The organism is Mesorhizobium sp. ArgA1, from assembly GCF_053714375.1.
The window spans coordinates 57,672-167,343 of the sequence record NZ_JBSKBQ010000010.1 but is presented as its reverse complement, the minus strand read 5'-3'; the positions used below and the strand labels follow the sequence as shown (position 1 = coordinate 167,343).

At 63.8% G+C, this 109,672-nt stretch carries 118 protein-coding genes and 1 tRNA gene (2 of these 119 only partly in view); 48 read left to right on the top strand and 71 right to left on the bottom strand.

Going from position 1 to position 109,672, the window contains the following annotated elements; all coding sequences use genetic code 11:
• On the top strand, positions 1-190 hold the end of the coding sequence (locus ACWGTI_RS21585) for a ubiquinone biosynthesis hydroxylase (RefSeq protein WP_454588985.1). Its footprint begins 1,067 nt before the window's first position; the window shows 190 of its 1,257 coding nt (coding positions 1,068-1,257); the start codon falls outside the window, past its left edge; its stop codon occupies positions 188-190.
• A gap of 348 nt (positions 191-538) precedes the next feature.
• On the opposite strand, the gene ACWGTI_RS21580 is transcribed toward ACWGTI_RS21585, so the two are convergent.
• The gene (locus tag ACWGTI_RS21580; RefSeq protein WP_454588984.1) at positions 539-1,069 is read right to left on the bottom strand and encodes a hypothetical protein; all 531 of its coding nucleotides are present in this window, start codon (positions 1,067-1,069) and stop codon (positions 539-541) included.
• A gap of 258 nt (positions 1,070-1,327) precedes the next feature.
• On the opposite strand from ACWGTI_RS21580, the gene ACWGTI_RS21575 reads away from it, so the two are divergent.
• The gene (locus ACWGTI_RS21575; protein ID WP_454588983.1) at positions 1,328-2,935 is read left to right on the top strand and encodes a GMC family oxidoreductase; all 1,608 of its coding nucleotides are present in this window, start codon (positions 1,328-1,330) and stop codon (positions 2,933-2,935) included.
• 20 nt (positions 2,936-2,955) lie between these two features.
• Here the strand turns inward: ACWGTI_RS21575 and ACWGTI_RS21570 are convergent, their stop codons facing one another.
• Positions 2,956-3,312, bottom strand: a complete 357-nt coding sequence (locus tag ACWGTI_RS21570) for a YciI family protein (RefSeq protein ID WP_454588982.1) — start codon at positions 3,310-3,312, stop codon at positions 2,956-2,958.
• Entirely contained in the window at positions 3,309-3,524 is a 216-nt protein-coding gene (locus ACWGTI_RS21565; RefSeq protein ID WP_454588981.1) for a hypothetical protein, read from the bottom strand. Before ACWGTI_RS21565 ends, ACWGTI_RS21570 begins: the two co-directional genes overlap by 4 nt.
• A gap of 223 nt (positions 3,525-3,747) precedes the next feature.
• Here ACWGTI_RS21565 and ACWGTI_RS21560 point away from each other — a divergent pair, with 223 nt between their 5' ends.
• Positions 3,748-4,173, top strand: coding sequence for an OsmC family protein (locus ACWGTI_RS21560; RefSeq protein ID WP_454588980.1), 426 nt, complete (start codon positions 3,748-3,750; stop codon positions 4,171-4,173).
• A 95-nt stretch (positions 4,174-4,268) separates the two neighbouring features.
• On the opposite strand, the gene ACWGTI_RS21555 is transcribed toward ACWGTI_RS21560, so the two are convergent.
• The 7 genes from ACWGTI_RS21555 to ACWGTI_RS21525 form a co-directional block, all read right to left on the bottom strand.
• The gene (locus ACWGTI_RS21555) at positions 4,269-4,898 is read right to left on the bottom strand and encodes a YceH family protein (RefSeq protein ID WP_454588979.1); all 630 of its coding nucleotides are present in this window, start codon (positions 4,896-4,898) and stop codon (positions 4,269-4,271) included.
• Positions 4,899-5,135: 237 nt separating this feature from the next.
• Entirely contained in the window at positions 5,136-5,915 is a 780-nt protein-coding gene (locus tag ACWGTI_RS21550; protein ID WP_454588978.1) for a succinate dehydrogenase iron-sulfur subunit, read from the bottom strand.
• Entirely contained in the window at positions 5,915-6,352 is a 438-nt protein-coding gene (locus ACWGTI_RS21545) for a DUF3052 domain-containing protein (RefSeq protein WP_454588977.1), read from the bottom strand. Before ACWGTI_RS21545 ends, ACWGTI_RS21550 begins: the two co-directional genes overlap by 1 nt.
• Before the next feature lie 2 nt (positions 6,353-6,354).
• Complete coding sequence (gene sdhA, locus ACWGTI_RS21540) at positions 6,355-8,187, bottom strand: succinate dehydrogenase flavoprotein subunit (protein ID WP_454588976.1); 1,833 nt, start codon at positions 8,185-8,187, stop codon at positions 6,355-6,357.
• Positions 8,188-8,189: 2 nt separating this feature from the next.
• Complete coding sequence (gene sdhD, locus ACWGTI_RS21535; RefSeq protein WP_454588975.1) at positions 8,190-8,588, bottom strand: succinate dehydrogenase, hydrophobic membrane anchor protein; 399 nt, start codon at positions 8,586-8,588, stop codon at positions 8,190-8,192.
• A complete protein-coding gene (gene sdhC / locus ACWGTI_RS21530; protein ID WP_454575551.1) occupies positions 8,588-9,007 on the bottom strand; it encodes a succinate dehydrogenase, cytochrome b556 subunit in 420 nt (139 codons plus the stop codon). The genes sdhD and sdhC overlap by 1 nt, the downstream gene beginning before the upstream one ends.
• 392 nt (positions 9,008-9,399) lie before the next feature.
• Positions 9,400-9,804 carry a hypothetical protein gene (locus ACWGTI_RS21525; RefSeq protein ID WP_454588974.1) on the bottom strand — a complete coding sequence of 135 codons (405 nt, stop codon included), beginning with the start codon at positions 9,802-9,804 and terminating at the stop codon, positions 9,400-9,402.
• Between the two features lie 254 nt (positions 9,805-10,058).
• On the opposite strand from ACWGTI_RS21525, the gene ACWGTI_RS21520 reads away from it, so the two are divergent.
• Positions 10,059-10,430, top strand: a complete 372-nt coding sequence (locus tag ACWGTI_RS21520; RefSeq protein WP_454588973.1) for a hypothetical protein — start codon at positions 10,059-10,061, stop codon at positions 10,428-10,430.
• Here the strand turns inward: ACWGTI_RS21520 and ACWGTI_RS21515 are convergent.
• The 9 genes from ACWGTI_RS21515 to rplS form a co-directional block, all read right to left on the bottom strand.
• Positions 10,414-11,637 carry a diguanylate cyclase gene (locus ACWGTI_RS21515; RefSeq protein WP_454588972.1) on the bottom strand — a complete coding sequence of 408 codons (1,224 nt, stop codon included), beginning with the start codon at positions 11,635-11,637 and terminating at the stop codon, positions 10,414-10,416. The genes ACWGTI_RS21520 and ACWGTI_RS21515 overlap by 17 nt on opposite strands.
• 66 nt (positions 11,638-11,703) lie before the next feature.
• Positions 11,704-12,900: a GGDEF domain-containing protein gene (locus ACWGTI_RS21510; protein ID WP_454588971.1), complete on the bottom strand. Its 1,197-nt coding sequence runs from the start codon at positions 12,898-12,900 to the stop codon at positions 11,704-11,706.
• A gap of 162 nt (positions 12,901-13,062) precedes the next feature.
• A complete protein-coding gene (leuC, locus tag ACWGTI_RS21505) occupies positions 13,063-14,472 on the bottom strand; it encodes a 3-isopropylmalate dehydratase large subunit (protein WP_454588970.1) in 1,410 nt (469 codons plus the stop codon).
• A gap of 486 nt (positions 14,473-14,958) precedes the next feature.
• Positions 14,959-15,594, bottom strand: a complete 636-nt coding sequence (locus tag ACWGTI_RS21500; protein ID WP_454588969.1) for a class I SAM-dependent DNA methyltransferase — start codon at positions 15,592-15,594, stop codon at positions 14,959-14,961.
• Between the two features lie 55 nt (positions 15,595-15,649).
• Positions 15,650-16,459: an amino acid ABC transporter permease gene (locus ACWGTI_RS21495; protein WP_454588968.1), complete on the bottom strand. Its 810-nt coding sequence runs from the start codon at positions 16,457-16,459 to the stop codon at positions 15,650-15,652.
• A gap of 296 nt (positions 16,460-16,755) precedes the next feature.
• Positions 16,756-17,556, bottom strand: coding sequence for a transporter substrate-binding domain-containing protein (locus tag ACWGTI_RS21490; protein WP_454588967.1), 801 nt, complete (start codon positions 17,554-17,556; stop codon positions 16,756-16,758).
• Between the two features lie 237 nt (positions 17,557-17,793).
• A complete protein-coding gene (locus ACWGTI_RS21485; protein WP_454588966.1) occupies positions 17,794-18,291 on the bottom strand; it encodes a MarR family winged helix-turn-helix transcriptional regulator in 498 nt (165 codons plus the stop codon).
• Positions 18,288-18,716, bottom strand: a complete 429-nt coding sequence (locus tag ACWGTI_RS21480; protein ID WP_454588965.1) for an organic hydroperoxide resistance protein — start codon at positions 18,714-18,716, stop codon at positions 18,288-18,290. Before ACWGTI_RS21480 ends, ACWGTI_RS21485 begins: the two co-directional genes overlap by 4 nt.
• A 156-nt stretch (positions 18,717-18,872) precedes the next feature.
• Positions 18,873-19,424, bottom strand: a complete 552-nt coding sequence (gene rplS, locus ACWGTI_RS21475) for a 50S ribosomal protein L19 (RefSeq protein WP_142867183.1) — start codon at positions 19,422-19,424, stop codon at positions 18,873-18,875.
• Between the two features lie 341 nt (positions 19,425-19,765).
• Between rplS and ACWGTI_RS21470 the strand changes: the two genes are divergently transcribed.
• Complete coding sequence (locus ACWGTI_RS21470; RefSeq protein WP_454589007.1) at positions 19,766-20,518, top strand: sulfite exporter TauE/SafE family protein; 753 nt, start codon at positions 19,766-19,768, stop codon at positions 20,516-20,518.
• Here the strand turns inward: ACWGTI_RS21470 and trmD are convergent.
• Together trmD and rimM are read right to left on the bottom strand one after the other, a co-directional pair.
• Positions 20,500-21,204, bottom strand: a complete 705-nt coding sequence (trmD, locus tag ACWGTI_RS21465) for a tRNA (guanosine(37)-N1)-methyltransferase TrmD (protein WP_454588964.1) — start codon at positions 21,202-21,204, stop codon at positions 20,500-20,502. The genes ACWGTI_RS21470 and trmD overlap by 19 nt on opposite strands.
• Complete coding sequence (rimM, locus tag ACWGTI_RS21460) at positions 21,201-21,800, bottom strand: ribosome maturation factor RimM (RefSeq protein WP_454588963.1); 600 nt, start codon at positions 21,798-21,800, stop codon at positions 21,201-21,203. Before rimM ends, trmD begins: the two co-directional genes overlap by 4 nt.
• 164 nt (positions 21,801-21,964) lie before the next feature.
• Between rimM and ACWGTI_RS21455 the strand changes: the two genes are divergently transcribed.
• Together ACWGTI_RS21455 and ACWGTI_RS21450 are read left to right on the top strand one after the other, a co-directional pair.
• Positions 21,965-22,903: a tyrosine recombinase XerC gene (locus ACWGTI_RS21455; protein WP_454588962.1), complete on the top strand. Its 939-nt coding sequence runs from the start codon at positions 21,965-21,967 to the stop codon at positions 22,901-22,903.
• Positions 22,904-22,965: 62 nt separating this feature from the next.
• Positions 22,966-24,033: a TraB/GumN family protein gene (locus ACWGTI_RS21450; protein ID WP_454588961.1), complete on the top strand. Its 1,068-nt coding sequence runs from the start codon at positions 22,966-22,968 to the stop codon at positions 24,031-24,033.
• 768 nt (positions 24,034-24,801) lie between these two features.
• On the opposite strand, the gene lpdA is transcribed toward ACWGTI_RS21450, so the two are convergent.
• The 12 genes from lpdA to mdh all read right to left on the bottom strand — a co-directional run bounded on the left by lpdA (position 24,802) and on the right by mdh (position 37,034).
• Positions 24,802-26,208 (bottom strand): dihydrolipoyl dehydrogenase, encoded by a 1,407-nt coding sequence (lpdA, locus tag ACWGTI_RS21445; RefSeq protein ID WP_454588960.1) that lies wholly within the window; start codon positions 26,206-26,208, stop codon positions 24,802-24,804.
• Positions 26,209-26,232: 24 nt separating this feature from the next.
• Positions 26,233-26,988, bottom strand: coding sequence for an SDR family oxidoreductase (locus tag ACWGTI_RS21440; protein ID WP_454588959.1), 756 nt, complete (start codon positions 26,986-26,988; stop codon positions 26,233-26,235).
• Positions 26,985-27,437 carry a hypothetical protein gene (locus ACWGTI_RS21435; protein WP_454589006.1) on the bottom strand — a complete coding sequence of 151 codons (453 nt, stop codon included), beginning with the start codon at positions 27,435-27,437 and terminating at the stop codon, positions 26,985-26,987. The genes ACWGTI_RS21440 and ACWGTI_RS21435 overlap by 4 nt, the downstream gene beginning before the upstream one ends.
• Before the next feature lie 65 nt (positions 27,438-27,502).
• On the bottom strand, positions 27,503-28,084 hold the full coding sequence (locus ACWGTI_RS21430) for a hypothetical protein (protein ID WP_454588958.1): 582 nt from the start codon (positions 28,082-28,084) through the stop codon (positions 27,503-27,505).
• A 10-nt stretch (positions 28,085-28,094) separates the two neighbouring features.
• Positions 28,095-29,384, bottom strand: a complete 1,290-nt coding sequence (gene odhB, locus ACWGTI_RS21425; RefSeq protein WP_454588957.1) for a 2-oxoglutarate dehydrogenase complex dihydrolipoyllysine-residue succinyltransferase — start codon at positions 29,382-29,384, stop codon at positions 28,095-28,097.
• A gap of 32 nt (positions 29,385-29,416) precedes the next feature.
• Entirely contained in the window at positions 29,417-32,404 is a 2,988-nt protein-coding gene (locus ACWGTI_RS21420; RefSeq protein ID WP_454588956.1) for a 2-oxoglutarate dehydrogenase E1 component, read from the bottom strand.
• Positions 32,405-32,541: 137 nt separating this feature from the next.
• On the bottom strand, positions 32,542-33,444 hold the full coding sequence (gene sucD, locus ACWGTI_RS21415) for a succinate--CoA ligase subunit alpha (protein WP_454588955.1): 903 nt from the start codon (positions 33,442-33,444) through the stop codon (positions 32,542-32,544).
• A gap of 12 nt (positions 33,445-33,456) precedes the next feature.
• A complete protein-coding gene (locus tag ACWGTI_RS21410; RefSeq protein WP_454588954.1) occupies positions 33,457-33,954 on the bottom strand; it encodes a DUF1579 family protein in 498 nt (165 codons plus the stop codon).
• A 2-nt stretch (positions 33,955-33,956) separates the two neighbouring features.
• On the bottom strand, positions 33,957-34,328 hold the full coding sequence (locus ACWGTI_RS21405) for a cupin domain-containing protein (protein ID WP_454588953.1): 372 nt from the start codon (positions 34,326-34,328) through the stop codon (positions 33,957-33,959).
• A gap of 28 nt (positions 34,329-34,356) precedes the next feature.
• Entirely contained in the window at positions 34,357-34,848 is a 492-nt protein-coding gene (locus tag ACWGTI_RS21400; RefSeq protein ID WP_454588952.1) for a hypothetical protein, read from the bottom strand.
• Positions 34,849-34,852: 4 nt separating this feature from the next.
• Entirely contained in the window at positions 34,853-36,046 is a 1,194-nt protein-coding gene (gene sucC, locus ACWGTI_RS21395; RefSeq protein WP_454588951.1) for an ADP-forming succinate--CoA ligase subunit beta, read from the bottom strand.
• A 19-nt stretch (positions 36,047-36,065) separates the two neighbouring features.
• On the bottom strand, positions 36,066-37,034 hold the full coding sequence (mdh, locus tag ACWGTI_RS21390) for a malate dehydrogenase (RefSeq protein ID WP_454588950.1): 969 nt from the start codon (positions 37,032-37,034) through the stop codon (positions 36,066-36,068).
• Positions 37,035-37,268: 234 nt separating this feature from the next.
• Here mdh and ACWGTI_RS21385 point away from each other — a divergent pair, with 234 nt between their 5' ends.
• Positions 37,269-37,694, top strand: coding sequence for an N-acetyltransferase family protein (locus ACWGTI_RS21385; protein ID WP_454588949.1), 426 nt, complete (start codon positions 37,269-37,271; stop codon positions 37,692-37,694).
• A gap of 37 nt (positions 37,695-37,731) precedes the next feature.
• On the opposite strand, the gene zapE is transcribed toward ACWGTI_RS21385, so the two are convergent.
• The 3 genes from zapE to ACWGTI_RS21370 all read right to left on the bottom strand — a co-directional run bounded on the left by zapE (position 37,732) and on the right by ACWGTI_RS21370 (position 40,867).
• The gene (zapE, locus tag ACWGTI_RS21380; RefSeq protein WP_454588948.1) at positions 37,732-38,934 is read right to left on the bottom strand and encodes a cell division protein ZapE; all 1,203 of its coding nucleotides are present in this window, start codon (positions 38,932-38,934) and stop codon (positions 37,732-37,734) included.
• 30 nt (positions 38,935-38,964) lie between these two features.
• Positions 38,965-39,504 (bottom strand): AprI/Inh family metalloprotease inhibitor, encoded by a 540-nt coding sequence (locus ACWGTI_RS21375; protein ID WP_454575582.1) that lies wholly within the window; start codon positions 39,502-39,504, stop codon positions 38,965-38,967.
• Positions 39,505-39,676: 172 nt separating this feature from the next.
• Positions 39,677-40,867 (bottom strand): hypothetical protein, encoded by a 1,191-nt coding sequence (locus tag ACWGTI_RS21370; RefSeq protein WP_454588947.1) that lies wholly within the window; start codon positions 40,865-40,867, stop codon positions 39,677-39,679.
• A 359-nt stretch (positions 40,868-41,226) separates the two neighbouring features.
• On the opposite strand from ACWGTI_RS21370, the gene ACWGTI_RS21365 reads away from it, so the two are divergent.
• The 8 genes from ACWGTI_RS21365 to ACWGTI_RS21330 all read left to right on the top strand — a co-directional run bounded on the left by ACWGTI_RS21365 (position 41,227) and on the right by ACWGTI_RS21330 (position 48,565).
• Positions 41,227-42,237, top strand: a complete 1,011-nt coding sequence (locus ACWGTI_RS21365; protein ID WP_454588946.1) for an MBL fold metallo-hydrolase — start codon at positions 41,227-41,229, stop codon at positions 42,235-42,237.
• A gap of 62 nt (positions 42,238-42,299) precedes the next feature.
• Positions 42,300-42,461, top strand: a complete 162-nt coding sequence (locus ACWGTI_RS21360) for a DUF1328 family protein (RefSeq protein ID WP_023683859.1) — start codon at positions 42,300-42,302, stop codon at positions 42,459-42,461.
• Between the two features lie 72 nt (positions 42,462-42,533).
• Entirely contained in the window at positions 42,534-43,418 is an 885-nt protein-coding gene (dapF, locus tag ACWGTI_RS21355) for a diaminopimelate epimerase (RefSeq protein WP_454588945.1), read from the top strand.
• On the top strand, positions 43,418-44,722 hold the full coding sequence (gene mtaB / locus ACWGTI_RS21350; RefSeq protein WP_454588944.1) for a tRNA (N(6)-L-threonylcarbamoyladenosine(37)-C(2))-methylthiotransferase MtaB: 1,305 nt from the start codon (positions 43,418-43,420) through the stop codon (positions 44,720-44,722). Before dapF ends, mtaB begins: the two co-directional genes overlap by 1 nt.
• Before the next feature lie 345 nt (positions 44,723-45,067).
• Positions 45,068-46,579, top strand: a complete 1,512-nt coding sequence (gene ftsY, locus ACWGTI_RS21345) for a signal recognition particle-docking protein FtsY (protein ID WP_454589005.1) — start codon at positions 45,068-45,070, stop codon at positions 46,577-46,579.
• A 60-nt stretch (positions 46,580-46,639) separates the two neighbouring features.
• Entirely contained in the window at positions 46,640-47,311 is a 672-nt protein-coding gene (locus tag ACWGTI_RS21340) for a septation protein A (protein ID WP_454588943.1), read from the top strand.
• Positions 47,312-47,378: 67 nt separating this feature from the next.
• On the top strand, positions 47,379-47,999 hold the full coding sequence (locus tag ACWGTI_RS21335) for a pyridoxamine 5'-phosphate oxidase family protein (RefSeq protein WP_454588942.1): 621 nt from the start codon (positions 47,379-47,381) through the stop codon (positions 47,997-47,999).
• Positions 48,000-48,031: 32 nt separating this feature from the next.
• Positions 48,032-48,565, top strand: coding sequence for an NADPH-dependent FMN reductase (locus tag ACWGTI_RS21330; protein WP_454588941.1), 534 nt, complete (start codon positions 48,032-48,034; stop codon positions 48,563-48,565).
• Positions 48,566-48,609: 44 nt separating this feature from the next.
• Here the strand turns inward: ACWGTI_RS21330 and ACWGTI_RS21325 are convergent, their stop codons facing one another.
• Both ACWGTI_RS21325 and ACWGTI_RS21320 read right to left on the bottom strand, forming a co-directional pair.
• Entirely contained in the window at positions 48,610-48,816 is a 207-nt protein-coding gene (locus ACWGTI_RS21325) for a tautomerase family protein (RefSeq protein WP_454588940.1), read from the bottom strand.
• Between the two features lie 180 nt (positions 48,817-48,996).
• Positions 48,997-49,917, bottom strand: a complete 921-nt coding sequence (locus ACWGTI_RS21320) for an SMP-30/gluconolactonase/LRE family protein (protein WP_454588939.1) — start codon at positions 49,915-49,917, stop codon at positions 48,997-48,999.
• 288 nt (positions 49,918-50,205) lie between these two features.
• Here ACWGTI_RS21320 and ACWGTI_RS21315 point away from each other — a divergent pair, with 288 nt between their 5' ends.
• Positions 50,206-50,373: a hypothetical protein gene (locus ACWGTI_RS21315; RefSeq protein ID WP_142867213.1), complete on the top strand. Its 168-nt coding sequence runs from the start codon at positions 50,206-50,208 to the stop codon at positions 50,371-50,373.
• A gap of 74 nt (positions 50,374-50,447) precedes the next feature.
• On the opposite strand, the gene ACWGTI_RS21310 is transcribed toward ACWGTI_RS21315, so the two are convergent.
• The 5 genes from ACWGTI_RS21310 to ccmA all read right to left on the bottom strand — a co-directional run bounded on the left by ACWGTI_RS21310 (position 50,448) and on the right by ccmA (position 52,808).
• Entirely contained in the window at positions 50,448-51,029 is a 582-nt protein-coding gene (locus ACWGTI_RS21310) for a DsbE family thiol:disulfide interchange protein (RefSeq protein ID WP_454588938.1), read from the bottom strand.
• Entirely contained in the window at positions 51,026-51,205 is a 180-nt protein-coding gene (gene ccmD / locus ACWGTI_RS21305) for a heme exporter protein CcmD (RefSeq protein WP_454588937.1), read from the bottom strand. Before ccmD ends, ACWGTI_RS21310 begins: the two co-directional genes overlap by 4 nt.
• Complete coding sequence (locus tag ACWGTI_RS21300; RefSeq protein WP_454588936.1) at positions 51,202-51,324, bottom strand: hypothetical protein; 123 nt, start codon at positions 51,322-51,324, stop codon at positions 51,202-51,204. The genes ccmD and ACWGTI_RS21300 overlap by 4 nt, the downstream gene beginning before the upstream one ends.
• Positions 51,311-51,976: a heme exporter protein CcmB gene (gene ccmB, locus ACWGTI_RS21295; protein WP_454588935.1), complete on the bottom strand. Its 666-nt coding sequence runs from the start codon at positions 51,974-51,976 to the stop codon at positions 51,311-51,313. Before ccmB ends, ACWGTI_RS21300 begins: the two co-directional genes overlap by 14 nt.
• Positions 51,977-52,205: 229 nt before the next feature.
• Positions 52,206-52,808 carry a heme ABC exporter ATP-binding protein CcmA gene (gene ccmA / locus ACWGTI_RS21290; protein WP_454588934.1) on the bottom strand — a complete coding sequence of 201 codons (603 nt, stop codon included), beginning with the start codon at positions 52,806-52,808 and terminating at the stop codon, positions 52,206-52,208.
• Between the two features lie 285 nt (positions 52,809-53,093).
• Between ccmA and acnA the strand changes: the two genes are divergently transcribed.
• The 3 genes from acnA (at position 53,094) to ACWGTI_RS21275 (ending at position 57,770) form a co-directional block, all read left to right on the top strand.
• Positions 53,094-55,784, top strand: coding sequence for an aconitate hydratase AcnA (acnA, locus tag ACWGTI_RS21285; RefSeq protein ID WP_454588933.1), 2,691 nt, complete (start codon positions 53,094-53,096; stop codon positions 55,782-55,784).
• 343 nt (positions 55,785-56,127) lie between these two features.
• Positions 56,128-56,922, top strand: coding sequence for a DUF1223 domain-containing protein (locus ACWGTI_RS21280; protein ID WP_454588932.1), 795 nt, complete (start codon positions 56,128-56,130; stop codon positions 56,920-56,922).
• 458 nt (positions 56,923-57,380) lie between these two features.
• Positions 57,381-57,770 (top strand): DUF2794 domain-containing protein, encoded by a 390-nt coding sequence (locus ACWGTI_RS21275; protein WP_454588931.1) that lies wholly within the window; start codon positions 57,381-57,383, stop codon positions 57,768-57,770.
• On the opposite strand, the gene ACWGTI_RS21270 is transcribed toward ACWGTI_RS21275, so the two are convergent.
• From ACWGTI_RS21270 to ACWGTI_RS21255, 4 genes are all read right to left on the bottom strand, one after another.
• A complete protein-coding gene (locus ACWGTI_RS21270) occupies positions 57,763-58,338 on the bottom strand; it encodes an N-acetyltransferase family protein (protein ID WP_454588930.1) in 576 nt (191 codons plus the stop codon). The genes ACWGTI_RS21275 and ACWGTI_RS21270 overlap by 8 nt on opposite strands.
• A gap of 119 nt (positions 58,339-58,457) precedes the next feature.
• Positions 58,458-59,198: a Bax inhibitor-1/YccA family protein gene (locus tag ACWGTI_RS21265; RefSeq protein ID WP_454588929.1), complete on the bottom strand. Its 741-nt coding sequence runs from the start codon at positions 59,196-59,198 to the stop codon at positions 58,458-58,460.
• A gap of 239 nt (positions 59,199-59,437) precedes the next feature.
• Positions 59,438-61,987 (bottom strand): ABC transporter permease, encoded by a 2,550-nt coding sequence (locus tag ACWGTI_RS21260; RefSeq protein WP_454588928.1) that lies wholly within the window; start codon positions 61,985-61,987, stop codon positions 59,438-59,440.
• A complete protein-coding gene (locus ACWGTI_RS21255; protein WP_454588927.1) occupies positions 61,987-62,688 on the bottom strand; it encodes an ABC transporter ATP-binding protein in 702 nt (233 codons plus the stop codon). Before ACWGTI_RS21255 ends, ACWGTI_RS21260 begins: the two co-directional genes overlap by 1 nt.
• Positions 62,689-62,773: 85 nt before the next feature.
• Here ACWGTI_RS21255 and ACWGTI_RS21250 point away from each other — a divergent pair, with 85 nt between their 5' ends.
• A complete protein-coding gene (locus ACWGTI_RS21250) occupies positions 62,774-63,418 on the top strand; it encodes an arylesterase (protein WP_454588926.1) in 645 nt (214 codons plus the stop codon).
• Positions 63,419-63,554: 136 nt separating this feature from the next.
• Positions 63,555-64,151 (top strand): RNA 2',3'-cyclic phosphodiesterase, encoded by a 597-nt coding sequence (thpR, locus tag ACWGTI_RS21245; protein ID WP_112560072.1) that lies wholly within the window; start codon positions 63,555-63,557, stop codon positions 64,149-64,151.
• Here thpR and ACWGTI_RS21240 read toward each other — a convergent pair.
• Positions 64,055-64,567 (bottom strand): low molecular weight protein-tyrosine-phosphatase, encoded by a 513-nt coding sequence (locus tag ACWGTI_RS21240; protein WP_454588925.1) that lies wholly within the window; start codon positions 64,565-64,567, stop codon positions 64,055-64,057. The two genes, thpR and ACWGTI_RS21240, sit on opposite strands and share 97 nt — an antisense overlap.
• A gap of 102 nt (positions 64,568-64,669) precedes the next feature.
• Here ACWGTI_RS21240 and ACWGTI_RS21235 point away from each other — a divergent pair, with 102 nt between their 5' ends.
• The 5 genes from ACWGTI_RS21235 to ACWGTI_RS21215 all read left to right on the top strand — a co-directional run bounded on the left by ACWGTI_RS21235 (position 64,670) and on the right by ACWGTI_RS21215 (position 68,351).
• Positions 64,670-64,966: a 4a-hydroxytetrahydrobiopterin dehydratase gene (locus ACWGTI_RS21235; RefSeq protein ID WP_454588924.1), complete on the top strand. Its 297-nt coding sequence runs from the start codon at positions 64,670-64,672 to the stop codon at positions 64,964-64,966.
• A gap of 131 nt (positions 64,967-65,097) precedes the next feature.
• Positions 65,098-65,460, top strand: coding sequence for a YkvA family protein (locus ACWGTI_RS21230; RefSeq protein WP_454588923.1), 363 nt, complete (start codon positions 65,098-65,100; stop codon positions 65,458-65,460).
• A 315-nt stretch (positions 65,461-65,775) separates the two neighbouring features.
• Entirely contained in the window at positions 65,776-66,279 is a 504-nt protein-coding gene (locus ACWGTI_RS21225) for an invasion associated locus B family protein (RefSeq protein WP_181060894.1), read from the top strand.
• A 366-nt stretch (positions 66,280-66,645) separates the two neighbouring features.
• Positions 66,646-67,881 carry a 23S rRNA (adenine(2503)-C(2))-methyltransferase RlmN gene (gene rlmN / locus ACWGTI_RS21220; protein ID WP_454588922.1) on the top strand — a complete coding sequence of 412 codons (1,236 nt, stop codon included), beginning with the start codon at positions 66,646-66,648 and terminating at the stop codon, positions 67,879-67,881.
• On the top strand, positions 67,878-68,351 hold the full coding sequence (locus tag ACWGTI_RS21215; RefSeq protein ID WP_454588921.1) for a hypothetical protein: 474 nt from the start codon (positions 67,878-67,880) through the stop codon (positions 68,349-68,351). The genes rlmN and ACWGTI_RS21215 overlap by 4 nt, the downstream gene beginning before the upstream one ends.
• Here ACWGTI_RS21215 and ACWGTI_RS21210 read toward each other — a convergent pair.
• Positions 68,323-68,964 carry a LysE family translocator gene (locus ACWGTI_RS21210; RefSeq protein WP_454588920.1) on the bottom strand — a complete coding sequence of 214 codons (642 nt, stop codon included), beginning with the start codon at positions 68,962-68,964 and terminating at the stop codon, positions 68,323-68,325. The genes ACWGTI_RS21215 and ACWGTI_RS21210 overlap by 29 nt on opposite strands.
• A 173-nt stretch (positions 68,965-69,137) precedes the next feature.
• Here ACWGTI_RS21210 and ACWGTI_RS21205 point away from each other — a divergent pair, with 173 nt between their 5' ends.
• A complete protein-coding gene (locus tag ACWGTI_RS21205) occupies positions 69,138-70,361 on the top strand; it encodes an argininosuccinate synthase (protein WP_454588919.1) in 1,224 nt (407 codons plus the stop codon).
• Positions 70,362-70,511: 150 nt separating this feature from the next.
• Entirely contained in the window at positions 70,512-71,090 is a 579-nt protein-coding gene (locus tag ACWGTI_RS21200; protein ID WP_454588918.1) for a hypothetical protein, read from the top strand.
• Between the two features lie 163 nt (positions 71,091-71,253).
• On the opposite strand, the gene ACWGTI_RS21195 is transcribed toward ACWGTI_RS21200, so the two are convergent.
• Complete coding sequence (locus tag ACWGTI_RS21195) at positions 71,254-72,051, bottom strand: lytic murein transglycosylase (protein ID WP_454588917.1); 798 nt, start codon at positions 72,049-72,051, stop codon at positions 71,254-71,256.
• Positions 72,052-72,191: 140 nt separating this feature from the next.
• Between ACWGTI_RS21195 and ACWGTI_RS21190 the strand changes: the two genes are divergently transcribed.
• The 7 genes from ACWGTI_RS21190 to rpsP all read left to right on the top strand — a co-directional run bounded on the left by ACWGTI_RS21190 (position 72,192) and on the right by rpsP (position 79,083).
• Positions 72,192-73,439, top strand: coding sequence for a flavin monoamine oxidase family protein (locus ACWGTI_RS21190; RefSeq protein ID WP_454588916.1), 1,248 nt, complete (start codon positions 72,192-72,194; stop codon positions 73,437-73,439).
• 91 nt (positions 73,440-73,530) lie between these two features.
• A complete protein-coding gene (locus ACWGTI_RS21185; protein WP_454588915.1) occupies positions 73,531-74,628 on the top strand; it encodes a zinc-binding metallopeptidase family protein in 1,098 nt (365 codons plus the stop codon).
• Positions 74,629-74,691: 63 nt separating this feature from the next.
• Positions 74,692-75,291, top strand: a complete 600-nt coding sequence (locus ACWGTI_RS21180) for a DUF1236 domain-containing protein (RefSeq protein ID WP_454588914.1) — start codon at positions 74,692-74,694, stop codon at positions 75,289-75,291.
• 140 nt (positions 75,292-75,431) lie between these two features.
• Positions 75,432-76,391: a CPBP family intramembrane glutamic endopeptidase gene (locus ACWGTI_RS21175; protein ID WP_454588913.1), complete on the top strand. Its 960-nt coding sequence runs from the start codon at positions 75,432-75,434 to the stop codon at positions 76,389-76,391.
• 305 nt (positions 76,392-76,696) lie between these two features.
• Positions 76,697-78,298, top strand: coding sequence for a signal recognition particle protein (ffh, locus tag ACWGTI_RS21170; RefSeq protein ID WP_454588912.1), 1,602 nt, complete (start codon positions 76,697-76,699; stop codon positions 78,296-78,298).
• A gap of 7 nt (positions 78,299-78,305) precedes the next feature.
• A complete protein-coding gene (locus tag ACWGTI_RS21165; RefSeq protein WP_454575617.1) occupies positions 78,306-78,632 on the top strand; it encodes a chorismate mutase in 327 nt (108 codons plus the stop codon).
• A gap of 49 nt (positions 78,633-78,681) precedes the next feature.
• Positions 78,682-79,083, top strand: coding sequence for a 30S ribosomal protein S16 (rpsP, locus tag ACWGTI_RS21160; protein ID WP_454575618.1), 402 nt, complete (start codon positions 78,682-78,684; stop codon positions 79,081-79,083).
• A gap of 64 nt (positions 79,084-79,147) precedes the next feature.
• Here the strand turns inward: rpsP and ACWGTI_RS21155 are convergent, their stop codons facing one another.
• The 3 genes from ACWGTI_RS21155 to ACWGTI_RS21145 all read right to left on the bottom strand — a co-directional run bounded on the left by ACWGTI_RS21155 (position 79,148) and on the right by ACWGTI_RS21145 (position 80,518).
• A complete protein-coding gene (locus tag ACWGTI_RS21155) occupies positions 79,148-79,411 on the bottom strand; it encodes a YMGG-like glycine zipper-containing protein (protein ID WP_454588911.1) in 264 nt (87 codons plus the stop codon).
• A 151-nt stretch (positions 79,412-79,562) separates the two neighbouring features.
• Positions 79,563-80,090 carry an SRPBCC family protein gene (locus tag ACWGTI_RS21150; protein ID WP_454588910.1) on the bottom strand — a complete coding sequence of 176 codons (528 nt, stop codon included), beginning with the start codon at positions 80,088-80,090 and terminating at the stop codon, positions 79,563-79,565.
• 17 nt (positions 80,091-80,107) lie between these two features.
• Complete coding sequence (locus tag ACWGTI_RS21145) at positions 80,108-80,518, bottom strand: DoxX family protein (RefSeq protein ID WP_454588909.1); 411 nt, start codon at positions 80,516-80,518, stop codon at positions 80,108-80,110.
• A 257-nt stretch (positions 80,519-80,775) separates the two neighbouring features.
• Here ACWGTI_RS21145 and ACWGTI_RS21140 point away from each other — a divergent pair, with 257 nt between their 5' ends.
• Complete coding sequence (locus ACWGTI_RS21140; protein ID WP_454588908.1) at positions 80,776-81,177, top strand: ACT domain-containing protein; 402 nt, start codon at positions 80,776-80,778, stop codon at positions 81,175-81,177.
• Positions 81,178-81,180: 3 nt separating this feature from the next.
• On the opposite strand, the gene ACWGTI_RS21135 is transcribed toward ACWGTI_RS21140, so the two are convergent.
• The 3 genes from ACWGTI_RS21135 to ACWGTI_RS21125 all read right to left on the bottom strand — a co-directional run bounded on the left by ACWGTI_RS21135 (position 81,181) and on the right by ACWGTI_RS21125 (position 83,091).
• Entirely contained in the window at positions 81,181-81,633 is a 453-nt protein-coding gene (locus ACWGTI_RS21135) for an N-acetyltransferase family protein (protein WP_454588907.1), read from the bottom strand.
• A 194-nt stretch (positions 81,634-81,827) separates the two neighbouring features.
• A complete protein-coding gene (locus ACWGTI_RS21130) occupies positions 81,828-82,862 on the bottom strand; it encodes an aspartate-semialdehyde dehydrogenase (RefSeq protein WP_454588906.1) in 1,035 nt (344 codons plus the stop codon).
• Positions 82,863-82,968: 106 nt separating this feature from the next.
• Positions 82,969-83,091 carry a hypothetical protein gene (locus ACWGTI_RS21125; protein ID WP_454588905.1) on the bottom strand — a complete coding sequence of 41 codons (123 nt, stop codon included), beginning with the start codon at positions 83,089-83,091 and terminating at the stop codon, positions 82,969-82,971.
• 226 nt (positions 83,092-83,317) lie between these two features.
• Here ACWGTI_RS21125 and ACWGTI_RS21120 point away from each other — a divergent pair, with 226 nt between their 5' ends.
• Both ACWGTI_RS21120 and ACWGTI_RS21115 read left to right on the top strand, forming a co-directional pair.
• Positions 83,318-85,147 (top strand): DEAD/DEAH box helicase, encoded by a 1,830-nt coding sequence (locus ACWGTI_RS21120; protein WP_454588904.1) that lies wholly within the window; start codon positions 83,318-83,320, stop codon positions 85,145-85,147.
• A gap of 318 nt (positions 85,148-85,465) precedes the next feature.
• Positions 85,466-86,173, top strand: coding sequence for a DUF805 domain-containing protein (locus tag ACWGTI_RS21115; RefSeq protein WP_454588903.1), 708 nt, complete (start codon positions 85,466-85,468; stop codon positions 86,171-86,173).
• On the opposite strand, the gene ACWGTI_RS21110 is transcribed toward ACWGTI_RS21115, so the two are convergent.
• The 6 genes from ACWGTI_RS21110 to leuD form a co-directional block, all read right to left on the bottom strand.
• A complete protein-coding gene (locus ACWGTI_RS21110; RefSeq protein WP_454588902.1) occupies positions 86,170-86,661 on the bottom strand; it encodes an N-acetyltransferase family protein in 492 nt (163 codons plus the stop codon). The genes ACWGTI_RS21115 and ACWGTI_RS21110 overlap by 4 nt on opposite strands.
• The gene (gene leuB / locus ACWGTI_RS21105; RefSeq protein ID WP_454588901.1) at positions 86,654-87,757 is read right to left on the bottom strand and encodes a 3-isopropylmalate dehydrogenase; all 1,104 of its coding nucleotides are present in this window, start codon (positions 87,755-87,757) and stop codon (positions 86,654-86,656) included. Before leuB ends, ACWGTI_RS21110 begins: the two co-directional genes overlap by 8 nt.
• Before the next feature lie 80 nt (positions 87,758-87,837).
• Positions 87,838-88,188, bottom strand: coding sequence for a VOC family protein (locus ACWGTI_RS21100; protein ID WP_454588900.1), 351 nt, complete (start codon positions 88,186-88,188; stop codon positions 87,838-87,840).
• A 10-nt stretch (positions 88,189-88,198) separates the two neighbouring features.
• Complete coding sequence (locus ACWGTI_RS21095) at positions 88,199-88,582, bottom strand: RidA family protein (protein ID WP_454575631.1); 384 nt, start codon at positions 88,580-88,582, stop codon at positions 88,199-88,201.
• Between the two features lie 297 nt (positions 88,583-88,879).
• Positions 88,880-89,827, bottom strand: coding sequence for a hypothetical protein (locus ACWGTI_RS21090; protein ID WP_454588899.1), 948 nt, complete (start codon positions 89,825-89,827; stop codon positions 88,880-88,882).
• Positions 89,828-89,897: 70 nt separating this feature from the next.
• Entirely contained in the window at positions 89,898-90,503 is a 606-nt protein-coding gene (gene leuD, locus ACWGTI_RS21085; RefSeq protein WP_454575633.1) for a 3-isopropylmalate dehydratase small subunit, read from the bottom strand.
• Between the two features lie 177 nt (positions 90,504-90,680).
• On the opposite strand from leuD, the gene ACWGTI_RS21080 reads away from it, so the two are divergent.
• Together ACWGTI_RS21080 and ACWGTI_RS21075 are read left to right on the top strand one after the other, a co-directional pair.
• The gene (locus ACWGTI_RS21080; protein ID WP_454588898.1) at positions 90,681-91,106 is read left to right on the top strand and encodes a GNAT family N-acetyltransferase; all 426 of its coding nucleotides are present in this window, start codon (positions 90,681-90,683) and stop codon (positions 91,104-91,106) included.
• 268 nt (positions 91,107-91,374) lie between these two features.
• Positions 91,375-92,106 (top strand): DUF72 domain-containing protein, encoded by a 732-nt coding sequence (locus tag ACWGTI_RS21075; RefSeq protein WP_454588897.1) that lies wholly within the window; start codon positions 91,375-91,377, stop codon positions 92,104-92,106.
• A gap of 159 nt (positions 92,107-92,265) precedes the next feature.
• Here the strand turns inward: ACWGTI_RS21075 and ACWGTI_RS21070 are convergent, their stop codons facing one another.
• From ACWGTI_RS21070 to ACWGTI_RS21055, 4 genes are read right to left on the bottom strand one after another with little or no spacing between them, the layout of a single operon-like run.
• Positions 92,266-93,432 carry an NAD(P)/FAD-dependent oxidoreductase gene (locus ACWGTI_RS21070; protein WP_454588896.1) on the bottom strand — a complete coding sequence of 389 codons (1,167 nt, stop codon included), beginning with the start codon at positions 93,430-93,432 and terminating at the stop codon, positions 92,266-92,268.
• 23 nt (positions 93,433-93,455) lie between these two features.
• Positions 93,456-95,051: an ATP-binding protein gene (locus ACWGTI_RS21065; RefSeq protein ID WP_454588895.1), complete on the bottom strand. Its 1,596-nt coding sequence runs from the start codon at positions 95,049-95,051 to the stop codon at positions 93,456-93,458.
• The gene (locus ACWGTI_RS21060; protein ID WP_454588894.1) at positions 95,039-95,731 is read right to left on the bottom strand and encodes a response regulator; all 693 of its coding nucleotides are present in this window, start codon (positions 95,729-95,731) and stop codon (positions 95,039-95,041) included. Before ACWGTI_RS21060 ends, ACWGTI_RS21065 begins: the two co-directional genes overlap by 13 nt.
• A 4-nt stretch (positions 95,732-95,735) precedes the next feature.
• Positions 95,736-97,274: a DUF4153 domain-containing protein gene (locus tag ACWGTI_RS21055; protein ID WP_454588893.1), complete on the bottom strand. Its 1,539-nt coding sequence runs from the start codon at positions 97,272-97,274 to the stop codon at positions 95,736-95,738.
• A gap of 619 nt (positions 97,275-97,893) precedes the next feature.
• Between ACWGTI_RS21055 and ACWGTI_RS21050 the strand changes: the two genes are divergently transcribed.
• On the top strand, positions 97,894-98,775 hold the full coding sequence (locus ACWGTI_RS21050) for an HpcH/HpaI aldolase/citrate lyase family protein (protein WP_454588892.1): 882 nt from the start codon (positions 97,894-97,896) through the stop codon (positions 98,773-98,775).
• 65 nt (positions 98,776-98,840) lie between these two features.
• Positions 98,841-99,047: a DUF1737 domain-containing protein gene (locus tag ACWGTI_RS21045; RefSeq protein ID WP_454575642.1), complete on the top strand. Its 207-nt coding sequence runs from the start codon at positions 98,841-98,843 to the stop codon at positions 99,045-99,047.
• Positions 99,048-99,307: 260 nt separating this feature from the next.
• Here the strand turns inward: ACWGTI_RS21045 and ACWGTI_RS21040 are convergent, their stop codons facing one another.
• A complete protein-coding gene (locus ACWGTI_RS21040) occupies positions 99,308-99,730 on the bottom strand; it encodes a metallopeptidase family protein (RefSeq protein ID WP_112560156.1) in 423 nt (140 codons plus the stop codon).
• A 182-nt stretch (positions 99,731-99,912) separates the two neighbouring features.
• Between ACWGTI_RS21040 and ACWGTI_RS21035 the strand changes: the two genes are divergently transcribed.
• From ACWGTI_RS21035 to ACWGTI_RS21025, 3 genes are read left to right on the top strand one after another with little or no spacing between them, the layout of a single operon-like run.
• Positions 99,913-100,962 carry an ImuA family protein gene (locus ACWGTI_RS21035; protein WP_454588891.1) on the top strand — a complete coding sequence of 350 codons (1,050 nt, stop codon included), beginning with the start codon at positions 99,913-99,915 and terminating at the stop codon, positions 100,960-100,962.
• Complete coding sequence (locus ACWGTI_RS21030; protein WP_454588890.1) at positions 100,904-102,376, top strand: DUF6504 family protein; 1,473 nt, start codon at positions 100,904-100,906, stop codon at positions 102,374-102,376. Before ACWGTI_RS21035 ends, ACWGTI_RS21030 begins: the two co-directional genes overlap by 59 nt.
• On the top strand, positions 102,373-105,645 hold the full coding sequence (locus ACWGTI_RS21025) for an error-prone DNA polymerase (RefSeq protein ID WP_454588889.1): 3,273 nt from the start codon (positions 102,373-102,375) through the stop codon (positions 105,643-105,645). The genes ACWGTI_RS21030 and ACWGTI_RS21025 overlap by 4 nt, the downstream gene beginning before the upstream one ends.
• A 45-nt stretch (positions 105,646-105,690) precedes the next feature.
• On the opposite strand, the gene ACWGTI_RS21020 is transcribed toward ACWGTI_RS21025, so the two are convergent.
• The 4 genes from ACWGTI_RS21020 to ACWGTI_RS21005 all read right to left on the bottom strand — a co-directional run bounded on the left by ACWGTI_RS21020 (position 105,691) and on the right by ACWGTI_RS21005 (position 108,475).
• The gene (locus tag ACWGTI_RS21020; protein WP_454575649.1) at positions 105,691-105,945 is read right to left on the bottom strand and encodes a Trm112 family protein; all 255 of its coding nucleotides are present in this window, start codon (positions 105,943-105,945) and stop codon (positions 105,691-105,693) included.
• A 33-nt stretch (positions 105,946-105,978) separates the two neighbouring features.
• On the bottom strand, positions 105,979-106,650 hold the full coding sequence (locus tag ACWGTI_RS21015) for an LON peptidase substrate-binding domain-containing protein (protein ID WP_454588888.1): 672 nt from the start codon (positions 106,648-106,650) through the stop codon (positions 105,979-105,981).
• Positions 106,651-106,840: 190 nt separating this feature from the next.
• The gene (gene trxA, locus ACWGTI_RS21010) at positions 106,841-107,836 is read right to left on the bottom strand and encodes a thioredoxin (RefSeq protein WP_454588887.1); all 996 of its coding nucleotides are present in this window, start codon (positions 107,834-107,836) and stop codon (positions 106,841-106,843) included.
• Between the two features lie 141 nt (positions 107,837-107,977).
• Complete coding sequence (locus tag ACWGTI_RS21005) at positions 107,978-108,475, bottom strand: prolyl-tRNA synthetase associated domain-containing protein (RefSeq protein WP_454588886.1); 498 nt, start codon at positions 108,473-108,475, stop codon at positions 107,978-107,980.
• Positions 108,476-108,691: 216 nt separating this feature from the next.
• Between ACWGTI_RS21005 and ACWGTI_RS21000 the strand changes: the two genes are divergently transcribed.
• Positions 108,692-108,766, top strand: a tRNA-Gly gene (locus tag ACWGTI_RS21000).
• Positions 108,767-108,912: 146 nt separating this feature from the next.
• Positions 108,913-109,672: the 5' end (the start) of an SAM-dependent methyltransferase gene (locus ACWGTI_RS20995; protein WP_454588885.1), read on the top strand. 1,493 nt of this gene lie beyond the right edge of the window; the window shows 760 of its 2,253 coding nt (coding positions 1-760); it begins with the start codon at positions 108,913-108,915; its stop codon lies off the right edge, out of view.

The following is a 109,672-nucleotide window of genomic DNA, read 5'->3' as shown; positions in this document are numbered from 1 at the left end:
CGTGCAGATGGGCGTCACCACCGATGTGCTGAACCGGCTGTTTTCCAACGACATCGGCCCGCTGCGCCAGGTCCGCGACATCGGCCTCGGCCTGGTCGAACGCATGCCCAGGTTGAAAGAGTTTTTCATCCGCCAGGCATCCGGCCTGTCCGGCGACACGCCGCGGCTGCTCAAGGGCGAGGCGATCTAGCGGATTGGGCCTCGGTATCGTCGACGTCAGCGCCGCCCCAGCTAGGCTCCTTTCCTCTCCCTCCGGAGGGGGGAGAGGTGGCTCGGCGAAGCCGAGACGGAGTGGGGGAACCACCTGCAATCGCCGCAAACGGACATAGAAAGGGCAGTAGGCGCAAGCATCATTCCGCCTTGTCCCTGAGGGTCGACCCCCACTCCGTCGAGCTTCGCTCGACACCTCTCCCCCGATCGACGGGGGAGAGGAAGAGCCCCCTTCTGCAACCGCTGAGGAGGACAGGCAGGTGAGGGGCAGCGCAACGCTTGGAAATAACCTGAAGCCGAATTCGCTGCTCCAGGTGTCGCAACACCCTCAGTTCACCTCGAAACCCAGCTTTTGCCTCAGCCTCAGCATCCGCTGGTCGGCAACCTTGAAGCTCTGCTCGCCGCCTTGCGCGACGCGGTTCAGCATCTGCAACAGATCCTCCCGCTCGTGCGGATCGAGGCGTTCGCGCAGGAACGGCGCCAGCTTGTCGATGACTATTGTCGTGTCGTCGATCTGGGCCGAGGCCCATTTGGCATAGACAACGGCTTCGTCGGTCTTTTTCTGGTTGTCCGCAATCTGCGAGATCACCTCGCGGATGATCGTTTCGCGCTTCGGCAGGATCGGGCCATGCTCCGCAGCCATGGCGGTGATTAGCGTTGCCGCCGCCACCACCGGGTCGTCGATCGCCGTCAGCGGCGACAGCGCCGCCTGTTTGCGCAGCTTCTTGCGGCGGATGTTGCCCTGGACGCGCCCGACCACATCGGCCACCTCGCGCGCGGCGTCGTTCATGGCCTTCATGCGGTACCACCAGAACGCCGCCGCTCCCAGCACGCCGAGAATAGCAATCAGGAAAGGCATATCGAATTCCCCCGGAAATTCCGGCGACGATAAGAGAACTGCGGCGTTGCTTCAACACGCAAGAATTGCATCCGGTGAAGAAAACAGAGGTGTTTCTTTCAAGCGTCGACACACTGAGGTCCCAGGTCTCGCGCCGCCTAGTCCGGACCCGGCGATGCAAGAACACTACAACAGGCGTTATCGCGCCTATTGCGGCCTCGCCGATACGCTGCGATCGTTCTGGGCCGAACAGGCCGCAGGACCGAGTAGAACACCGCAATGACCCAACGGCTCCAAGGCGACTACGACTACATCATCGTCGGTGCGGGCACCGCCGGCTGCGTGCTGGCCAATCGCCTGAGCGGGGATCCGGGCACACGTGTGCTGCTGCTCGAGGCCGGAGGCAGCGACAATTACCATTGGGTCCATATCCCTGTCGGCTATCTCTACTGCATCGGCAATCCGCGCACCGACTGGATGATGAAGACAGCACCCGAAGCCGGCCTCAACGGCCGTTCGCTGGTCTATCCCCGCGGCAAGGTGCTGGGCGGCTGCACCTCGGTCAACGGCATGATCTACATGCGCGGCCAGGCAGCGGACTATGATGGCTGGCGGCAGATGGGCAATGTCGGCTGGGGCTGGGACGACGTGCTGCCCTATTTCCTTAAATCCGAGGACCATCATGGCGGCAAGACCAAGCTGCATGGCGCCGGCGGCGAATGGAAAGTGGCGCGGCAACGCCTGTCCTGGCCGATCCTCAACACGGTGCAGGAGGCGGCCAAGGAATTCGGCATTATGCCGCGCGAAGACTTCAATGACGGCGACAATGAGGGGTCTGGCTTCTTCGAAGTGAACCAGAGCAAGGGCGTGCGCTGGAACACCGCCAAGGCTTTCCTGCGCCCGGCGCTGCGGCGACCCAACCTTCGCCTGGTCGTCAACGCCCATGTCGAAAAGGTGCTGTTCGACGGCAAGCGCGCGACAGGCGTCCGCTACCGCGTAGGCGGTGAAACCATCGAGGCAAAGGCCGGAAGCGAGGTGCTGCTGACCGCCGGCTCGATCAACACCCCAAAACTGCTCGAGCTTTCAGGTGTCGGCCAGCCGGATCGCCTCGCCGAACTCGGCGTCGATGTCGTCCACGGCAGCCCGGATGTCGGCGAGAATCTGCAGGACCATCTGCAGATCCGCACCGTCTACAAAGTGTCATCGGCCCTGACGCTCAACACGCTGGCCAACAGCCTGACCGGCAAGGCGCGAATCGCGCTGCAGTATGCTTTTGCCCGGTCGGGGCCGATGTCGATGGCGCCGAGCCAGTTCGGCATGTTCTCCAAATCCGATCCGTCGATGGCGACGCCGGACCTGGAATATCACGTCCAGCCTCTGTCGACCGACAGGCTTGGTGACCCGCTGCACCCGTTCCCGGCGATCACCATGTCGGTCTGCAATCTGCGGCCGGATAGTGTCGGCTCCGTACATGCCACGACACAAGAACTCGCCGTGCAGCCGGAGATCCGGCTGAATTATCTCTCCACCGTGCGCGACCGCGAGATCGCGCTGCGCTCGGTGCGCCAGGCGCGCTCGATCATGACCGCCAAGGCACTTGAAGCCTTTCACCCGGAAGAGATCCTGCCCGGTCCCAGCCACCAATCCGACGACGATTTGCTGCATCAGATCGGCTCCATCGCAACGACCATCTTTCATCCCGTCGGCACCTGCCGGATGGGCATTGACGACCGCGCCGTCGTCAGTCCCGATTTGCGCGTCACCGGTGTCGAGGGCCTGCGCGTCATCGACGCCTCGATCATGCCGCGCATCGTCTCGGGCAACACCGCCTCGCCGGTGGTGATGATCGCCGAGAAGGCGTCGGACATGATCCGCCGCTCTGTCTGAAGCTGCCGATGCGCGGACTGCTATGACCCAGGGACGTCGTAAATCGCCCTGACCTCGATGGTGCCGATTTCGGCAAGCGGTATCTCGCCGGCGATCTCCAGCGCTTCTTCGAGATCCCTTGCCTCGATCATGACGAAACCTAGCAATTGCTCCTTGGTCTCGGCGAACGGTCCGTCGGTGATCAGCCGCTTGCCCTGGCGCCGCCGGACCGCCTTCGACGTCTTCACCGATTGCAGCGCCTGCGCGATGATCAGCTTGCCTTGCTGGTCCAACCACCGGTCATAGGCCATTGAATCGGCGTCGAGCTTGGCCAGACGCTGCGGCGTCATGGCATGGAGGTCCTTTTCCTCGCCGTAGACCAGACAGACATATTTCATTTCCAGCTCCCTTGCTGCGATGAACCATAGGTGATCACGGTATCATTTGCGCCGTTGCCGGCAGCCGCATGGTCGAGAAGGATGACCGCAATGCCGATGACGACAACTGCCGCGAGCAGCCGGCCGAAGCCGGACGGTCGCGGACAGTCGATCTCTTGCAGCCAAGGGCTTTTGCCGGTGCAGTTCCAATGGGCGGAAAACAGGTTGTTCATGTGAATCTCCATCCGCCACGAAATCCGTGGCCGCCCGCAGGACGGTCGGCGCCACGACAAGTCGACATTTTTGCACGCCGATTTCTTTCAAAAATAATTTTGGCCGAGCGTCGTTGGATCGCCATGCGCGCGCAAACAGCGCGGTGGTCTTCGCCCGCGCCCGCGCTATAGTTGGGAGGAACGCCGCCTGGCCGGCGCTATCGCTGCAATCAAGGAGGACTCCATGGACCGCACCGCAAACGCCGTCTGGAAAGGCAATCTGAAAGAGGGCAAAGGCACGCTCGACACCCAGAGCGGCACCTTGAAAGGCACGCCCTATTCGTTCAAGGCACGCTTCGAGGACGAAAGCGGAAAATCCGGCACCAATCCCGAAGAGTTGATCGCTGCTGCGCATGCCGGTTGCTTCGCCATGCAGTTCTCCCACTTCCTGGCCGAGAACGGCACACCCGCCGCCGAACTCGACGCCAAGGCGGTGGTCACGCTGGTTCCGGGCACCGGGATCACCGGCAGTGCCCTCACTGTGATCGGCAAGGTACCGGGCATCGACGCAGCGAAATTCCAGGAATTGGCCGAGAAGGCCAAGGCCGGATGCCCGGTGTCGAAGGCGCTCGGCGCCATCAATGTGTCGCTCGACGCGAAGCTGGGGTGAGAGCTTGGCTGATGTGAAACGCCGGCCCGAAAGCCGGCGTTTTCATTAGGGACAACAGCCCCACCGCGCGGCTACATCCGGAATCGCTGGCGACCTCAACCGCCCAGCGCATCAAGCCGGGCGCGCAGTGCCGCGACTTCCTGCTCCAGCGCCTCCAATCTCGCCTCCAGGTCGGAGTGAGGCAGGGTCGGCGCACTCCGCTGGGCCGAAAGGGCTGCGACGTCAACCGTTCCAGCGAGAAGATGCACGTAGCGGTCCTCGCGCTGGCCTGGTCCTCGCGCAATTTCCTGGATCAGTGGCGGTCGGCGGCCGATCAGCATGTCGAGTTCAGCACGCAGATCCTCGATCGAAGAAAACCGCGCCATGCGCTCGGCTCGTGCCAGGAGCTCATGCGCCGTCTGCGGTCCGCGCAACAGGAGTAAACCGAGCAAGGCCGTCTGCGGCGTGGTCAGCGAGAAGCGCTGCGCCATCTGGTGCTCATAGCGCTCGACGCGCGAGCCGAACATCTGCCGCACCAGCCCCTTCTGCTCAAGCAGTTTCAGAGCCCGGTGCACCTCCGTCTGCTCCAGCGCCATGACGGGCTCGCGCGCCGTCTTCTGGTTGGCTGCGGCAAGGGCTGCGTTCAGCGTCAGCGGATAGACATCCGGCGTCAGCTCCTTCTTCTCGATCAGGCAGCCGAGCACCCGGGCTTCGGCGGGATTGAGGATGGGTAGGTCTTCGCTCATTGGGTTGGCTATCCTTTGAAGCTGGAGGGACAGCACCCCCCTCTGGCCTGCCGGCCATCTCCCCCGCAAGGGGGGAGATCCGCACCTTCAGCGCCGTTCGTCCATTCTTGCAAGGTTGAAGATTAGCGAAAGCGGGAAAAACAGCCAATCTCCCCCCTTGCGGGGGAGATGTCCGGTAGGACAGAGGGGGGTGTGAAGGATCACTATCGATGATGATTTCATCGGCAGCGGCCTTTGTTAAACCCTTCTCTCCACCATCATCTTCTTGATTTCCGCAATCGCCTTGGCCGGGTTCAGTCCCTTCGGACAAGTCTGCGCGCAGTTCATGATGGTGTGGCAGCGATAGAGCCGGAACGGGTCTTCGAGATTGTCGAGCCGCTCGCCCTTGGCCTCATCACGGCTGTCGATCAGCCAGCGATAGGCCTGCAGCAGCGTCGCCGGGCCGAGATAGCGGTCGCCGTTCCACCAATAGCTCGGGCACGAGGTCGAGCAGCAGGCGCACAAGATGCACTCGTAGAGCCCGTCGAGTTTCTCGCGGTCCTCATGGCTCTGCAGCCATTCCTTGGCCGGCTGCGGCGACACGGTCTTGAGCCAGGGCTGGATCGAGGCGTGCTGGGCGTAGAAATTGGTGAGGTCGGGCACCAGATCCTTGACCACCTGCATATGCGGCAGCGGATAGACTTTGACGGCGCCGGAAATGTCGTCGCAGCCCTTGGTGCAGGCGAGCGTGTTGGAGCCGTCGATGTTCATGGCGCAGGAGCCGCAAATGCCCTCGCGGCAGGAGCGGCGCAAGGTCAGCGTCGGGTCGATCTTGTTCTTGATCCACAACAGCGCGTCGAGCACCATCGGCCCGCAATCGTCCATGTCGACGAAATAGGTGTCGATACGCGGGTTCTCGTCATCGTCCGGCGACCAGCGGTAGATGCGATATTCACGCAGGTTGGTGGCGCCCTCCGGCTTAGGCCAGGACTTGCCTTGCTGGACCTTCGAGTTCTTGGGAAGCGTGAGTTCGACCATTACCGCAGGTCCTTTCGGATGACGAGCTTCAGCCCGGACCAGATTTCATTGACGGCAGCGACCTTGACGTCGACCAGGTCGCGCTTCAGTGCCTCTGCGCGGACGACACCTTCGGTGACGTCGGTCGGTACTTTCGATGCCTTCTTCGGCCACGACACCCAGACCATGCTGTTGCGCTTGATCGCCGCCTCGACATCGCCGAGACGATCCTCGATCTCGGCGCGCTGACGAGCGAAGGCGTGCACGGCGTCGTATTTCAGGGTCGTTCCCGAAATCGCCGACCAGTCGCCCAGTTGGTCGACTTGAGCGAAGGCGACGGCTTCCACGAGATCGTTGAGATCGTCGGGCAGCGCGATGAACGCCGCGACCATCCCATCCTTCAGGCCAAGCTTGGCCGGAAGCGGCGTGCCTGAATATCCTGAGGCCGCCAGCGCCATGGTCAGTATACCCTGGCCTTGGGCGCGATCTTGGCGAGATTGATGCCGCCGTCCTTCTCGGCCAGCCGCGGCTCGGTATGCACGGGACGGTAGCTCAGCGTCACCTTGCCGTCTTCGCTGAGCCGCGCCAGCGTATGCTTGCGCCAGGCCTCGTCGTCGCGGGCCGAGAAGTCCTCCCGCGCGTGCGCACCGCGGCTCTCCTTGCGCGCTTCGGCGCCGTAGACCGTGGTGATGGCGTTGGCCATCAAATTTTCCAGCTCCAGCGTCTCGACCAGGTCGGAGTTCCAGATCATCGAGCGGTCGAATACCTTTATGTCCTTCAGTTCGGTCCAAATTTCCGAAATGCGCTTGCAGCCATTCTCCAGCGATTCCTGGGTGCGGAACACGGCGGCGTCTTCCTGCATCGCCTTCTGCATCTTTTCGCGCAGCACCGCGGTCGGCGTCGAGCCATTGGCGTGGCGCAGCCGGTCGAAGCGGTCCATGATTTTTTCGACCGAGGCTTCGTTGGGCGAAGGGATAGCCGAATTGCGGTCGATGACCTGGCCGGCGCGGATCGCGGCGGCGCGGCCGAACACCACCAGATCGATCAGCGAGTTCGAGCCCAGCCGGTTGGCGCCGTGCACGGAGGCGCAGCCGGCCTCTCCCACCGCCATCAGGCCGGGCGACACACGGTCGGGATTTTCAGCCGTCGGGTTCAGCACCTCGCCCCAGTAATTGGTCGGAACGCCGCCCATATTGTAGTGCACCGTCGGCAGCACCGGGATCGGCTCTTTGGTCAGGTCGACGCCGGCAAAGATTTTTGCTGACTCCGAAATGCCCGGCAGCCGCTCATGCAGCACGGCCGGATCGAGGTGGTCGAGATGCAGGAAGATGTGGTCCTTCTTCTTGCCGACACCGCGTCCCTCGCGGATTTCCAGCGTCATGCAGCGCGAGACGACGTCGCGCGAGGCAAGATCCTTGGCCGATGGCGCGTAGCGCTCCATGAAGCGCTCGCCCTCGGAATTGACGAGATAGCCGCCCTCGCCGCGCGCGCCCTCGGTGATCAGGCAGCCGGCGCCGTAGATGCCCGTCGGGTGGAACTGCACGAACTCCATGTCCTGCAGCGGGAAGCCGGCCCGCGCGGCCATGCCGCCGCCGTCACCGGTGCAGGTGTGAGCCGACGTGGCCGAGAAATAGGCGCGGCCATAGCCGCCGGTCGCCAGCACAACCATCTTGGCGGAGAAGCGGTGAATGGTGCCGTCGTCGAGGTTCCAGGCGACGACACCAGTGCAGGTGCCGTCCGGCTCCATGATCAGGTCGAGGGCGAAATACTCGATGAAGAACTGCGCATTGTTCTTCAGCGACTGGCCGTAGAGCGTGTGCAGGATGGCGTGGCCGGTGCGGTCGGCGGCGGCACAGGTGCGCTGCACCGGCGGGCCGTCGCCGTAATTCATCATGTGGCCGCCGAATGGCCGCTGATAAATCTTGCCCTCTTCGGTGCGCGAGAACGGCACGCCGTAATGCTCGAGCTCGTAGACGGCGGCCGGCGCTTCGCGCACCAGATATTCCATGGCGTCGACATCGCCCAGCCAGTCCGAGCCCTTGACCGTGTCGTACATGTGCCACTGCCAGGAATCGGGCCCCATGTTGGACAGCGACGCGGCAATGCCGCCTTGCGCGGCCACCGTATGCGAGCGGGTCGGGAATACTTTGGTGATGCAGGCGGTGCGCAGGCCCTGTTCGGCCATGCCGAGCGTGGCGCGCAGGCCCGCGCCCCCGGCGCCGACGACCACCACGTCGAACTTGTGGTCGACGTAAGTGTAAGCCGCATTGGCTGATTTCGCGTCCTTGGCCAAAATCAGCCTCCAAATGCCAGCTTGAGCAGGGCGAAGATCGAGGTGACGCCGACCGCTATGGTGAAAAATGTGCTGAGCGCGATCGTCAGCAGTTTCAGGCCTTCGCTGATCACATAGTCCTCGATGATCACCTGCATGCCGAGCCGCATATGGTAGAGCCCGGAAATCAGGAAAAGGATCATCACCAGCGCCACGAACGGATTGGCGAGTGCGGCGCGTACCTCAGCGTAGCCGTGGCCGTTGAGCGCGATCAGGAAGCCGACGAAGAACAGCGTCAGCGGAATGTTGGCGAGCGCCGTCAGCCGCTGGCGCCAGAAATGCTGCGTGCCTTCGTGCGACGAGCCAAGACCGCGAACCTTGGCCAGCGGCGTACGCATGTCGTTGCTGTTCGTGCCGCTCATCACAAGGCTCCCCGCGCCATATAGCCGGCGACCCAGATCAGCAGCGTGAGCGCAACCGAGCCGGCGAGCGTCACCCAGGCGATCTTCGATGCCGTGTGTTTGTCCAGCCCGGCGCCGGTGTCCCAGACGAGGTGGCGCACGCCGCCCAGCATGTGGTGCATCAAGGCCCAGGTGTAGCCGAACAGGATAAGCCGGCCGAGCCAGGTGCCGAAGGCCCAGTTGACCCAGTCGAAGGCGCCTTGCGAACTCGCCGCCGCCATCAGCCACGCGGCGACCAGGAGCGTGCCGAAATACAGCGCGCCGCCGGTGATGCGATGAATGATCGACATCGTCATGGTGATTGGCGGGCGGTAGATCGTCAGGTGCGGCGAGAGCGGCCGTTCACGTCTGGCGGTTCGGGTGGCTGGTGATTTGCTCATGGCTGCCCCAGTTCGACGTCCGGAGCAGCGGTGGAAAACGGCATTTGCCGCCTCGATATTATGCTTCAGACAGCCGGTTTCTAATGCTCTTTTTGCACCGCGTCAAAGCCAGAAAACCGTTTTGGAAACGTCATTTAGTCTGACAAAAAGGCTGCCGATTGCTTCAATCGATTAGGCCATGGCCGAAAGCCGGCGCACCGTTCGCTGCAGTGCGAAAAAATCATCCGGCTGAGGCGCCTTGGGTGCGTTGAGATTCAGGTCAGGCCGAGTCGAGAAGTGTGACATCCGGGAACCGGCCTACGCCGGAGCGGAGCGGACTTTGGGTAGGTGAGCACCGGAAGCGCAGGACGCTGCTGTTGGCGGCCCGCCTCCCCTGAATATCAACACACCAACTAGCGCTTGCAGGTTACCGGCGTCTTCCCGCCTTTCATCACCAGCGCCTCGCGTCCGTCGATCACGATTGCGTCATGAGCCGCGCCATACCGGCTGTTCTGGTTGGCAGGCGAGGCCGGCAGGTCTTCAGCGGTACCGTCGGGGCTGAGCACGTGCAGCGATGTGCCGAGATTCTCGATGGTGATCCTGCCGCCGCCGGCGCAATTGTAGGTCGCGGTGCGCGCTTGCGGCGCGGCCGTTTCGACAGCGATGGGGGCAGCGGTCACAGGCGCGCCGGGCGCCATCAAGACGGCGGGAGTTCCAGCGCTTGCGGCCTTCGGCGCGTTGTTCTGCGGCACACAGGCTGCGGCAGTCAACAAGGGGATCGACAAAAGCGTCACCCGAAACGTCCGGCGTAACGCCATATGATGTCCTCCTGCGCGGCAAACTAGCCGCGATGTTCCGCCAAGATCAAGCTCACCCGGCGTCAGCGCAATTGCGTGCGTCGCTGGCCGATGGTGCGGCCAAGCATGGCCGAAAGATGACATTAGGTTTTCCATCCTGTCGGATATTAACCATGTTTGACAAGAGATCACCGCTGGATGCATCTGCCCTCTTAACAAAGGTTAATAAAAGGTTAATTTCCGATTCCGAACGGGTCCAAAGCAGAGAGGACACCATGCTTTCGAATTCAGGAAGAGCACGCCTTGCGGCGCTTGTGCTGGCGGCAGCCAGTCTCGGCTTCGCCGCTCCGGCAATGGCCTGGTCGCGCCATCATGACCGGGTCTACGCCGATTCCTTCGGCAATCTCGTCATCGACAGCGCCGCCGGCTACAAGCGCATCATCGTCGGCGAAGGCAAACTGGCCAGGAAATTGTCCGACTACACCAGCGCCGGCCAGCCGGAAGCAGAACCCGAAGTCCTTTATGAAAATGAGGCAGACCACGTCTCCAGACGTGGCTGCTATCAGCCCCCGGTGTTCGTGAAAGGCCGCTCCTATATGTACGGTCTCTCCGACGGCGAGATGCCCAACCTCAGCCCTTGCCGCTAGACCAATCGGTATGGCCGGCCTTTGTCGCCGGCTGCCGCACAACGGTTAGCCCGGTCGAGACTCGGACGCAGTTGCGGCCTGAGCCCTTGGCCAGGTAGAGAGCATCGTCGGCGCGCCGCAAAAGGTCGGAGAAATATTCCCCCGCATGAAGTTCGGCGACGCCGAAGCTGGCGCTGCAGCGGTGGTCCGCCGGCAGGCCCTCGATCGGCAAGGCGCCGAAGGCGCTGCGCGTGCCCTCCGCGAACAGCCTTGCAGCGGCAAGATTGGTGCCCGGCAAGATGATGGCGAACTCCTCGCCACCGATGCGGCCGGCGACATGATGGTCGGCCGCCGCATCGCGCAGGAAACCCGCAAAGGTTTCGATGACGCGGTCGCCGGAGGCATGGCCGAAACTGTCGTTGATGCCCTTGAAATGATCGAGGTCGGCAATGACCAGCGCCACCGGAACACCCTGGCGCACGGCGTCGCGCAGCGCCAGCTTGGCATGACGCTCGAAGCCGCCGCGGTTGAGCAGTTGTGAGAGCATGTCGGTTTCCGACCTGGACGTCGCCTCGGCCAGCACGTCGCGAACCAGCACGGCCAATATCAAAAGCGCCAGCGCCAGCGCGAACACGGTTCCCAGCGACTGCGAGACCAGGGCGTAGCTGCTCTGCAGATAGGTCTGCGGATTGGCGCCCCAGCCGCCCAGGGCGCCGGCAATGAATGGCTTTGAAGCGAACTGCACCGCACTGGCCGCCAGAACAGCCATCAGAGTGAAGTCTAGCCAGCCGCGTCTTTGCCTGGACGACCAGACGATGGCCAACCCAACGAATTGCATGGCGGCATAGGGAAGCTGGTAGGCCATCATACGGGCAAGCGATTGCCGCGGCAGGTCCTGCACGAAATAGACGGCGACAGTGGCGACGGCCAGGAAGACCAGCATCGCCGCCCAGGGCGGCGTCACACCGTATTTGCGGGCGAGCCCGCCATTGAAGGCGATGGTGGCGCCGAGGAAAACAGCAAAGGCGGCGACAACTGGTGGCCGAGCATCGGCGAAGGCCGGGATGCTGATCTCGATGACACAATAGACTATGCCCAGGGCATAGCCGAACGCCAGCCAGCGCGCCGCCGCACGTCCGACGCCGTGAACGGCGATCGTCATGAACGCCGCCGCCAGCAGGCCGGCAACGCACATGTTGATGACCAGAAGGAAGTCTGCGCTGCTCATGGCCCCTTTTCGCGCTCTGGCCCACAGCAAACCATCGACGGGCGAAAAAGACGTTAACGTCGGCCTTTAGCTCGCGCTGCCGGTATCGGGAATGAACACCGTTTCGGCTCGCTCGTATGACAGCCGCACGCTGTCGCGGCCGTTCTTCTTGGCCTTGTAGAGCGCCTCGTCGGCGCGCCGCATCAGCGGCTCCAACCCTTCGTCGCCGGTGCGCGCCGCGACGCCGAAGCTCGCGGTAACCCTGGTGCCCGGCGGCAATCCGTCGACGCTGCCGGCGGAATAGTGCGTTCGCACGGCCTCGGCAAACAGCCGCGCCGTGGCAAGGTCGCTCAACGACAAAAGCACGGCGAACTCCTCGCCGCCGATGCGCCCGGCAACGGCGCGCGCGCCGGCGGCGGCACGAAGCTTGGCGGCGAAGTCGGCGATCACCTGGTCGCCCGCGGCATGTCCGTATCGGTCGTTGAGCGCCTTGAAGTGATCGAGATCGGCCAGCACCAGTGCGACCGGCACTTTGGCGGCGGCGCAGTGTTGCAGCACCAGCAAGGCGCGCTCCTCAAAACCCCTGCGATTGAACAACCCGGACAGCGGGTCGGTATGCGTCTCGGTCTTCAGCGCCTTCATCACATCGAGTGCGGCGGCCGAGAACAGGCAGAGCGCGATCAGCAGCGACAGCAGCGCATGCGTCAGCAGCGCCGTCGTCCAGTAGGACGAGCCGTAGAACCCGTCATAGCTGGTGAAAGGCCCGTGCGAAATGACGACGAGCAGCGTCCGGCCGATGAAGTTCAGCCCCGACAGCAACGACAGCACGAACAGGATTTTTTCGGTCGGGCCATTGTTGCGCACGGCGCGCAGCTCGGCGGCGACCAGCAGGCTGAGGCCGCCAAAACCGAAATTGATGGCCAGGATGCGCCAGGTGAGGTCCGGCTCCACGAACAGATACCAGCAGAACGCGGCCAGCCCGCCGCCGGCCAGAATGCCGATCGCGACATAGGGCACGCGCCTGCCATAGCGCGAGATGATTGCGCCGACGAGGCAGCAGGCGGCGAAAGTGAAGCAGAGGTTGGAGGCAAGCTTGGTCAGCACCATGCCGACGGGCAGGGTAAAATATTGCAGCAGGAAGCCGGGCGCGGACGCGCAATAGCTCGCGCCGAGCACCGCCAGATAGGGCCGGTGACGCTGATAGAACCACAGCACGAGGAACGCCGCGCCGAGCGCCAGCGCGATCGTCGGATTGAGCAGCGCAATGAACAGACCGGTGTCCAAAGGACGGTGACTTCCCCGCGTGACGTCGGGGAAGACCTTAGAACGCAAGCCCCAACAAGCGGTTAAGCCAGAGCGAATATGCGGGCAGAGCGGATGAAAAAAGACCCCGGAACCGCGATGCGATCCGGGGCCTGGTATGGATTATGAGCTGCGCGCCGGAACCTATGTCCAGTCGCGGATGTCGACGAAATGCCCGGCGATCGCCGCCGCGGCCGCCATTGCCGGCGACACCAGATGGGTGCGGCCCTTGAAGCCCTGCCGGCCCTCGAAATTGCGGTTCGAGGTCGAGGCGCAGCGTTCATGCGGCTTCAGCCGATCGTCGTTCATGGCCAGGCACATCGAACAGCCCGGCTCGCGCCAGTCGAAACCAGCGGCGATGAAGATCTTGTCGAGACCCTCGGCTTCCGCCTGTTCCTTGACCAGGCCGGAGCCCGGCACGATCATGGCGTCGACATGCGCGCTCACCGTCTTGCCTTCGACCACCTTGGCGACGGCGCGCAGATCCTCGATGCGGCCATTGGTACAGGAGCCGATGAAGACCCGGTCGAGCGTGATGTCGGTGATCTTGGTCCCCGGCGTCAGACCCATATAGTCGAGCGCGCGGATCTTTGAGGTGCGCTTGTTCTCGTCGGTGATCTCTTCCGGATTGGGAACGACGCCCTGCACCGAAACCACGTCCTCGGGCGACGAGCCCCAGGAGACGATCGGCGGCAGCTTGGCCGCGTCGAGCACGATCACCTTGTCGAAATGCGCGCCTTCGTCGGATTGCAGCGTCTTCCAGTATTCGAGCGCCGCGTCCCATGCAGCGCCTTTCGGCGCGCGCGGCTTGTCCTTGACATAGGCGAAGGTGGTTTCGTCGGCCGCGATCAGACCGGCGCGGGCGCCGCCCTCGATCGACATGTTGCAGATCGTCATGCGGCCTTCCATCGACAGTGCGCGGATCGCCTCGCCGGCATATTCGATGACATAGCCGGTGCCGCCGGCGGTGCCGATCTCGCCGATGATAGCGAGGATGATGTCCTTGGCGGTGACGCCTTCCGGCAACTGGCCGTCGACGCGCACCAGCATGTTCTTGGCCTTGCGCTGGATCAGCGTCTGCGTCGCCAGCACATGCTCGACCTCGGACGTGCCGATGCCGTGCGCCAGCGCGCCGAAAGCGCCATGCGTCGAGGTGTGGCTGTCGCCGCAGACGATGGTCATACCCGGCAGCGTAAAGCCCTGCTCCGGCCCGATGATGTGGACAATGCCCTGGCGGATATCGTTTTCGGAATAATACTCGACACCGAAATCCTTGGCATTCTTGGCCAGCGCCTCGACTTGGATGCGGCTTTCCTCGTTCTTGATGCCGAACTTGCGCTCGGGCGAGGTCGAGACATTGTGATCGACCACGGCCAGCGTCTTTTCGGGATGCCGGACTTTGCGGCCGCTCATGCGCAGGCCTTCGAAGGCCTGCGGGCTGGTCACTTCATGGACGAGGTGGCGGTCGATGTAGAGCAGGCAGGTGCCGTCGTCCTGGCGATCGACGACATGGTCGTCGAATATCTTGTCGTAGAGGGTGCGCGGTGCGCTCATGTGCGTAAATCCGTCGATTTGAAGTAGGGGAAGGGCAGACGCGCCGGAGGCCTTCGGCCCGGCGAAAGCGGCCTAGCTAAGTCGGCTGGTGAGCGCGCCGGAAACGCGCGCGGAGAAGCGCGACGGCAGGCGTTTCCTGTCCTGCAGCACGAACCCCTTGTAGGCCGGATCGCCAAAAAGCTCTTCCATGGCGTGGCTCATACCAATGTTTTGGGTTTTCGGCAATTGGCGCGTCTTGTCAGAACTTGGGTTCCTCGCCCCACGAAGTGGGGAGAGGTGGCCCGGCGAAGCCGGGACGGAGAGGGGCCTGAGCGGCAGCCATGAAGTTACCGCATAAGAATCTTATAGGCTCTTGCCGACGACACCCCCACGCTCCGTTCCCACCGGATTTGACTTCGCGCCGGTCGTCCCCCGCTCCGTCCCGGCTTCGCCGGGCCACCTCTCCCCCGCGTAGCGGGGGCGAGGAACTGGCGCCAAGCTACCACCTCACAGCACCTCAAACACAAACGTCTTCACCAGCGCTTCCGGGTCGCCGATCGCGTAGCAGCGGAACCAAGGGCTTTGTTCGACCAGCCGCCATTTTCTTGCCTGCTCCAATTCGTCGAACACGGACTGAAACCCGCCGCTCTCAAAAACCTGATCGCGCACGGTGAAAATGGCGTGGCCGCCCTTTCGGGTGATGCGGACAAGCTCGTGCAGGCCGGACGCGGGCGCGTGGCTGATGGTGAACACGCCCGTCGAGAAGAAGGCACGGAAATGGCCGTCGGGCCAGGGCAGCGGGCCGCCGAGCATTGCCTTTTTCAAATCGCTGTAGGCATTGCGGCTGCCGGCGATCTTGAGCATGTCGTCGGAGAGGTCGAGTCCGGCGATCTCGCCGTAACCCAGCGCCTTCAGCGACGGCCCCGACAGGCCGGTACCGCAGCCGGCATCGAGCAGCGGTCCTTCGCCCACCGGCACATGGCGCGCCACCCAGGCGGTGATCAGGAACGGCAGCAGATAACCGAGCGAGGCGGTTTCGCTGTCATAGGTCGCTGCCCAGTCGGCATAAGCCTTGGCCAGCCCTTCCGGTGTGTCGGCCGAATAGACCGAGTCCAGCGCCGCATTGGCCTTGTCGACGGTCATCGCTTGTCCTCCGGAACGATCTTTTCTCGATCGTAGCCGTGTCCGCGCCGGACTTCTATTCCCCGTGCTGCCGACGCAGCCGCTGCTCCAGCGCCCTGAGCGCCAGCGACAGGCCGACGGTCAGGATGAGATAGATATAGGCGACGATCGAATAGGTCTCGAAGAAGCGGAACGAGCCGGCGGCGTAGATCTTGCCCATCTGCGTGATGTCGGCGACGCCGAGCACCGAGACCAGCGAGGAATCCTTGACCATGGCGACGAAGTCGTTGCCGAGCGGCGGCAAAATGGTGCGGATGGCCTGCGGAAACACGATCAGCCGGAAACGCTGCGTGCGCGAAAGACCCAGCGCCTTGGCCGCCTCGATCTGACCTTTCTCGACCGACTGGATGCCGGCGCGAAAGACCTCGGAGATGAAAGCGGAATAACCGATGGTCAACGCCATGATGGCCCGCCACAGCAGCGAGACGTCGCGCACCAGCAGTTCGCCGAGATAGCCGGCGCTCTGCAGCGGCGCGGTCAGCGCGTTCCATGCCGCGACGACGGCCGGCGCGCCGGCAAAGGCGATCCAGAACAACAGCACCAGGATCGGCACGCCGCGAATGATCTCGACATAGAAGCGGGCGATCTGGCTGAGCAAACGGGATCCCGACAATCCCATCAAGGCAATGCCGAGCCCGATGGCCGAGGCGAGAGCGAAGGCGACCACGGTGACAAAGACGGTGACGCCGATGCCCTTGGCGACGGTGGCGAACACCTGCGCGTAGAGGTCGCTGGCGGCAATATAGAGCGCGGCCGCGACGGCAAGCACGAGCGCGGCGGCAAGCCACCAGGGGAAGTCGGATTTGGGAGAGGCGGGCGCGGCCATTAACAGGCAACGCCGGTGAACAGCCCCCGTCGCATGAACTGCCAATCTCCCCCCTTGCGGGGGAGATGTCCGGCAGGACAGAGGGGGGTGCTGTCCCTCCGGCCTGTCAGCGGGTCAAATCCACGACTCTTGCCCGAATTCTCTTCTGAAAAGCTCAAAACAAAAGGGAAGCGTTCTTTCACACCCCCCTCTGCCCTGCCGGGCATCTCCCCCGCAAGGGGGGAGATTGGCAGCTCCGCCAATCCCGCCTGTATATTCACGTTTGCGATTAGCGAAAGCCGTTGCGCCAAGATGGACTACTGCCCCATCTTGTAGTCAAGAAACCACTTCTTGTTCAGGGCATCCAGCGTGCCGTCGGCCTTGAGCGCGGCGATGGCGGCGTTGACCGGCTTCACCAGATCGGACCCCTTCGGGAAGATGAAGCCGAAATCCTCGGTGCCGAGCGGGCCGCCGATCAGCTTGAGCTTGCCCTCGGAAGCATCGACATAACCCTTGCCGGCCGTGCCGTCGGTCAGCACGACATCGACGTCGCCGGATTTCAGCGCCTGCACGGTGGCGCCGAAGGTTTCGAACAGCTTGATGCGCGGGTTCTGCTCATTGCCGTCGAGCACGCTGTAGACGGCGGTGTAGAACGGCGTGGTGCCGGCCTGCGCGCCGATCAGCCCGTCCTTGAAGGCGCCGAAGGTCTTGGCGTCGGTGAAGCGGCTTTCATCGCCGCGCACCAGCATGAACTGCTCCGAACGCATATAGGGATCGGAGAAGTCGACCTTCTCCTTGCGGTCGTCCTTGATGGTGATGCCGGTCATGCCGATGTTGTACTGGTTGTCGGAAACCGCCTGGATCATCGCGTCCCAGGAGGTGTTCTGGTACTCGACCTTGAAGTTCAGCCGCTTGGCGATCTCGTCCATCGCGTCATATTCCCAGCCGATCTGCTTGCCCGTCTTGGCATCGATGAACTGCAGCGGCGGATAGGCGTTTTCCGTCACCACCACAACTTTCTTGCCGCCGAGGTCGGGCAGCGCGTCGGCCGCCCAGGCGGCGACGGGTGCGAGAAGACAGGCCGCGAGGACGGCCAGCAGCAGTTTCGATTTGGTCATGACACACTCCAGGGTGAGAAGCCCGTATGCAGCCGGGCTAACATGAAGATCCCGGCGCGACTTTAGCCGTCCGCAGACGGCTTGCAAGCCGGTCCGGTGCTTAAGGCCGGTTGAAAGCAGGATTTCAATGCCCCTAGCCGCCGCGGTTTTAGAACGCCTTGTGGCCGGCATTTATTCCGTGATCCGCCGCGGCAAACCAGGCCACTCCCGGACATAAGGGAAACCGTCAAATGACGGTCAGGATGTTGACGTCGCGTCACGCAACTTGGTGACAAACCCGGTCAAGGTCCGGTGCAGCGACTTCAGTTCGTCGACCTCGAGCGGCATGGCGCAGGCAAGGCCTGCGGACACATCCTTGATACGGGCGCGCAGCGCCTGGCCTTGTGCCGTGGGTTCGACCAGCACGCGACGCTCGTCGGCCGGATCGCGCCGGCGGGTGACCAGGCCACCCACCTCGAGCCGCTTGAGCAGCGGCGTCAGCGTCGCCGAATCGAGCCCCAGCGCATCGCCAAGCTCGCCGACCGTGCTCGGCGCATGCTGCCACAGCGCCAGCATCGCCAGATATTGCGGATAGGTCAGGCCGAGCGGGTCGAGCAGCGGCCGGTAGAGCTTGGTCATCAGCCCGCTCGCCGAATAGAGCGCAAAGCAGAGCTGCTGGTCGAGGCGCGGAACGGCGATCGTCCCGGCGGTGTCCGCCGGGACGTCGCTAGCTCTGGTTTCGGTCTTGGTCGTCATGCTGCCTTTGCCGGAAGCGCCACAGTCGAAAGCTCAACCTCAATATTGCCCTTGATCGCATTGGAGTATGGGCAAATCTGATGCGCCGCCGATACAAGCGCTTCCGCCTCTGCCTGATCAAGGCCTTTCGTCTCCGCGGCGAGGGCGACACCGAGTTTGAAGCCTTCGCCATGGGGAAGCAGGCTGACGGTGGAGGTCACCGACGCATCGGTCAGCGGCAGCTTCTGCTTGCGCGCAACGAAGCGGATGGCGCTTTCGAAGCAGGCGGCATAGCCGACCGCGAACAGCTGCTCGGGATTGGTGGCGCCACCCGATCCACCCAGTTCCCTGGGCAAAGCGAGGTCGACCTTGAGCAGGCCGTCGCTGGTCTCGCCGTGGCCGGCGCGACCACCGGTGACGCGAGCCTGAGTCGTGTAGAGTGCCATGTCGTATCTCCAATTTGCTTGTGCACGATTATTTAGTACACAAGATAATATAGAGTCAATCGCCCAGTCCGATTTTTAGCGGCTGAAATCGCTCACAGTCTGGTGAAACGAAAAAAGGCGGCCGAAGCCGCCTTTTCAAAATCCTTGGTCGAGATCTTACTCGGCCGGGGTGGCTTCCGCGGCGGCCTTGGCTGCGGCTTCAGCCTCGTCGGCGGCCTTCTTCTCGGCGGCTTCCTTTGCGGCCGTCTCGGCTGCCAGCGCCTGGGCGGCGGCGACCTTCTCGGCTTCGATGCGGGCCTTCTCGGCGTTCAGCGCGTCGCGCTCCTCATCGTTCAGCTTGCGGGCGCGCACGCCGGTGTTTTCTGAGATACGGGCCGACTTGCCGCGACGATCGCGCAAATAATAGAGCTTGGCGCGGCGCACCTTGCCGCGGCGCACGATCTCGACGCCTTCGACCATCGGCGAGAAGACCGGGAACACGCGCTCGACGCCTTCGCCATAGGAGATCTTGCGGACGGTGAAGTTTTCCTGGAAGCCGGCGCCCGAGCGGGCGATGACGACGCCTTCATAGGCCTGGACGCGGGTGCGGGTGCCCTCAGTCACGCGGACCTGGACGCGCACGGTGTCGCCGGGCTGGAATTCGGGAAGTTTGCGCTTGGCTTCGATCTTGGCGGCCTGTTCGGCCTCGAGCTGACGGATGATATCCATGTCAGTAATCCACTTCTTGTTCTTCCGACAGTCAGAGCGTCCGACACTCGCCTTGCAGTTCCATTGACCGCTCGGCTATGCCCTTTGTCTCCGAGACATCTGTCTTCGAAAACATTGGGCAGGGGCGACTACACCGTCATTGTTGACGGGTCCGGCAGATATTTCTTCCGGTTCGGGCGGGCACATACAGCTATTTCGCTCACTTGTCACGCCTTGGCCCTGTCTTTTTTGGTCGCATGCCACCACGCAATCGTCCAGTACGGGGTTGCGCCGACCCTTCAAGCTTCCTAAAGCCGCGCGAAGCATTGTTTCCCGGCGCCGTTCTCATGACAATATTCGACATGTCCGTTCTCGACGCAGTCCTGCTGTTTGCGGCAGGCTTTCTATCTGGCGCATGCAATGCGGTCGCCGGCGGCGGCACCTTCATCACTTTCGGCGCCATGAGCCTGGTCGGCGTGCCACCGATCGTCGCCAACGCCACCTCCTCGGTAACGCAGTTTCCCGGCTACGTCACCTCGACGCTCGCCTACTGGACCGACATCAAGCATTTCTGGCGCGGCGCGCTGCTGCTTTGCCTGATCTCGGCGGCCGGCGCGCTGGCGGGCGCCTTCATCCTTCTGGCGCTGTCCAACCCGTCTTTCAGGCTCATGGTGCCGTGGCTGCTGCTCGCCGCCACCGCACTATTCGCCGCCGGGCCGTGGCTGAAGCCGGCGCCCAAACCGGGCCACGAGGCTTCGGTAGGCTCGCTCGCCGGATCGCTGGCGCAGTTCCTCACCGCCGTCTATGGCGGCTTCTTCGGCGCCGGCATGGGGGTGATGATGCTGGCGACGCTCGGCTTGACCCAGGCCGGCGACTACCACCGGCTGAACGCGCTGAAGAACATGCTGGCCGTGGTCATCGCAGCGGTGGCGATCATCGTCTTCGTCTCCGGCGGCGTCGTGGCCTGGCCGCAGGCGATCGTCATGATCCCCGGTGGCGCGCTCGGCGGCTATGCCGGCGTCTGGATCGCCAAGCGCGTGCCGCAAAACGCGGTGCGCGGCTTCGTCATCGCCGTCGGCCTGTTCCTGGCGTTTTACTACTTCACCAAGGGCTGAGGCGAAGCGCCCAACAAATCCGGCCGCCGCTCCCTGGTCAGCCTCTCGGACTCCGCGCGCCGCCATGCGGCGATCTTCTTGTGATTGCCGGACACCAGCACGTCGGGGATCGGCCGGCCCTCAAATTCCTGCGGCCGGGTGTAGTGCGGATGTTCGAGCAGGCCGTTTTCAAAGCTTTCTTCTTCGCCCGACACCGCATTGCCCATGACGCCGGGCAGCAGCCGCACCACGGCGTCGAGCAGCACCAGTGCTGCCGGCTCGCCGCCGGAGAGGATGAAGTCGCCGATGGAAACCTCTTCCAGTCCACGCGCCTCGATCAATCGCTGGTCGACGCCTTCGAAGCGGCCGCAGACGATGACGGCGCCCGGCCCGGCGGCAAGCTCGCGGATACGCGCCTGCGTCAGCGGTTTGCCACGCGGGCTCATCAGCAGTTTCGGCCGCGAATCGCCGGTCAGCGACGTGTGGTCGATCGCCTTGGCCAGGACGTCGGCGCGCATGACCATGCCGGCGCCGCCACCGGCCGGGGTGTCGTCGACGGTGCGGTGTTTGTCCTCAGCAAAGTCGCGGATCTGGATCGTTTCCAGCGACCATTTGCCAGCCTCCAGCGCTCGCCCGGCCAGCGACAGGCCGAGCCCGCCCGGAAACATCTCGGGATAGAGCGTCAGCACCGAAGCCTTGAAGGTCACCGGTTGCCCCCGGCGTCGCGCGGTCCGCGTGGCCTGCCTTTGGGATTGAACTCCTCGTCGCGCGGGCCGCCACCATCCTCGTCCTCAAGCAGCCCGGCCGCGGCCGGGTCGACGCGGACATAACCTTCGGCGACCACCACCTGCGGCACGGCAGCCTGGGTGAACGGGATCAATACGCCTTTGCGCCCGCCGAGCGTGACGTCGAGAATATCGCCGCCGCCGAAATTGTGCACGGCGACCACCTTGCCCAGCACCGCACCCGTTTCGTCCCTCACCTCGAGCCCGACGAGATCGGCGTGGTAGAATTCGTCCTCCTCGCCATCGTCGGGCAGCATCGAGCGGTCGACGAACAGCTCGGTGCCGGCCAGCGCCTCGGCGGCGTTGCGGTCGGCAATGCCCTTGAAGCGCACCACGACGACAGTATTGGCCGGCCTTATGTCGATGATCTGGAAGGCGCGGCCGTCCTTGGCGTAGAGCGGCCCATAGTCAGCCAGGGCCAGCGGCTCCCCGGTGAAGGTTTTGACCCTGAGCTCGCCCTTGATGCCATGGGCAGCGCCGATCACGGCCATCTGGACGGGGTTCTGAGGCTTCGACATGGTTGACATCCTTTGCCTTGCTCTAACGCCGCCCCGGCGTCATTTCAATGATCGCTCGGTTGTCATTTCCAGTTGTCATCTCAATGACGGGCTCTTCACCGCTTCCTAACCTCGCCGTCGCAGGATGTTGGCCTGATGCGCAAAGGCGTAGGATCCGAACCCTGATGCAGGAATTTCTCATTCCGGCAAAACCCGACCTCCAGGCAGCGCGCGAGAGCTGGCTGAAGATGCTGACGCGCGAGCGCAGGCTGTCGCCGGCCACGATCGAAGCCTATGAGCGCGATACCAGACAGTTCCTGCATTTCCTGACCGGACATTGCGGCGGTTCGCCGGGCATCTCCGACATCGCCGCGCTGCGTCCCGCCGACCTGCGCGGCTTTCTCGCCGCGCGGCGCAACGCCGGCGCCGGCGCTCGTACGCTCGGCCGGGGTCTTGCCGGCATTCGCTCGCTGTTGCGCTTCCTCGAGCGGCGCGGCCTCGCCAACGCCGCCGGTGCGGCAGCGCTGCGCGCGCCGCGCCAGCCGAAATCGCTGCCCAAGCCGCTGACCGCCAGCGACGCCAAACATGTCGTCTCGGTGGAAGGCCAATTGGCGGAGGAGCCCTGGGTCGCCGCCCGCAATGCCGCCGTGCTGACGCTGCTCTACGGTTCGGGCCTGCGCATTTCCGAGGCGCTTGGCCTCAGCGCCGCCGACCTGGCGTCGGAAGCCGACACCGTGCTGCGCGTCACCGGCAAGGGCGGCAAGACCCGGCTGGTGCCGGTGCTGCCGGTGGCACTCAGAGCCATCGCCGAATACCGCAAACTGTGCCCCTATCATCTCGACCCCAAGGGCCTCTTGTTTCGCGGCGCCCGTGGCGGACCGCTCAATCCGGCCATCGTCCAGCGCGACATGGCCAAACTGCGCTCGGCGCTCAACCTGCCGGATACCGCGACGCCGCATGCCTTGCGCCACTCGTTCGCCACGCATCTGCTCGGCCGTGGCGGCGATTTGCGCACCATCCAGGAGCTGCTCGGCCATGCCAGCCTGTCGACGACGCAGGTCTACACCGGCGTCGATACCGCAAGGCTGCTCGAAATCTATGAGTCCGCGCATCCAAGGGCGTGAACCCTTCAATTTTGCCGTGCTGGTTAACCGTTTCGCCGCTTTTCGGTCCTAGAAAGGCGATCATGAAACGCGCCATTGCCATCGCCGACCGCGCGGCCCTCGTGTCGCTGAAGCTGCTTGTCGCGCTCAACGCGCTGTTTTTCCTGTCTTTCCTCGTCGTGCTGCTGCTTGCCATGGGCAAGGCGCACGCCGAAGCCCCGGTCTGCACCGGCGCCGATCTGCTGTCGGCCCTGCAGAAAGACGATCCCGCCACCTATGCCAGGATCGAGACGGAAGCGGCGGCGACGCCGAACGGCAAGGGCCTGTTGTGGAAGCTGGAAAAATCAGGCGAAAAGCCATCCTTCCTGTTCGGCACCATGCACATGACCGACCCGCGCGTGACCACGCTGCCGCCGGCCGCCAAGCGGGCCTACGACGCCGCCGGTACCATCATCATCGAGACCACCGACGTGCTCGACAAGCAGAAGATGATGGAGGCCATGCTCAAGGAACCCGAGTTGATGATGTTCACCGACAGCACAACGCTGTCCTCGCTGCTGTCGCCGGAGGATGCGGCGGTGGTGAACAAGGGGCTCGATGCACGCGGCATTCCGCCGGCGACCGTCTCCAAGATGAAGCCGTGGCTGCTGTCGGCAATGGTCGCGCTGCCGGTCTGCGAGGTCGCCCGCCAGGCCGGCGGCGCTCCGGTCCTCGACGTCAAACTGGCTGAGGACGCCAAGGCTAATGGAAAGCCGGTGGAGGGGTTGGAGACCGCCGCCGGCCAACTCCGTGCCATGGCTTCGCTGCCGCTCGCCTTTCACATCAAGGGGCTGGTCGAGACCCTGAAGCTTGGCGACAAGATAAACGACATCAACGAAACCATGATCGTGCTCTACCAGCGCGGCGACACCGGCACATTCTGGCCGCTTCTGCGTTCAATGTCCCCAGGCGAAGAAGAGGACGCCGCGGGGTACGCCGCCTTCGATCAGGCCATGATCACCGACCGCAACAAGGTGATGGTCGATCATGCCCAGCCGATCCTGGCCAAGGGCAACGTCTTCATGGCGGTCGGCGCCCTGCATCTTCCCGGCCCCGAAGGCCTGGTCGAGGATTTTCGCAAAGCGGGCTATACGGTCACCGCCGTCGACTGAGCTCTCACCCTGTGCCGAATCACGCAAGGTCCCGGCTCTGTTAGGGACAGCAACTGATTCGCAAGGCGGAGGCGGTTGGCCCTATTTTTGGCGGAAAAGGCCAGCTAAGCTCGTTTCTACCCATTCGTGATTGATTTTGCGGGGGAAATACAGGCCACCGAGCGGTTGCGAATCAGAATTATCCTGCGTTCGGCGATTTCCAGGCCTAGTATGAAACCCGTTCAACGGTTGCGCGTTGATGGGTGTTGTTTGATGCTTTTCATCCACGGAGGACACTTTTATGGCGAACCCTAACGACCCAGGCCCATCGCCCAGATCGGGCGGTGGCAGCGGCTGGCTCATTGCGCTTGTCGTAGTTATCCTGGCCATTGTCGCGTACTATGTTTTCGGACGAAGCGGCGAGCATCCGGCACCCGCCGAGCCGCCGGCAGCCAGCACACCGGCGCCCGCGCCTGCACCGGCTGAGCCGATGAAGCCCGCCGAACCGGCTCCCGCGCCAGCTCCTGCGCCTGAGCCCGCTCCGGCACCAGCCCCGGCTCCCGCGCCTGCTCCGGCCCCGGCGCCCGCACCGGCCCAGTAATCAGGTCCCTGATTTCAACGAAGAACGGCCCGCTGAAAAGCGGGCCGTTTTGTTTTGGGCACCACGGGAAAGGCCTATTGGAAACTCGCTTTCGAGAACCGGAGCGGAACGGACATTCAAGTCCGTGAGCACCGGAAGCGCAGAAAGTCGCGCCAGATGGCCTCCGGAGTAGAGTTTATGATGGGCCTTCAGATATGGATCGGCTTGAAGAATGTTGCCAGCGCCGCTTCCTTGACCGCTTCCGACATCGTCGGATGCGCGTGGCAGGTGCGAGCGAGATCTTCCGACGAGCCGCCGAACTCCATCAGCACCGCCGCCTCGTGGATCATCTCGCCGGCGCCGAAGCCGACAATGTGGACGCCGAGCACGCGGTCGCTGGCCTTGTCGGCGAGGATCTTCACAAAACCGTCCGTGTGCAACATGGCGCGTGCGCGGCCGTTGGCGGTAAACGGGAATTTGCCGATCTTGTAGTCGATGCCGGCCTTCTTCAGCTCTTCCTCGGTCTTGCCGACCGAAGCGATTTCCGGGCTGGTGTAGACGACGCTCGGGATGACGTCGTAGTTCACATGGCCGGCTTGGCCGGCAATGGTCTCGGCCACCGCCACGCCTTCATCCTCGGCCTTGTGCGCCAGCATCGGCCCGGCAATGACGTCGCCGATGGCATAGATGCCCGCCACATTGGTCCTGAGATGACCGTCGGTCTTGACCCGGCCGCGCTCGTCGACCTCGACGCCGGCTTCTTTCAGCCCGAGACTGTCTGAGAAAGCGCGACGTCCCGTCGAGATCAGCACCGCGTCGGCCTCGATGGTCTCGGCCGCTCCACCCTTGACCGGCTCGAAGGTAACCGTCGCGCCCTTCTTGGCCTTGGCGACACCGGTGACCTTGGCGCCGAGCTTGAACTCGAAACCCTGCTTGGACAGCAGGCGCTGGAACTGCTTGGAAACCTCGCCGTCCATGCCGCCCAGGATGGTGTCGAGGAACTCAACCACCGTGACCTTGGCGCCGAGCCGTGCCCAGACCGAGCCGAGCTCCAGCCCGATGACGCCGCCACCGACCACAACCAGATGGCCAGGCACTTTCTCCAGCGACAGCGCGCCGGTCGACGACAGGATCACCTTCTCGTCGAAGTCGACCTTGACGCCGGGAATGCCGGCGACGTCGGAGCCGGTGGCAATGACGATGTTCTTGGTCTCGATCTCCTCGACCTTGCCGTCCTCAGCCGTCACCGACACCTTGCCGGCGGCGACCACCTTGCCGGTGCCGCGGAAACTATCGATCTTGTTCTTCTTGAACAGGAAGGCAACGCCATTGACGTTGGCCGAAACGGTCGCGTCCTTGTGCGCCATCATCTTCTTCAGATTGAGTTTCGGCGCCGGTATCTCGACGCCCAGCGTATCGAAGGAATGGCCGGCCTCGGCGAACATCTCGGAGGCATGGAGCAGCGCCTTGGACGGAATGCAGCCGATGTTAAGGCAGGTGCCGCCGAAGGTGGCGTTCTTCTCGACCACGGCCACCTTCAGCCCAAGCTGCGCCGCCTTGATGGCGCAGACATAGCCGCCCGGTCCGGAGCCGATGATAACGACGTCATAAGCCATGTTTGTTTCCCTTTTGCTTGGGGCTCAGCGGCCGCCGCTGACATTCAGGATCGCGCCCGTCGTATAGGACGCTTCATCCGACAAAAGATAGAGAACGGCATGCGCGACTTCATCGGCGGTGCCGGCGCGTTTCATCGGCAGCATGTCCTGCATCCGGGCCACCCGGTCGGGCTGACCACCGGAGGCATGGATTTCGGTCTCGGTGATGCCCGGGCTGACGGCGTTGACGCGGACGCCCTCGCTCACCACCTCGCGCGCCAGCCCGACAGTGAGAGTGTCGATCGCGCCCTTGGACGCGGCGTAGTCGACGTATTCGCCGGGCGCACCGAGCCTCGCGGCCGCCGAGGAGATATTGACAATGGCGCCGCCCTTGCCACCATGCCGGGTCGACATACGCTTGACCGCCTCGCGGGCGCAGACGAAAGACCCGGTGACGTTGATGCGCATCATGCGCTCGACACGCTCGGCACTCATCTCGTCGACACGCGCCTTGACGTCGACGATGCCGGCATTGTTGACGAAGGCGTCGAGCCGGCCAAAGGCGCGGTCCACCGCCTCAAACATAGCAACGACATCGCCTTCGTTGCCAACATCGCCTTTGACCGCGATAGCCTCGCCGCCCGCCGCCTTGATTTCGGCGACCACCGCGTCGGCGGCAGTCTTGTTCGAGGCATAGTTGATCGCGACGCGGTACCCGGAGGCGGCGCCCAGCCGGCAGATGGCGGCGCCGATGCCGCGGCTGCCGCCGGTGACGAACAGCACCTTTTGCGCCGCGCTCATTCCTGGCAACCTTTCAGCAGAAACACGTCCCACGGCAGTTTCGAAAACCCCTTGGTCCCGAAGGCCGACGACATCTGCAGCGACGGCCCGAGATCGGGGAAGATCAGGCTCTGCGGTGCGTCCGCGCCTTCAGCCGCCAACAGCTCAATGTTGCCCTTGTCGTCGGCGCTGTAGACGACGCCCTGCCACACCGTGCAGGCGGCAAGCTCGTCCCCGGTCACGTCACCCGTCGGGCATTTGTACATCAGCGATCCGTGCGGCCGCGAAACCCCATCGGTCCACACGACGATGCCGTCGAGCACGACGCCCTTGTCGAGCACCATCTTGAACGAGTTGGTGACGGTGGCCGCGTCCATCGTCGGTCGGAAATCGATGCCGGCATTGCTCTCGGCATCGCCATAAACGGCGAGCGCCAGCGGACAGGCGGCGTGGGCGGCGGCCGGGATCATTGCCATGCCGACCGCTATCGACGAGGTCGACAGGCTTTCGGACAAGAGAGAACGGATCGTCATAGCTAGTCGCCTTGAACAGCTTGATCGACGATGAAAACGGTCGAAAGAAAATAGTCTATCTCGAATGCAACGTTTTCATTCCCGTCGACCGGAAACGCATTCACCTCGTATTTGAGGGTCAAGATGCGAGAACTCTCCGCCAGCTCGATATAAACGTCGCGCTCGCGACCGCCGCCGATTGCCCATTTGAGGTCGCTTTCGTTGAGGAACTGCAACGCCTTGGGCAAGGTACAAATGGCTATCGGTTTGGTGCCTGCAAAAGTCACGGGATACCGACCAACATCGACATCCAGATGGCCATGCCAGGTCGCCATCATTCCGCTCGGTTGCAATCTTCCGAAGACGGGTTCGATGCTGATCGACCGCAAGCGAAAATCGGGGCTGAAGAAGAATTCGCAATTCGTGCCGTATATGCACCAAGCAGATTCGGTGTCCCCGTGGCGAAAATGATTGTCAGTTCGCACATCCTCCGCGTCGATCAGTTCTCGAACCGTCTCACGGCTGCTTTTGCCGAGTTCGAGAGGACCCGCACAGCCTGTCGTCAGAAGCTCGAACAGATCTATCGGCGGGGCAGGTTCGGCCATTCCGGATCACTCAGAGGTCGAGCACCAGCCGCTCCGGATCTTCCAGGCTGTCCTTGACGCGCACCAGGAAGGTCACGGCTTCCTTGCCGTCGACGATGCGGTGATCGTAGCTCAGCGCCAGATACATCATCGGCCTGATCACGATCTGGCCGCCGACCACGACCGGCCGGTCCTGGATCTTGTGCATCCCCAAAATGCCCGACTGCGGCGCGTTGAGGATCGGCGTCGACATCAGCGAGCCGTAGACACCTCCGTTGGAGATGGTGAAGGTGCCGCCCTGCATGTCGGCGACCGACAGCTTGCCGTCGCGCGCGGCAATGCCAAGCCGGCCGATCTCCTTCTCGATCTCGGCGATGGACATCTGGTCGGCGTCGCGCACCACCGGCACGACGAGGCCCTTTTCGGTGCCGACGGCGACGCCGACATGGGCAAAATTCTTGTAGATGATGTCAGTGCCGTCGATCTCGGCATTGACCGCCGGGATCTCCTTCAAGGCGTGGGTGACCGCCTTGGTGAAGAAGCCCATGAAGCCGAGCTTCACGCCGTGCTTCTTCTCGAAGATATCCTTGTATTTGGTCCTGAGCGCCATCACCGCGGACATGTCGACCTCGTTGAAGGTGGTCAGCATGGCGGCGGTCGACTGCGCTTCCTTCAGCCGGCGCGCAATGGTCTGGCGCAGCTTGGTCATGCGCACGCGCTCTTCGCGCGAGGCATCGTCGCCGGAAGACGGCGCACGCACTGCGATCGGGGCCGGTGCAGCCTTCGGCATTTCGGCCGGCTGCGACGGTGCGCCCTTGGAAATGGCGTCGAGCACGTCGCCCTTCAACACCTGGCCGCGCTTGCCAGAGCCGGAGACCTGATCGACCGACAGATTGTGTTCCGCGATCAGTTTGGCTGCGGCCGGCGCCGGCGGCATCGAGCGCGGCTCGACCGTGCCGGCATCGCCGGCGATCTTGGCGGTCTCTGCCGCGGCCTGCTTGGTGGTATGCGCGGCGTCCGGGCTCGACGCCTGCGCCACCGACTTGGTCTCCTGCTTGCTTGCCGGAGCCGCGGCGGCAGCGCCACCTGCCGAGATCATCCCAAGCAAAGCGCCGACGCCGACCGTCTCGCCTTCCTTGGCGGCGATCTCGCCCAGCGTGCCGGCGGCAGCGGCAGGCACTTCCACCGTCACCTTGTCGGTTTCGAGCTCGACCAGCGGCTCGTCGACGGCAATGGCATCGCCGACCTTCTTGAACCATTTGCCGATGGTCGCCTCGGTGACGGATTCGCCGAGAGTGGGAACGCGGATTTCGGTAGCCATTGTGCCTGTCCGTTTCTTCTCTGTTCTGTTCTTTATTCGCCGAGCGCGTCTTCGAGCAGGGCGGCGAGCTGTGCCAGATGCTTGGACATCAGCCCGGTCGCCGGCGATGCCGCCGCCGGCCTGCCGGTGTAGCGCACCCGCTGATGCTTGGCGTCGATATGCGCCAGCACCCATTCCAGATACGGATCGATGAACGACCAGGCGCCCATGTTCTTGGGCTCTTCCTGACACCACACCATCTCGGCGTTACGGAAACGCGACAGTTCGGTGATCAGCGCCTTGGCCGGGAACGGATAGAGCTGTTCGACGCGCAGCAGATAGATGTCGTTGATGCCGCGCTTCTCGCGCTCCTCGTAAAGGTCGTAATAGACCTTGCCCGAGCACAGCACGACGCGGCGGATCTTGGAATCCTTGGTGAGCTTGATCGCCTGGTTCTGCAACAGCTGGGCATCGTCCCAAAGCAGCCGGTGGAACGAGCTTTCGCCCGAAATCTCCGGCAGCGTCGACACCGCCCGCTTGTGGCGCAGCAGCGACTTCGGCGTCATCAGGATCAGCGGCTTGCGGAAGTCTCGCTTCAGCTGCCGGCGCAAGATGTGGAAGTAATTAGCCGGCGTCGTGCAGTTCGCGACTTGCATATTGTCTTCGGCGCAAAGCTGCAGGAAGCGCTCGAGCCGGGCCGAGGAATGTTCCGGACCCTGGCCCTCATAGCCATGCGGCAACAGGCAGACGAGGCCCGACATTCTGAGCCACTTGCGTTCTCCGCTAGAGATGAACTGGTCGAACACCACCTGGGCGCCGTTGGCAAAATCGCCGAACTGCGCTTCCCACAAGGTGAGCGCCTTCGGCTCGGCCAGGCTGTAGCCATATTCGAAGCCCAGCACCGCCTCTTCCGACAGCATCGAGTTGATGACTTCGTAGCCCGCCTGCGCCGCCGACAGATTGTTGAGCGGGATATAGCGGGTCTCGTCGCGCTGGTCGTAGAGCACCGAATGGCGCTGCGAGAAGGTGCCGCGTTCCGAATCCTGGCCCGACAGCCGGATCGGATTGCCGTCGAGCAGGATGGCGCCGAAGGCCAGCGCCTCGGCCGTCGACCAGTCGATGCCTTCGCCGGAGTCGATCGCCTGGCGGCGGTTTTCGAGGAAGCGGATGATGGTCTTGTGCGCTTCGAAACCCTTCGGCACCTCGGTCAGCTTCTTGCCGATGTCCTTCAGCACCTTGACCGGCACGGCGGTCTTGCCGCGGCGCTGTTCATCCTGGTTGTCGGCGGTGCGCAGACCCGACCAGGCGCCGTCCAGCCAGTCGGCCTTGTTGGGCTTGTAGTGCTGGCCGACTTCCCATTCCTGCTCCAGATGCGCGCGCCAGTCGGCCCTCATCTTGTCGAGCTCGGCCTGGGTGATATGGCCTTCGGCGATCAGCCGGTCGCCATAGATCTGCACCGTCGTCTTATGGTTGCGGATGTTGGCGTACATGATCGGCTGGGTGAAGGACGGCTCGTCGCCCTCATTGTGGCCGAAGCGGCGGTAGCAGAACATGTCCACGACCACCGGCTTGTGGAACTTCATGCGGAATTCGATCGCCACCTTGGCGGCATGGACCGTAGCTTCCGGATCGTCGCCATTGACGTGGAAGATCGGCGCCTCGATCATCTTGGCGACGTCGGACGGATAGGGCGACGAGCGCGAGAAGCGCGGATTGGTGGTAAAGCCGATCTGGTTGTTGATGATGAAATGCAGCGTGCCGGCGACGCGGTGGCCGCGCAGGCCCGACAGGCCGAGGATTTCGGCGATCACGCCCTGGCCGGCAAAAGCGGCGTCGCCATGCAAGAGCAGCGGCAGCACCTTGGCGCGTTCCTCCAGCGGCACGATCTCCTCGCGGCTGCGGCCGAACAGATAGTCCTGCTTGGCCCGCGCCTTGCCCATCACCACCGGATCGACGATTTCCAGATGCGAGGGATTGGCGGTCAAGGACAGATGCACCTTGTTGCCGTCGAACTCGCGGTCGGACGAGGCGCCGAGATGGTACTTCACGTCGCCCGAACCTTCGACCTCATCGGGGGCGGCCGAGCCGCCCTTGAACTCGTGGAAGATGGCGCGGTGCGGCTTGGCCATCACTTGGCTGAGCACGTTGAGCCGACCGCGATGCGCCATGCCGAGCACGATCTCCTTCATGCCAAGTTGGCCGCCCCGCTTGATGATCTGCTCCAGCGCCGGGATCAGCCCTTCGCTGCCATCGAGGCCGAAGCGCTTGGTGCCCTTGTACTTGACGTCGATGAACTGCTCGAAACCTTCGGCCTCGACCAACTTCTGCAGGATCGCCTTCTTGCCGGCGGCGGTGAAGGAGATCTCCTTGTCGGTGCCTTCGATGCGGGCCTGGATCCAGGCCTTCTCCTCGGGGTCTGAGATGTGCATGAACTCGACGCCGAGCGTCGAGCAATAGGTGCGGGTGAGAATCTCCAGCATCTGCCGGATGGTGCCGAATTCGAGGCCCAGCACATTGTCGAGGAAGATCGGCCGGTCGTAGTCGGCTGATGTAAAGCCGTAATTCTCCGGCGACAGCTCGTTATAGTCCTCGAGCGGCTTGGCGATGCCGAGCGGATCGAGATTGGCGTGCAGATGGCCGCGCATGCGGTAGGCGCGGATCATCATGATGGCACGCACCGAATCGCGCGTCGCCTGGTGCACGTCGGCATCCGACAGCACGACGCCGTTGGTGACCGCTCTGTCCTTGACCTTCTTTTCGACCGTCTTCTCGACCAGGCCCCAATTGCCGTCGAGCGCCGACACCAGTTCGCCATTGGCCTGCAGCGGCCAGGAGGGCTTTGCCCAGGAGGCGCCCTTGGCGTTCTTGCGCACATCGCCGGCGTCGTCCTTAAGCGCCGCGAAGAAGTCCTGCCATTCGGGGTTTACCGACTCCGGATCATCCTCATACGACGCGTAAAGCGCGTCGATATAGTCGGCATTGCCGCCATAGAGGAAAGAGGTGAGCGAAAATTGGTCGTTGGCCTGATCGTTGCGTGACATGTCACTTGTCGGAGCCCTGGCTCCGTCTCCTGTTTAGAGCGAATAGGGAGCAGCGAATAGCGAGTAGGGATTTCCCGGGTCGCGCTGCTACTCTGTTTTCCCTATTCGCTATTCGCTACTCACTATTCGCTACTGCCTTATCCCTTGATCGCCTCGACCAGCGTCGTGCCCAGACGCGCCGGCGATGGCGAAACCTTGATCCCTGCCGATTCCATGGCCGCGATCTTGTCTTCCGCGCCGCCCTTGCCGCCCGAAATCACCGCGCCCGCATGGCCCATGGTACGGCCGGCCGGCGCGGTGCGCCCGGCAATGAAGCCCGCCATCGGTTTCTTGCGGCCGCGCTTGGCCTCGTCCTTGAGGAACTGCGCGGCGTCTTCCTCGGCCGAACCGCCGATCTCGCCGATCATGATGATCGATTTGGTCTCGTCGTCGGCGAGGAACATTTCCAGCATGTCGATGAACTCGGTGCCTTTGACCGGATCGCCGCCGATGCCGACGGCAGTGGTTTGGCCGAGGCCGACATTGGTGGTCTGGAACACTGCCTCATAGGTGAGCGTTCCCGAGCGCGAAACAACGCCGACCGAGCCCTTGCGGAAGATGCTGCCGGGCATGATGCCGATCTTGCATTCGTCGGGGGTGAGCACGCCCGGACAGTTCGGCCCGAGCAGCCGCGAGGTCGAGCGGTCGAGCCGCGCCTTGACCTTGACCATGTCCATGACCGGAATGCCTTCGGTGATACAGACGATCAGCGGTATCTCTGCCTCGATCGCCTCGATGATCGCTTCGGCCGCGCCCGCCGGCGGCACATAGACCACCGAAGCGTTGGCGCCGGTCTTTTCCTTGCCCTCGGCGACCGAAGCGAAGATCGGCAGGCTTTCGCCCTTGGCGCCGGTCCAGGTCTCGCCACCCTTCTTGGGATGGATGCCGCCCACCATCTTGGTGCCGTGATAGGCGAGCGCCTGTTCGGTATGGAACGTGCCGGTCTTGCCGGTCAGGCCCTGCACCAGCACCTTGGTGTTCTTGTCGATGAGGATGGACATCGGAGCCCTTTTCTAAAAACCGTTGATCGAGGAAGGCGAGACGCGCCGGTAGACGCCGCTCACCATGTCTTGCCAGCTGTCGCTGCCGGCAGGTTTGAAATGCAGTCGCATGCGGTAGGCATCGGCATTGTCGAAAATATAGGTCACACGCGCGGCGCCGCGCGGCGACGACCGCTCCAGGACCAGCTCGCCGCCGTTCCATGAACCCGTGGCCGGCGACGCCGGCACAAAGCCCATCGAATCGAACTGGTGCATTGTGACGACTTTGGCCTGCTGGTCGAAGCCGAACACATTGTGCGAGCCGAACGAGACAGTACCGTCGCGGCGCTGCTTGTAGCGCTGCACCACGAACAGGCCGCCGAACTGCGCCTCTGCCAGCACATCCGACGTCGCCGTGCCGCCATCGGCCCATTGTGTTTCCGCCACCTCTTCCTCGCCGCTCCACGCGCCAACCAGCGCCTGCAGGCGCTGGTGATCGGGCGAGAGTGAGGAGAAGGACGCCGCGTTCATGGTCAGAGCCGCTTCAAATCGGTGACGGTGAGGTCGCTCTTGGCATTGCCGGTGTTGAGCGTCGTCGCCGGCTCGAACATCAAGACGACCGGCTCCGCGGTCAGCGACCGCGGGCGGTGCTCGACGCCCTTAGGCACGACGATGAAATCGCCCTCGCCGAGCTCGACCGGACCGTCGCGGAAATCGATGGCGATCCTGCCACGAAGCACGAGGAAGGCCTCGTCCTCATGCTCATGCGCATGCCAGTCGAATATCTCGCCGAACTTGGCCACCTTGGCCTGGCTGTCATTGACGTCGCCGGCAATATGCGGATCGAAGACCTTCTTGATCTTCTGATCCGCCGCCTCGACGAGGTTTATCTTGCGCGGAGGCATCGTTATCGACCTCTGGCGGGTTGCGGATTCAAGCCGGGCATTGCTTCTTCCCGTGAACGACAGCGCCGATCCATTGCCCCTTAGCCTCATGCGTCGTCACGACTTGAACGGACAGTTCGCCGTCGGTCGTCTTGAGCAGTCCAAGGGATTCAGGATCATCGTCTGCCTGAAACCTGCTACCATATTTGGAAAGCAGCCTCTTCAAGATCATATTGGCGGCAAGCTTCGGATTGTCGGTGCCAAACGAAACCAGGCAGTCGCATTGGCCGCCAACATTCCTGATCGAGGCAACAATTTCCGTTTCCTTATAAATCTGATGGCCCTTGAAGTCCGGCCGAAAACCATTCCCTCGGGCGGCGGCGTTAAACCTACCGAAGCTAGGCGCTGTCGCCGGACACAAAGTCATGAACAGATTGACCCGCTTGCCGATCCAGACAGGCGATGCCGGATCTTCGGCCGAAGTCGCTGGGCTGGCCCAAAGGGCCATGCCGGTCAGCGTTATGGCCAGCAGCAGCCGCATCCGCTCAGCCCTTCACCGCCGCCACGATCTTCTTGGCCGCATCGTCGAGATCATCGGCCGACACCACGTTGAGGCCGCTGTCGTTGATGATCTTCTTGCCGAGTTCGGCATTGGTACCCTCGAGCCGCACCACCAGCGGCACTTGCAGGCCGACTTCCTTGACCGCGGCAATCACGCCTTCGGCGATGATGTCGCACTTCATGATGCCGCCGAAGATGTTGATCAAAATGCCTTTGACCGCCGGATCCTTGGTGATGATCTTGAACGCCGCCGTCACCTTCTCCTTCGACGCGCCGCCGCCGACATCGAGGAAGTTGGCGGGCTCCGCGCCGTAGAGCTTGATGATGTCCATCGTCGCCATGGCGAGACCGGCGCCATTGACCATGCAGCCGATATTGCCATCGAGCGCGACATAGGCGAGGTCGTATTTCGACGCCTCGATCTCCTTCTCGTCCTCTTCGGTGGTATCGCGCAGTTCCATCAGCTCGGGATGGCGAAACAGCGCGTTGTTGTCGAACGACACTTTTGCGTCGAGCACGCGCAGCCGGCCGTTCTTCATCACGATCAGCGGGTTGACCTCGAGCAGGCTCATGTCCTTCTCGACAAAGGCCTTGTAGAGGATCGGGAACAGCGTGGCGGCATCCTTGGCGGCGTCGCCAGTGAGCCCCAGCGCTTCCACCAGAATGTCGACGTCGATGGTCGTCACGCCGGCCAACGGATCGATGGCGCGGGTGATGATCTTTTCCGGCGTGTCGTGGGCGACGCCTTCAATGTCCATGCCGCCTTCGGTCGAGACGACGAAAGCGATGCGGCCGACCGCGCGGTCGACCAGGATCGACAGGTAAAGCTCGCGCTCGATATCGGCCCCGTCCTCGATATAGAGGCGGTTGACCTGCTTGCCGGCCGGGCCGGTCTGCTTGGTCACCAGCGTGTGGCCGAGCATCTCGTTGGCGTTGGCAACGACATCGGCGACCGACTTGGCCAGCCGCACGCCACCCTTGGCGTCGGCGGGCAACTCCTTGAACTTGCCCTTGCCGCGGCCGCCGGCATGGATCTGGCTCTTCACCACATAAAGCGGGCCGGGCAGCGACTTGGCGGCGGCTTCCGCCTCGCTCGCCTTGAACACCGGGACGCCTTCGGCCACCGGCGCGCCAAAGCCCTTCAGCAGCGCCTTGCCTTGATATTCATGGATGTTCATCTGGATGGTCTCCGGGGGATCACTTGGAGGCGAGATGCGGGGCGATCTTGACGCAGGCCTCGGTCAGGCCCTGCACCGTCGCGACCGAAGCGTCGAACATCTTCTGCTCGGCCTTGTTGAGGTCGATCTCGATGATGCGCTCGACGCCGCCGGCGCCGATGACCACGGGAACGCCGACATAGGTGCCCTTGACGCCGTACTGGCCCGACAGATGCGCGGCGCAAGGCAGCACGCGCTTTTTGTCCTTGAGGTAGGATTCAGCCATCGAGATGGCCGAGGCGGCCGGCGCATAGTAGGCCGAGCCGGTCTTCAGGAGACCGACGATCTCGGCGCCGCCGTCGCGGGTGCGCTGCACGATCTGGTCGAGCTTTTCCTTCGAGGTCCAGCCCATCTTGATGAGATCGGGCAGCGGAATGCCGGATACCGTCGAATAACGGATCATCGGCACCATGCTGTCGCCGTGGCCGCCGAGCACGAAGGCGGTGACGTCCTCAACCGAGACCTTGAACTCCTCGGCCAGGAAGTAGCGAAAGCGCGCGCTGTCGAGCACGCCGGCCATGCCGACGACATGGGTCTTGGGCAGGCCCGAAAACTTCTGCAGCGCCCACACCATTGCGTCGAGCGGGTTGGTGATGCAGATGACGAAAGCCTTCGGCGCGTACTTCTTCAGCCCGGCGCCGACCTGTTCCATGACCTTGAGGTTGATGCCGAGCAGATCATCGCGGCTCATGCCCGGCTTGCGCGGCACGCCGGCGGTGACGATGCAGACGTCGGCGCCCTCGATGCCGGCATAATCATTAACGCCGGTCAGCCTGGCATCGAAGCCGTCGACCGGCGACGACTGCGCGATATCGAGCCCCTTGCCTTGCGGAATGCCCTCGGCAATATCGAACAGCACCACGTCGCCGAGGTCCTTGAGACCGATCATGTGGGCGAGCGTGCCGCCGATCATGCCGGAGCCGATAAGCGCTATCTTGTTGCGTGCCATGTGAGGAAATTTTCCCTTTGACTGTGACGACGCCCAAATCCTGGATGACTTGGTTGACGACGTCGAGGAAGAGGCCGGAATGCTGTGGTCTCAGCGAGATTTCGCCGCATCCAGTAGCCCCGGTCGAAAAAATATTCAATCGATTATTTCAAGCTGAATATTTTCAATCGGTTAGAAACGCTGGGATTTACGTAAACGTCAAAGTCTATGAGCCGACTTGGGAGGTTTTACACAATGAATATGGAAATCAGAAGACTCTATGCCGGCGATGACGCCCTTGTGAAGCGGATCGCCGAAGACGTGTTCGACGAGCCCGTGCGCCCTGACAGGCTTGCCGCGTACCTCGCCTCGCCAGGTCATATGATGATTGTCGCGCTGGTGGATGGTGTCGTCGTCGGTCAATGCGCCGCCGTCATCCACCGCCATCCCGATAAGGTGAGCGAGCTCTACATCGACGAAGTCGGCGTCTCGCCGGCCTTCCGGCGCCAGGGCATCGCGCGCAAAATGCTCGACGCCATGTTCGCGCTCAGCCGCGAGCAGGGCTGCGGCGAAGCCTGGGTCGGCACCGAACCGGACAACACGCCGGCCCGCGCGCTTTATGAGTCGCGCAAGCCGCATGGGCCGGCGGAGGGGTTTGTCATGTATGTCTATCAGTTGTAGAGGGGCGCGAAGGATCGCTACCTTATTGGACCCCGTGTCAGGCCTGTGCCTGCTCCACTCCAACCAATGCCGCCTTCTCCTTCCGCCTTTCCGCCCAATCCTCCAGCCAGTCGCGGCTTTGCATCTCGATGAGCCGCGAAGCCGTGCGTTCGAATTCGAACACTTCGTTGCCGCGCTTGGCTGTGTAGAGCTGCTGCGGCGCGGCCTCGGCGCTCACCACCAGCCGCACATGATGATCGTAGAGCGTGTCGATCAACAGGATGAAGCGCTTGGCTTCGTTGCGTCGTCCTTCGCCGAGTACGGGGATGTGTTCGATGAAGATGGTCGAGAAGCGGCCGGCGATGGCCAGGAAATCGCGCGCGCCGAGCGGCTTTTCGCAAAGGTCGGCGAAGGAAAATCGCGCCGCGTCGCCGGCCGCCGCCGGTACAACCACCTGGCGGCCCTTCACTGCTACGGTCGTCTCGGCGACCGGCGCGCCCCGTGTCATCACCTGCCAGGCCTCGTCCAGCATGCGGTCGGCCTCGGTATCTGCCGGCGTGACATAGACCGGCGTGCGGGCGAGTTTTTCCAGCCGGTAGTCCTTGTCGGCGTCAAGCGACAGCACATGGGCGTGGCGCTCGAGAATGCTGATGAAGGGCAGAAAGAGCTGGCGGTTCAGTCCGTCGCGATAGAGATTTTCGGGCGCGACATTGGAGGTGGCGACCAGCACCACGCCATTGGCAAACAGCGCCGAGAACAGCCGCGACAGGATCATCGCATCGGCAATGTCGGTGACTGAGAATTCGTCGAAGCACAGCACCCAGGCCTGTTCGGAGAGCGCCAGCGCCACCGGCGGGATCGGGTCGTCCTCCTTGACGTCGCCGTTCTTTCGCGCGGCCCGGTGCTTCTGGATGCGGTCCTGCACATCGGCCATGAAGTCGTTGAAATGGACACGGCGCTTGCGGCGGACCGGCAACAGCTCGAAGAACATGTCCATCAGCATGGTCTTGCCGCGGCCGACGCCGCCATGGATGTAGAGGCCTTTGACGACTTCGCGTGTCTCGCGCTTGCGGGCAAACAGCCAGCCAAGCGCGCTCGACTTTTGCGCCAGCCGCTTGACCGAGATCTCGTCGGTCAGCCGGTCGAGTGCGGCGGCGATTCGCTCCTGCGCCGGATCGCGTTCGATGGCACCGGTGTCGACCAGATGGTCGTAGCGCTGCCTGACGGTCGCATGGGTCTGGAGGCCGTCACGCAGATGCATCGGTCACGTCGCTGACTGGGGATAGGCAGCTTATCTTGTAAGCGAAATCGGCAGACCGGTGGAAGTCTGGCCGTCGAATTTCGAACCGCCCGATGAGTAAAGCCGCGCCAGCGTGCCGCCATTCTCGTCATAGAGCGTCAGCTGCTTGCCGGCGACGTTCCACGACTTGATGCCGTCGATCGGTGCCGGGCAATGCAGCGGTCCGGCGCGATAGCCGGCGCCGAATTTGGTCTGCGGCGTCGCCACCTTGCAGCTCTGACCCGAAACGCTGGCGTTCCAGACGCCGGCGACGCTGGCCGCGGTGAGGTCGGTGGCGCCCGCAGGCGCCGATCCATCCGGCGGCAGCGAGGCGACCTGCGTGCCCGCAGGCGCGTTCGGGAATTGCGACGGGTCGGTTGTGCCCGGCGCTGCCGGCGGCGGCAGCTGGCTTCCGCTCACCGTGCCCGCGGGCGCGGGCTGCAGCGGGGCGGGCTGCTGATCATCCATCGATGAAAAACGCGAGGTCGAACATCCGCTTGCAAACAGCGCCGCCAGCGATACGGCCACCAGGCCGCTTCTTGAAAAAGTCATGTCAACCTCCGTCGGAACCGGCTGGGGGGAAGCCGTCCGCACAATCTCACCCTCACCAAGATGGAGAAGGTGGCGAAATTTCAACCCGATATGGTTAAAATAGGGTTTGCAGCAAGAATTGTTGCAAATTTATCGCAAAATGGCTGGTGGACGAAGGAGCATCATCTTCGCTCTAGCGCGGTTCGAACCGGTAGAGCGGCTGCGAAAGCGGCAGCGGAGCCCGCAGCAGGTCGGCGCATCGGCGGTCCAGCGCAAGCGACAGATTGTGAGCCTGTAGCATCGCCTTCTTCCAGTCGGTAGCCATCTTCAGCGAGGCCAAAGCATCGGCGGGGCGGTCGGCGGCGACCATGAGCTCTGCCGCGATGAGGCGATCTTCCGGCCCGACGGCCTCTCCGGCCCTGAGCCGGTTGGCCAGCCCAAGCCATTGTTCCCAGGCGAAGGCCTTCGAAATCAACTTCGGGCGAGGCGGCTGGTCGGTTGCATCGCCGCGCACAAACGGCCCCAGCGCAAGCCGGGCCAATGCCTTGTCGGCGAACGCCTCTGCAGTCTCGCCTTGCATTTCGGAGATTCCACACCCACCGAGGATGCTTTCGCGATCACGCGCCCCGAGAACGAAGTCGAGCCCGTAAAGCATGGCTGCCGTGACGGCATCAGGCTTGTTGACCGGATCGAGCTGTTTTGCCGCGATCTGTGCATTGACCCCCGCCGCCACTACGGTGCCGACGCGCACGTCGCCGCTGTAGTTGATGATCGATAGCAGCATCACTGCCTGCGGGGCATCGGCAACAAGTTGCCCGATCGGCCGGAGCGCTGGACCCATGCCGTTTTGACCGTCGAGTGCCCGCACCTCCGCTGGCTGTTTGGAAATATCGAAGGAAGGGCGGAAATAGGCTGAATAAAGGGCATTACGGACAAACGCTGTGCGACTGCCCTTGTCGGGGAGGACCGCGGGTGGAAGCCGATCGAGATAGGCGATGTAGTCGGACAGGTTGTCCTTGACTGCCCGCATCTCGAGAGCCAGCAGCCAAGCGCCTTTGTCTTCGGCCCTTTGGGCGAGTTGCGACTTTGCCTCGTTATCGGCAATGGATAGCGCCTGCGCAATGCCTCTGGCGACCTGCGATGCCTGGGAAGGATCCGACGTCTGCAAACGTCCCAGCTCACCCAGCAACCACTCACCATCATCCTCGGCAACAAGCGCGCGCCAGGCAGACTGGCCGAGCTGTGGCAAAACCGACTTCGCGTTGGATAGCGGCTGCATGCCGGCAATCATCGCCGCCCGGTCCAGTGTTTTTGCGTAGGCAAGTCTGAGTTCGGCGATGCGCAGCGGCGGATGGCTGCGCTTTTCCAGATCCGCCAGAAGCACCGAGCCTTCAGTGTAGGCAATGCCGCCATAGCGTATCTTCAGATACGCCGCGTCGTCGCCAAAACGGTCGCGCCAGAAATTCGGGAATGTCGCCGGTTCGGCAAGCAGGAAGTCGCCCGCATCCATGATGGCTGGCGTGTGAGTGCAGGCGCTGGGCTCTGTCGGCGCGGCGGCCGCCGGCGATATCGGCGCGATCCCCATGATCGCTGCTATGACTGCAAGACTTGCCTGCCAACGCATGTGGGATCCCCCTCATTCGCCTCGCAATCGTATACCGATAGGCATCCGCCCGGCAAATGCTTGCGCCAAAGGGCCGCGTCCCTATCTAGCAAGGACAGAAACCTGCCGGAGCCGAAACCTTGGCCGCGAGAAAAAGAGCCGCCAACCGCTACTACAGCGGCCCGCCCAGCGACCATTTCGACGGCACTCTGTTCTTCAATCCCGACGGCCAGATGCCTGGCCGTTTCACCGATCTGCTCAAATGGCAGCTGAGCGGCGAGCGTTCGAAATGGCCGGCAGACAATCCAAGCCCGTTTGAGCCGGCAGAGCCGGCGGCGCGCATCGATGGCAACGGGCTGCGCCTGACCATGGTCGGCCATTCCACGCTGCTGATCCAGACCGCCGGCCTCAACATCCTGACCGACCCCGTGTGGTCGCCGCGCGTCTCGCCGCTCTCCTTTGCCGGCCCCAGGCGTGTCAATGCGCCAGGCATCGCCTTTTCCCAGCTGCCGCCGATCGACCTCGTGCTGGTCAGCCATAATCACTACGACCATCTCGACCTCGCTACGCTTAAGCGGCTGAAGGCCAAACATGCTCCGCAGGTGCTGACGCCGCTTGGCAACGACGCCATCATCGACGCCGGCGTGCCGGGCATGCGAATGACGGCGCATGACTGGGGCGAGCGCACCGACATCGGCAACGATGTCGCCGTTCATGTCGAGCCGGTCCACCACTGGTCGGCGCGCGGGGCACGCGACCGGCGCATGGCGCTGTGGGCCGGCTTCGTGGTCGAAACCCGTGGTGGAAATATCTATTTCGCCGGCGATACCGGCTTCCATGGCGGCACCAATTACCGGCTGATGGCCGAGAAACATGGCGGCTTTCGCCTCGCCATCCTGCCGATCGGCGCCTATGAGCCGCGCTGGTTCATGGCGCCGCAGCACCAGAACCCGGAGGAGGCCGTGCAAGGCATGCAGCTCTGCAACGCCGCCTATGCCGCCGGCTGCCACTGGGGGACGTTCCGGCTTACCGACGAACCGATCGACGAGCCGGCCCAGAAACTGGCCGAGGCGCTGGAGGCGCAGGGCGTGCCGGGGGATCGCTTTCGCGCCCTGCGGCCGGGCGAAATCTGGGACGTGCCGGACGCCTAGCAAGGAACCCAAAGGGGCGAAACGCGTTGTTTGCTCAACGCAATTTGGCCGGGAGCCTTTCCATGATCAAATGGATCATCATTCTTCTGATTGTCGCCGCTGCCGCGAGCCTGCTTGGCATGCCGGCGCTGGCGGGCGCCGCCGCCACCGGTGCGCGCGTGCTTATCGGCATCGTTCTCGTCATCTTCCTGCTGATCGTGCTCGGCGTTTTCGCGGTAACCTAGACGCAGCCCACACTGGTAATTCCCGCCCGTTTCCGCCATATAGCGGCAAAACGGACAGGAATTACCTGAGACATGGCAGGCACTGCCCCCTTCGCCAAGATGAACGGCATCGGCAACGAGATCATCGTTGCCGACATGCGTGGCCGTGCCGACCGGGTGACGGCGGCGTCGGCTGTTGCGCTGAACGCCGACGCGGCGACCAGGTTCGACCAGATCATGGCGATCCATGACGCCCGCACGCCTGGCACTGCCTACTACATCGACATATTGAATTCCGACGGCTCGGGCGCGCAGGCTTGCGGCAACGGCATGCGCTGCGTCGTCCAGGCGCTGGCCGCCGAGACCGGCCAGAAGACTTTCACCTTCGAGACCCGCGCCGGCATCCTCAACGCCGTCGAGCATGCCGACGGCACCATCTCGGTCGATATGGGCACGCCGCGCTTCGGCTGGCAGGACATACCGCTGGCCGAGGAATTCCGCGACACCCGTAGGATCGAGTTGCAGATCGGCCCGATCGACGCGCCGGTGCTGCATTCGCCTTCGGCTCTCTCGATGGGCAATCCGCACGCCATCTTCTGGGTCGACCGCGATGTCTGGTCCTACGAGCTCGAACGTTTCGGCCCGCTGCTCGAAAATCATCCGATCTTCCCCGAGCGCGCCAACATCACCATCGCCCAGGTGACGTCGCCGGAGACGATGATCATCCGCACCTGGGAGCGCGGCGCCGGCTTGACCAAGGCCTGCGGCTCGGCCGCTTGCGCCGCCGTGGTCGCTGCCGCCCGCACCCGGCGCACAGGCCGCAGCGTCACGCTGATGACGCCCGGCGGCGGCTCGCTGCATGTCGAATGGCGCGATGACGACCACGTCATCCTGACCGGTGCGGCCGAATGGGAATTTTCTGGCAGTTTCGATCCGTCGACCGGCACTTGGGCCCGCGACACCGAAAGCGCGGCCTGATGTCCGTTCTTGCCAATTTCAAAGGGATAGACGTCGTCACCTTCGGCTGCCGCCTCAACACCTATGAATCCGAGGTGATGCGCCGCGAGGCCGAAAGCGCCGGCCTCGGCGCGCTCAAAGGCGGCGCCATCATTTTCAACACTTGCGCCGTCACCTCCGAAGCGGTGCGCCAGGCCAAGCAGTCGATCAGAAAAGCCCGTCGCGAAAACCCGGCGGCGCGCATCATCGTCACCGGCTGCGCCGCGCAGACCGAGCCGCAGAATTTTGCCGCCATGGACGAGGTCGACCTCGTGCTCGGCAATGAGGAGAAGCTGAAGGCGAACTCCTATCGCGCGCTGCCCGATTTCGGCGTCAACGACACCGAAAAGGCGCGCGTCAACGACATCTTCTCGGTACGCGAGACCGCCGGCCATATGGTCGACGCCATCGAAGGCCGGGCCCGGGCTTTCGTCCAGGTGCAGAATGGCTGCGACCACCGCTGCACCTTCTGCATCATCCCCTATGGCCGCGGCAATTCGCGCTCGGTGCCGATGGGCGCCGTGGTCGAGCAGGTGAAAAGGCTGGCCGGCAATGGCTATGCCGAGATCGTGCTGACCGGCGTCGATATGACCTCTTTCGGCGCCGACCTGCCGGGCGCGCCGAAACTGGGCAAACTGGTGAAGACAATCCTCAAGCAGGTGCCGGACGTCAGGCGGCTGCGGCTGTCCTCCATCGATTCGATCGAGGCCGATGACGATCTGCTCGACGCGATCGCCACCGAACCCAGGCTGATGCCGCATCTGCATCTGTCGCTGCAGTCCGGCGACGACATGATCTTGAAGCGCATGAAGCGTCGCCATCTGCGCGACCAGTCGATCCGCTTCTGCGAGGATGTGCGCAAGCTGCGCCCTGCAATCGTCTTCGGCGCCGACATCATCGCCGGCTTCCCGACCGAGACCGAGGACATGTTCGAGAATTCTTTAAAAATCGTCGGGGAGTGCGGGCTGACGCATCTGCATGTCTTCCCGTTCTCACCGCGCGAAGGCACGCCCGCCGCCCGCATGCCGCAGGTCCGCCGCGAACTGGTCAAGCAGCGCGCCGCAAGGCTGCGCGCCGCGGGTGAGGCCGCGTATCGCCGTCATCTCGCATCGCTTCCCGGTACGCGCCAGTCGATACTGGTCGAGCGCGACGGCCTGGGCCGCACCGAAGGATTTACGCTGGCCGCGCTTGGCATGGGTGCGCCAGGCGAGATCGTCGAGGCCACCATTACCGGCCATGACGGCGCGCGCCTGACCGCTGCCCCGCTCACCGCCCGCGCCGCCTGAGACGATTGAAGCATGGCCGGTTTTTTCAAGAAGATATTTTCGTTCGGCAACAAGGAAGTCGTCGAGGAGCGCATCGACGAAACTGCCCCGTTGCCGCCGATCAAATGGGATGCGCTTGAGGCGCTGAAGCCGGCGGCTGAGCAGGTCGTTCCGGAGTTTTTGAAGCGCGACGAGCCTGAAGCGGCGGTCCAACCGACGCCCGAGGAGCCAACACCCGAACCTGCCCCAAACATTCCGCCAACACCGGAACCGGTCGTTCCCTCGGAGCCCGAACCTCTGCCGGCACCCGCGCCGGAAGAAGAGCCCGCACCTGAGACGCCAGCTGAACCGCCGGCGCCTGAGGAAGTGCCGCCACCGGCTCAGCCCGAGCCAAAGCCGACGCCCGAGCCGCAGCCGCAAGAGCTGCCGGTACCCGCCGAACCGGAGGTCGAGCCATCACACCCGCAGGAGCAGCCTGAACCTGCCCCTTTCGAGATACCGACGCCCGCGGAGATTCCGGCCGAGACGCCGGCGCCGATCGAGGTGCCGGCGGCGCCATCTCCAGCGGACGCCAGCCCTGCCCCTCATCCGCCTGCCGGCACCTTCTCCCCGTATAGCGACGGGGAGAAGGGAGCTGAATCGAGCTCCGCGCATCCCCCTGCAAATATCGAAGAAGAAGCCGCAACGCTGACGCCCCCCTCTCCCCGCTCCTTGCGGGGAGAGGGTAAGGGTGAGGGGCAGCGCGAACCTGCGAAAGGATCAGCAGCAGCGGTTGAAGCCCCCGCAGCTGAAATTGTTCCACCCATTCGCCAACCGGCTCCGGTTGAGCCGCAGCCTATCCTTGCTGAAATTGCGCCCGAGCCCCAGCCCACCCCGCCGCCACCCGCCGCCGGCAAAGTCACCGTCACCAAAAAGGTCGAGCAGAAGGCCGAGCCGGTGAAAGCGCCCGAGCCGGCGCCGCGGCGTTCCTGGTTCCAGCGCATGCGCGACGGGCTGGCGCGGTCGTCGCGCGAACTCACCGGCAACATTGCCGGCGTCTTCACCAAGCGCAAGCTGGATGAGGACACGCTGCAGGACCTGGAGGACGTGCTGATCCGCGCCGATCTCGGCCTGGAGACGGCGCTGCGCGTCACCGATGCGCTGGCCTCCAGCCGCTACGGCAAGGATGTCTCGGACACGGAAGTGCGCGCCGTGATGGCGGCCGAGGTGGAAAAGGTGCTGACCCATGTCGCCATGCCGCTGGAGCTGGACCTCTCGCACAAGCCGCATGTCATCCTGGTGGTCGGCGTCAACGGCACCGGCAAGACCACGACCATCGGCAAGCTCGCGGCAAAGCTGACCGATGGCGGCCTGTCGGTGATGCTTGCCGCCGGCGACACGTTTCGCGCCGCCGCGATCGAGCAGCTGAAGATCTGGGGCGAGCGGACGAAGTCGCCAGTCATCGCCTCCAAGATCGGCGCCGATGCCGCAGGCCTCGCCTACGATGCCTTCGAGAAGGCGAAGGAAGCCGGCTCCGACGTCCTGATCATCGACACTGCCGGCCGGCTGCAGAACAAGACCGAACTGATGGCCGAGCTGGAAAAGATCGTCCGTGTGTTGGGCAAGCTCGACCCGGAAGCGCCGCACACCGTGCTGCAGACGGTCGACGCCACCACCGGCCAGAATGCGCTCAACCAGGTCGAGATCTTCCGCAATGTCGCCGGCGTCAACGGCCTGGTGATGACCAAGCTGGACGGCACGGCACGCGGCGGTATTCTGGTGGCGATCGCGGCAAAGCACAAATTGCCGGTCTATTTCATCGGCGTCGGCGAACAGGTCGACGACCTCGAACCTTTCTCGGCAAGCGAATTCGCCAGGGCGATCGCGGGCGTAGCGTAAAAGACACGATCCCGAGGAGCTGCAGGCTTTTTGGACAAGATCATGCGTCAGAAGGAAGTCATGAACCCTCCCATCCTCGAACGCGACCCGTCCGACCCGCAGAAGAAGAAAGAAAGCGTCAATCCGCTGCTCAAGCTGGTGCTGGAGCTCGGACCGCTGATGGTTTTCTTCTTCGCCAATGCGCGCGGCGCCTGGCTGGTGGAGAAATTTCCGGTGCTGGCCGAATTCGGCGGGCCGATCTTCGTCGCCACCGGCCTTTTCATGGCCGCGACCGCTATCGCGCTGGTCGCGTCCTGGCTATTGATGCGCACCTTGCCGATCATGCCGATGGTCTCCGGCGTCGTCGTCTTCATCTTCGGCGCGCTGACGCTCTATCTGCAGGACGACGTCTTCATCAAGATGAAGCCGACCATCGTCAACACGCTGTTCGGCGGCGTGCTGCTCGGCGGCCTCTACTTCGGCCGCTCGCTGCTCGGCTATGTCTTCGATTCGGCCTTTCGCCTCGATGCCGAAGGCTGGCGCAAGCTGACCTTCCGGTGGGGGCTGTTCTTCCTGTTTCTGGCTCTTGCCAATGAAGTCGTATGGCGGAATTTTTCCACGGACTTCTGGGTTACCTTCAAGGTCTGGGGCATCATGCCGATCACGCTTTTGTTCACCTTCAGCCAGATGCCGCTGATCCTGCGCCATTCCCTGGATGACAAGACCGAGAATGCGGAGAAGGCTGGCAAATAGAGCAATTCCAGGAAAAGTGTGAAACGGTTTTCCGTGTGGAATTGCGTCAGCATAAACGGAGACGGCTATGGAATTCGTCACCACGCACGACGAGCTGAGGACGATCTACAAGACGCCGCGGCCGACCGATCCTCCCATACGCAAGGAGATCAGGGCGCTCGACGGCCATTGCCGCTCCTTCATCGGCAAGAGCCCCTTCGTGCTGATCGGATCTTCCGACGGCGCCGGCAATGCCGACGTGACGCCGAAAGGCGACAAGCCCGGCTTCGCCCTTGTGCTCGACGACACAACCATCGCCATCCCCGACCGCCCCGGCAACAACCGGCTCGACACGCTGGAAAACATCCTGCGCAACCCGTCGGTCGGGCTGCTCTTCCTCATCCCCGGCATGAACGAAACGCTGCGCGTCAATGGCGACGCCCGTATCACCATCGATGCGGCGTTGCGCGAGCGCCTTGCCGTCGATGGCAAGCAACCGCAAAGCATCGTCATGGTGAGCGTCAAGGCCGCCTACATGCACTGCGCCAAGGCCTTCATGCGTTCGCAATTGTGGAAGCCGGACAGCTGGTATGACCGCGCGACATTGCCGACGCTTGGCCAGATTCTATCCGACCAGATGACGCTTTCCGAAACTGCCGGCGAGTTCGACCGCTCGCTCGACGAGGCCTACCGCCAGACCATGTGGTAGAGTGGAGCACGATTCGCCCACCCGGTTTCCCCTTGATCGAGCTCCTCGCCATCTCCGGCAGTCTGCGTGCCGCCTCGACCAATTCGGCGTTGCTCGCGGCTCTGGCGCACAATGCGCCATCCGACTGCCGCGTCGGCTTCTATGACGGGCTCGGCCAGCTGCCGATCTTCAATCCCGACGACGAAGGCGAGCGCACGCCACATGAAGCCGCACGGCTGATCGAGGCCGTCACCAGCGCCGACGGCATCATCGTCTCCTGCCCCGAATATGCGCATGGCGTGCCGGGCGGCATGAAGAACGCACTCGACTGGCTGGTCTCGCGCGACGCCGCCGTCGGCAAGCCGGCCATGCTGGTGCATGCCTCCGCGCGCTCGCTCTATGCCCGCGCCGCGCTGGCCGAGATCATGCGGACGATGTCGTTTGCGCTCTGCGAGGACGCGCTGCTGGAGATCGCCTTGCTCGGCAGGAAACCGCCGGAGATAGAAGCCATCCTGGCGGAATCGGACAATCTGCTCGCGATGCGCGCCGCCGTGGAGGCCTTTGCGGTTTTTATACGCAGGCGGTGAGGGAGCCCTTCCCTTCTTCCCTTGTGGGAGAAGGAAGGCGGGCCTTACCCCTTCCGCAACGTCTCGACATCGGTCTTGCCGACATACCAATCGCGCGCGTTGATCTCTTCGAACACCACCCAGACATCGTCATTGCCGAGCCCGGTGGCATCCATGATGGCCGCCGTGACCTTCTTGGCGATATCAGCCTTCTTGCCCGCCGGATCGGCGGCGATCACTTCCTTGACGATGCGGATGTTGACGAATGGCATGACGTCCTCCCCTTCATTTTCTGCAGACCGCGCCGAGAGACTGCTTCGAAATTCGCTCTGGTGAGTCATATGATGGTGGTTTCGAGAACCGGAGCGCAGCGGACATTTGGTCCGTGAGCACCGGAAGCGCAGAAAACGCCATCAGATGGCCGCCAGAGTAGAATTTCCAAGCAGTCTCGCTCAATAGGTCTTGGCTCCGTTCACCATCAGCCGGACCATGTAAAGCGACGTCGTGCCGGCGATGTAGAGGCAGTTCAGCTTGTTGCCGCCGAACACGCAATTGGCGGTCACTTCCGGCACCTTGACCTTGCCGATCAGCGTGCCGTCGGGATCGTAGCAATGGATGCCATCGGCGGCACTGGTCCAGATGCGGCCGGCCTCGTCGAGCCGGAAGCCGTCGAACAGGCCGGCCGCGCAGTCGGCGAACACCTTGCCGCCCGACACCTTCTTGCCGCCCTTGCCGATGTTGAAGACCCGCATATGCGCCGGGTTTTGCGCGCCATGCGTGCGGCCGGTGTCGACGACATAGAGCTGGCTTTCATCGAGTGAGAAGGCAAGCCCGTTCGGTCGGACCATGTCGGTGATGACGGCTTCGACCTCGCCCGTATCGGGATCGACGCGGTAGACATAACAGGCGCCGATCTCGCTTTCGGCCTTGTCGCCCTCATAATCGCTGTCGATGCCGTAGCTCGGATCGGTGAACCAGATCGAACCGTCGGAGCGCACCACGACGTCGTTGGGCGAGTTCAGCCGCTTGCCTTTCCATTTGGCCGCGATGGTGGTGACGGAGCCGTCATGCTCGGTGCGGCTGACGCGGCGGCCGGAGTGCTCGCACGTCACCAGCCGGCCCTGCCGGTCGACGGTGTTGCCGTTGGAATTGCCGGAGGGCTGACGGAACACGCTGACATTGCCGTCGGTTTCGTCGTAGCGCAACATGCGGTTGTTGGGGATGTCGGACCAGACGACATAGCGGCCGGCGGCGAACCAGGCAGGTCCTTCCGCCCACTGACATCCGGTGTACAGCTTTTCCACCTGCGCATTGCCATTGAACAGCCGCTGGAAACGCGGATCGAGAATTTCATAATAGTCTGCGGCCGCCATGCTTTTCCTCCGGGCATCACGTGACGCGCGGATCAAGCCAGCCTGTGAGCGAGAAGGCAAGATGGCGCGTGTGCAATTTGTAAGACAAAAGACACGCCGCCAGCATTGGCTCGCCAGCCGGTCCGGCAGGGCATGGTGCTGTTAGCGCTGCATTAACCGGCTATGCGTCCTGTGCAATGGTGCATTGCAACATCTCGTTTTTGCATTGCACCATTCCTATGTCATGCTGTGTACAGTCAAGGGAGGAACAAATTCGCCGCTGATATGCGGCACGAAAGGACCCTTGCTATGATTTTCGACAGTCTCATGACCCGCGCTCGCACCTCAATTGCCAAGCGCAAGCACTACAACCGCCTCGTCGCCGAAATCGAGAACCTTTCCGGCCGCGATCTCGCCGACCTGCGCGCCGATCGCTCGGAAATGCTCTATCAGGTCCACAAGCAGATCTACGGCTGAGCTTGCTTCCCTCTTCTCCCCTCGGGGAGAAGGTGGCCGCGTAGCGGCCGGATGAGGGGGCATGGCGCCGTCGCCTAGCCCGGCGCGGCCAGTGCTTTCTCGATCTCAGGCATCAGCACCGACTGCGCGGACTCGCCCGTCAGCGGCCCGACATGCTTGTAGGCGATCTTGCCATCCTTGCCGATGACGAAGGTTTCCGGCACGCCGTAGACGCCCCAGTCGATGGCCGTGCGGCCGGCTTCGTCGACGCCGATCGCCTGGAACGGATTGCCGAGGTCCCCGAGGAAGCGGCGCGCGTTTTGCGGCTCGTCCTTGTAGTTCAGTGCGGCAAGCGTGAAGCGCTTGTCCTGCGACAGCGCCAGCAGCACCGGATGTTCTTCCCGGCACGGTGCGCACCACGATGCAAACACGTTGACCAACGTCACCTTGCCAGCGAACGCTTTCGAATCCAGCCCAGGCAGGTTTGACCCCTCCAGTGCCGGCAGGTTGGTCTGCGGCGCCGGCAGGCCGATCAACGCCGACGGCACTTCCGCCTCGTCGCGTCCCGACAAAAGCTGCAACAGGAACAATCCGGCAAGGCCGAGGAAAACCAGCAGCGGCAACAGCACGATTAGGCGGCGGCGCGGCGGCGCCGGCGTTTCGCTTTCCGTGATCATGGTTTGCCGGGCCCAGTGCTGGCCCTGTCCGAACGCCGCCGCACCCCGGTAGCCTCGAGTTCCGCCAGTTCGCGCTTGCGTCCACGCTGGTCGAGCAGGATCCAGCCGATCAGCCCGGCCAGCACGACCGCCGTGATGCCATAGGCGGCGGTGACATAGAGCGCGTGCGCACTCATGCAGCCAGCTTCCCTTCCGCTTTCACTTCGCCGTGCTCGATCATGGCTTTCCCATAGCTTTGCAGCTTCGGCTTCGCAATTGGCCGCTGCGCCGCAGCGGCCACATCAATCCGTTCCATGCCGCAGCGCCAACGCTGCCGCCACCGGGCCGAGCACGGCAAGGAACAGCGTCAGCGCGGCAAGAATGAGGAAGGGCTGCACGAAGGGATCGGGATCGGCCACCGCGCCGTAACTGGCCGACACCCCGAAGATCAGCACCGGAATGGTCAGCGGCAGCACCAGCACCGAGATCAGCAGCCCGCCGCGCGGCAGCGCCACCGCCACCGCCGCACCGACCGCGCCGATGAAAGTGATGGCCGGCGTGCCGGTGAGCAGCGTCAGCGCGGTGGCGCCGATGCTGAGCGGCTCCATGTTCATGAACAGGCCGAGCAAGGGCGCGGCGACCACCAACGGCAGAACGCTGCCCGCCCAATGCGCCAGGCATTTCACCAGCACCGTCAGCGCCAGTATGTGGCGGTCGTTGCCGAGCACCAAGAGATCGAGCGAACCGTCCTCGCGGTCGGCCTGGAACAGCCGGTCGAGACCGAGCAGACAGGCGAGCAGCGCGCCGATCCAAAGGATCGCCGGACCGATGCGGGCGAGCAGCTTGAGGTCGGGGCCGACACCGAAGGGGATGGTGGCAATGACGGCGAGGAAAAAGATGACGCCGGTCAACGCGCCGCCGCCGGCGCGGATGGAGAGGCGGATATCGCGGAGGAAGAGGGCTAGCATCGGCGAGACGCCTCTGCGGCTGGATCGCCGTCTCTTCGATCGTAGCGTTCCTTCACACCCCCCTCTGTCCTGCCGGACATCTCCCCCGCAAGGGGGGAGATTGGCAGCGTCCTTGAAGGCACCTTTCCTTCACCGTTGGTGATTGGCAAAAGCCGACGCGGCATCCGATCTCCCCCCTTGCGGGGGAGATGGCCGGCAGGCCAGAGGGGGGTGTGACGGAGCGCCAACATCAACCCCCCATCCTCAGTTCACCGGTTCCTTCAATCCCCAGCGGCAGATGCGTCGCCGCAACGACAATGCCACCGTCGGCGCAGTGCCTCGTCATCAACCCCGCGAACCGTTCCTCCGAAGCCTTGTCCAGCCCGGCCGTAGGCTCGTCCAGCAGCCACAAGGGCCTATGGCTGACCAGCAATTTCGCAATCGCCGACCGCCGCCTTTGCCCGGTCGACAGATAGCCGAACGGCAGATGACCGATGCCGCCCAGCCCGACTGTTTCCAGCGCCTCTTCGACACCCAACTGGCCATCGCCGTTGAAGTCGCGCCAGAAACGCAAATTCTCCGCCACGCTCAGCGCCGTCTTCATTGCATTGAGATGGCCGAGATAGTGGCAGGCCGAAGCGATCGTCGCAAACGCCTCGCCGCCGCCTTCGATGCGCACATCGCCTTGCGCTTTCGGCAGCAGCCCGGCGATGACCCTGAGCAGCGTCGATTTGCCTGATCCGTTGGGTCCGGTGACGACCAGCGCCTGGCCCTTCTCGAGCGCAAAACCGATGCCGGAAAAGACCGTCTCGCCGCCGCGTTCGCCGCCCAGATTATCGGCAATCAGCCGCATGTCTGCCCGTCCCGAAAACTTTACCGCGCGACAGCTGCCGCATCGCACAAAATTGCCTGTCGCCTGTCTAGAACTATTCCAGAAAATTCTCTATATGCGGGTCATCCGTGCCAGCGGTCGGCACGGGAACAGAATTTGCGCCGAACCAGCGCACGCGCCGCCTTGAACGGCTCGGGTTGCTTGGGAGCGGACAGCGGAAATGGCCGTACCCGCACCTTTGCGCGTGATTGCATGCCCATCGGCGTCCGTTCCCTTTCAGGCTGAACAGACAAGGACGGACCGCACGTGTCAAAATCCCTCGACAGTTTCAATTGCCGCCGCACCCTCACCGTGGGTGGCGCGGACTATGTCTATTACAATCTGGTCGAGGCCGAGAAAAACGGCCTCACCGGCATTGCCCAGCTGCCCTATTCGATGAAGGTGCTGCTGGAAAACCTTTTGCGCAACGAAGACGGTCGCTCCGTCACCAAGGAATCGATCCAGGCGGTTGCTGGCTGGCTGACCGACAAGGGCACGGCCGGCGTCGAGATCGCCTATCGCCCGGCCCGCGTCCTGATGCAGGACTTCACCGGCGTTCCGGCGGTGGTCGATCTGGCGGCGATGCGTGACGGCCTCAAGGCGCTCGGCGGCGATCCGCAGAAGATCAACCCGCTGGTGCCGGTCGACCTCGTCATCGACCACTCGGTCATCGTCGACGAATTCGGCACGCCGATGGCCTTCGCCAGGAATGTCGAACTCGAATATGAGCGTAACGAAGAGCGCTACAAATTCCTGAAATGGGGCCAGCAGGCGTTCCGCAATTTCCGCGTCGTGCCGCCCGGCACCGGCATCTGCCACCAGGTCAATCTCGAATATCTCGGCCAGGTCGTGTGGACCAACACCGAGGACGGCGAAACCACCGCCTATCCCGACACCTGCGTCGGCACCGATTCGCACACCACCATGATCAATGGGCTTGGCGTGCTCGGCTGGGGCGTCGGCGGCATCGAGGCCGAGGCGGCGATGCTCGGCCAGCCGGTCTCCATGCTGTTGCCCGAAGTGATCGGCTTCCGCCTCACCGGCAAGCTCAAGGAGGGCGTCACCGCCACCGACCTCGTGCTCACCGTCACCCAGATGCTGCGCAAGAAGGGCGTCGTCGGCAAGTTCGTCGAGTTCTTCGGCCCCGGCCTGTCCAACATGACGCTGGCCGACCGCGCCACCATCGGCAACATGGCGCCCGAATATGGCGCCACCTGCGGCTTCTTCCCGGTCGACGGCGAAACCATCCGCTACCTCACAATGTCTGGCCGCGAGGAAAGCCGCATCGCGCTGGTCGAGGCCTATTCCAAGGCGCAAGGCATGTGGCGTGATGCGGGTTCCGCCGATCCCGTCTTCACCGATTTGCTCGAGCTTGAACTCAGCGAAGTCGTGCCGTCGATGGCCGGTCCCAAGCGTCCCGAAGGCCGCGTTGCGCTGGAAGGCATTCCGGCCGGCTTCGCCAAGGCGATGGAAACCGAATACAAGAAGGCCGCCGAAGTCTCCAAGCGCTATGCCGTCGAAGGCACCGACCATGATCTCGGCCATGGCGACGTCGTCATCGCCGCCATCACCTCCTGCACCAACACCTCGAACCCCAGCGTGCTGATCGGCGCGGGCCTTTTGGCGCGCAACGCCAACCGCGTCGGCCTCAAGCAGAAGCCCTGGGTGAAGACCTCGCTGGCGCCGGGCAGCCAGGTCGTCGCCGAATATCTCGAAAAGTCCGGCCTGCAGAAGGAGCTCGACCAGATCGGCTTCAACCTGGTCGGTTTCGGCTGCACCACCTGCATCGGCAATTCCGGCCCGCTGCCGGCGCCGATCTCCAAGACGATCAATGACAAGGGCCTGATCGCGGCCGCGGTGCTTTCCGGCAATCGCAATTTCGAAGGCCGCGTCTCGCCTGACGTGCAGGCCAACTACCTGGCTTCGCCGCCGCTGGTCGTCGCGCATGCGCTGGCCGGCACGGTTACCAAGGACCTCACCACAGAACCGCTCGGCGAAGGCCGCGACGGAAAGCCGGTCTACTTGAAGGATATCTGGCCGAGCTCGGCCGAGATCCAGGAGTTCATCGAGAAGAACGTCACCCGCGAGCTTTTCGCCCGCAAATATGCCGACGTCTTCAAGGGCGACGAGTACTGGCAGAACGTCAAGGCGCCGGAAGGCCAGACCTATGCCTGGGACGACAATTCGACCTATGTGCAGAACCCGCCCTATTTCGCCGGCATGACGGCCGGTTTTGGCAAGATCGGCGACATCAAGGGCGCGCGCGTGCTTGGCCTCTTCGGCGACAAGATCACCACCGACCACATTTCGCCGGCGGGTTCGATCAAGGCGGCGTCGCCGGCCGGCAAGTACCTCACAGACCATGGCGTCGGCGTCGCCGACTTCAACCAGTACGGTACGCGGCGCGGCAATCATGAGGTGATGATGCGTGGCACCTTCGCCAACATCCGCATCCGCAACCACATGCTGGGCGAGAACGGCCGCGAGGGCGGCTACACCATCCACTACCCGTCGAAAGAAGAGGAATCGATCTACGACGCGGCGATGGAGTACAAGAAGGAAGGTGTGCCGCTGGTCATCTTCGCGGGTGTCGAATACGGCAACGGCTCCTCGCGCGACTGGGCGGCCAAGGGCACCAACCTCCTCGGTGTCCGCGCCGTCATCGCTCAGTCCTTCGAGCGCATCCACCGCTCGAACCTGGTCGGCATGGGCGTCATCCCCTTCGTCTTCGAGGAAGGTACCTCATGGGCCTCCCTCAACCTCAAGGGTGACGAAATGGTCGAGATCGACGGCCTGAGCACGATCAAGCCGCGCCAGACCATGATCGCCAAGGTCACCTATGGCGACGGCACGGTGAAGAACGTGCCGATCATCTGCCGCATCGATACGCTGGACGAACTCGACTACTTCAAGAACGGCGGCATCCTGCAATACGTGCTGCGCGATCTGGCGGCGTAGCGGCCAAGGGCTTAGGCAGTAGGGCTTAGGCAGTAGCAGGAACGACTGCCTACTGCCCTACTGCCCTACTGCCCAGTCTTTCCAAAGCATTGGCCGATCGAACGAAAGTTCCGCCCTCTCTGCCCGCAGTAAAAACCGGCTGGACTCAGCAAGATCTGCCGCAATCTCCTGCCGCCATGCTCCCGATCGAACCGGGCGTTGAAGTGCTCCGCCCGCAGCGGCCATACCCACGGTTGCGGCAGTAAAATTTCACCGCAACGTGACTTCCCGTTGACTGTCGCTTCTGCCACAAATCTGGGCAACCAGAACAAGGCCGGCGTCACCGGCGGGAATCGGAACGACCATGACACCTCGACAACCCCTACGGCTTGCGGCTTTCGCGCTGGCCTTCTCGGCGCTTGCCGGGAGCGGCTTTGCCGAGGAAACCGGCACCACCCAGGCAGACAAGCCGCAGACCGACAAGCCGCAGATTGACAGGCCTTTGGGCGTCGTCGAGCTGTTCACCAGCCAGGGCTGCAATTCCTGTCCGCCGGCCGACGCTTTCTTTGCCGAGCTGGCCGCCAAGGACAACGTCGTCGCGCTCGCCTATCACGTCAATTACTGGGACTATCTCGGCTGGCAGGACACGCTGAGCAGTAAGGACAACACCGACCGGCAATATGACTACATGCGCGCCTTCGGCACCCGCTCCGTCTACACGCCGCAGGCCGTTATCAATGGCCGCAGCCATGTCAACGGCGCCAGCCGCAAGGAAGTCGACGGCGCGCTTGCCCGCATGGAGAAGTCCGGCGACGGCATGCGGGTCTCGATCAAGGTCAGCCGCACCAGCGACCGCGTCATGATAGATGCCGGCGACGCCGGCAGCGGCCCGACCGACGCCCATGTCGTCATCGTCTATTTCGAACCGCCGCAGACGGTTGCCATCGCCAAGGGCGAGAACACCGGCCGCTCGATGACCTACTGGAACGCCGTCTCCGGCATCCAGACCGCAGGCATGTGGCACGGCAAGGCGCAGCGCTACGAATTGCCGATGACCGAGATCGCCAAGAAAGGCGGCTGCGCCGTGCTGCTGCAGTCGGTCGGCAAGGACGGCCTGCCGGGCCCGATTTTGGGGGCTGCGTTTATTCATAAGCCGTGAGAGCACCGCTAGCCTTCGTCATCCTAGGGCGGAGCAAGGAGCGAAGCGACGCAGACCCTAGGATGACGAAGCCACGCAACAAAAAACCGACGTCAGCTTGCTTCTGACGTCGGTCATTTAGGTTTTGGGATCGTCGCACCCGGCCTTTCCCTGGGGAAAGTCCGAGGTTGGTTCGATCCGACGCAGACCCGTGGGCGGGGGGCTTGGGGTTTACGAGCCGGTGCCGGACCGAACCGTCTCAGGCAACGCCGGTAAATTCGTCGGACATTGGGGCATGAGCGCGGATAAAATAAGGCAGGAATGTGGCGAAGCATCACCAATTCAAACACGGCGTCTTACAAAAGTGACTGGACGTTGCGAAAACAGCGCAGCCCCGGGATGGTTAGCCGGGTCTTGCAATTCCACCGCGAACACGCCAACTTCTGCAAGCGAGATTCATTTTTTTAAGGGATCGCGGTATGACCGATCGCAGCGGTGGGACGGAGGATGGGGACGCATCCGCAATACTGATCCCGCTGCAGGAGGCGCGACGTGAACGCCTAGACCAGCCGGTTCGTTTCGACCGGCGTGAGCTCGATGAGATCCTGAGACTCTACGGGCGTATGGTTGCGGCCAATGAATGGCGCGACTACGCCATCGATCATCTGTCTGATCGCGCAGTCTTTTCGGTCTTCCGCCGGGCCAGCGAAGTGCCGCTGTTCCAGATCGTCAAGGATCCGAAACTGGCGCGCCGGCAAGGCGCCTTCGCCGTCATTGCGGCCGGCGGCCGCATCCTCAAGCGCGGCCAGGAACTCGGCCGCGTGCTCGGCGTGTTCGACAGCAAGCTGAAGCTGGTCCAGGCTACCTAATTATTTTGTTGCGAAATTTCTGCTCCGGCAACGAATCCGGATCGGGCGGGACTGTTGCGCCGCCATTCAGCGACAGCTGCATGAACACCGTGTCCAGCCAGCGTCCGTGCTTGTAGCCGGAGCCCTCCAGCCGGCCGGAATGACGAAAGCCGAGCTTTTCATGCAACCGCACAGAGGCGCTGTCGGCATGGCCGTCGCCGATCACAGCTATGATCTGGCGAAAACCCGCGACCCGGCAGGCCTCGATCAACGCCTGCATCAGCACGAGCCCGACGCCCTGCCCCTTGGCGTCAGAGGCGACATAGACCGAATCCTCGACGATGAATCGGTAGGCCGGGCGCGGCCGGAACGCGCCGGCATAGGCGTAGCCAAGCACCGCGCCATCCTTTTCCGCCACCAGATAGGGAAAGCCGCCACCCGTCAGGCTGTCGAAGCGCGCGCCCATCTCGGCGCGGCTGGGCGGCTCCAGCTCGTAGCTCGCCGTGCCATGCGTCACCGCATCGGCGTAGATCTCGGTGATTCGGTCGAGGTCGACCTCCAGGGCCCCTCGCAGGGTAACAATGCTCATAATTTGTGCAAACGATTCATCCGCCTGCCATAACAGCAAAGGCCGGCACAAAAGAAAAGGGCGGCCCGTTGAGCCGCCCTTCGCAAACTCGATAGTCCAGGTGCTGGATGGGAACCCGCTTAGCGGCGGTCGCCCATGAACTGCAGCAGGAACATGAACAGGTTGATGAAGTCGAGATAGAGCCTCAACGCGCCCATAATTGCCTTGCGGCCGGCAACGTCGGACTGGTCGCCTTCGAAGTACATTTCCTTGATGGTCTGCGTGTCATAGGCGGTGAGGCCGGCGAAGATCAGCACGCCGATCGCCGAGATGGCGAAGCCGAGCGCCGACGACTGCAGGAAGATGTTGATCAGCATGGCGATCACCAGGCCGACCACGCCCATGACCAGGAACGAGCCGAACGCCGAAAGGTCGCGCTTGGTCGTGTAGCCATAAAGCGACAGCCCGCCGAAGGCAGCCGCCGTGGCGAAGAAGGTCTGGGTGATCGAGGCGCCGGTGTAGACCAGGAAAATGGTCGACAGCGACAGGCCGACAAGGCCCGAATAGACCCAGAAGGTCGTCTGCGCCGCCGCCACGCTCATCGACTGGATCCTGAACGACAGGAAGAAGACGGCGGCGAGCGGGGCCAGGATAACCACCCAGCGGAAAGCGCTGGCGTAGATCAGTGTGCCGAAAGCAGTCAGCTGTCCGTCACCGGTGACGGCGAGCTGGAAAGCGCCCCAGGCGGCGATGCCGGTGATGAGGAGGCCAAGCCCCATCAGATTGTAGACCTTCAGCATGTAGCTGCGCAGGCCCTGGTCGATGTCGGCGCGTGCGCCTGGCACTGCCGAAGTTTGGTAATTGCGAATGGGCTCAGCCATTGGAATCCTCTGTTGCTTCTGCCCCGTACGGTGTCAGGTCCTTAGGACCTGGGCGCCGCTGGCGGGGCTCCAGCATGCCTGTGGCGAAATATGATGGTTCTTGACGTCAAGAACAAGACCGTAACGGGCTGCAACGCTTGGTGAATCGCCGGAAGCCGGTTTTCCTGGGCTTCCAACCTCGCACATTACCAAGATTTAACCGGACCGGCCGGATTCGGCAGGGATTCCCACCTCAAAACTCAGAGGTCGCGCAGCACTGGCGCCGCCTTGTGGCCGAGCACCCGCCAGGTGCCGGCAAGGCCGATGCCGACGGTGATCACCAACGCAAACACCAAGGTCGCCACCGCCACCTCCGGCATGAAATGCGATGGCAGCGTCATGATTCGGGCAACGATGTACCAGGCCGCGATGCCGCCGGCGGCAAGCGCGAACACCGCGGTGGCCAGCCCGATCAGCATATATTCGAGCGAAAACGCCGTGATCAGAGTCCGCCTCGTGGCGCCCAGCGTCTTCAGCACCACAGCATCGTGGATGCGAGCGCGGTTCCCCGCGGCAAGCGCGCCCGCCAGCACCAGGACCGAGGCGATCAGCGCCACACCGGCCGCGGCCCGGATCGCCGTGCCGAGCTGGCCGACCAGCCGGTTGACGACATCGAGCGCATCCTTGACCCGCACCGTCGTCACCGCCGGGAAGGCACGGGTGACGGCGTTGAGCAGCCTTGCATCGTCGGCCACCGACGCATCCTTCTCGGTCAGCGTCGCCAGCCAGCCATGCGGAGCGCCTGCAAATGTGTTGGGCGAGAACACCATGACGAAATTGATGCCCATGGTCTCCCATTGCACCTCCCGGAAATTGGCGATTCTTGCCGTCACATTGCGTCCGAGCACATTGACGGTGACGGTGTCGCGGAGTTTCAGCCCGAGCGCCTTGCCTTCATCGTTGGAAAACGACACCAGCGGCTCGCCGGTATAGTTGTCCGGCCACCAACTGCCCTCGATCAGCGTCGCGTTGGACGGCTGTTTGGCGTCATAGGTCAGGCCGCGGTCGCCGCGCAGCACCCAGGCGCCTTCCGGCGGCACATTGGCCTTGTCGACATCGACGCCGTTCAGCGCCATCACCCGGCCGCGCAGCATCGGCACCTTGACCAGCGTTCCCTTCGGCGCCTCCTTGCCGATCAGTGTTGAGAAGGCGTCGACATCGCCGTTCTGGATATCGACGAAGAAGAAATTCGGCGCCCGTTCCGGCAGGCTACCGGAGATCTGCTGCCTGAGATTCCCGTCGATGAGCGCCAGCGTCACCAAAAGCGTCAGCCCGAGTCCCAGCGACAGTACGACGGAAGGCGTCAGCGCGCCGGGCCGGTGGATGTTGCCGATGGCGAGCCTGAGCGCAACCGAGCGCACGCGCGGGCTTTTGCGCGCCACCCATTGCACCAGCGCGCCGACGAGGCGCAGCACCAGAAAGGCAAAGATCGTGGCGCCAACGAAGATCGAGGCGATGCGCTGGTCGCCGGAAAACAGGATAGCGAGTGCGGCCAGGGCAAGCGCAATGCCGACCGCCGCCGCCAGATAGGGCAGGCGCGGAAAGCCGCGGCCCTCGAACCCCATTTCGCGAAACAAGGCGGTTGCCGGCACGTCGCGGGCGCGGCCGAGCGGCAACAGCGCGAAAGCCAGTGTCACCAGCAGCCCGAACAGCGCCGCCATAGCCAGTGCGCCGGGATAGAAACCACCTTCCGCCGGCACCGGAATGACCGACTGGAGGGCGACACTTGCCGCGAACGGCATGGCGGCGCCGAGGATGAGGCCGAGCACGATGCCGAGGCCCGCGATCATAAGGATCTGCACGAGATAGACGGTGAAGACGAAGCCGCCCGAGGCGCCGAGGCTTTTGAAGGTAGCGATGACGCCACGCTTGCCGTCGAGATAGGCGCGCACGGCGTTGGCGACGCCGACCCCGCCGACCACCAGCGCCGTCAGCCCGACCAGCGTCAGGAATTGCGAGAAGCGCTCGATATTGGAGGACAGCGCCGGAGCGGCGTTGGAGCGGGTACGGATCGACCAGCCGGCTTCGGGGAAATCGCTCGCCGCCCGATCCTGGATTGCCTTGAGGTCGGCCTCGCTGGCGCCGGCCGGCAGCCGCACCTTGTAGGCATTCTCGACCAGGCTGCCCGGCTGGATCAGCCCGGACGCGGCAAGGCCTTGCGTCGAGACCATCAGCCGCGGCGCGAAGCCGAAACCGTCCGACACCGCGTCCGGTTCGCTGACCAGCCTGGCGCGCAGTTCGAATGTCGCACTGCCGACCTTCAGCCGATCGCCGAGCTTCACATTGAGCCGGTCGAACAACAGGTCGGGTGCCACAGCGCCAAAGACGCCGGATTTTTCGCCGAACAAATCCTGTCTCGAAAGTGCCGGCTCGGTCTCCAGCCCGCCATAAAGCGGATAGGCGTCGTCGACAGCCTTGGCCTCGACCAGCGCCTGGTCGGAGCCGTCCTCGAGCCGCGCCATCGAGCGCATGTTGGCGCCGTGTGATACCGTGCCGAGACGATCGAGGAAGGCGCTTTCGTTCGGCGTCGCGTCGCGCTGGTTGATCTGGAAGCGCAGATCGCCACCGAGCAGCGTCTGACCCTGGTCGGCGACCCCGGCGGTGATCGCCTGCGCCACCGAATTGACGCCACCGATCGCAGCGACGCCGAGCGCGATGCAAGCAAGAAAAATCAGAAATCCGGACAGTCCGCCACGCATCTCGCGCAGGGAAAAGCGGAACGCCAGCTTCAGCGTCTGCGACAGCGGCATCAGGCCGGCACCTTGAGCGGCGCGACCGGCGCATCCTCGATGCGGCCCGAGCGCATCGACACCTGACGCGAGCAGCGCGCCGCAAGGGCCGGATCATGGGTGACCAGCACCAGCGTCATGCCGCGCTCGGCCGCCTTGGCGAACAGAAGGTCGGCGACCTGCCGCCCAGTCGCCTGGTCGAGATTGCCGGTCGGCTCATCGGCAATGAGAATGCGCGGCGCCGGCGCCAGCGCGCGAGCGATCGCCACACGCTGCTGTTCACCGCCGGAGAGTTCGCCGGGATAATGGGTGACACGGTCGCTCAAGCCGACGGCCGCCAACTCCCGCGCCGCGACGCCGAACGGATCGGCATGGCCGGCCAGTTCCAGCGGCACCGCGACATTTTCGAGCGCCGTCATGTTGGGAATAAGGTGGAAGGACTGGAAAACGATGCCGATGTTTCGGCCCCGAAACGATGCGATCTGGTCCTCGCTTTTCCCGTTAAGCGATTCGCCGGCGATGCGCACCGTGCCCGAATCGACCCGCTCCAGCCCCGCCAGCACCATCAGCAAGGTCGACTTGCCGGACCCTGAGGGACCGACAATGCCGGTCGCTTCGCCGCGCGTCACGTCGAGGCTGACGCCCTTCAGCACATGAACGGATGACGCCCCTTGGCCAAGGGTCAGGGATATGTCTTTCAGCTCGATGACGGCTTCTGTCACAATTAAAGCGTCCTATATGGGGATGAAGGCTCTGCCTGCCGGAAGTCGTCGCCGGAAGAATTCTTGGTCATATGGGGCCTGCCACATGTCTTTCAAACACTCGGTTGCCGCAGGGCTCATCCTTTTCCTTACCCTTTGCGGCGCCATTTCGTCGGCGCGCGCCGAGACGTTCACCATCGTCGGCTTCGGCGACAGCCTGATGGCGGGGTTCGGTCTCGGGTCCGGCGAAGGCTTTACCGACAAATTGCAGGCTGCCCTCCGCGCCAAGGGCCGTGACGTGAGCGTCGCCAATGCCGGCGTGTCCGGCGACACGACGAGCGGCGGCCTGGCGCGGCTCGACTGGTCGGTGCCGGACGGCACAAGGCTGGTCATCCTCGAGCTTGGCGCCAACGACATGCTGCGCGGCGTCTCGCCCAATATCGCGGAAAAGAACCTGGACGAGATGCTGGCGAAGCTCAAAGCGCGCAAGATCGCCGTGCTTTTGGCCGGCATGCGCGCCGCGCCCAATCTCGGCGCCGACTACCAGACCGCCTTCGATGCGATCTATCCAAAGCTGGCCGCGAAATACGATGTGCCGCTTTATCCGTTCTTTCTCGACGGCGTCGCCGGCGAGAGCGGGTTCCAGCTCGAGGACGGCCTGCACCCCAATGCCAAGGGCGTCGACCGCATGGTCGAGCGCATCCTGCCCACGGTGGAGAAGGCGATTGCAGCCGTCGAGGGCGGAGCCTGAAACTGGATATTCACTCCTGGCGCAGCCTTCCGTTAGGGAAACATTTGGGAAAGCCTGCGACCAACAAACCACTTGCCCCGCTTCAATATCGATGATTCGGTAGGGCATAGTTCGATTCGAGGAAGGGAGGCTCACCATGCCGCGTCTTTTCACCGCCCTCGAAATACCGCGTGACGCCGCTCTTTCTCTGTCCCTGCTCAGGGGCGGCCTGCCAGGGGCGCGCTGGATCGACGTCGAAAACTACCACATGACGCTACGCTTCATCGGCGATGTCGAAGGCCATGTCGCTGACGAGATCGCCAACGCGCTCGACCGGGTTCACCGCCCGTCCTTCTCGCTGACGCTGTCTGGGGTCGGCGCTTTCGGCCAGAAAAAGCCGCATGCCGTCTGGGCCGGCGTTTTCGCCTCACCCGATCTCTCGGCCCTGCAAGGCGAAATCGACCGCATCTGCCAGCGGCTCGGCCTGCCGGCGGACCCACGCAAGTTCACGCCGCATGTGACGCTGGCGCGTCTGCGCAATTCGAGCCCGCTCGACGTCGCGCAGTACTTGTCGGCGCGCGGCAATTTCTCGACGCTGCCGTTCCGCGTCGGCCGCTTCGTGCTGATGTCGTCGCGCGATTCGGTCGGCGGCGGACCCTACATCGTCGAGGAAGCCTGGCCGCTCTCCGGCGCCGATGCGCGCTCTTCTAGCAGCTTTGCCAGCGCTTCCGACGCTTCACGGATCATGCGGTAGACCGAAGCGAAGGCTTCCGCCCCGTCGTAATAGGGATCCGGCACGTCGCGGGCCTGTCCCTGCGCGAACTCCGCCAGCAGATGGATGCGCTCGCTTGCGTGAGCCGGCGCCAGCGCCTTCAGGTCGCGGACATTCTGCCGGTCCATGCCGAGGATCAGGTCGAAGCGGGTAAAATCCTCTGGCCTGACTTTGCGTGCCCGCTGCCCGGAAATGTCTATGCCGTGGCGGGCCGCAATTGCGATCGATCGCGGGTCGGGCGCCTCGCCGAGGTTCCAGCCGCCGGTCGCGGCCGAGTCCAGCAGCATGTCGCGGCCGCGTTCCGCCAGCACGGCGCGAAACACGCCTTCGGCGAGTGGCGAGCGGCAGATATTGCCGAGGCAAACGAAGAGGACGGAGTTTATCGGCTTTATGCTCATCGGTATGCGCCGTTTGTGCATTGGAAGCCCAAAACGCAAAGCACTCTTGGACGATTTGCATTATGGTGAGGGTCAAAATCCGGGATAGCACGGGAAATCATGATGAATAGAGAAAAACTCAGCAAGGACGCCATTACAGCAGCATTGGCCGAACTGGGCGGCTGGTCGCTGGCCGCGGACGGCGCTTCCATCAACCGCAGCTTCGTCTTCAAGAACTTTTCCGAAGCCTTCGCCTTCATGACCCGCGTCGCTCTGGCCGCCGAGAAGATGGACCATCATCCCGACTGGTCGAACGTCTACAAGACGGTCGACGTGACGCTGAACACGCACGATGCCGACGGCGTCACCGCACTGGACATTGCGCTGGCCAAGAAGATGAACGGGTACTTCGGCGGCTGACCGTCCGGCGTGCAACGCGCCTGTGCCGGCAAATCGGCGTCATCCTCTTGTAGCGGACCGGCACTTTCACCACATTTTCTGCTGGCAGCCGCGCGCAACATGGTGCGTGACGGCCCGCAGAGGAGACATTAATGGCGCAGCAACCGGGTTTTGATTTCTTCGGCTTCGGCAGCAAGCTGGGCGATGAGAGCGAAGTGCGCGCCAAATTCTGGCGCACGGCCAAGAAGGCAGCCCGGCAGATTCCGTTCATGGAAGAGGTAGTCGCCGCCTATTACTGCGCCCTCGACAAGAAGACGCCTTTGCGCGCCAAGGGCATATTGCTGGCAGCGCTCGGCTATTTCGTGCTGCCGGTCGACGTCATTCCGGATTTCGTCTTCGGCCTCGGCTTCACTGACGACATCGCCGTTCTGACGGCCGCGATCACCACCGTCAGCGCCCATATCACCCCTGCGCACCGCAAAGCTGCCAGGGAGGCGATTGCCGACAAGGGCTGAATCGGCCGTTTCGCTGGCAACTGGTTCACAAGAAATCCGGCGCTCAAACAGGACAATAGCGGCTCGGCTTCGGCTTCCGCTGCGGCCGTTGAAAAAGTCAAACTCTTGCCGCTTTCGTGGCCTCCAAGTCGCCGAAGGGACATTGCGAAAGCCGTTTTTCAAGAAGCGGCGCGGAAATGGCGGCGGTTTCCTCGGGTGGACGTCCTTTTCCGGAAGGAAATTCACCGTTTGGTAACCCAGATTAAATCAAAATGAAGCGACGGGCAGGACGCCAAGCCGGCCTGCCCCCGCACCATTTGGAATACGGGAAAAACGATGCGCGGATTGATTGCACTAGTCTCGAGCCTGGTCCTGGTGGCCTTTGCAGCGCCGGCGCTGGCGCAGCAGGCGACCAAGATCGGCCAGCACAACGCCTGGGGCACCTACAGCTACCAGGCGCAGGGCGGCAAGGTGTGCTACGTCTTGACCGTGCCGACCGACAAGCAGCCGCCGACGCTCGACCATGGCGACATGTTCTTCTTCGTCAGCCAGCGGCCGGGCCAGCAAGTATCCTACGAACCGCAATTTATCGCCGGCTACACCTTCCAGGAAGGCTCGAAGGCCACCGTCACCATCGATAAGAAGTCGTTCTCGATGTTCACCCGCGGCAAGTCGGCCTGGGTGGAAAACGCCGCCGAAGAGCCGGTGCTGATCGCCGCCATGAAGACCGGCACCGACATGAAGGTGTCGGCGAAGTCGGGCCGCGGCAACACGACAACCTATGTGTTTTCGCTGAAGGGCATTTCGGCCGCGCTGACCTCGATCGCCAAGTGCAAGTAGAACCGTTGGGGCTGCAGCTTGTCGGTTGAAGACATCGATGCTGCGATCCTCGGTTTCGCGCTGACGCGATGGCAGAAGACCGCCATGATTATCGTTAAATCGGAACAGGCCCTTCGAGCATCGAAGATCGAAGCGTCTTTCGAAGACGTCGCCGAACGAATTTGTGTCCTTGCGTCACAAGGCAAGCTTGAGGGCCAGGGTGACCTTTCACTGTGGCGCCACAGTGAGGTCCGGCTCCCAGAGTCGAGGTCGAGAGAGTAAGCGCGGGACTGCCGCATGACTCTCACCGCAACCTGTGCTATGCGGCGCGCTTCTTCTCGGCACGATGGATGAAATCGGCCGCAATTCGCTTATATTGGCGCTGATATGACCCTTTCCTTCGATCTCACCACTGAGGGCGCACGCGATGCGTTGCGCGGCCGCGCTGCTTCGGCTGAAAAGCCGTCGCTGATCGGCCTGACCCGCGCAGAGCTCGCAGAAGCCCTTGTCGGTGCCGGCATCGTGCCCGAGCGCCAGGCGAAAATGCGCGCCCAGCAGCTGTGGCACTGGATGTATGTGCGCGGCGTCTCCGACTTTGCCGGCATGTTCAACATCTCCAAGGATCTGCGCGCCGAGCTCGACAAGCATTTCACCGTCGCCTGGCCCGAAATCGTCGAGGAACAGATTTCCTCCGACGGCACGCGCAAGTGGTTGTTCCGCTTTCCGCCGCGCGGCGCCGGCCGTCCCGTCGAGATCGAGACCGTCTACATCCCCGAGGAAGGCCGCGGCACGCTGTGCATCTCCTCGCAGGTTGGCTGCACGCTGACTTGCTCCTTCTGCCACACCGGCACGCAGAAGCTGGTGCGCAATCTGACGGCGGAAGAGATCCTCGCCCAGTTGCTCACCGCCCGCGACCGGCTCGGCGACTTCCCCGACCGCGACACGCCCGACGGCGCCATCGTGCCGGCCGAGGGCCGCAAGGTCTCCAACATCGTCATGATGGGCATGGGCGAGCCTCTCTACAATTTCGAGGCGGTGAAGAAGGCGCTGCTGATCGCCTCCGACGGCGACGGCCTGTCGCTGTCCAAGCGCCGCATCACGCTGTCGACCTCCGGCGTCGTGCCCGAAATCCTGCGCACCGGCGAGGAAATCGGCGTCATGCTGGCGATCTCGCTGCACGCCACCAATGACGATCTGCGCGACCTGCTTGTGCCGATCAACAAGAAGTATCCGTTGAAGGAACTGATTGCCGCCTGCCGCGCCTATCCCGGCCTGTCCAACGCCAAGCGCATCACCTTCGAATATGTGATGCTGAAGGACGTCAACGATTCCATCGAGGACGCCAAGGGGCTGATCAAGCTGCTCAAGGGCATTCCGGCCAAGATCAATCTGATTCCGTTCAACCCGTGGCCGGGCACCAACTACCAGTGCTCGGACTGGGAGACGATCGAGAAGTTTGCCGACTACATCAACAATGCCGGCTACGCCTCGCCGATCCGCACCCCGCGCGGCCGCGACATCCTCGCCGCCTGCGGCCAGCTCAAGTCGGAATCGGAGCGCATGCGCAAGGTCGACCGGCTGGCGCTGGAAGCCATGATGATCGCGGGGCACGGCGAGGCGTGAGCCGCCTCATCGCATACCTCATCCGCTTCGCCGTCATCCTGTTCGGCTATATCGTCGCCTCGCTGGCGGCGAGCGCCTTTCTGAACGTCCTGTTCCTGGCCTCGCTCGGCTACGCGCCGGAACATGCCCACCCGACGGCAACCGCATCGCTGTATTTCTCGATCCCCTTCGTGGCGCTGTTCGTCGCTTATTTCGCCTTCATGCCGGCGGCTATCGTCATCCTGATCTCGGAGATTTTCAGACGGCGCGACTGGCTGTTCTATGCGCTGGCCGGCGGCATCGTGGCCGCTGCCTTTCTCGGCTTCGTCCACCAGAATGCCGATATCAATTTCGACGTCACCGAGCCGCGCGCCATCGCCGCCGTGATCGGTTGCGGTATGGTCGGCGGCATCTTCTACTGGTTAAGCGCCGGCCGCTGGGCCGGAAGCTGGTGGCAGGTGCCTACTTCGCCTGAGCAGTCAGAATCTTGAGCGCGAAGGCCGAAAACACCCCGGCAAAGAGATAGTCGACCACCCGCGTCACCCGCGGGCTGGCCTTCATCGCCGCCGAGAACTTTTCCGCGGCAAACACCATCGGCGCCGTCACCGGGATCGACAGCACGATGAACATGACGCCAAGGAAGAACAATTGTCCCGGCGCGTTCGGATCATGCGCCGAGACGAACTGCGGCAGAAACGTCATGAAAAACAGGATGATTTTCGGGTTAAGCAGATTGACGCCGAGCCCGGCGGCCCAGCTGCGGAACAGCGAAATCTGCGGCCCGCTCTTCCTCTCGGGCGAAAACGCCGAGCCCTTGGTGAGCGCCTGCCAGGCCAGGAAGACGAGATAGGCTGCACCAAAAATCTTCAGCACCAGGAAGGCCATCGGCGAGGCGACGATCAGCGCCGAGATGCCGACAGCCACCAAAGTGGTGTGGATCATCGTACCGCACAGCGCTCCGGCCAGCGAGGCAAAGCCGGCGGAGCGCCCCTGGCTCAGCGTGCGCGAGACAAACAGCGTCATATCTGGCCCCGGCGTGATCGCCAGGATCATGGTGGCGATGGCGAACTGGATCAGCGTCGTGGTGTCGGGAATGAAGGCCATGGTCGCCCCTGCGCGATAGGATACGCAGCCCTATAGCGCAGGCGTCGGAGCCCTTCCAGCCGCTGACGGCCGCAGCATGTGGTCCAGCCTGGATCAGCTTTCGTCCCTTGCGCTGGCCGGAAAGCCCGTGATACCTCGCCCGCCGAGAACTCGTGATCGCGGAACCGCCAACAATGTCGAAGACCAAAGACGTCAAGAAGGTCGTGCTCGCCTATTCCGGCGGCCTCGACACCTCCATCATCCTGAAATGGTTGCAGACCGAACTCGGCGCAGAAGTCGTCACCTTCACCGCCGATCTCGGCCAGGGCGGCGAACTGGAGCCGGCGCGCAAGAAGGCCGAGATGATGGGCATCAAGGATATCCGTGTCGTCGACGTGCGCGAGGAATTCGTCGCCGACTTCGTCTTCCCGATGTTCCGCGCCAACGCCGTCTATGAAGGCACCTACCTGCTCGGCACCTCGATCGCCAGGCCGCTGATCTCCAAGCATCTCGTCGAGATCGCCAGGGAGACCGGCGCCGACGCGATCGCGCACGGCGCCACCGGCAAGGGCAACGACCAGGTTCGCTTCGAGCTTTCGGCCTATGCGCTGAACCCCGACATCAAGGTCATCGCGCCGTGGCGCGACTGGTCGTTCAAGTCGCGCTCCGATCTGATCAACTTCGCCGAGCAGCACCAGATCCCGGTGGCGAAGGACAAGCGCGGCGAGGCACCATTCTCGGTCGATGCCAACCTCCTGCACTCGTCCTCCGAGGGCAAGGTGCTGGAAGACCCGTGGAGCGAGCCACCGGAATTCGTCCACCAGCGCACGGTCTCGCCGATGGACGCGCCGGACAAGGTCACCGAGATCGAGATCGAGTTCCTGAAGGGCGATCCGGTCGCGCTCAACGGCAAGAAGCTGTCGCCGGCCGCGATGCTGACGGCGCTCAACGATCTCGGCCGCGACAATGGCATCGGCCGGCTCGACCTGGTCGAGAACCGCTTCGTCGGCATGAAGTCGCGCGGCGTCTACGAAACGCCCGGCGGCACGATCCTGATCGTGGCCCACCGCGCCATCGAATCGATCACGCTCGACAGGGGTGCGGGCCATCTCAAGGACGAGTTCATGCCGCGTTACGCCGAGCTGATCTACAACGGCTTCTGGTTCTCGCCCGAGCGGCTGATGCTGCAGGCGATGATCGACAAGAGCCAGGAGGACGTCGAAGGCACCGTGCGGCTGAAGCTCTACAAGGGCAACGTCATGGTCACCGGCCGCAAGTCGAAGAAGACGCTCTATTCCGACGCGCTGGTCACCTTCGAGGACGACCGCGGCGCCTACGACCAGAAGGACGCCGCCGGCTTCATCCGCCTCAACGCGCTGCGGCTGAGGACGCTTGCGGCGCGCAACCGCAAGGGTTGAGCCAAAATACTGTTAGAGAAAAACCCGGCGGAGACGTCGGGTTTTATTTGGTATTTCTAATATAAGGAAAGTCGAACAGGTCAAAGCGGCTGCTGTTGACCTTTTAAAAGCTTCATCTAAATTCCCTCGTGGGACGGAGGGATTCTGATAGTGAAAAATGCCATTTTTCTCCTGCTTGCGGCGGCCATCGTCTTTACCGGAAGCCAGTCCTCGCAGGCAGCCGGGAAACGCGAGCAGAATCCAGACGGATGCATCTCCGCTGTCCACCTATGGAGCATCACGTTCAAGCACGAGATCGCCTCTTTCATGGGCGTCTCGCAGGAGCGCATGCCGGCCCTGTTCTGCCAGCGCCTTGGCGAAGGGATACGCAGCGGGCGGATCAGCTACTCCGACTTGAACCGGCTGCAGCTCGACCAAGCGACCGAAATCTGGCTGGTCATCAAGGGCAAGTCAAAGGCGCCTCCGCAAGCACCGGCGCCGCGGAACTCCAAATTCCGTACCTGCTCAAATGTTATCACCGGCTCCTTCGAGGTTTCCGCTTCCGAGAAATGCCCCTTGGGTGGCAGCTACTCGCAAGCTGCCGGAGTCCCGACGGTGATCGAGGGCAGGCCAAAGGCGGCTCCTCCAAAGCCGCGGAACTCCAAGTTCCGTACCTGCTCGAATCTTTACGGCGGCTCCTTCGAGGTTCCCGCTTCCGAGAAATGCCCCCTGGGCGGCGGCTATAATTGAGAGAAATATTCCTGGGCGCCGGGCCAGTTTCAAAATCGGTTTCCTGGCTTGGCTCGACCGTCGAGTTACATCCCGCAAGACGCTTGCCGGCCGCTCCTACACGTTGGACGTAAAATAGAAGCCCGGCGCATGGCCGGGCCTCCCCATCGAATAGAGATTTCTATCAGTTGCCGTCGATCGCGTCGGCGATCTGGGCGATGGCCTGCTGGTAGACGCTCGCGGAATTCCAGCCGGCAATTGCGCCCATATTCGAACTCGCACTGGCACCGGCCCGCCAGCCATGAGCCTTGAGGAAGTTGGCGGTGGAAGCCAAAGCCGTCGCCTTGTCGCGCAGATTTGAGTTGCCGACGCCATATTTCAGGACATTGCCCGGCAGGAACTGCGTATGGCCGATCTCTCCATGCGCAGCGCCGACCGACGATGCGCTCAGCGCGCCGCGATCGACCAGTTTCAGCGCCGCAATGGCATGGGGATAGAAGAACCCCGGACGGCGGCAATCATAGGCAAGCGTCAAAATGGCAGAGACGGTGTTCTGGTTGCCCATGGCGGAGCCGAAGCCGGTCTCCATACCCCAGATGGCGAGCAGCACGCCCGGCGACACGCCGTAATTGCTCTCGATCCTCTCGAACATTGCGGCGTTCTGCTTCTTCAGCGAACGGCCCCTGGAAATGATCGAGGCCCCGCCCCGGCGCTTCATGAAAGCGTCCACCGAACCGCTGAAGGCCTTGTGGATGGCGCGGTCGACGGAGATCGTCTTTGTCGCGTAGCTGGCGCCGGCCAGAGCGGCCAGGCCCTTGGGGCCAACACCTTCGGACCTGGCCTCTGCCGCGAACTCCGGCTTCCACGCCTCGAAACCGGCGCCGGTCTTGCCGCAGCTGGCGGCCGCCTGCGCGCCCGTCGCCAGCGCAAGTACCGCCCCCACCGTGGCAGCAAAAATCTTTCCCTTGGCAAACAATGCCATGTTCTTCTCCTGATTGCCTGAATCACGTCCCGGTTGTGAACTTGCCAGTGAAACGCGCCATTGTCACCGTACCCAGGCGCTACGCTGGCCAATGCAGCGGAATTTGCCTACGATCAAGTGCTTATTGTGGCGGGGAAACCATGGAAGACGTTGATGTCGTCATCATCGGCGCCGGTTCGGCGGGCTTGGCTGCCGCCAGGACCATTCGTGCCGCAGGCCTTTCCTTCAAGCTGCTCGAAGGCATGGGCCGCATCGGCGGCCGCGCCTGGACCAGCGACCAGCATTTCGGCATCCCGTTCGACATTGGCTGCGCCTGGCTGCATGCCGCCGACCGCAATCCCTATTTTCCCGAGGCGCAAGCCGCCGGCTGGACGCTGCATCACCACGACATGAATGTCGATCACCTCTATTACCGCCAGCGCAAGGCGAGCGAGCAGGAGGAGGCCGAGATGAAAGCCGCCGATGCGCGGCTGTTCGAACTGCTGGCCACCCATCAGGTGGAAGAGGGCGACGACGACCGGCTGTCGACGCTGCTGGCCAAGGGCCAGGCGCCTCGCGCCGCCGCCACCTTCGCAGGACCGATGGATTTCGGCGCCGACGAGGACGAGATCTCGATCCGCGATTTCCAGGCCGCAGCCGACCTCGACCCGAACTATTTCAGCAAGGAAGGCTTCGGCGCGCTGGTCGCCCGCTTCGGCGAAGACCTGCCGGTCGAACTGTCGACGCCGGTGCGCAAGATCCTGTGGGATGTTCCGGGCGTCGCCTGCGTCACCGATCGCGGCACCGTGCGCGCCAAGGCGGTGATCGTGACCGCCTCGCCGGCGGTTCTCGCCTTCGAGGAGATCGAGTTTTCGCCGGCGCTTCCCGACACGCATTTCGGCGCCTTTTTCGACCTGCCGATGGGCATGCTGACCAAACTGCCGGTGGAGATCCGCGGCACAAGGCTGGGTCTCGAACCCTTCGACGACCTGTTGATCGAACGCATGGCCCGGCACGACATCTATTTCCTGTGCTTTCCCTTCGACCTCGATTTGATGGTCGGTTTCGTCGGCGGCGACTTTGCCTGGGAGATGTCGGCGGCCGGCGAGGCGGCCGGCATCGACTTTGTCATCGACCGGCTGTGCGGCATTTTCGGCAGCGACACCAGAAAGCATGTGGCGCGCGCCATGATGACCAAGTGGGGCGAAGAGCGCTTCGTGCGCGGCGCCTACGCGGCGGCCCGCCCCGGACGCTCCCGGGCCCGCGCTACGCTGATGCAGCCGGTGGCGGAAAAGATCTTCTTCGCCGGCGAGCACCTGGCCGGGCCGCTGATCCAGACCTGCGGCGGCGCGCGCCTGTCGGGCGAGAACGTGGCGCGGCAGGTCGCCGCCCGGCTGGCAGTGAAATAGCGCCGGGACGGCGGAACGCCCGCCGATCACTGGCGTTTTGGGCAGCGCGCCGCGCATACCATATATCCTGCCGTGATGAATTGAGGCCGAGATGAAACTGTTCGACTGCCCGCATTGCGGCCACCGGCTCTACTTCGAGAACGCGCAGTGCCTGAATTGCTCGAACCTCGTGCTTTACGATCCCGAGCATGCACGCTTCGCCCTGTCTGATATCGACGGCATCTTCCACTGCACCAACGCCGATGAATGTGCCTGCAACTGGATGGCCGAGCCGGGCCAGCCCTTCTGCCGCGCCTGCGTGCTGAACAAGCTGATCCCGGATCTCTCCGTCGACGGCAACCGTCGTCGCTGGATCCGCGTCGAGGCAGCCAAGAAGCGCGCCATCTATTCCCTGCTTGCCGTCGGCCTGCCGGTGGCGCCCAAGAAGAATCCCGGCGACGAGATCGGGCTCGCCTTCGACTTCCTGGCCGACCCGATCGGCGGTGGCCCCGGCGGCGAGCGCATTCTGACCGGCCACGACAACGGCCTGATCACGCTTAACGTCGCCGAGGCGGATTCGGCCGAGCGCGAGCGGCGGCGCGTCGAGATGGGCGAGAACTACCGCACGCTGCTCGGCCATTTCCGCCATGAGCTCGGCCATTATTACTGGGACAGGCTGATCCGCGACGACCCGCAGAGGCTCGACGCCTTTCGCACGCTGTTCGGGGACGAACGCGCCGATTACGAACAGGCGCTGCAGACCTACTACGCCAATGGCGCGGCGCCCGACTGGCAACAGAGCCACATTTCAGCCTATGCGACGTCGCACCCGTGGGAGGACTGGGCCGAGACCTGGGCCCACCATCTGCACATTACCGACACGCTGGAGATGGTGCATGCGCTGAACTTTCCGCTCGGCCAGCTGGAAACGATGGAGACCAATGTGCTGCCGCAGAGCGACACCGGCGGTCGCCTGCAGGCCGCACCCGCGGAACCCGATGCTGTGCCCGAGCCGTTCGAAAAGATCCTCGCCCGCTGGCTGGTGCTGTCGGAGGCCTCCAACTCGATCAACCGCTGCATGGGCCTGCCCGACCTCTATCCTTTCGTCATTTCGGACGTGACGGCGCAGAAACTCGCCTTCGTGCACACGCTTTTGACGGGTTTGCCGAAAGAAACCGGAACAAATCGTGAGCCGGTAGGGGCATTTTAGCCGGAACGCATGGGCTCTGTTTTCGTTTGGGGTCGCGAGGGACCATGAAAACGGAGAGAAACCATGAGACGCATACTGTTTCCGGCTGTCGCCGGGGCGCTTGTCGCCATGTCGGGTGCGGCACTTGCCGATACTGCCGTCTCGGCCGTCACCGATCTTAACGTGCGCGCCGGCCCCGGCCCGCAATATCCGGTGATCGGCGTGCTTGCCGCCGGCCAGTCGGCGACGCTCAATGGCTGCATCGAAAACAGCAAATGGTGCACCATCGCCGAAGCCGGTGGCCAGGGCTGGGTCTATTCCGACTATGTGACGGCCGATTTCGGCGGCAACCGGGTCGTGCTGACGCGCCGCCCAGCCGACTCCGCCATCACCGTCGTTACACCGCCGCAGGATGATTATCCCGACACTTATACCGGCGCGATCCTTTCCGATGATGGCCCGATCGACGCCATCGACAGGCCGCCGGCTGAAGTCGGCACCTATGTCAGCACGCATCGGCTCGACCCCGTCTATCTCGACGGCGAGGTGGTGACCGGCGCCACCTTGCCCGACACCGTCGAACTGCGTGAAATCCCCGACTACCGCTACCGCTATGTCTATGTGAACGGCCAGCAAGCACTGGTCGACCCGCAGACACGGCGCATCATGTACGTCGTGCGCTGATTTTTGCCTGGAATGAGAACTTCGTGCCGCCCTCCTGCCTGGCTGAGGGCGGCACAAGCGCTTGTTGAACAGCGGCAATTGCGCGAGGCGCGCCGATCTCCTAGATCATTCGACCCGATGCGTTCGGCAGAGGAATTCGCGTGATATCAGATCCAACCGCCTTCGAGCGCTATCGCAACACAGCCACCGAAAAGACGAACCTGCCACGCCTGATGATCGGAACGGCCATTGTCGTCCTGTTCTGGGTGGCGGTCACCCTGGTTGTGGTGCTTGGCGGCACCTATCTCGCCATCATCTGGCATATCTTGCCGGGCGATCCGCGCGGCCCGCTACAGGGTTTTCTGGCTTCGCCGATCGGCATACTCACCGCGCTCACCTCGTTCGCGGGCATCTGGCTCGGCCTGTGGCTTGCCATGCGTTTCGTCCATGGCGAGCCGCTGACAGCGCTTTTCGGCGCCAGCCGCCGCGTCTCCTGGCCGGGCTTCCTCAAGGGGCTGATCGCGGTGCTGATCACATCGGCGCTTTCCGAAGTCCTGCTCTATTGGCTGCAGCCCGAAATCGCGCGTGGCGCCATCGGCCTGTCGACCTGGCTGCTGTTCCTGGTCCCGATCGTAGCGCTGACCCTGCTGCAGACCTCGTCAGAGGAGATACTGTTTCGCGGCTATCTGCTGCGCGGCCTGGCCAAGCGCTTCGACAGCCCGTACGTATGGGCGCTGTTGCCCGCCTTGCTGTTCACCTCCCTGCATTGGAGCCCGGGTTCGAGCCCCGCCATCAACGCCTGCGTGCTGGCCTCGATCGCCGGCTTCGCTCTGCTGTTGACGCTGGTGGTCTATGTCACCGGCAATCTCGGCGCCGCCTTCGGCGCCCATCTCGGCAACAATCTCACCGGCTTCCTGCTGATCTCGCACCAGGAGAACTACAATTCCTTTGCCCTGTTCAACGCCAAGCCGCTGGAAGGCCCCGACTGGACGACGACGGATGCGGTCATCATCGCCGCCATCGGCATCGTCTGCACCTTGCTGACGATCGTGCTGCTCCTGCACCCACGCTCGCCGCTGAAGGTTACTGCGGACCTTCGGGATGCAGCCAGGGTGAACTGAGCCAGGATCGGCGCAAAGACCGGCAGCCGGCCTTGTCTTGACTCTTCGGCCGATTTCCTGTCTACAGCCCGCAATTCCGCGACGAGTTTCCCTCCGAGCAAGCCGACCAGGACGCCAAAACCTCTTTGAGGTGGGTGCTTTAAACAGATCCTGGAGGCCAACACCCGGCAGCGCTGAGCGCCCCCGGGTGCTTTTTGGCTTTGCGCTTGCCCGGGCTCTTGTTTGGACAAGCTCTTTTGTTTGGACACTTGGCGCGAACGCATTACCTCTCGGATCGAACCCGAACCGAGATTGAAGGACGCTAGATGTTTGAATCGCTGCAGGAGCGCCTTGGCTCCATCCTGAACGGCCTGACCGGCCGCGGCGCGCTGTCGGAGGCTGATGTCTCGGCAGCCCTTCGCGAGGTCCGCCGTGCGCTGCTCGAGGCCGACGTGGCGCTGGAAGTGGTGCGGTCCTTCACCGACAAGGTGCGCGAGAAGGCCGTCGGCGCCGCCGTACTGAAGGCGATCAAGCCCGGACAGATGGTCGTCAAGATCGTCCATGACGAGCTGGTCGACATGCTCGGCGCCGAAGGCGTCGCCATCGACCTCAACGCGCCCGCCCCGGTCGTCATCATGATGGTCGGCCTGCAGGGTTCCGGCAAGACGACGACCTCGGCCAAGATCGCCAAGCGGCTGACCGAGCGCCAGAACAAGAAGGTCCTGATGGCCTCGCTCGACACGCGGCGGCCCGCAGCACAAGAGCAGCTCCGCCAGCTCGGCGAGCAGGTCAAGGTGGCGACGCTGCCTGTCATATCGGGCCAGAACCCGGTCGACATCGCCAGGCGCGCCGTGCAAGCGGCCAAGCTCGGAGGCCAGGACGTCGTCATCCTCGACACTGCCGGCCGCACCCATATCGACGAGCCGCTGATGGTCGAGATGGCCGACATCAAGAAGGTGTCGAGCCCGCACGAGATCCTGCTGGTCGCGGATTCGCTGACCGGCCAGGACGCCGTCAACCTGGCCAAGAGCTTCGACGAACGCGTCGGCATCACCGGCCTTGTGCTGACCCGCATGGACGGCGACGGCCGCGGGGGCGCCGCCCTTTCGATGCGCGCCGTCACCGGCAAGCCGATCAAGCTGATCGGCACCGGCGAAAAGATGGACGGGCTGGAGGAATTCCACCCCAAGCGCATCGCCGATCGCATCCTCGGCATGGGCGATATCGTCAGCCTCGTCGAAAAGGCTGCCGAAAACATCGACGCCGAGCAGGCGGCGGCGATGGCCAGGAAGATGCAGTCAGGCAAGTTCGACCTGAACGACCTTGCCGGGCAGCTTCAGCAGATGTCGAAAATGGGCGGCATGGGCGGCATCATGGGCATGATGCCCGGCATGGGCAAGATGAAGGACCAGATGGCCGCCGTCGGCCTCGACGACAAGATGTTCGGCCGCCAGCTCGCCATCATCTCGTCGATGACCAAGGCCGAGCGCGCCAATCCCGATATTTTGAAGCACTCGCGCAAGAAGCGCATTGCCGCCGGCTCCGGCACCGACGCGGCCGAAATCAACAAGCTCTTGAAGATGCATCGCGGCATGGCCGACATGATGAAGGCGATGGGCGGCAAGGGCAAAGGCGGCGGCCTGATGCGCGGCATGATGGGCGGCCTTGCCTCCAAGATGGGCCTCGGCGGCATGATGCCGGGCGGAATGGGTGGCATGGGCGGCGGCATGCCGGACCTGTCCAAGATGGATCCCAAACAGCTCGAAGCCTTGCAGAAGCAGGCGCAGGCCGCCGGCCTCGGCGGCATGAAGGGCCTGCCTGGCGGGCTCCCCGGCGGCGGTGGCCTGCCCGGCCTGCCTGGCGGCATGAAACTTCCGGGCCTTCCCGGCCTCGGCGGCGGGCTGCCCGGTTTGGGCAAGAAGAAGTGAGGACGCTATGAACGAAGAAAAGGACATGGCCGACGCACGCACCATCCTGGCCGGCTACCGCGCCTCGATCGACAATATCGACGCCGCGCTCATCCACATGCTGGCCGAGCGCTTCCGCTGCACCAAGGCGGTCGGCGTCTTGAAGGCCGAGCATGGCTTGCCGCCGGCCGACCCGGCACGCGAGCAGCAGCAGATCACCCGCCTTCGCCAGTTGGCGAAGGACGCCCATCTCGACCCCGATTTCGCGGAAAAATTCCTCAACTTCGTCGTCCGCGAAGTGATCCGCCATCACGAGCAGATCGCCGCGTCCAACGGCGCAAGCAAAGCCGGCTAACAACTAGCCACACCCTACCATCGAAATCAGAGCTTTTAGGAGAAATGAAATGGCACTGAAGATCAGACTGGCCCGTGCGGGCTCGAAGAAGCGTCCTTACTACCACGTCGTCATCGCCGACGCCCGTTCGCCGCGCGACGGCCGGTTCATCGAGTCGATCGGCTCGTGGAACCCGCTGCTGCCGAAGGACGGCGAGCGCGTCAAGGTCGACGCCGACCGCGTCAAGCATTGGCTGTCGCACGGCGCCCAGCCGACCGACCGCGTGCTGCGCTTCCTCGACGAGGCCGGCCTGCTCAAGCGCGAGGCCCGCTCCAACCCGAAGAAGGCCGAGCCGGGCAAGAAGGCGCAGGAACGCGCTGCTCTGCTGAAGAAGGCCCAGGACGACGCAGCGGCAGCCGTTGCCGCCGCTGCCGCGGCCCCGGCCGAGGCGGAAGCCGCCACCGCCGAGTAAGCGTTCGCTTTATCGCATCGACAAAACGGCGGGCCTGTGCCCGCCGTGTTGCTATTGGATCAGCTCAATAGCCTTGTGGGCAGCTGTCGATGTAGGTGCGCCCATAACGGTCGCGATAACGGCACTGGCCGCTCTCGCTGGCATGGCCGATCAGGGCGCCAGCGACGGCGCCAACGGCGCCGCCGACGACGGCACCCTTAACCGGATCATTTGCCACCGCCGCGCCAACCGCCGCGCCGCCGAGGCCGCCGACTGCGGCACCCTTTTCGGTTTGCGAGCACGCACCGAGCGCGGTCGCCAGCACCAGAATGATAATCGCATTTTTCATTGTCGTTCCTCTCTCACGCGGATCGCCGTCCTTGCCGCCATGGTTTTAACTCTCAGACGGCTAATTTGATCCCGAAGACGTGGGAGATCGCGATGTCCGCGCCGGTCACATCGTGTCGATCGCCGCAGAGCCTATTGAAATTCAGACGTTTTTACCGTTCGGTTGCCTTCTTCAGATTGGCGAGGCCCGCCTCGAAATCCTTGCCGATCAGCGTGTCGAAATTCATGAACAGGCCCATCAGCTTGGCAATGAAGGGCCGGCTGCCGCGCATCGCCCAGGTAACAGTGGTGGTGTCACCGGCTGGCTTCAGGGTGAAGTCGACGCTGTTGTTGGCACGGAACGGCTTCTCGAAGTCGAGCTTTAGTGACACCAGCGACGACGGCACGGAATTGACGATCTCCATGCGCCCCTTGCCGGCCTTGGCATTGCCTTCCCAGGCATAGGCCGCGCCCTTGCCGGCATCAGTGCCGGACAGCGTGCGCTTCATCTGCGGGTCGAGCTTTTCGTAGGGCGACCATTCGGGCCAGCGCTTGAAATCGTTGATCAGCGGAAAGATCGCTTCCGGCGGAGCCTTGATGCTGGCCGTGCGAGAGGTGACGAAATCATTCGGCCGTGTCGCGGCATAGACGAGGACGGCGGCGATGATGACGACCAGGAGGATGAGGATGGTGCTGAACATGTTGTTATCCTTCGGGTTTAGCGGCTGAACGGGATCAAGGCGCGCACCCTTGGGTCGCGCAGATACAGGCCGCCCCACAGGATGATGCCGAGATAGACGCCGAACAGCGTGTGGGAGAACAACGGACTGCCGACGCGCATATGGGTGGCGATGGCGCCACCGAGATAGCCGGTGAGCAGGATGGCGCCGAGCACCGAGGTGCGCGGCAAAGCGTAGAGCGCGGTCGACACAAGCCCGATAATGCCGAGCATGCGCGCGACGTTGACGTCGGCCGGCCACCCGAGCGGCACCATGGTCTGAGTGACGATTTCGAGCGGCGGCAGCTTGATGACGCCGTCGAAGATCATGAACAGAATGATGAGACCGCTGAGCACGCGGCCGGTCCACAGGGCGCCCGACGAGACAGGGATGGTTTGAGAAATGCTCATAGCGTTCCCTCCTAAGTGATTTGAGCCGTTGCTGGCTTCGGACCAAGGACGTGCACCAGGGCAGCGATCCTACAGGACAGGGATTCTTTTGGATCTGAAGGGCGGCAAGGCCTTGTTTTTCCGAAGATTATTTCGACCGCCTGCCCGGCAGGGGCAGAGGAGGCTGTCCTTCCATCTTCAGATCACAGAGTGTGTGCCGCTCAGACTATCGGCCTTCGCCAGTGACGGCTATTGATGGGGCTGGGCGAGACGAGCGAATGACGGGCGAGACCGATCTGAGAGAACTGCTGGCGGCGATGACGCCGCAATTGCTGCCGGGCGTTTATGTGTTCGTCACTCTGGCACCCGGCGCTGCGTCGCCGGAGGGCCTTGACCCGGTGATGATTTTTCGCGAGCGCGAAGGCCTGACGCTGATCGTCACCGAGGATGCAGCCCGTGCCACAGGGCTGGCCGCTTCGTTCCGCTGCCGCATGATCACGCTGAACATTCATTCGTCGCTGGAAGCCGTCGGCTTCCTCGCCGCCATCACGACGCGGCTGGCCACGGCCGGCATGGGCGTCAATCCGGTCTCGGCTTTTTATCACGACCATCTGTTTGTGCCCGCCGACCGGGCCGAGGAAGCATTGGAACTGTTGCGCCAGTTGGCCAGCGCCGGCTGAACTTTAGGCTCGACGGACGTAGAGAATATCCGGCAGGCCTTCTTCGTTGGTTGTGCCGTCGCCGAACGACTCGGCACGGAAGCCGTGGCGCTCGTAGAAGCGCCGGGCGCCGGTGTTGGCCTGGAAGCAGTGCAGCATTGCGACCGGCAGGATAGCGATCGCGTCCATCAGCAATCGGCTGCCGATGCCTTGTCCGGTCCAGGCCGGATCGAGATAGAGCTGTTCCATCCAATCGCCGTTGACGGCAATGAAGCCGACAATTGTCTTGCCGGTCTCGGCAACGGTGACCTGCTGCCGGGGCATGACGATGTCACGGATGAAGGCGAGGTCCTCGGCCGGCGTGTGGATGACCGGCATCCAATCGAACGAGCTTAGGGTTGCCCGCATGAGCCAAGCGATGGCAGCGGTGTCGGAAGCGGTGGCGGGACGCAGGGTGACTTTGGTGGAATCGTTCATGGACGTTTCTCAGCAGAGGCCGGCGCTGCCCCTCATCCGCCCTTCGGGCACCTTCTCCCCGTGAACGGGGGAGAAGGAAGAGGCGTCCCGGCCAACGGCCGAGCCCGCGACTGCGGGCCGCCGGTCGTCCGGCGCCCCCGCGGAGGGCCAGCCGCGCAAGCGGCGGTGCGGCCCGTGAGCTAAAACAAAAGCCGTCAGGCTGCCTTCTTCTTCGGCTGGATCAGGCCGCGCTCGACCAGCAGCTCGGCGATCTGCACCGCATTGAGCGCCGCGCCCTTGCGCAGATTATCCGACACGATCCACATCGACAGGCCGTTGTCGATGGTCGAATCCTCGCGGATGCGCGAAATGAAGGTGGCGTCTTCGCCGGCCGATTCGAGCGGCGTGATGTAACCACCATCCTCGCGCTTGTCCAAGACCTGGCAGCCGGGTGCTTCGCGCAGGATATCGCGCGCCTCGTCCGCGGTGATCGGCTTTTCGAACTCGATGTTGACGGCTTCCGAATGGCCGATGAACACCGGCACGCGCACGCAGGTCGCCGTCAGCTTGATCTTGGGATCGAGCATCTTCTTGGTCTCGGCGACCATCTTCCACTCTTCCTTGGTGAAGCCGTCATCGAGGAAGACGTCGATATGCGGAATGACGTTGAAGGCGATGCGCTTGGTGAACTTCTTGACGTCAACCTGGTCGGCGACGAAGACCGCGCGGGTCTGCGTGAACAGCTCGTCCATGCCTTCCTTGCCGGCGCCCGATACCGACTGATAGGTGGCCACCACGACGCGCTTGATGGTGGCGACATCGTGCAGCGGCTTCAGCGCCACCACCAGCTGCGCCGTCGAGCAGTTCGGGTTGGCGATGATGTTCTTGCGCGTAAACAGCGAGATCGCGTCCGGGTTCACTTCCGGCACGATCAGCGGCACGTCCTGGTCGTAGCGGAAGGCCGACGAATTATCGATGACCACGCAGCCCTGCTTGCCGATCTTCGGCGACCACTCCTTGGAGACATTGCCGCCGGCCGACATGATGCAGATGTCGGTGTCGGAAAAGTCATACTGGTCGAGCGACTTGACCTTCAGCGTCTTGTCGCCGAACGACACTTCGGTGCCCTGGCTGCGCCGCGAGGCCAATGCCACCACTTCGCTTACCGGAAAGCCGCGCTCTTCCAGTATGTTGAGCATTTCGCGGCCCACATTGCCCGTGGCGCCGACTACCGCAACCTTGAAACTCATAAAAATCTCCTGTCCCTCTCCGCTTGGTTTTTGGAGAAAACCCGCCGGCCAATGCGGGTTTCGTCCCCCGGGCCGGACCCGGGAGAGGGTGGTTAGGCCAAGGGAATCACACCGTTTTGGTGGTGGTTTTGGCCATGGATTTGCTGGAACGAGGGGACGCGCCGACGCGCCCGGCCAGATCGTGGCCGGGGAAGTCGAATGCAAGAAAAGCCATCAAGAGGCCGCGCATCGAAAATGATCCCGTTCGATGCCGGCTTTTACGCGGTTTGCGGCAGGAGTCAATTGGTGGCGCCTCTTCCTTCTCCCCTTGTGGGAGAAGGGAAGGCAGCCCCGCGGCTTTGACTGTACAATCACCACTGTACGAAGTACGAACGGCCAAGATTGTCAGGCTGGCACAGCGCCGACCTGAGCCAGTGCTCGCTGATGAGCGCAAACCAGAATTCCGAAAGAGTAACATGTCCAATTTCGAAGGTATCGTTCCTGCGCTGGCAGAGGCGCTGGAAAAACGTGGCTATGTCGAGCTAACGCCGGTGCAGAAGGCCGTGCTGGAACTTGGCGACGCCGATGCGCTGGTGTCGGCGCAGACCGGCTCCGGCAAGACCGTCGCCTTCGGCCTCGCTCTGGCGCCCACGCTGCTGGAAGGCGCCGAGCGCTTTGGCCAGGCTGGCGTACCTTTGGCATTGGCCGTGGCGCCGACGCGCGAACTCGCCTTGCAGGTGATGCGCGAGCTGCAATGGCTCTACGCGCCGACCGGCGCGACGGTCGCCTCCTGTGTCGGCGGCATGGATATGCGCTCCGAGCGGCGCGTGCTGGAGCGCGGCGCGCATATCGTCGTCGGCACGCCCGGCCGCCTGCGCGACCACATCACCCGAAATTCGCTCGACATGTCGGCGCTTAGGGCCGTGGTGCTGGACGAGGCCGATGAGATGCTCGATCTCGGCTTTCGCGAGGATCTTGAATTCATCCTCGACGCCGCACCGGCGCAGCGTCGCACGTTGATGTTTTCAGCCACCGTGCCGCGCTCGATCGCAACGCTGGCGCAGGGCTATCAGCGCGACGCCGTGCGCATTTCGGCCGGCGGCGAGGAAAAGCAGCATCTCGACATCGAATACCGGGCGCTGAACGTTGCCTTCCCCGACCGCGAGAACGCCATTATCAATGTGCTGCGTTTCTACGAGGCGAAGAACGCGCTGGTATTCTGCAACACCCGCGCCGCCGTCAACCATCTCACGGCACGCTTCAACAACCGCAATTTTTCGGTCGTGGCGCTGTCAGGCGAACTCAGCCAGAACGAGCGCAGCCATGCGCTGCAGGCGATGCGCGACGGCCGCGCCAAGGTCTGCATAGCAACCGACGTTGCCGCGCGCGGCATCGACCTGCCCAATCTCGAACTGGTCATCCATGCCGATCTGCCGACCAACCCCGAAACGCTGCTGCACCGCAGCGGGCGAACCGGCCGCGCCGGGCGCAAGGGCGTCAGCGCGCTGATCGTGCCGAACAGCGCCCGCCGGCGCACCGAGCGCCTGCTTCAAAGTGCCAAGCTGACGGCGACTTGGGCGAGCCCGCCTTCGGCCGACGACGTCATCCGCCGCGATGACGAGCGTATCCTTTCCGATCCGGCATTCGACGAGCCGGTGGCCGATGACGAGCGCGGCTTCATCGATGCGCTTCTGGCCAAATACGGCGCCGAACAGGTGGCGGCTGCCTTCGTGCGCCAATGCCGCGCCAGCCGCTCGGCCCCCGAAGAACTCACCGATGTCGCGCCCTTCACGCCGTCGCGCGAAAAGGGCGAAAAGTTCGCCTCCCGCGATGAGGCGCCCAGCCGTCGCGACGATTTCGGCGCCAGCGTCTGGTTCTCGCTGTCGGTGGGGCGGCGGCAAAATGCCGAGCCGCGCTGGCTGATCCCGATGCTGTGCCGCACCGGCAATATCTCCAAGCGCGAGATCGGCTCCATCAAGATGCAGCCGGAGGAAACCTACGTGCAGATCGCGGCCGACTGGGCCGACCGTTTCCTCGCCGCCATTGGCCCCGACAAGAAATTGCAGGGCAACATTGCGGTGAAACGCCTGGACGGCACGCCCGACCTGTCGCGCGCCGGCTACCAGCCGCCGAAGCCGGACAAGAAGCCACATCGCGGCAAGCGGCCGTTCGAGGCGCCCCAAAGCGCGCATAAGCCGAAATTCGAGAAGCGCCCCGCCGGCGATGCAAAGCCGTGGGCCGGCAAGCCGAAGCTTGACAAGGCTGGGCCGCCGAAGAACAAGAAGCCGAAGAAACGGCCGGCTTGAGGCGCTTATCGGCCAATTGCAGACGCGGGCGCCGCCCCTCATTGCCCTGCCGGGCATTTCTCCCCGTATAGCGACGGGGAGAAAGGGCTAGCCGCGGCCTTGGCGCCATTCTTGCAAAGCTGGCGACTGGCGAAGTCGGCGATGACAGCGCCCTTCTCCCCGTCACTATACGGGGAGAAGATGGCGGCAGCCAGATGAGGGGCAGCGCCAAGGTGGTGCTAGTGAGGAGGTGTCGAACGCTCCATTCACCATTTCGCGCCCACCCCTTGCGATCCTCTCCAACTTTGAACAGTCTGTGCCAACACGGGGGTGAGGCGGATGCAGGGCGAAGTTCTTCATTATGACGAGGCCCAGGGCTTCGGTTTCATCACCGGGGCGGACGGCAACCGCTACACCTTCGCGCGCGAGGATCTGCGCCGTGGTGCGGTGATCGCCACGGGCGCCGTGGTCGAGTTCCTGCCGGCCAGTGGCCAGGCGCGCGATGTTTTTTCGATCCGCGCCCAGGCCGCCGGTCCGGCGACCGCAGCTGCCGCTGCAAGCGCCGGGCCGCCCAAACCCGCCGCTTCGGCCGCGCAGCCGCAGCACTTCGGGCGCCTGGCCGAAGACGGCGCGGTCCACGACAGCGGCCTGCCGGGTTATTTCTGGCTGGGCCTGACGCGCAACTACATCAATTTTGCCGAGCGCGCCCGCCGAAAGGAATTCTGGGCCTACTGCCTGTTCTGGACCGTCAGCTTCATCCTGGTCGGCCTTGTCGGCGCCCTCGCCGACCAGACGATCGGCAATTTCAATGACGGCAACGGGCCGATCGTGACCGTCGGCGTTTGGGGCTTGTTTGTGCTGGCGACGTTCCTGCCCTGGCTGGGACTGATTGTCCGCCGGCTGCACGATATCGGCCTCACCGGCTGGCTGGTCCTGCTGATTTTCGTGCCAACCTTCGGCACGCTGGCCATCATCGTGTTCGGGCTGATCCCGACCCAGGGCCACGAAAACCAGTGGGGCCCCGTGCCGCAGGGTGTCAGGGTTTAGAGAGTTCTTCTCAGCGCCTCGCCCGACAGCCGAAGAAACACCTTCTGCCCGTGCCGTTCGGCGCCGAGCCGGTCGTAGAAGCGCAGCGCGCCCTCGTTCCAGTCCTCGGTGGTGAGATCGATGCGGCCGATGCCTTCCCGGAGGCAATGGCCGGCGAGAAAGCCGAGCAGTGCCCGGCCGGCGCCGGCGTTGCGGGCATTCTCACGCACGAACAGGTCTTTCAGGAACATCAGCCGTTCGAGGTCGATGCCGGGATGCGCGATCGCCACCGAGGCCAGCCCCGCAACCTTGCCGCCGGCGAAGGCGAGCGCAAAATGCGGATAGGCCGGGCTCTCGTCGCCGAGCCATTTTCGTGCCGTGGCCGCAGCCCGGCCGTGATCGAGCGACGCCTGCCGATAGTGCGCCGCCATCTCGCAAAGCACAGTGGCAAGCGCTTCGGCATCGTCGGTCGTCGCCCAGCGGACGTCGACCGCCTCCGGATCAGCCAAGGAACTTGGCGATGATGGCATCGCCCATCGCGACCGTGCCGACCTCAGTCATGCCCTCGGAGAAAATGTCCTTGGTGCGCAGGCCGTCATCGAGCACCGCGGCGATTGCCGCTTCGAGTTTGTCGGCCTCATCGACCATGCCGAAGGAATAGCGCAGGCACATGGCGAAGGAAGCGATCATGGCGATCGGGTTGGCGATGCCCTGTCCCGCAATGTCGGGCGCCGAGCCATGCACCGGCTCATAGAGCGCCTTGCGCTTCTTGGTCTTCACATCGGGCGCGCCGAGCGAGGCCGACGGCAGCATGCCGATCGAGCCCGTCAGCATGGCGGCGATGTCGGACAGCATGTCGCCGAACAGATTGTCCGTGACGATGACGTCGAACTGCTTTGGCCAGCGCACCAGCTGCATGCCGCCGGCATCGGCCAGCATGTGGTCGAGCTTGACGTCGGCATAGCGCGCCTTCTGGGTCTGGGTGACGACCTCGTTCCACAAAACGCCGGATTTCATGACGTTGCGCTTTTCCATCGACGTGACGTGGTTCTTGCGGGTGCGCGCCAGCTCGAAGGCGACGCCCGAAATGCGCTCGATCTCGAACGTGTCGTAGACCTGGGTGTCGATGCCGCGCTTCTGGCCGTTGCCGAGATCGATGATCTGTTTCGGCTCGCCGAAATAGACGCCGCCGGTGAGCTCACGCACGATGAGGATGTCCAGCCCTTCGACCACCTCCTGCTTGAGCGAGGAGGAGGCGGCGAGCGCCGGGTAGCAGATGGCGGGCCTGAGATTGGCGAACAGCTCCATGTCCTTGCGCAGCCGCAAGAGACCGGCCTCGGGGCGCACCTCGTAAGGCACCTTGTCCCATTTCGGGCCGCCGACCGCGCCGAACAGCACGGCATCCGCCGCCATCGCCTTTTCCATGTCGGCATCCGAAATCGCCGCGCCATGCGCATCGTAGGCGCAGCCGCCGACCAGGCCCTCATCGGTGGCAAAGCCGCTGCCAAGCTTGTCATTCATGGCCGCAATCAGCTTCTTCACCTCGGCCATCGCCTCGGGGCCGATGCCGTCGCCGGCGAGCAGGAGAAGATTTTTCGAAGCCATCAGAACCGTCCCGATACTGTTTGGAGAAACCGCGGCCTTGCTAAACGCCAAGCGGGCGGCGCGCAAGCCTGGAAGCGCGGTCACCGATGCGAGAGAATATTCACCAATCTGCCGAACGGATCGCGCACATAGAAGCGCCTCACGCCCCAGGGCTCGTCGGCCGGACCGTATTCGATCGCGAAACCGGCGGCCTTCATGGCGTCGAGCAAGGCATCGACATCGTCGACTTCGATCGACAGATCCGGCACCGGCGTGCCGGAGCCGCCCTGGGCCATGAAGCTGACCTGCACCTGCATCCGCTCGTCGGACCCGTAGGTGACGATCCAGCCCTGATCCATCAGCACGTCTAGGCCAAGCACATCCTGGTAGAAGCGCTTCGCCGCTGCCGCGTCTGGTGTCCCGATATTGGCTACGATGCGCCGGACCGTCATGGCTTTGACCTCAGGCGGTGCGCCGCAGCGCCGTGACTTCGATCTCGATCTTCATCTCGGGCTTGTTGAGCTGGCAGACGATCATCGTCGCCGCCGGGCGGATGTCGCCGAACGTCTCACCGAGGATCGGGAAGACCACGTCCACGAAAGCCTGGTCGGTGATGTAGTAATGCGCCCGTACCACATCTGCCATCTCGAAGCCGCCATCGGCCAGAGCCTTGGCGATGGTGGCCAGACAATTGCGCGTCTGCGCCTCGACCGTCTCCGGCATGGTCATGGTCGCATAGTCGTAGCCGGTCGTTCCCGAGACGAAGCACCAATCGCCCTGCACCACCGCGCGCGAATAGCCGGCCGTCTTTTCGAAGGGCGAACCGGTGGAGATGAGTTTGCGCATGGGGGCCTCGCTGATGGTTGCGGACACTTTGCAGGGAAAGGGCCGAGTGGGCCATGGGCCAACTCAGGTGCAAATCTTGGACGGCGGCGGGACAGCACCCCCCCTCTGGCCTGCCGGCCATCTCCCCCGCAAGGAGGGAGATTGGCAGCTTCTGCGCCGCAGCTATTCTTTGCGTGTTGATTGGCGAAGGCAGTCGTGACGGCTGATCTCCCCCCTTGCGGGGGAGATGCCCAGCAGGGCAGAGGGGGGTGGGAAGGATCGTGGCGTAGCGGTCCTTCCGCTGCCAGTCGCGAAACCCTAGTTCCGCTGCGCCTTGTCCATCGCTTCCTTCACATCCGCCGGCCAGGTCTTCACGTCAGGCCAGGCCTGCGGCTCGCCGTCGTCGCCGCGGCGGGCGAAATAGAGCGTGTGCTTGACCGGGTCGACCGCCATGAAGCCGTCATTGCTACCGCAAGCGTGCGGTACGCAGCCGGTGGCGTAGAAGGCGCCGGACGCCGTCTTTTCGGTGCCGCCGCCGACCAGCAGGCTGGTCGCCATATCGGGCATGCTGTCGCCAAGCAGCGCCTTCGCCGCCTTGTAGACGGCTTCGTTGTGGAAGGCGTCGATGATGTTCTGGTACTTGGACGGTTCGATATCCTTCCAGTCGGTACCCGGCTCCGGCGCGTAGGTCAGATCGCCCGAGATCGTCAGCCCTTCGGTGGGTGACCATTGCAGCGCCTGCTTCGTGTCGCCCGGCAACAGATAGGGCACGAAATAGATGGCGTTGTCGGCGACCGCCGCCGGCGGCGCGCCGCACTCGTCCTGCTCGACGGTAAGGCTCTGGATCTCGCCGCCTTCCGGCTTCCAGACGATGACCGTGGCCGGGCCGCACTGGTTGCCGCCATCGCCGACCTCGACCAGAGCCACGTTGACGCCACCGACCTTGACGACCTTGTCGAAAAACACGTCGTAATTGCTGGCCAGTTGCTTGCCGTCATAGGCCAGCACCTTCTCGCCATATTCTTCCTGCTGGGTGATGGTCAGCTGCCCACCTTCGAACGGAATAGGCGCCTGGCTGTCATCGTCGGGGGCCGCCGCATCATCGCTGCCCTGCGCGCCCTGATCGGCCGCCCCCTGATCGGCCGCCGTCTGGTCTGTCGCCGGCTTCTGGGCGGTGGCGGCCGGCGTCTGCGTTTGCGCAAAGCCCGCCACCGGCATCAGCGTCCAAGCCAACGCGCAGGCGCCGGCAAGAAGCAAACGTGTCATGACTGTCCCTCCGTTCAGCCGCCACGAACCCGGCCTGCGAACGCCGGGCTATCGTCTTAGATCGTACTTGTCAGGCCCAGGGGCGCTCAGCTGCGTTCTTCTTCTCGAACGAGTCGATGGCGCTGGCCTTTTCCATGGTCAGGCCGATGTCGTCGAGGCCGTTCAGGAGGCAGTGGCGCTTGAAGTCGTCGAGGTCGAACGTGACCACGCCGCCGTCCGGACCGCGGATTTCCTTGGCTTCGAGGTCGACCGACAGCGTCGCGTTCGAACCGCGCGAGGCGTCGTCCATCAGCTTGTCCAGATCTTCCGGGCTGACGGTGATCGGCAAAATGCCGTTCTTGAAGCAGTTGTTGTAGAAAATGTCGGCGAACGAGGTCGAGATGACGCAGCGAATGCCGAAATCGAGCAGCGCCCATGGCGCGTGTTCACGGCTCGAGCCGCAGCCGAAATTGTCGCCGGCGACCAGGATCTGCGCCTTGCGGTAGGCCGGCTTGTTGAGCACGAAGTCGGGGTTTTCCGAACCGTCATCCAAGTAGCGCATTTCGGCGAACAGGCCGCTGCCGAGCCCGGTGCGCTTGATCGTCTTGAGATAATCCTTCGGGATGATCATGTCGGTGTCGACATTGACGATCGGCATGGGGGCGGCGACGCCGGTGAGCTTGGTGAACTTGTCCATGGCTTTGCCCTGTGTCTTCGATGCAGAATATCTATTTCGTTGCGGGAGATTGCTGACGCACCGTTTACACAAAGCCGGCGGCAAATAAAAGGCAACTGTTCGTGCGCGGCCTGGATCGTAAAAGATCGGCGCGGCAGCGTCTTTAAAACCGGCGACCGCTGGTGCACCCTTGTGCCCATGACCGCACCCTCGAAAATCCTCTATGCCAGCGAGCCAAAGCTCGACGTCGCCGAATTCCGCCGCGTGCTGGTCGAATCCACGCTCGGCGACACGCGCCCCGTCGATGACGACGACCGGCTGCAGGCGATGCTTTCGGGCGCAAATCTTGTGCTGACCGCGCGGCTCGATATTGAAGACAGGCCGCTGATCGGCGTTCTCAGAGCCGTCACGGATTTTTCCTGGGTGTGCTACATCTCCGAGCTCGCCGTGTCGCAATCGGCGCAAGGCCTTGGCATCGGCAAGGGCCTGATGGATGAGGCGCGCCGGCAGCTGGGGCCATCGGTTGCCATCAGCCTGATCTCGATGCCCGACGCCGTCGGCTTCTACGAGCGCATCGGCATGAAGCGCATGCCCGATGCATTCTGGTTTTCCCGCAAGCGCTGATGCCAAGTCCACGACCGGTGGGCAGGGTCGGTGCCGCACGGTCGTGCCATGGATGGATCGCGTGCCGCTTGGGGTGCGCTCTTGCCGTCGAATGCGCTTTGAACTCCCTCGACTTGGCTGGAATCAATACAGGCACGGCGCGCGGTATTCTTGGGCGATGCAGAACGGTGTTTAGGTCCCGGCGGAACAACCGACGGGCGCGGCAGGATGTCATTGTCCTTCCTGGATACGGTCTTGACCCGCACCTCATCCTGCCCACATCTCCGGCATGGAGAACCGCCGATCTTTCATAGGCACGGCCGGCTGGGGAATTCCGACACGCTACAAGGATGACTTTGCGCAATCCGGGTCGCATCTCGAGCGTTACGCAAGACGCTTTCCCGTCGTCGAGATCGACACCTCTTTCTACAAGCCGCACCGTCGTGAGACCTATGAGCGCTGGGCACGCTCGGTGCCGGAGCATTTCCGGTTCGCCATCAAGACGCCGAAAGCCATGACCCATGAGCACCGCCTCGCCGATTGCGAGACGCTGGCCGAGGACTTTCTCGAACAGGCAGGAGGTCTCGGCGAGAAACTGAGTGTGCTTTTGGTGCAGCTGCCGCCGAGCCTGCCTTTCGAGCCGGATATCGTCGACAGTTTCTTCGACATGCTGGGCAAGCGCGCCCGTGTGAGGCTGGTATGCGAGCCGCGCCATCCCAGCTGGTTCGGCGCCGAGGCGGACGCACTTTTGGCCGGAAGGCGGATTGCGCGTGTCGCCGCCGACCCGGCTCCCGTTCCGGAGGCGGCGGCGCCAGGCGGCTGGTCAGGGCTTGCCTATTTCCGCTGGCATGGCGCGCCGCGCATCTACTATTCGGACTACGATGCCGAAAGCCTCGCCCGGTTTTGCCGGCAAGTGGACGCAGCGGCCGCTTCCGGGGCGGAGGTCTGGGGCATTTTCGACAACACGGCAGCCGGGCATGCGCTGGGCAATGCGCAGGCTGTAGGTGCCATGGTTGCGTAGACGCTTCTTCCTTCCCTCCTTGTGGGGGAAGGTGGATCGGCGCGAAGCGCCGAGACGGATGAGGGGTGTTCCAGCGGAGTGAGACGCTGGCGTCCCCTGGAACTCATCCGTCGCCTTCGGCGACACCTTCTCCCACAGGGGAGAAGGAAAAAGAGGCGCTCAAATCACATTCAATTCCCGGAACGGCCGCCCCTCGGCCACGCGGCTGTAACCGAACGCCGAGCAGTCCACCGTCCGGTAACCGCCATGCACCAGCAACTCGGCCAGCGCCTTGCCGACCGCCGGCGCCTGCTGCAGGCCATGACCTGAAAACCCGTTGGCGAAGACGAAATTGCCGACCTCGGGATGCGGGCCGATGACGGCGTTCTGGTCGAGCGTGTTGTAGTCATAGTGGCCGGCCCAGGCGCGTGTCGACTTGATCGCCTCGAAGGCTGGGATGCGCGTTGCCAGTATCGGCCAGATCACCTCTTCGAACAGCGGCCAGTCGACATCGAAATCCCGGGGGTCGGCGGGGCCATCACCCTCTTCCGGCTCGGCGCCGCCGGTGAGATAGACCGAGCCTTCCGGCCGGACATAGATGCCGGAGGGATCGACCAGCAGCGGCATGTCGGCATATTTTTCCCGCGCCTCGAAGACGAAGACATTGCGCTTGCGCGGTTCGACCGGCAGCGCCAGCCCGGCAAGGGCGGCGACCTTGCCGGCGTTTGGGCCGGCGGCATTGACGACGATGCCGGCTTCGAGCCTTTCGCCATTGTCGAGGCTCACGCCGGTGACGCGGTTGCCCTGCCGCTCGATACCGGTGACATCGCCGGCGATGAAATCGATTTGTCTGTCGCGCAGCGCCTTGCGGAACAGCGTCAGCATGGCATGCGCGTCGAACCAGCCCTCGCCGGTGCGACCGAATGCGCCGGCGCTGATGCCTTCCGTCGACAGCCAGGAAAAGCGCTTCGCCAACTCGCCCGCGTCCTCGAGCAGAATGTCGGCGCCCTCGGCGACCTGCGCTTCGTGGTTGGCTTTCAGGATCGGCAGCCCGGCGTCGCCGGCCAGGATCAGATAGCCGCCCTCGCGAAAACCGATATCGGCGTCAGCGCCGAATTCCTCCTTCAGTCGCCGAAATAGCCCCAGTGTGAACTGCGACAGGCGGATGTTCTCCGGAATCGAGAATTGCTGGCGGATCGAGGCCATGGACAGCGTCGTTGCCGCATGGGCGAATTGCGGATCGCGCTCGATCAGCGCGATCGAACCGGAAAAGCCTTCCTCGCGCAGATAATAGGCGACCGAGGAGCCGACGATGGCTCCGCCGATGATGACGATGTCGTAGCGCACTCTGTTCTCCAATCCAGCGACCTTTACGCGGCCGGCAAGGAAATCTCGAAGCGCGTGCCGCGGCCGGAGTCAACCAGCCTGATCGTGCCATCATGCGCTTTCAGGAGGGCCAGCACGATGCCGAGGCCCATGCCGGTGCCGCCGGATTCGCGCCGCGTGGTGAAGAATGGCTCGAAAATGCGAGCCCTGTTGCTCGGTGAAATGCCGGCACCGTCGTCGCTGACCGCAATGGTTGCCTTGCCATCCGCGCCAGCCGCCGCCAGCAGGACCTGTGTCGCGCCGTGCCTCGCAGAATTGTCGATCAAATTGGCAAGCACGATGGCCGCATTCTCGGCCGAGATGCGCAAGCCTAGGGCGCCGCCAGCCTCGACCTTGACCGCCAGCCTGCCGTCCACCGGCAGCAGCGCGAGCGCCGCATCGAGCGAGGTGCTTTCGCCGCTCGGCGCCAGGTTTTCAGCCCGCGCCAGATCGAGCAGGCGCCGTACCAGCAGATTGAGGCGCCCGGCGTCGTTGACGATGTTGCCGGAGAACCGCTTGCGCTCGGCCGCGTCCATCGCCTCGCCGGAATCGCGCAGCAGCTCGGCTGCACCCTGGATCGCCGTCAGCGGCGATTTGAGCTCATGCGAGACATGGGTGGCAAAGGTCTGGATGCTATCGGAACGCGACTGCAGTTTTTCGGCCATGTCGAGGAAGGCGGCGGACAGCTCGGCCATTTCGCGCGTGCCGTGATGGTCGAGCGGCCGGATGGCGTCGCGATCGCCGGCGGCAATACGCCTTGTCCGCTCCATCAGCGCGTAGATCGGCCGGCTGACGGTGCGCAGGAACACCAGCGCGATCAACAACGTGCCGAAGAGCATGGCGATGGCGGCAAGCGTCACCTTGCCGCGTTCGCCATAGAGATGTTTGACGATGTTGTTCGGCGTCCGCGACAGATAGATCACGCCGGCCACATGACCGTCGACCGCGATCGGCATGGCGACAAAGACGCGGACCTTGGTGCCGCGGCTGACCGAGTAGAGCGGCGGCGGCGGCTGGTCGGGGATCCTTTGCCTGAGCGCGCTGGCATAGCGGCCGGCAAGGGCCTCGCGCACCTCCTCGACACTGCCGAGCGACAGGCCGACCTCATCGCGCCCGGCAATGACGACGCCCTTGGGATCGAGCAGCCGGAAGCCGGCCAGCGTGGTTTTCTGCGTTGCGTCGAGAATTCCAGACAGCCGCGCGCCGATCGCCGCAAAGACCGGATCGGCGGCGGCAGTGACGCCGGCGGGCCGGGTCGGCAGCAGGTAGTCGGAGGCGAGGTCGAGGCTAGGTTCGATCGGCTGGTAGGGTGAGTCGTCGCTGCGGCTGGCATCGTCGCTCTCTGCCTCAACCGGCGCACCGAGCTTGTCAGGGGAAATGCCGGCATCGCGGACATCCTGTGCATAGATGGCAGCGATGACGGCGCCTTGAGCGATCAGCTCGCCCTCGGTCTGGCGGATCAGCTGGTTTTCATAAAGCCGGAAGAAGAACAGCCCGACCAGCGGCAGCGCCAGCACCATGATGAGGATGGCAAGAACCACCGTGGCCAGCCTTGGCCGCCATTTGGTGCCGATCCATCTGGCGTCGCTCAGGCGCCGCATCGGCCGAGCCGAAAACCGACACCATGCACGGTTTCGATGGCGTCGAGGCAGCCTGCCGCCGCGAGCTTGGCGCGGATGTTGCGGATATGGCTGTCGACGGTGCGGTCGGCGACATGGATGTTGGCGGCATAGGCGCTGGCCACCACCAGGTCGCGGCCCAGCACATGCGCCGGACGCGCCAGAAATCCCTTCAGGATCGAGAATTCGATCGCCGTCAGCGCCAGTGCCTTGCCGTCGAAGCTGGCGCCGTGACTGGCTGGCACCAGGCTGAGCTTGCCATGCGCGAAGTTTCGCTCATCGACCGGTTCCGGTACGGCGCGGGCGCGGCGCAGGATGACATTGACGCGCGCCACCAGTTCGCGCGGGCTGAACGGCTTGGTCACGTAGTCGTCACCGCCCATTTCGAGGCCGAGTATGCGGTCGATCTCCTCGTCACGCGCCGACAGGAACAGCACCGGCACGTCGGAGCGCTGCCTCAGCCGCCGGCAGACCTCGAGCCCGTCCATCTCCGGCATGCCGATGTCGAGCACGACGAGATCGGGCGCGCGCCGCTCGATCGCCTGCAGGGCGGCGGCGCCGTCAGAGACGGCCTGCGTCTTCATCCCGGCCTTCTCCAGCGCAAAGCAGATGATTTCGCGAATGTGCGGATCGTCGTCGGCGACCAGGATTTGATGCGGCATGGGTCTAGCGGTCCGGCATGGAAGGTTGGGACGGTCGCGAAGGTTGCTGTGCCGGAGGAAGCACGAGCGGGCCTCTCTTGTCGAGAACCTGCACGAGCCGCCAGCCGCGAAAGCTCCAGGCGCGCCACTTCTTCTTCTGCTCGGCGATATAGTCGTCGATCATCACCTGGTCGGCCAGATAGGTGGTTTGGTTCCCGAATTTGTGCATGTAGTAGCGGTCCAGCGCCGGTATGGCGACAGCGCCGAACGAGCGTAGATATTCGGCATCGAGCGGCGTGCCGGAACCGGACATTTCCAGGGAGTGGTCGACATTGAAGTTTGCGATCACAGCTGCGAAGTTGATGAAGCAGCAGGCATAAAGCGTCGCCGATAGCGTCAGAAGATTGGCGGAGAGCAGCCATTCGTTGGATTTTCCGAGCGCGATGCGGGCGATGATCAGCGCAAGCCCTGATGCCACCAGCCCCATCCAGACGAAAGCCGCGATCCGCCAATGGGTCAGCGCATAGACGCCGATATAGAGATCGAGCCGCAGGATCGACGAGATGACCAGCATGATGTTCTGCGCCACCCAGGCATAGACCAGCCGGCGGATCAGCGGATCGCCCGAGGTTTCGCTGCCCGGCCGCAGCGCCGCCAGCACGAACCCGGCGGCCAGCAGCGCGGTGGCGATCAGCGGATAGGCGCCGCGATGCGCGTAGGTAGCGTAGCTCATGCCGTCGGGAAGGGCGACCCCACCCCAGAGATAGGCCGCGTCGAGCCCGGTCTGCAGCGCAAACAGCGCGTTGAAGACGAGCAGCGCGCGCAAAATGGCTGCCTTGCCGAAAATGATGTCCTCGACGACATGCCGCTGCGATTTGGTCGCTGGTTGGGTACCGGCAAGACCGTCGCCTGGCCGCCGGATACGAGGCAGGAAGCGTGGCACGCGCGGGCGCAGCAGAGCCCACACGCCGGCGAGCACGACCAGCCAGAAGGCAATCCGCGCCAGTTGGATGAGATCGATGAGTTTCATCAGGTCGATCAGCGACAGCCAGTAATCGATGACCGGATTGGCGGCGCCGAACAGCGCCAGGAAGACCGCGCCCAGCGTCAGCGGCATGACCCAGACCGCGATGGATGCAAACCGGATCCGGCGCCGGCCGAACCGCCGCGCCGTTTTGCGCCAGCGGATGAAATCGCTGATGAACCGTAGCGGCACAGCCAGGAGAAACAAGGCGATCTGGCGGGCAACGCCGGCGATGCGGCGCCGCAGCCGCCCGGCCAGCGACAGCGCAAACACCACCATGGCAACGAGAGTGATCGAGACCGACAGCGGGCTGACATTCTCGGCCAGCGGCAGCAGCGCGGCGAGCAGGCAGACCGGCTTGAGCAAGGGCATGGGGGAATTCAGGGCGGCGGGATGCACGGCCACCACCGCGGCGGCAGTCACGATGGCGAACACAAGGACGGTGATGCCAACCGGCTGGTCGTAAAAGAAAAAATCCGCCAGCGCGACGAGCAGGACGGCGATGCCCAAGCGGCTGCAAAAGCTGACGAACGATGTCATGCGCGGACCTTCCTGGTGGGCTGGACGCGACCGACCGGCGGATGCCTGCGGATAAAAGGGAGCAGGCTTGCCTCAGGGCGATGGCTTGCCTCTGGCCGGGGCGGGTCGACCAACCACCAGCTTTCGCTGCGCAGCCTGTAGGGCAGACGGAGGGTGTTTTGCTTTTGCATGCCGCCTTGTCGCTGGTCGGCAGGGAGACGGCGGGGCAGAGCGGAGGAGGTTTTCCGCAGAACCGTGCAGTTTTTGTGCAGGGGCTTACTTCAAGGCTAGGGCGCTGCGCGCCATCCTTCCGGCCGTTGTCGCTTCCCCAGCCAGGCTCCTTTCCTCTCCCTCCGGAGGGGGGGAGAGGTGGCTCGGCGAAGCCGAGACGGAGTGGGGGAACCACCTTCGCCGCGAACGGACATAGACTAGGCGCAAACATCACCCAGCCTTGCGTCCAAGGCTCGACCCCCACTCCGTCGAGCTTCGCTCGACACCTCTCCCCCGATCGACGGGGGAGAGGAAGGGCTCCCTTCCGCAACTGCTGAGGAGGACAGACAAGGTGAGGGGCAGCGCCGACTTCGCCAATCACCAGCCGCACCCTTGCCTCACCCGTCCACAGCCGCCATAGATCGGACCCATGACAAGCGAATCCTACCGCCCACGCCGCTCTGTACTCTACGTCCCCGCCTCCAACGACAAGGCGCTGGCCAAGATCGCGACGCTTACCTGCGATGCCGTGATCATCGATCTCGAAGACGCCGTCGCCCCCGCCGACAAGGTCGCGGCCCGGGAAAGGCTCGCCGATATTTTCGCCAGCCGGCCGGAACGGCGCTGCGAAATGATCGTGCGGGTCAACGCGCTGTCCAGCGATTGGGGCAACGACGACCTGCTCGCCGCAGCGAAATTCGAACCCGACGGCATCCTGTTGTCCAAGGTCGCCACGCCGCGCGACATCCTCGAAGTCGGCGATGTGCTCGACGACAATTTTGCCCCTGACAGCGTCAAACTCTGGGCGATGATAGAGACGCCCAAGGCCATGCTCAACATCGGCGCCATCGCCGAACTCGGCCGCGATCCGGCCTCGCGCCTCAATTGTTTCGTTGCCGGAACGAACGATTTGGTCAAGGAGACCGGCATTCTGGCGACGCCCGACCGGCGCTATCTCGTGCCATGGCTGATGCAGATGGTGCTGGCCGCGCGGGCCGGCGGCATCGACATTCTCGACGGCGTATCCAATGATTTTCGTGACCTCGACGCGTTTGCGCGCGAGTGCACGGAGGCCGCCGCCATGGGGTTCGACGGCAAGACGTTGATCCACCCGGCCCAGATCGACGCCGCCAACCGCGCCTTCGCACCCGCGCCCGAAGCCCTGGCCGAGGCGCGCGCGGTGAAGGAAGCCTTCGCCTTCCCGGAAAACGCCTGCAAGGGCGTGATTGCGCTGGACGGCAGGATGGTCGAGCGGCTGCATTTGGCGCAGGCCGAAAAATTGCTGGCGAAGGCCGCCGCCATCGGCGCATGATTGCCTAAGCCGGCTTCGGAAGATCACACCGCAACAAGTACAGAATTCACGACAGGACCTGACCCATGAAACTCTATCGCTTTCTGTCCGCCCCGGACGATTCCAGCTTCTGCCACAAGGTGACGGCGGCGCTGAACAAGGGCTGGCACCTGTTCGGCTCACCGACCTACGCCTACGACAAGAAGACCAAGTCGATGCGCTGTGGCCAGGCCGTGGTGAAGGACGTCGACGGCCAGGAATACGGGCCGGATACGAAGCTGAGCGACTGGTAGGCAGTTAGGCAGCAGGGGCAGTGCGGGACTCTTTGATGTCAGCGGGCCCGCACCCCCCTCTGGCCTGCCGGCCATCTCCCCCGCAAGGAGGGAGATTACGCGCTCAACCGCTTTCGCCAATCGCCAACGTTGCAGGATTTGGCGGATCATCGAAGCCGCCAATCTCCCCCCTTGCGGGGGAGATGCCCGGCAGGGCAGAGGGGGGTGTGAAGGAATGAGGCGCCTGTTGTGGAGTATCCGTGCCTTGGCGCTCGTGGCCGTTATTCCGCCGCCTCTTCGATCTTCTCCATATCATCGTCCGACAGGCCGAAATGGTGGCCGATCTCGTGGATCAGCACGTGGGTGACGATGTCGCCCAGCGTTTCTTCGTTCTCGGCCCAGTAGTCGAGGATGGCGCGGCGGTACAGCGTGATGCGGTTGGGGCCTTCGCCGGTCTGCGGGTTCCAGCGCTCGGCGATGCCGCGGCCCTCGAACAGACCGAGCAGGTCGAACGGCGTCTCCAGCGACAGATCGTCCATGATCTCGTCGGTGGGGAACTCGGCGATCACGATGACGATCTCGCCGGTCAGCTTGCGAAAATCGTCCGGCAGATGCGCATAGGCCTCCAGCGCCAGAAACTCCATCTCCTCGATCGAGGGCGAGAGTTCGTCGTGCCAGGTGCGGGTCTTGTAGATGCGGGCCATGCTTCGTCCTTTGATCCCGGCATATAGGCTTTCCCTCCGGAATCGGCAAATGAGCGCGGCCGCCGCCTATCCTCCTGGTTCGGAGACAGGAATAAATTCCCCATGACTCCGCTTGACTCTTCCGGCACCCTCTGGAATCTATAGGAACATAACAGGAACAATTGTGCGAGAAACTGACCGTCATGGCGACATCAGCCGTGGCGCGGGAGACTGTTTTTGCCCTGCGCCGCCAGATCGCGAAGATCGAGGGAACGCTGCCCGAGCGCCTGGCAGCGCCGGCTGGCGAGCGACCTCGTGCGCGCGCTGACAGCGCTATCGACGGTGCGCCCGAACCTAATGCCGATGTCACCATCATCCGGCGCGGCCTTGCCGTGGCTTCGCCGGATGCCTTCCTGCCCACCGGCGTCGAGCGCTTCGATGCGGCCCTCGGGGGTGGCTTGAGCGGCGGCCTGCCGAAAGCCGCCCTGACCGAAATCCACGGCCTTGAGACCCGCAATGCCGGGGCCGTCGCCGGCTTTGTGCTGTCGCTGATCAGCCTGATCCTCAGGGGGCAGAACCTGCCCGTGCTGTGGATCGGCACGTCGGAGATTTTTCGCGAGGCCGGCTTCCCCTATGCCAAGGGATTGCAGGGCATGTTCGGCATCTCGCCGGAGCAATTGCTGTTTTCCGAGGCGCCGAAACTCACCGATGCGCTGTGGGTGGCCGAGGAGGCCGCGAGGATGACGACGCTGGCCGCAATCATCCTCGAAATCCGCGGCAGCCCGCAGCGGCTCGACCTCACCGCGACGCGCCGGCTGCACGCCCGCGCCCAGAGCGCCGGCCGGCCGGTGTTCCTGCTGCGCCAGGCCGGCGAGGCCGAACCAACCGCCGCCCCGGTGCGCCTCATCGTGTCGTCCGCAGCGGCTGCAAGCCGCCGGACCATCGCCGGGCCGCTCGCCGGCTCGATCGGCCGCCCCGCCTTCTCCGTCAGCATCGGCAAGAGCCGCACCGCTCTGCCCGGACAATTCACACTGGAGTGGAACCCCGATGAACACCGTTTCGAAGAAAGACGGCCACGCAAGGAACAACCAGAGAATTCTGTCGCTGTGGTTCCCGCATCTCGGGGCGGAACGGATCCTGCGCCAGCGCCTGGGACGGTCGTGGCGTTCCCGGCCGTCGGATCATCTGCCACTGGTGATCAGCCATCGCGACCGCAACGCCCAGCGCATATCGGCCCTCGACGAGCGGGCTGAGGCGCTGCACCTGAAGCGCGGAATGGGCATTGCCGATGCGCGCGCCATGCATCCCTCGATCGACATCGTCGAGGCCGACCCGGAGGCCGACCGCCGGCTGCTCGAAGGCCTCGCCGACTGGTGCGACCGCTACACGCCGCTGGTGGCGCTGGACGGCGCCGACGGGCTTTATCTCGACGTCACCGGCTGCACGCATCTGTTCGGCGGCGAACGCGCCATGCTGGACGACATTCTTGCGCGCTTTTTCCAGCAGGGTTTCGACGTCCGCGCCGGGCTGGCCGCAACGCCGGGCGCGGCCTGGGCGGCGGCGCGCTTCTGCGGCGACCGCATCGTTCCCTCAGGTGAAGAGGAAGCGCTGCTTGCCCCTTTGCCGCTGGCCGCTTTGCGCATCGAGCCTGATATCCGCGCCAGCCTGGAAAGTGTCGGCCTGCGCACCGCCGGCGCGGTCATGGCCGCACCACGCGCGCCGCTCGCCCGCCGCTTCGGCGCCAGCCTGCTGTTGCGCCTCGACCAGGCGCTCGGCCGCCTCGACGAGGCGGTATCGCCGCGCCTGCCGGTGGCGCCGCTTTCGGTCGAACGCCACCTGGCTGAGCCGGTTGTGCTGACCGCCGAGATCGAACGGCTGGTGGAAATGCTGGCGGTGACGCTGAAGGTCGACCTCGAGCGCCGCGGCGAGGGCGCCCGGATGCTGGCGCTGCTTTTGTTTCGCGTCGACGGCGCTGTCAGCCGGCTCAGTGTCGGCACATCACGACCCTTGCGCGAACCGAAGCTGATCCAGCGCCTGTTCCACGAGCGGCTGACAGCGCTCGAGCAGGATATCGACGCCGGCTACGGCTTCGACCTGGTGCGGCTTTCGGTGCTGGCGGCCGCCGCCTTCGACATGCAGCAGGCCGATTTGACCGGAGAGACCGAGGACGACGGCGCCGACATCGCGATGTTTGCCGACCGCATCCGCGCCCGGCTCGGCGACACTGCTGTGCTGAAAGCGGTCGCTGTCGAGAGCCATTTGCCGGAACGCGCCGTCGCCACCATACCCTTTTCCGAGGCGCCGCAGCGGACCACGCCGCCGAAAAGGTCGGACCGGAAAGACGCGCCGCCCGCAACAATCTTCCCGCCAGAGCGGCCGATCCGGCTGTTCCGTTCGCCCGAACCGATCGAAGTGCCGGCGACGGAAATGCCGGAAGGCCCGCCGATGAATTTTCGCTGGCGGCGTGCGCTCTACCGGGTCGCCCGTGCCGAAGGGCCGGAGCGCATCGCGCCGGAATGGTGGCAGAAGGGCGAGGAAGACGCACCGACCCGCGATTATTTCCGCATCGAGGATGCAGAGGGCCGACGCTACTGGCTCTACCGCCAGGGGCTCTACGGCGCCGGCCAGCCTTCGCCGCGCTGGTTCATGCACGGGGTGTTCGCATGAACGCGCTGACCGTCATCCCCTATGCCGAGTTCGGCATCCAGTCGAACTTCTCCTTCCTGCGCGGCGCCTCCAAGCCGGAGGAACTGGTGGTCGCCGCCAAATTCCTCGGCTTTTCCTCGATCGGGCTTGCCGACCGCAACACCGTGGCCGGCGTCGTGCGCGCCTGGCAGCAGGCCAAGGTCGAGAAGCTCGCCTACCACCCCGGTTGCCGGCTGGTGTTCGGCGACGGCACGCCGGATATTCTCGCCTACCCGCAGAACCGCAAGGGTTGGGGCCATCTCTGCCGCATGCTGACGCAGGCCAATCTGCGCGACGAAAACGAGAAGGGCGCAACCCTTCTCCAGCGCAGCGATCTGCTCGAATGGGGCGACCTGCTGTCGTTGGCGGTGCTGCCCGATCTCTCGGCGAATGCGGACGATCCCCTGGCATTGATCCGTCAGCTGAAGGATCGTTTCGGCGCAAATCTGCGGCTTGGCGTGGCGCCGGACTATCACGGCAATGACCGCTTCCGTATCGAGCAGGCGGCCGCCATGGCCGACGCCGCCGGCGTGCTGCTGATGGCGACCAACGATGTGCTCTATCACAGCGCCGAACGACGCTCGCTGCAGGACGTGCTCACCGCCATCCGCCTCAATGTGCCGGTCGCCGAGGTCGGGCTGGAGCTGACGGCCAATGCCGAGCGCCATCTGAAGCCGCCGCTGGAAATGGTGCGTCTGTTTCGCCGTCATCCGCAGGCGCTGGCCGAGACGCTGCGCTTCGCCGGCGAGCTCAGCTTCTCGCTTGGCGATCTCCAGTACAATTATCCCGACGAGCCGACGCAATCGGGCCTCGGGCCGCAGGCCGAGCTCGAGCGTCTGGCCAGGGAGGGGGCCGCCACGCGCTATCCGGCGGGCGTCCCCGCTTCCGTCTCGCAGCGCATCGATGAAGAGCTCGCTCTGATCGAGCGCCTGAACTATGCGCGCTATTTCCTGACCGTTTACGACATCGTCCAGTTCGCCCGCAACGAGGGCATTCTGTGCCAGGGCAGAGGCTCGGCCGCCAATTCGATCGTCTGCTTCTGCATCGGCATCACCGAGGTCGGTCCGGAGCGCATCGACACGCTGTTCGAGCGCTTCATTTCCGAGGAGCGCAACGAGCCGCCCGACATCGACGTCGACTTCGAGCATGAGCGGCGCGAGGAGGTGATCCAGTACATCTATTCGAAATACAGCGCCAAGCGCACCGCGCTGGCCGCCGCCGTCATCAGCTATCGCGGCCGCTCGGCATTGCGCGAGGTGGCGAAAGCAATGGGCCTGTCGGACGATGTCCGCAGCGCCTTGTCCAGCTCGATCTGGGGCTGGTCGACCTCGGAGCTCGGCGAGAAGGAGGCGCATGCCGGCGGCCTCGACCGCAGCGAAACCTCAACCCGGCATGTGCTCGCCCACGCCAACGAGATCATGGGCTTTCCCCGGCATCTCTCCCAGCATGTCGGCGGCTTCGTCATCACCAGGGACCGGCTCGACGAGATCGTCCCCATCGTCAAGACGGCGATGGAGGCCCGCAAGATGGTCGAGTGGGACAAGGACGATCTCGACGCGGTGAAGATCCTCAAGGTCGACGTACTGGCCCTCGGCATGCTGACCTGCCTGAAACGCGCCTTCACCTTGCTCACCGGGCATTATCCGGATGCGCGCGATGAGTATGGCAGGCCCTACGTGCTGGGCAGCCTCCCGCCTGAGGACAGGTATGTCTACGACATGATCTGCCGAGCCGACACACTCGGCGTCTTCCAGATCGAATCGCGCGCCCAGATGTCGATGCTGCCAAGGCTCAAGCCAAAGGACTTCTACGACCTTGTCATCGAGGTGGCGATCGTGCGGCCGGGCCCGATCCAGGGCGACATGGTTCATCCCTATCTGCGGCGCCGGCAAGGCAAGGAAAAGGCCGAGTATCAAAAGCCGGAGTTGGAGGCGATCCTCAAGAAGACGCTGGGCGTGCCGCTGTTTCAGGAACAGGCGATGAAAATCGCCATCGTCGCCGGCGGTTTCAAGCCGGGCGAAGCCGACGAATTGCGCCGCGCCATGGCCACCTTCAAGCGCACCGGCACCATCGGCAATTACCGCCAGCGCATGATCGACGGCATGGTCGGCAAGGGATACACCAAGGACTTCGCCGAGCGCTGCTTCAAGCAGATCGAAGGCTTCGGCGAATACGGCTTTCCCGAAAGCCACGCCGCCTCCTTCGCGCTGCTCGTCTATGCCTCCTGCTGGTTCAAGACCTTTTATCCCGATGTGTTCTGCGCTGCGATCCTGAACTCACAGCCTATGGGGTTTTACCAGCCGGCCCAGCTGGTTCGCGACGCGCGCGACCATGGCGTCGATATCCGCGACGTGGACGTCAATTTCTCAGGCTGGGACTGCACGCTGGAGGAAGACGACTTCGATCCCGGCCGGATCCTGCCACGCCATGCCGAGATGCGCGGTGTGATCGAGACAAGGCACGCCGTTCGGCTCGGCTTCAGGCAGATCAAGGGGCTTTCCAGGGAGCGCATGGAGGCTTTTGTGGCGCGACGCGGTTCGGGCTACGAATCCGTGCGGGATGTCTGGCTGCGCTCGGGTCTCGATGTCGACGACATCGAAAGGCTGGCCCAGGCCGACGCCTTCCGCTCGCTCGGCCTTGATCGTCGCGAAGCCTTGTGGGCGGTGCGCGCGCTGGACGGCAAGAGTGCGGCCGAAAGGCTGCCGCTGTTCGACCAGCCGGCGATCCGCCTGCGCGAGCTCGAGCCCGCGACGAAACTGCCGACAATGCCGCTCGGCGAACATGTCATCCACGATTACCGCGCGCTCGGCCTGTCCTTGAAGGCGCATCCGGTCGCCTTCCTGCGCGAGCGGCTCGACCGCGCCGGCGTCATCCCCAACGCCAACCTTGGCTCGGTTCGCGACGGCCGGCGGGTTTCCGTCGCCGGTCTGGTTCTGGTGCGCCAGCGCCCCGGCAAGGGCAATGCGATCTTCCTGACCCTGGAGGACGACAAGGCCGTCGCCAACGTCATTTTCTGGGAAAGGACGTTTACCCGCTTCCGCCCCATCGTCATGGGCGCCCGCTTCGTCAAGGTCACCGGCAAGCTGCAGTCGGAATCCGACGTCATCCACATCGTCGCCGAAAAGATCGAGGATTTGACGCCGTGGCTGACTGTGCTTCTGGAAGAGATGACGCCGGCTGTCCGGCCGGATATCACAACGCTGTCGGACAAGGCCGAGAGGGTCATGCCCAAGGGCCGCAATTTTCAGTAGGGCTTTGCGGAGACGCCCATCGAAGGGAGGGGTGCTTTGCCCCGATCAGCGTCCAGCCTGCGCCGGCCCACTCAGCCGCGGCGGCGGCAGCACATCCTCCGCCGAAATGCTCCGCGCCTCCGAGGGCAGCATGATCGGGATTCCGTCGCGCACGGGATAGGCCAGCTTGGCGACCCGCGAGATCAGCTCGCCGCGCTCTGGGTCCCAGGCCAGCGGCCCCTTGGTCAGCGGGCAAGCCAGCAGCTCCAGCAATTTTGGATCGACATTGGCCGTCTTGCCGTCACGCCCGTCCGCAGCCATCAGATCCCCTTTCAGCCAAACCCGGCCCAGCCCCTATTGGAGACTGGAGCCAAAATCCTCATTCTCGCGCGCCAGCGCCATTTCGGTGATGGCGATCAGCGTCTCGGCCCGCGCCCTCAAATCCGGCGCTTCCAACAGCGCCTGTTTCTCGGCCGGCCCGTAGGGCGCCATCATCGACAGCGCGTTGACCAGCATGGCGTTTTCGGCGCGGCTGACGCTTTCCCAGTCGGCTTCGAGGTCGTTGGCCTGCAGATAGGCGCGAAACGCTTTGAGCAGCGCCGGCCGGTCGACATCGTTTGCCGCCTGGTCTTCCCTAAGATCGGTGAGGAACGGTGCCAGCTTGCATTGCCGAAACGGCGTCTTCGCCGGCAGTTCATGGGCGACGCGGAACCGGCAGACGCCCTGCAGCGAGATCAGGTAGCGGCCGTCGCCGCTCTCGGCCATCGAGATGATGCGCCCGGCGCAGCCGACATTGCACAGTTCCGGCTCGCCATCGGCGCGCAGCGCACCATCGAGGCTGGGCTGGATGATGCCGATCAGCCGCGCGCCGGCGATCGCCTCATCCACCATCTCGAGATAGCGCGGCTCGAAAATATTGAGCGGCATGCGGCCGCCCGGCAGAAGCAGCGCGCCGGCAAGCGGAAACACCGGGATGGTTGACGGCAAATCCTTGCCTACCCGGTAATATGCGTTTCCGACCTGCACTTAAGTCCTCCGATCGCTTCGTCGGCATGCGGCCTGCCGCAGCCCCGCATCGTCAGCATCGCCTTAATCTGGCGCAGCCGCCGCAGGCCGCAAGGCCCCTGAGCCGCTCCACGAACAATTTCGCCGGCGAATGGCTATTTGTTGGTGCATGATCTTCCGAAAACCGGGGCCCACTTTTCGGGATCATGCACTAGGAAAACAGCAGCGACGACAATTTGCGCCGCGCCGCCAGCGTCGCCTCGTCGGTCATGCCCCAGGCCTCGAACAGCTTCAACAGCTGCGCCCTGGCGCCGTCCTCGTTCCAGGTGCGGTCCGCCTTGATGATGGCCAGCAGATTGTCGGCCGCCGCGTGGCGATCGCCTCGCGCATTCTGGACCATGGCAAGATCGAAACGCGCCTGGTGGTCGGCGGGATTGGCGGCCAGGCGCTGTTCGAACTCGGCCGGATTGCCGAGCGCGGCCGCTTCCGCCGCCAGCGTCATCTTGGCGCGCAGCGCGGCAAGCGCAGGCGCATCCTTCTTGGCCTCCGGCGCCGTTGCCAGCAGGGCCTCGGCGCCTCGCGCGTCACCGGCCTCGAACAGAAGCTCGCCCAGCCCGGCGATCGCCTCGATCGTCTCCGGCGCCTGCGCCAGTATGGCGTCATAGATGTCGGCAGCGGTCTGCGTATCGCCGGCCGCATGCGCTTCAGCTGCCGCGGCCAGCGCTTCGGCGACCGGCGGCGCGCCATTGCCCTTGCCACCGACCTTGGTGATGAACTCGCCGATCTGGCTCTCGGGGATGGCACCCATGAAGCCGTCGACCGGCTGGCCGTCCTTGAAGGCGATGACCGCCGGGATCGACTGGATGCCGAGCTGGCCGGCGATCGAGGGGTGGTCGTCAATGTTCATCTTGACCAGCTTGACCTTGCCGCCGGCGGCCTTGACCGCCTTTTCCAGCTGCGGCGTGAGCTGCTTGCAGGGCCCGCACCACGGCGCCCAAAAATCGACCAGAACCGGTTGCTTGCGCGATTCCTGGATGACGTCGGCGGCGAAGGTGGCCGTCGTGGTGTCCTTGATCAGGTCGCCACCGGCCGGAACGGTGCCGGCTGCGGCCTTGGCCGGCTCGGCGCCGCGATACTGCACCGAAGTGGTGTACTGGCTGGAATTGCCGCCGAATTGGCGGCCAAACGGATTGTTGTTGTCGCTCATATCGTCGCCCTTCCGGTCGCGCCCCTCGCCAGCGGAGCAGGCGCGACATCCTTGCTAGAGCAATTCCAGGAGAATGTGAGACGGTTTTCCGCCCGGAATTGCGTTGAAACAAAAAGTCGGTTTTCGCCATCCATGTGGCGATCAAGCCGAGACTTTCAAGATAGCAGCATCATGTCCGGTTGCCTCGACGAATCTGATGAGGTCGGCCGAAGCGATCGACGTCGTCGCCTCGTTGGTCAGCGGATGCGCATTGACCACCGCATGCGCCATCAAATCCTGGTCGAGCACCACCTTGACCCGTCTCTGGGTGTCGTTGATCAGCCCGAACAGGGTGACCGCGCCCGGAATGACGCCAAGCAGCTCCATCAGCATCTCCGGTCTGCCGAACGACACCCGGCTGGCGGCGCCGATGACCGTGTGGATCTGCTTCAGGTCGACGACCGCATCCTCGCCGACGCTGACCAGGAAGAAATTATCCTTCTTGTCCTTGAGGAACAGGTTTTTGGTGTGCCCACCCGGGATCTCCCCGCGCAGCGACTGCGAATCGGCCACCGTATAGAGCGGCGGATGCCGCACGGTCGACACCGATATGCCGAGATCGGCAAGAAAGGCGAAAAGTTCGGCTTCGGTCTTCGGCATTGGTGGTCTTCCCTTGTCTCGATGCGGGGCAAAGCCGTTTACGGCCAATGATGCCGCCGAGACAAGACCGTCATGGGGGAAGTCAATGAACCACCCGTGTGGCCAACGAGGTTCGGCCCAGCGATTTGGCGCGACCAAAAAGCCCGTCATTTCCCTGTTGCAATCGCCGCGCTCTTCAGCCATATAGGCCCGGCTTGCGGCCCAAGGGCCGTGTGAGCGGGTGTAGCTCAGGGGTAGAGCACAACCTTGCCAAGGTTGGGGTCGAGCGTTCGAATCGCTTCACCCGCTCCAATTTCCTCAAGGGGAATCAAGCGATGAAGAGGCGCCTTTCGGGGCGCCTTTTGCTTATATGGCTTTCTAAACCGGCAATGTACGCTCATTGTAAGCGCGTTGCGGGACTCTCGTTCTACCTTGTAACCAGGCGCGGGTAAGACGGCGTGGCGCATAATCCCTTGGTTTCAAGTTCGGCGAACGGCGGCACCGCTTCCGAAGCGCCTGCTTGGCTGGCGTTGCGGAACGCCGCGTCGGAGTGCGGCTCCGGCTCGCGCTCGATCGACCCACAGCCCTTGCGCGCGCTCCCGGCGGGACGCAAGTGGGCGCGTGAGATCGCCAGGGTGATCGTCGATGGCCTTATGGCGGGAAGCCTGTCGGTGCCGGGGCAACTGGCTGCCCGGTGGGACAGGTTCGGCGGCGCCATCACCGAGTTGACAGTCGGACTCGGCAAGCTCTGGGACAATCCCGGCGCGGCTCGCCGCATCCAGTATCAGCTTGAGCAAATGCTGCTCGAGGCCGACGATCTTGCCGCGCCGCGCAGGCTGGCCCGGACACTTGGAATTCGCGTCGACGCCCGAAATCCGACCGCGACCGAACTGCCGGAAGGCATAGATCAGATTTATGCCCATATGATGATGGATGGCCGGATCGAGGCTGTCGTGCAGTTCGGCGTACTCGGGACGGTGACAAGGGATCATTGGATCGAATTGATCCTGGATGTCGTGCCCGCCGAGCGGCTTGCAGATAGCCGCTATGAGCATGGAAGGCTGTCGTCTGTACCGAAAAAGGGCGCCGGCACCGACCCGTCAGACATGATTGCAGCCGACGCATCGTTGGCCATGGCGGGAGGCCGGCCCGATCCGGACAGCCATTTCGGCAAACTCGCGCAATTGGCCGCACAAGCGCAGGAGCTGGTCCGCTCAA

Excerpts from the sequence above, each read along its gene's own strand:
- ACWGTI_RS21580 (WP_454588984.1), bottom strand. The coding sequence starts at position 1,069 with ATGCCTTTCCTGATTGCTATTCTCGGCGTGCTGGGAGCGGCGGCGTTC.
- ACWGTI_RS21575 (WP_454588983.1), top strand. The coding sequence starts at position 1,328 with ATGACCCAACGGCTCCAAGGCGACTACGACTACATCATCGTCGGTGCG.
- ACWGTI_RS21570 (WP_454588982.1), bottom strand. The coding sequence starts at position 3,312 with ATGAAATATGTCTGTCTGGTCTACGGCGAGGAAAAGGACCTCCATGCC.
- ACWGTI_RS21565 (WP_454588981.1), bottom strand. The coding sequence starts at position 3,524 with ATGAACAACCTGTTTTCCGCCCATTGGAACTGCACCGGCAAAAGCCCT.
- ACWGTI_RS21560 (WP_454588980.1), top strand. The coding sequence starts at position 3,748 with ATGGACCGCACCGCAAACGCCGTCTGGAAAGGCAATCTGAAAGAGGGC.
- ACWGTI_RS21555 (WP_454588979.1), bottom strand. The coding sequence starts at position 4,898 with ATGAGCGAAGACCTACCCATCCTCAATCCCGCCGAAGCCCGGGTGCTC.
- ACWGTI_RS21550 (WP_454588978.1), bottom strand. The coding sequence starts at position 5,915 with ATGGTCGAACTCACGCTTCCCAAGAACTCGAAGGTCCAGCAAGGCAAG.
- ACWGTI_RS21545 (WP_454588977.1), bottom strand. The coding sequence starts at position 6,352 with ATGGCGCTGGCGGCCTCAGGATATTCAGGCACGCCGCTTCCGGCCAAG.
- sdhD (WP_454588975.1), bottom strand. The coding sequence starts at position 8,588 with ATGAGCGGCACGAACAGCAACGACATGCGTACGCCGCTGGCCAAGGTT.
- sdhC (WP_454575551.1), bottom strand. The coding sequence starts at position 9,007 with ATGAGCAAATCACCAGCCACCCGAACCGCCAGACGTGAACGGCCGCTC.
- ACWGTI_RS21525 (WP_454588974.1), bottom strand. The coding sequence starts at position 9,804 with ATGGCGTTACGCCGGACGTTTCGGGTGACGCTTTTGTCGATCCCCTTG.
- ACWGTI_RS21520 (WP_454588973.1), top strand. The coding sequence starts at position 10,059 with ATGCTTTCGAATTCAGGAAGAGCACGCCTTGCGGCGCTTGTGCTGGCG.
- ACWGTI_RS21515 (WP_454588972.1), bottom strand. The coding sequence starts at position 11,637 with ATGAGCAGCGCAGACTTCCTTCTGGTCATCAACATGTGCGTTGCCGGC.
- leuC (WP_454588970.1), bottom strand. The coding sequence starts at position 14,472 with ATGAGCGCACCGCGCACCCTCTACGACAAGATATTCGACGACCATGTC.
- ACWGTI_RS21500 (WP_454588969.1), bottom strand. The coding sequence starts at position 15,594 with ATGACCGTCGACAAGGCCAATGCGGCGCTGGACTCGGTCTATTCGGCC.
- ACWGTI_RS21495 (WP_454588968.1), bottom strand. The coding sequence starts at position 16,459 with ATGGCCGCGCCCGCCTCTCCCAAATCCGACTTCCCCTGGTGGCTTGCC.
- ACWGTI_RS21490 (WP_454588967.1), bottom strand. The coding sequence starts at position 17,556 with ATGACCAAATCGAAACTGCTGCTGGCCGTCCTCGCGGCCTGTCTTCTC.
- ACWGTI_RS21485 (WP_454588966.1), bottom strand. The coding sequence starts at position 18,291 with ATGACGACCAAGACCGAAACCAGAGCTAGCGACGTCCCGGCGGACACC.
- ACWGTI_RS21480 (WP_454588965.1), bottom strand. The coding sequence starts at position 18,716 with ATGGCACTCTACACGACTCAGGCTCGCGTCACCGGTGGTCGCGCCGGC.
- rplS (WP_142867183.1), bottom strand. The coding sequence starts at position 19,424 with ATGGATATCATCCGTCAGCTCGAGGCCGAACAGGCCGCCAAGATCGAA.
- ACWGTI_RS21470 (WP_454589007.1), top strand. The coding sequence starts at position 19,766 with ATGTCCGTTCTCGACGCAGTCCTGCTGTTTGCGGCAGGCTTTCTATCT.
- rimM (WP_454588963.1), bottom strand. The coding sequence starts at position 21,800 with ATGTCGAAGCCTCAGAACCCCGTCCAGATGGCCGTGATCGGCGCTGCC.
- ACWGTI_RS21455 (WP_454588962.1), top strand. The coding sequence starts at position 21,965 with ATGCAGGAATTTCTCATTCCGGCAAAACCCGACCTCCAGGCAGCGCGC.
- ACWGTI_RS21450 (WP_454588961.1), top strand. The coding sequence starts at position 22,966 with ATGAAACGCGCCATTGCCATCGCCGACCGCGCGGCCCTCGTGTCGCTG.
- lpdA (WP_454588960.1), bottom strand. The coding sequence starts at position 26,208 with ATGGCTTATGACGTCGTTATCATCGGCTCCGGACCGGGCGGCTATGTC.
- ACWGTI_RS21440 (WP_454588959.1), bottom strand. The coding sequence starts at position 26,988 with ATGAGCGCGGCGCAAAAGGTGCTGTTCGTCACCGGCGGCAGCCGCGGC.
- ACWGTI_RS21435 (WP_454589006.1), bottom strand. The coding sequence starts at position 27,437 with ATGATCCCGGCCGCCGCCCACGCCGCCTGTCCGCTGGCGCTCGCCGTT.
- ACWGTI_RS21430 (WP_454588958.1), bottom strand. The coding sequence starts at position 28,084 with ATGGCCGAACCTGCCCCGCCGATAGATCTGTTCGAGCTTCTGACGACA.
- odhB (WP_454588957.1), bottom strand. The coding sequence starts at position 29,384 with ATGGCTACCGAAATCCGCGTTCCCACTCTCGGCGAATCCGTCACCGAG.
- ACWGTI_RS21420 (WP_454588956.1), bottom strand. The coding sequence starts at position 32,404 with ATGTCACGCAACGATCAGGCCAACGACCAATTTTCGCTCACCTCTTTC.
- sucD (WP_454588955.1), bottom strand. The coding sequence starts at position 33,444 with ATGTCCATCCTCATCGACAAGAACACCAAGGTGCTGGTGCAGGGCCTG.
- ACWGTI_RS21410 (WP_454588954.1), bottom strand. The coding sequence starts at position 33,954 with ATGAACGCGGCGTCCTTCTCCTCACTCTCGCCCGATCACCAGCGCCTG.
- ACWGTI_RS21405 (WP_454588953.1), bottom strand. The coding sequence starts at position 34,328 with ATGCCTCCGCGCAAGATAAACCTCGTCGAGGCGGCGGATCAGAAGATC.
- ACWGTI_RS21400 (WP_454588952.1), bottom strand. The coding sequence starts at position 34,848 with ATGCGGCTGCTGCTGGCCATAACGCTGACCGGCATGGCCCTTTGGGCC.
- sucC (WP_454588951.1), bottom strand. The coding sequence starts at position 36,046 with ATGAACATCCATGAATATCAAGGCAAGGCGCTGCTGAAGGGCTTTGGC.
- mdh (WP_454588950.1), bottom strand. The coding sequence starts at position 37,034 with ATGGCACGCAACAAGATAGCGCTTATCGGCTCCGGCATGATCGGCGGC.
- ACWGTI_RS21385 (WP_454588949.1), top strand. The coding sequence starts at position 37,269 with ATGAATATGGAAATCAGAAGACTCTATGCCGGCGATGACGCCCTTGTG.
- zapE (WP_454588948.1), bottom strand. The coding sequence starts at position 38,934 with ATGCATCTGCGTGACGGCCTCCAGACCCATGCGACCGTCAGGCAGCGC.
- ACWGTI_RS21375 (WP_454575582.1), bottom strand. The coding sequence starts at position 39,504 with ATGACTTTTTCAAGAAGCGGCCTGGTGGCCGTATCGCTGGCGGCGCTG.
- ACWGTI_RS21360 (WP_023683859.1), top strand. The coding sequence starts at position 42,300 with ATGATCAAATGGATCATCATTCTTCTGATTGTCGCCGCTGCCGCGAGC.
- dapF (WP_454588945.1), top strand. The coding sequence starts at position 42,534 with ATGGCAGGCACTGCCCCCTTCGCCAAGATGAACGGCATCGGCAACGAG.
- mtaB (WP_454588944.1), top strand. The coding sequence starts at position 43,418 with ATGTCCGTTCTTGCCAATTTCAAAGGGATAGACGTCGTCACCTTCGGC.
- ACWGTI_RS21340 (WP_454588943.1), top strand. The coding sequence starts at position 46,640 with ATGAACCCTCCCATCCTCGAACGCGACCCGTCCGACCCGCAGAAGAAG.
- ACWGTI_RS21335 (WP_454588942.1), top strand. The coding sequence starts at position 47,379 with ATGGAATTCGTCACCACGCACGACGAGCTGAGGACGATCTACAAGACG.
- ACWGTI_RS21325 (WP_454588940.1), bottom strand. The coding sequence starts at position 48,816 with ATGCCATTCGTCAACATCCGCATCGTCAAGGAAGTGATCGCCGCCGAT.
- ACWGTI_RS21320 (WP_454588939.1), bottom strand. The coding sequence starts at position 49,917 with ATGGCGGCCGCAGACTATTATGAAATTCTCGATCCGCGTTTCCAGCGG.
- ACWGTI_RS21315 (WP_142867213.1), top strand. The coding sequence starts at position 50,206 with ATGATTTTCGACAGTCTCATGACCCGCGCTCGCACCTCAATTGCCAAG.
- ACWGTI_RS21310 (WP_454588938.1), bottom strand. The coding sequence starts at position 51,029 with ATGATCACGGAAAGCGAAACGCCGGCGCCGCCGCGCCGCCGCCTAATC.
- ccmD (WP_454588937.1), bottom strand. The coding sequence starts at position 51,205 with ATGAGTGCGCACGCGCTCTATGTCACCGCCGCCTATGGCATCACGGCG.
- ACWGTI_RS21300 (WP_454588936.1), bottom strand. The coding sequence starts at position 51,324 with ATGGAACGGATTGATGTGGCCGCTGCGGCGCAGCGGCCAATTGCGAAG.
- ccmB (WP_454588935.1), bottom strand. The coding sequence starts at position 51,976 with ATGCTAGCCCTCTTCCTCCGCGATATCCGCCTCTCCATCCGCGCCGGC.
- ccmA (WP_454588934.1), bottom strand. The coding sequence starts at position 52,808 with ATGCGGCTGATTGCCGATAATCTGGGCGGCGAACGCGGCGGCGAGACG.
- ACWGTI_RS21280 (WP_454588932.1), top strand. The coding sequence starts at position 56,128 with ATGACACCTCGACAACCCCTACGGCTTGCGGCTTTCGCGCTGGCCTTC.
- ACWGTI_RS21275 (WP_454588931.1), top strand. The coding sequence starts at position 57,381 with ATGACCGATCGCAGCGGTGGGACGGAGGATGGGGACGCATCCGCAATA.
- ACWGTI_RS21270 (WP_454588930.1), bottom strand. The coding sequence starts at position 58,338 with ATGAGCATTGTTACCCTGCGAGGGGCCCTGGAGGTCGACCTCGACCGA.
- ACWGTI_RS21265 (WP_454588929.1), bottom strand. The coding sequence starts at position 59,198 with ATGGCTGAGCCCATTCGCAATTACCAAACTTCGGCAGTGCCAGGCGCA.
- ACWGTI_RS21260 (WP_454588928.1), bottom strand. The coding sequence starts at position 61,987 with ATGCCGCTGTCGCAGACGCTGAAGCTGGCGTTCCGCTTTTCCCTGCGC.
- ACWGTI_RS21250 (WP_454588926.1), top strand. The coding sequence starts at position 62,774 with ATGTCTTTCAAACACTCGGTTGCCGCAGGGCTCATCCTTTTCCTTACC.
- thpR (WP_112560072.1), top strand. The coding sequence starts at position 63,555 with ATGCCGCGTCTTTTCACCGCCCTCGAAATACCGCGTGACGCCGCTCTT.
- ACWGTI_RS21240 (WP_454588925.1), bottom strand. The coding sequence starts at position 64,567 with ATGAGCATAAAGCCGATAAACTCCGTCCTCTTCGTTTGCCTCGGCAAT.
- ACWGTI_RS21235 (WP_454588924.1), top strand. The coding sequence starts at position 64,670 with ATGAATAGAGAAAAACTCAGCAAGGACGCCATTACAGCAGCATTGGCC.
- ACWGTI_RS21230 (WP_454588923.1), top strand. The coding sequence starts at position 65,098 with ATGGCGCAGCAACCGGGTTTTGATTTCTTCGGCTTCGGCAGCAAGCTG.
- ACWGTI_RS21225 (WP_181060894.1), top strand. The coding sequence starts at position 65,776 with ATGCGCGGATTGATTGCACTAGTCTCGAGCCTGGTCCTGGTGGCCTTT.
- rlmN (WP_454588922.1), top strand. The coding sequence starts at position 66,646 with ATGACCCTTTCCTTCGATCTCACCACTGAGGGCGCACGCGATGCGTTG.
- ACWGTI_RS21210 (WP_454588920.1), bottom strand. The coding sequence starts at position 68,964 with ATGGCCTTCATTCCCGACACCACGACGCTGATCCAGTTCGCCATCGCC.
- ACWGTI_RS21205 (WP_454588919.1), top strand. The coding sequence starts at position 69,138 with ATGTCGAAGACCAAAGACGTCAAGAAGGTCGTGCTCGCCTATTCCGGC.
- ACWGTI_RS21195 (WP_454588917.1), bottom strand. The coding sequence starts at position 72,051 with ATGGCATTGTTTGCCAAGGGAAAGATTTTTGCTGCCACGGTGGGGGCG.
- ACWGTI_RS21190 (WP_454588916.1), top strand. The coding sequence starts at position 72,192 with ATGGAAGACGTTGATGTCGTCATCATCGGCGCCGGTTCGGCGGGCTTG.
- ACWGTI_RS21185 (WP_454588915.1), top strand. The coding sequence starts at position 73,531 with ATGAAACTGTTCGACTGCCCGCATTGCGGCCACCGGCTCTACTTCGAG.
- ACWGTI_RS21180 (WP_454588914.1), top strand. The coding sequence starts at position 74,692 with ATGAGACGCATACTGTTTCCGGCTGTCGCCGGGGCGCTTGTCGCCATG.
- ffh (WP_454588912.1), top strand. The coding sequence starts at position 76,697 with ATGTTTGAATCGCTGCAGGAGCGCCTTGGCTCCATCCTGAACGGCCTG.
- ACWGTI_RS21165 (WP_454575617.1), top strand. The coding sequence starts at position 78,306 with ATGAACGAAGAAAAGGACATGGCCGACGCACGCACCATCCTGGCCGGC.
- rpsP (WP_454575618.1), top strand. The coding sequence starts at position 78,682 with ATGGCACTGAAGATCAGACTGGCCCGTGCGGGCTCGAAGAAGCGTCCT.
- ACWGTI_RS21155 (WP_454588911.1), bottom strand. The coding sequence starts at position 79,411 with ATGAAAAATGCGATTATCATTCTGGTGCTGGCGACCGCGCTCGGTGCG.
- ACWGTI_RS21150 (WP_454588910.1), bottom strand. The coding sequence starts at position 80,090 with ATGTTCAGCACCATCCTCATCCTCCTGGTCGTCATCATCGCCGCCGTC.
- ACWGTI_RS21145 (WP_454588909.1), bottom strand. The coding sequence starts at position 80,518 with ATGAGCATTTCTCAAACCATCCCTGTCTCGTCGGGCGCCCTGTGGACC.
- ACWGTI_RS21140 (WP_454588908.1), top strand. The coding sequence starts at position 80,776 with ATGACGGGCGAGACCGATCTGAGAGAACTGCTGGCGGCGATGACGCCG.
- ACWGTI_RS21135 (WP_454588907.1), bottom strand. The coding sequence starts at position 81,633 with ATGAACGATTCCACCAAAGTCACCCTGCGTCCCGCCACCGCTTCCGAC.
- ACWGTI_RS21130 (WP_454588906.1), bottom strand. The coding sequence starts at position 82,862 with ATGAGTTTCAAGGTTGCGGTAGTCGGCGCCACGGGCAATGTGGGCCGC.
- ACWGTI_RS21125 (WP_454588905.1), bottom strand. The coding sequence starts at position 83,091 with ATGCGCGGCCTCTTGATGGCTTTTCTTGCATTCGACTTCCCCGGCCAC.
- ACWGTI_RS21120 (WP_454588904.1), top strand. The coding sequence starts at position 83,318 with ATGTCCAATTTCGAAGGTATCGTTCCTGCGCTGGCAGAGGCGCTGGAA.
- ACWGTI_RS21115 (WP_454588903.1), top strand. The coding sequence starts at position 85,466 with ATGCAGGGCGAAGTTCTTCATTATGACGAGGCCCAGGGCTTCGGTTTC.
- leuB (WP_454588901.1), bottom strand. The coding sequence starts at position 87,757 with ATGGCTTCGAAAAATCTTCTCCTGCTCGCCGGCGACGGCATCGGCCCC.
- ACWGTI_RS21100 (WP_454588900.1), bottom strand. The coding sequence starts at position 88,188 with ATGACGGTCCGGCGCATCGTAGCCAATATCGGGACACCAGACGCGGCA.
- ACWGTI_RS21095 (WP_454575631.1), bottom strand. The coding sequence starts at position 88,582 with ATGCGCAAACTCATCTCCACCGGTTCGCCCTTCGAAAAGACGGCCGGC.
- ACWGTI_RS21090 (WP_454588899.1), bottom strand. The coding sequence starts at position 89,827 with ATGACACGTTTGCTTCTTGCCGGCGCCTGCGCGTTGGCTTGGACGCTG.
- leuD (WP_454575633.1), bottom strand. The coding sequence starts at position 90,503 with ATGGACAAGTTCACCAAGCTCACCGGCGTCGCCGCCCCCATGCCGATC.
- ACWGTI_RS21080 (WP_454588898.1), top strand. The coding sequence starts at position 90,681 with ATGACCGCACCCTCGAAAATCCTCTATGCCAGCGAGCCAAAGCTCGAC.
- ACWGTI_RS21075 (WP_454588897.1), top strand. The coding sequence starts at position 91,375 with ATGGAGAACCGCCGATCTTTCATAGGCACGGCCGGCTGGGGAATTCCG.
- ACWGTI_RS21065 (WP_454588895.1), bottom strand. The coding sequence starts at position 95,051 with ATGCGGCGCCTGAGCGACGCCAGATGGATCGGCACCAAATGGCGGCCA.
- ACWGTI_RS21060 (WP_454588894.1), bottom strand. The coding sequence starts at position 95,731 with ATGCCGCATCAAATCCTGGTCGCCGACGACGATCCGCACATTCGCGAA.
- ACWGTI_RS21055 (WP_454588893.1), bottom strand. The coding sequence starts at position 97,274 with ATGACATCGTTCGTCAGCTTTTGCAGCCGCTTGGGCATCGCCGTCCTG.
- ACWGTI_RS21050 (WP_454588892.1), top strand. The coding sequence starts at position 97,894 with ATGACAAGCGAATCCTACCGCCCACGCCGCTCTGTACTCTACGTCCCC.
- ACWGTI_RS21045 (WP_454575642.1), top strand. The coding sequence starts at position 98,841 with ATGAAACTCTATCGCTTTCTGTCCGCCCCGGACGATTCCAGCTTCTGC.
- ACWGTI_RS21040 (WP_112560156.1), bottom strand. The coding sequence starts at position 99,730 with ATGGCCCGCATCTACAAGACCCGCACCTGGCACGACGAACTCTCGCCC.
- ACWGTI_RS21035 (WP_454588891.1), top strand. The coding sequence starts at position 99,913 with ATGGCGACATCAGCCGTGGCGCGGGAGACTGTTTTTGCCCTGCGCCGC.
- ACWGTI_RS21025 (WP_454588889.1), top strand. The coding sequence starts at position 102,373 with ATGAACGCGCTGACCGTCATCCCCTATGCCGAGTTCGGCATCCAGTCG.
- ACWGTI_RS21020 (WP_454575649.1), bottom strand. The coding sequence starts at position 105,945 with ATGGCTGCGGACGGGCGTGACGGCAAGACGGCCAATGTCGATCCAAAA.
- trxA (WP_454588887.1), bottom strand. The coding sequence starts at position 107,836 with ATGAGCGACAACAACAATCCGTTTGGCCGCCAATTCGGCGGCAATTCC.
- ACWGTI_RS21005 (WP_454588886.1), bottom strand. The coding sequence starts at position 108,475 with ATGCCGAAGACCGAAGCCGAACTTTTCGCCTTTCTTGCCGATCTCGGC.